Genomic DNA, 111,176 nt, shown 5'->3' on the forward strand with positions numbered 1-111,176 from the left:
GAGAGATTCGCGGCTTTTTCCAATCAGAACGGACAACGATCAAACACGCTCGATGGCAATCGCGATTCCCTGCCCGACGCCGATGCACATCGTGCAGAGCGCGAACCGGCCTTGCGTGCGATGGAGCTGATACGTAGCCGTAGTCACGAGGCGCGCGCCGCTCATCCCGAGCGGATGGCCGAGCGCGATCGCCCCGCCGTTCGGGTTGACACGAGGATCGTCGTCCGCAACGCCGAGCATGCGCAGCACGGCTAGCCCCTGCGACGCAAACGCTTCGTTCAGCTCGATCACGTCGAATTGATCGATGGTCATGTTCAGGCGAGCGAGGAGCTTCTGGGTAGCCGGCCCGGGGCCGATACCCATGATACGCGGCGCGACGCCGGCAGTGGCCACACCGAGCACGCGGGCACGCGGCACGAGCCCAAAGCGACGGGCGTTTTCCTCGTTGGCGAGCAACAGGGCGCAGGCGCCATCATTCACACCCGAAGCATTGCCAGCCGTGACCGAACCATCGGGGCGAACGACGCCCTTGAGTTTGGCGAGCGCCTCGAGGCTGGTCTCGCGCGGATGTTCATCGCGCGAAACGACGATCGGATCGCCCTTCTTCTGCGCAATCGTCACCGCCACGATCTCCTGGGCGAGCGTGCCATCGGCCTGCGCACGCGCGGCCTTCTGCTGGCTGCGCAGCGCGAATGCGTCCTGGTCGGCGCGGCTCACGTTGTAATCGACGGCGACGTTCTCGCCGGTCTCCGGCATCGAATCGACGCCGTATTGCTGCTTCATCAGCGGATTGACGAAGCGCCAGCCAATCGTCGTGTCATGGATCGCGGCGTCGCGTGCGAACGCGCTTGCCGACTTGCCCATGACGAACGGCGCACGGCTCATGCTCTCCACGCCGCCTGCGATCATCAGCCCCGTTTCGCCGGACTTGATCGCGCGCGCGGCGATTCCCACCGCATCCATCCCCGAGCCGCACAGGCGATTCACCGTCGAGCCCGGCACGGCCTGCGGCAGTCCGGCCAGCAGCGCCGACATGCGCGCGACGTTGCGGTTGTCCTCGCCCGCCTGGTTCGCGCAGCCGTAGATGACGTCGTCGATTGCCGTCCAGTCCACGTCCTTGTTGCGCGCCATCAGCGCCTTGAGGGGAACAGCGCCGAGGTCGTCGGCGCGAACCTGGGCCAGGGCGCCCGCGTAGCGGCCGATCGGCGTGCGTATCGCGTCGCAGATGAATGCTTCCGTCATGTGAGTCTCCTTTCGATCGCAGGCACTGATGCGATCCCATGCAAAGATGATTGAGATTGACGGACTGCGCGGGCGAAAAACGGGAGATCGAGCGCGCACGTCCTCGTGCGGTTTGTTCGACTATCGAACGTATGATCGTTAATCGAACAATTTGACGGCCATAATAGGCGTCTCGCGGGACGCGTGTCAAGCGTGCGGACGTGGTGCCAGAAACGAAAAAGCCGCACAGGACAAGTGTCCGTGCGGCTTCGCAGGCTCAGGCGAGCGCATGGCGCCCGCCTGTGAGGCATGCGCTCAACGCGACATCATGAGCATGCCGACGTTGTGCATGACCCAGATCGTGCCGAAGATCAGGAACGCGGCGGCCAGCACCGTGTACGCGAGCGAAAGCACGTTCCAGCCCTGCCCCGGCTTCAGGTTCAGATGCAGGAAGAACACGAGGTGCACGACCACCTGCACGAAGGCGAGCACGGCGATCGCGATGAGGGCCGTGGAGGCGTCGAGCGAGCCATGCAGGGCAACGCCGAATGCGCCCGCCGTGAGCAGCACCGCAAGGATGAAGCCCGCGACATAGCTGCCGAAGCTGCCGTGGGACTGAGCATGAGTATGAGCCATTTAGAGCACGCTCCCCAGATAGACAAAAGAAAACACGCAGATCCACACCACGTCGAGGAAGTGCCAGAAGAGGCTCAGGCACGTCAGGCGGCGGACTTCCTGCTCGCCGAGCTTCGGCGCGCGAACCACCTGGATCATCATCACGAGCATCCACAGGAGGCCGAAGAACACGTGCAGGCCGTGCGTGGCGACGAGCGTGAAGAACGACGAGAGGAACGCGCTGCGCTGCGGACCGGCGCCTTCCGCGATCAGGTGCGAGAACTCGCGCAGTTCGAGCACGAGGAACGACGCACCCAGTACGAAGGTGACGGCGAGCCAGCCGAGCACGGCGCCGTTCTTGCGCTGGTGCGCGCCGAGCATCGCGAAGCCGTACGTGATGCTGGAAAGCAGCAGCACGGCCGTTTCGACGGCAACGCCCGGAATGTCGAACAGGTCCTTGCCCGTGGGGCCGCCAGCGAACTGGTGGCTGAGGACGCCGAACGTGGCGAACAGCGCCGCGAACAGCACGCAGTCGGTCATCAGGTAGATCCAGAAGCCGAATACCGAGTGCGACTGCGGGTGATCGTGGTGATCGAGTTCGGCAAGGGTTGCCGCATGGGTTTTCTGCAACATCAGTAAGCCTCCTCAGCGACAATGTCGCGCTGCTTCGCGGCGACGCCGGTGCCGAAGCGCCGCTCTTCGATCTCGCGAACCTTCGCGGCCGGAATGTAGTAACCGTCGTTATTGCCAAAGCTCTTGACGATGACCGTCAGGACAGCGCCGACCAACCCGAGCACCGCGAGCCACGTGATGTGCCACACGGCCGCGAAACCCAGCACAAGGCTGAACAGGCCGACGAACAAGCCCGCCGCCGTGTTGGACGGCATATGGATGTCGGTGTACTTCGTGGCGAGCCCCGGGCCGCGGCCCGTTTCCTTCATGTGCGCGAAGGCGTCGATATCGTCCACGTGCGGAATGACGGCGAAGTTGTAGACCGCCGGCGGCGACGAGGTTGCCCATTCGAGCGTGCGGCCATCCCACGGGTCGCCTGTCACGTCCTTGCATTCCGCCTTGTTGCGGTTCACGAAGGCCATGACCCACAGCAGCACCTGGAACACGACGCCAAGCGCGATGATCGCTGCGCCGATCGCGGCGACGACGAAGTACGGCTGCCATTCGGCCACGTCGTAGTGGTTCGTCCGGCGCGTTGCGCCCATGAAACCGAGCACGTAGATGGGCACGAACGCCACGTAGAAGCCGACGAGCCAGCACCAGAACGACGCCTTCCCGAGCTTTTCGCTGGGCTTGAGGCCGAACACCTTCGGGAACCAGTACTGCAGGCCCGCGAGGTAGCCGAACACCACGCCGCCGATGATGGCGTTATGGAAGTGGGCGACGAGGAAGAGCGAGTTGTGCAGCACGAAGTCCGCGCCGGGGATCGCCATCATCACGCCGGTCATGCCGCCGATCGAGAACGTCACCATGAAGCCGATCGTCCAGAGCACCGGCGCGGTGAAGTGAACACGGCCGCGATACATCGTGAACAGCCAGTTGAAGATCTTCACGCCCGTCGGGATCGCAATGATCATGGTCGCGATGCCGAAGAACGCGTTGACGTCGGCGCCCGCGCCCATCGTGAAGAAGTGGTGCGCCCACACGAGGAACGCCAGCACCATGATCGCGCACGAGGCGTAGACCATCGTCTTGTAGCCGAACAGCGGCTTCTTGCAGAACGTGGCCATCACTTCCGAATAGATGCCGAACGCCGGCAGCACGAGGATGTACACCTCGGGGTGGCCCCACGCCCAGATCAGGTTCAGGTACAGCATGGCGTTGCCGCCCAGCTCGTTCGTGAAGAAGTGCGTGCCGACATAGCGGTCGAGGCCGAGCAGCGCCACCGCGATGGTGAGGATCGGGAACGTTGCCATGATCAGCACGTTCGAGCACAGCGCCGTCCACGTGAACACCGGCATCTTCATGAGCGTCATGCCCGGCGCGCGCATCTTGATGATCGTGACGAAGAAGTTCACGCCCGTGATCAAGGTACCGACGCCGGAAAGCTGGACCGCCCAGATGTAATAGTCGACCCCCACGTCCGGACTGAACTGCAGTTCGGAAAGCGGCGGATACGCGAGCCAGCCCACCTTCGCGAACTCGCCGACCACGAGCGACACGTTGATGAGGATCGCGCTGATCGCCGTCATCCAGAACGAGAGCGAGTTCAGGAACGGGAACGCCACGTCGCGCGCGCCGATCTGCAGGGGCACGACGAGGTTGAAGAAACCGACCATGAGCGCCATCGCCATGAAGAAGATCATGATGACGCCGTGCGCCGTGAAGATCTGGTCGAAGTGATGCGGCGGCAGATAGCCGGGCGAACCGAACGCCATGGCCTGCTGGATACGCATCATGACCGCGTCGGCGAAGCCGCGCACGAGCATGAGCACCGCCACGATCATGTACATCACGCCGATACGCTTGTGGTCCACGCTCGTGAGCCACTCGGTCCAGATGTACTTCCACTTGCCGGTCACGGTGACGAGACCGAGCACGCCGAGAACGATCAGCGCCATGAACGCCGCCGCGCCCATGATGATGGGCTGATCGAACGGGATCGCCTCTAATGTGAGTTTTCCGAACATGCTGCTTACCCCTTGGTCACGCACGACGGGTCACTGAAGTTCGTGACGTGGCCGTTGTTGTACTTCGCGATGATGTTGTTGAAGAGCTTCGGGTCGACCGTCGAGAAGTACTGCACGGGCGCCTTCTCCTGCGGCTGCGCGACCGTTGCGTACTTGTCCATCGACAGCTGGATCGACGACGCCTTCACCTTCTGCACCCACGAGTCGAAATCCTGCTGGCTCATGGCGAGCGTGCGGAACTTCATATCGGAGAAGCCCTTGCCGCTGTAGTTCGACGAGAGGCCGTCGAAATCGCCGGCTTCGTCGGCGATCAGGTGCAGGCGCGTTTGCATGCCCGCCATGGCGTACACCTGGCTGCCAAGCTGCGGGATGAAGAACGAGTTCATCACCGAGTCCGACGTGATGCGGAAGTTGACCGGCGTGCCGACCGGCACGGCCAGCTGGTTCACCGAGGCAATGCCAAGGTCCGGGTAGACGAACAGCCACTTCCAGTCGAGCGCGACGACCTCGACGTTGATGGGCTTCACGCTCGACTCCAGCGGCTTGTACGGGTCGAGCTCGTGACAGGTGCGCCAGGTGAGGACCGCAAGGAAAAGGATGATGGCGGAGGGAATGGCCCACACCACCACTTCGATCGCCGTGGAATGGGCCCACTTCGGCGCGTAGGTCGCGTTGCGGTTGGAGGCCCGGTAACGCCACGCGAACAGGAGCGTCAGGATGATGACGGGCACCACGACCAGCAGCATGGCCCATGTGGCCGTGGCGATGAGCGATCTTTCGGCCACGCCCACGCTGCCCTTCGGGTCCAGCAGGGCAAAATTGCCGCTGCACCCTGCAAGAGAAACGAGCAGCCCGCTGCCGAGGGGGATTAACCACCTTTTAAAGACTCTTCTGTCTTTCATGTTTGCCTGTTCCGTTGTCCACCAAAACGCCTAACACCCAACACATTTGCATCGCAAACTCGCCACGCAAAATGCTCCCGTATCGTATTCAGCGCGATTCTACGGAAAGGACAATGCGCGAAATTTGATCTTTATTAAGGAGTGGCGAGCCGGTTAAAGCTCGCCCAGGCAAGCGCGACGGAAGGCCGCAATTATCTTTCTATCGGCTTTCGGCATCCTGAACAGCCGCCACGGGCCGGACTCCCGTTCGGCGGACGGCGAGCGGGCAGGCGATGAAAGCGAGCGAAGGGCGAGCGCAGTCTGCTTCGAAAAACGTCACAAAGTGTCCAGATTCATTCGAATCCCAACAGCGGTTTTTTATCTCGCTTTTACCGAAATTCCTGGCATTGGCCAATTAATCTTTTTTAACGGGAAATAATTGACTGCAATCAAATAACCGGCTGCTAATTCCTCTGCTGCGCGCATATGCCGCATATCCCGACGCGGCGCTCGAGCGGCTTTTCGTGCGCGCTCGTCGCCGAAGCTCGGCACCGCCCCTCCCCTGTCCACTGTTGGCGAAAACCGATCGCATGCGCTATCTTGATAGTCTCTTCCAAGCGCCGCCGCAAGATCGAACCGCCAATCCATGAATTCTGCTTCCAGTGCCTCGCCAGACCGTTCCGCCGAAAAGCAGGAGATTCCCGAAAAGCCGGGCGACTCCTACGTGCAGTCATTCGCGCGCGGGCTTTCGGTGATCCGCGCGTTCAACGCCGAGCATCCCGAGCAGACCCTCACGGACGTCGCCGCCGCCACGGGCCTCACGCGCGCGGGCGCGCGCCGCATCCTGCTCACGCTGCAGACGCTTGGCTACGTCGAGGCCGACGGACGGCTCTTTCGCCTCACCCCGCGCATTCTCGATCTCGGCTTCGCCTATCTCACGTCGATGCCGTTCTGGAATCTCGCCGAGCCGGTGATGGAGGAACTGTCGCAGGAAGTGCACGAAAGCTGCTCGGCAGCCGTGCTCGACCGCACCGAGATCGTTTATGTGCTGCGCGTGCCCACGCACAAGATCATGACGATCAACCTTTCGATCGGCAGCCGCCTGCCCGCGTATTGCACGTCGATGGGGCGCGTGCTGCTCGCCTCGCTGGACGAAGCCGCGCTCGACGAAACGCTCGGCTCCTCGCCGCTCTATGCGCATACCGCGCGCACGGTCACCGACATCGGCGAGCTCAAGAAGATCATCGCTCAGGTGCGCCAGCAAGGCTGGGCCATCGTCGACCAGGAACTGGAAGGCGGCCTCATCTCGATCTCGGCGCCCATCCGCAACCGGCAGGGCCGCGTGATCGCCGCGATGAACATCAGCGGCAATGCGCAGCGCACGTCGGCGAAGCAGATGGTGAAGACCTTTCTCGAACCGCTTCAGCAAGCCGCGACGCGCGTCTCCGACATGGTCGCCCGGCGTACCTGAGGGCAAGGCGAGCACCTGAGAAGGAACTGAGCGCGCCGCCCGGCAGGCTCACGCGGCAGCGGCGAACACCTGCACGAGCCAGTCTGCGAAAGCGCGCACGCGCAGCGACAACTGGCGGTTCTGTGGGTAAAGCAGCGAAACCGGCAATGGTGGCGGAGGATGCGAAGGCAGCACGACGCACAGCTCGCCCGTGGCGAGCTGCTCGCGCACGCGGTAGCGCGGCACCTGCACGATGCCCAGCCCCGCCAGCGCGCCGGCCGTGTAGATCTCCGCACTGTTCACGGCCACCGGGCCCGGCAGCGTCACGTCGACAACGCCATCGAGTGTCGTGAATTCGAGCGGCAACGCACGGCCCGTGGCAGGCGAAACATAGTTGACTGCGCAATGGGCGAGGCGTCCCGCGCCACCCGCATGCGCACCATCGAGCGCCTCGATCGACTCCGGGTCGCCGTGCCGTTCGAGATACGCCGGGCTCGCGCAGGTCACCTGCTCCAGCAGCGCCACGCGGCGAGCGATCATCGAGGAATCGGCCAGTTCGCCCGCACGCAGCACGCAGTCCACACCTTCGCCCACGAGGTCGACGAAATGATCGCCCGAGCCGATGAAGAGTTCGATGCGCGGATAGCGCGCGAGGAATTCGGGCAGGCGAGGCATCACGAAATACTGCGTGAGCGTGCCCTGCATGTTCACGCGCAGACGGCCCTGCGGATCGGTATCGCGAAACGCCTCCTCGGTTTCCTCGAGGTCGGCGAGCAGGCGCGTGCAACGCTGGTAGTAGGCTTCGCCGTCGAGCGTGGGCTTCACCTGGCGCGTGGTGCGTTCGAGCAGGCGCACGCCGAGCCGCGCTTCGAGGCGCTTGATCGAGTTGGTGACCGTCGCGCGCGGCAGGTTCAAATCCTCGGCCGCCTGCGTGAAGCTGCGGCGGTCGACGATGCGCGTGAAAATCTGCATCTCCTGGAAGCGGTCCAAGGGCGTTCTCTTTGAGTTCTCGGGTCGCTTGCATCTTCTCACGGCGACCCCGCCCGACCAAAAATCCCCCAGCCGATGCGAGCCCTTAAGCAGCGGTTAAGGACCGCGCCCGCACTATCCGGCCGCGACCCGCCTCACGATCTCGACGAACGCCTCGCCCGCCGCTTCCAGATGCCCCGAGTTGTCGATGCGCGAGAACGCGGCACCCGGCGGCACCTCGAACACGGCGCGCCGCGCGAGGCGCGCCGCGACCTGCTCCGGTGTCTCGCGCGCCCGCGATGCGAGGCGCGCGGCCAGCACGTGTTGCGCGGCTTCGATATGCACAAGCGTCATGCGGGCGTAGCGCCCGAACGCCTCGCGCGCATATTCCCGCGAGCCGTTCACCACCACGGTGCAGCCGAGCGCCATCCACTGGTCGATCTCCACGCCCACGCCATAGCGCAGCGCGTGACTGCGCCATTGCAGCGCGAAGAGACCGCGCTGCGAGCGCGCCTCGAATTCGGGCTCGGTGAGCGCGATGTGGTTCTCGCCGCCACTGTCTTCGCGCGTGATGTATCGATGCGCGAACACGACGCTCTCGCCGGCGAGGCGCCCGCGCGCATAACGCAGCAGCGTGTCCTTACCCGCGCCCGAAGGCCCCATCACGTAGATCAGACCGCCTTTCATGCATGCCCCCCTGCGAACGGCAGGCGGCGCCACAGTGCGAACGGCGCGCCCGGCTCCGGCTCGACGAAGAGCGCCGCGCCTTCCACCGGCAGCGGCCCGGCGTCGCGCATCCGCGTATTCCAGGCCTCGACGAGTTGCGCGCGCGCTGGCGCATCGTTCAGCGAATCGGAAAGTGTCATGTGAAAGCGAAATTCTTCGAACACGTACGGATACCCCCATTGCTCGACGTAGGCCCGCTGGCGCGCCGTGAGCGGCGCATCGAGGCGCTTCGCGAGTTCGGCGCCCGTTTGCGGGGTGCGCAGCGAGTCGAGCGCGCGCAGTGCATCGGCGGCGAGTTCGCGCAGCGCCGTTTCGCCGGCTTCGTCGGCCGGGCACAGCGCCACGAAACGGCCGATCGTCGCCGCCTCGACATGGACCGCCAGGCGCGCCTGCCGCTGCGCCCACTGCTGCGCGGCTGCCACGAGCGTTTCGGGCGCCACGCCGGGCGCGAGACGGAACGGCGGCACGAGCGTGCCATGCCATCCATAGCGGCGTGGCGCGACCGTGAGCGTTTCCAGCGGTTGCGAGAGTCCGTCGATCAAAGGCGGCGCAAGCTCGTCGCCCGTTTCCGGATCGCGGCCGAGCCACGCGCAGCCCGCCTGCCACCATGCCGATTCGCGCGGCGGCGCATAGTAGAGCGCGAAGCGCGCGGCTTCGCTCCAGTCTGCCCGCGGCACGCTCATAGGTCGTGCTCCACCATCAGCTGCACGCGATCGGCCGCGAAGTGCGTGATGCCGTACTTGATCGGCGTGCCGTCGAGATCGACATCGACGTTTTCCACCCACAGCACGGGCTGCTGACGGTTGATGTTCAGGCGTCGCGCCACCTCGGCCTCGGGCAGCACGCTGCCGATGCGGCTCCACTTGCGCAGATAGTCCGTCACGCCATATTCGGCGAGCGCCTTCGAGGTGCTGTCCACGCGCTCCATGACGACGGGCAGATCGGCGAAGCGCGCGGCCGGATACCAGCTGCGCGCGTAGGTGAGCGGCACGCCGTCCGACTCGTGCAGCGTTTCGAGCCGGTAGACGAGCGCGCCCGCGCGCAGGCCCAGCGCCTTCGCGACCGTGGGGTCCGCCTTCACGCGCGACGACGCAAGCAGCTTGCCCGCCGCCGAATGTTGATGGCGCTTCAGGTTCTCGGTGAAGCGCGTGCGCTTGCCGATGGTGTAGTCGATCGCGCCTGGCTGCACGAAGGTGCCGCGCCCCTGTTCGACGCTCACGAGGCCGAGCGCCGCGAGTCCCAGCATCGCACGCCGCACCGTGTGGCGGTTCACGTCGAAGCGGCGCGCGAGTTCACCCTCGCTCGGCAGGCGGCCGTCTTCGCCGAAGCCCTTCGCGGCGATCTCGGCCGCGAGGATCTGCTCGATCTGCCGCCACACCGCTACGCCCGCACCGCGCTCAAGCAGGCTGGACGGCGCGTCGTCGTTCGATGTCATGGTGCTGTCATTCCTCTCGGTTTCAATGGCGTTTTGTGCATTGTAGTGCGCATGGCGTGATGGAAATGTGAAAACCTCCATTCCATCGGCGCGCCCAACTGTACGAATAGACGTCTAGACGTTTAGACGAATAGATGCTTCAATGGATGCTGTTCGCAAGCCCGGTTGCCATGTCAGTCCTTCCTTCGTTCACGACACAGGAATTCCGATGAACGCCTCCTCTCACTCATCCTCTGCCGCCGCCCGGCGCGCCTGGATGGCGGTTCTCGCGCGCACGCCGCGCGCCGAGCTCGAAGCGGCACTGGGCAAGGCGCTCGGCGGCGCGCCCGCACCCGCCTTCGACTGGTTGCGCCCGCCGCAAACGGGTCTTGCCATGGTGCGCGGGCGCGTCGGCGGCACCGGCGACGCCTTCAACCTTGGCGAAGCCACCGTCACCCGCGCCACCCTGCGCCTGCGCGCCTCGGACACCCAGGCCACGGGCGCAGGCGAGCCCTGCCCTGTCGGCGTGGCGTGCCATCTGGGCCGCGACAAGCGCCGCGCCGAACTGGCCGCGCTCGCCGACGCGCTGCTGCAAGTTCCCGCGCACCATGCCCGGTTGCACGCGCAGTTGATCGAGCCGCTCGCGGCGCGTCTCGCCGCACGGCGCGATGCGCGCCGCGCCGATGCAGCCAGCACGCGGGTCGAGTTCTTCACGATGGTTCGAGGTGACGCATGAGCGACGCACGCAATGCCATGACGCCTGATTTGCTCGCGGCGCTCGCGCCCGGCTTCGGCGATCCGGTCCATGACAGTCAAGCCGTGTTCCGCACGCTGCTCGACGTCCTGGCGCGGCCGGGCACGATCGGCGTGATCGAAATGCGTCTGCCGGCGGCCGAAGTCGCTGCCGCACGTGCCGGCCTCGCCGCGTTTGCGGGGCTGCTCACGCTCGCCGACTACGCCACGCCTGTCTGGCTCGCGCAGCCCGACGCCGCGCTCGCGGCCGCGTTGCGCTTTCACGCAGGCGCGCCGCTTGCCGAGGCGCCGCGCGAAGCCGCGTTCGCCTACGTGCACGACGCCGCCACGCTGCCGCCGCTCGACGCCTTCGCGAGCGGCACGCCCGAGTCGCCCGAGCAATCCGCCACCGTGTTCGTGCGCGTGGAAGCGCTCAGCGGCGGCGCCCCGCTCGCGCTGCGCGGCCCCGGCATCGAAACGACCCGCGCCATCGCGCCCGTCGGCCTGCCCGAGCGCTTCTGGCACGAACGCGCCGCGCTCGCGCCGCACTTTCCGTGCGGCATCGACTTCTATCTCGTGTGCGGCGATCGCCTTCTCGGCCTGCCGCGCACCACGCTCGTGGAGATGCACTGATGTACGTCGCCGTCAAAGGAGGGGAACGCGCGATCGAAGCGTCGTGGCGTCTGCTCGACGAGGCTCGCCGCGGCGATACGCGCGTGCCCGAGCTCACCGTCGCGCAGATCCGCGAACAGTTGCGCCTCGCCGTAGCGCGCGTGATGGCCGAAGGCTCGGTCTACGACGAGGAACTCGCCGCGCTCGCGATCAAGCAGGCCGCAGGCGATCTCGTCGAAGCGATCTTTCTGCTGCGCGCGTATCGCACCACGCTGCCGCGCTTCGGCTATACACAGCCCGTCGAAACGGAAAACATGGTGGTGGAGCGCCGCATTTCCGCGACCTTCAAGGACGTGCCCGGCGGCCAGGTGCTCGGCGCCACTTACGACTACACGCAGCGCCTGCTCGACTTCGCGCTGCTCGCCGAAGGCGACGATGGCGCGAACCGCGCCGAGCCCGCGCCGCGCGCAGCGCCGCCCGATGAGCCGATGCCGCGCGTGCTCTCGCTGCTCGACAAGGAAGGCCTGATCGAGCAGGAAACGCGCTCGCCCGCGCCGCGCGAACCCGGCGACCTCTCGCGCGAGCCGCTGGCGTTCCCCGCCGATCGCACGGTGCGCCTGCAGAATCTCGCGCGCGGCGACGAAGGCTTCCTGCTCGCAATGGGCTATGCCACGCAGCGCGGCTACGCGCATTCGCACCCGTTCGCGGGCGAGATCCGCTTTGGTTCGGTATCCGTAGAAATGGTGCTGGACGAACTGGATGAAGCCGTCGAGATCGGCGAGATCGAGTTGACCGAGTGCCAGATGATCAACCAGTTCGCGGGCGCGAAAGACGTGCCGCCGAAATTCACGCAAGGCTATGGCCTCGCGTTCGGCCACGCGGAGCGCAAGGCAATGGCGATGGCGCTGGTGGACCGCGCGCTGCGCGCCGAGGAACTGGGCGAGACGATCGCCTCGCCCACCCAGGACATCGAATTCATGCTCTCGCATAGCGACAACGTGGAGGCCTCGGGCTTCGTTCAACATCTGAAGCTGCCGCACTACGTGGACTTCCAGGCCGAGCTGGAACTCGTGCGGCGGCTGCGCGCGCAGCACGAAGAAAACACCGATGCCGGCGCGCCGAACAGGGAGGCCGCATGAACGCGCCCGATGCCTTGCAGATCACCGCAGCCGAAGTCGCCTCGCACGAAACGCAGGCCGTTTCCGGCTACAACTTCGCCTACCTCGACGAACAGACCAAGCGCATGCTGCGCCGCGCGCTTCTCAAGGCCGTTGCCGTGCCGGGCTATCAGGTGCCGTTCGCCTCGCGCGAAATGCCGCTCCCCTATGGCTGGGGCACGGGCGGCATTCAGGTGACGGCGGCCATCATCGGCGCGAAGGACACGCTCAAGGTGATCGACCAGGGCTCGGACGACACCACGAACGCCGTGAACATCCGCCGCTTCTTCGCGCGCACGACGGGCGTCGCCACCACGCGCCGCACGAGCGAGGCGTCGATCATCCAGACGCGCCACCGCATTCCCGAAACGCCGCTCACTCACAGGCAGATTCTCGTCTACCAGGTGCCGATGCCCGAGCCGCTGTTCCGGCTCGAGCCGCGCGTGGCCGAATGCAGGAAGCTCCATGCGCTCGCCGATTACGGCCTCATCAGCGTGAAGCTTTATGAGGACATCGTGCAGCACGGCAGCATCGCCACGACCTACGATTACCCGGTGACGGTGAACGGCCGCTATCTCACTTCGCCCTCGCCGATCCCGAAGTTCGACAACCCCAAGCTCAACATGAACGCCGCGCTGCAGCTGTTCGGCGCGGGGCGCGAACGCCGCGTCTACGCGATTCCGCCCTACACGCCCGTCAAAAGCCTGGACTTCGACGACCATCCGTTCGAGGTGCAGCGCTGGGAGCACGCGTGCGCGCTGTGCGGCTCGCGCGAGAGCTTCCTCGACGAGATGATCGTCGACGACTCGGGCAAGCGCATGTTCGTCTGCTCGGACAGCGACTACTGCCACGAGCGCCGCGAAGATATCGATGCGCGCGCAACGACGAAATCGGGAGAAACCGCATGACGCCGCTGCTCAGCGCACGCGCGCTCACGAAGCAGTACGGCGGCCGCAATGGCTGCCGCGACGTGAACTTCGATCTGTATCCCGGCGAGGTGCTGTGCATCGTCGGCGAGTCGGGCTCGGGCAAGACCACGCTGCTCAACACGCTCGCGCTGCGCACCGAAGCCGATTCGGGCGCGCTGCACTACACGGGCGCGAACGGCGAAACGCTCGACCTGCGCACGCTTTCGGAACCGCGCCGGCGCCTGCTGGCGCGCACCGAATGGGGCTTCGTGCAGCAGAATCCGCGCGACGGGCTGCGTGCGGGCGTCTCCGCCGGCGCCAACATCGGCGAGCCGCTCATGGCCGTGGGCGCGCGCCATTACGGGCAGATTCGCAACACCGCGCAGCAATGGATGCAGCGCGTGGAGCTGGACGCCATGCGCATCGACGAACTGCCTTCGGCGTTTTCGGGCGGCATGCAGCAGCGCCTGCAGATCGCGCGCAATCTCGTGACGGGCCCGCGGCTCGTGTTCATGGATGAGCCCACCGCGGGCCTCGACGTCTCCGTGCAGGCGCGCCTGCTCGACCTGCTGCGCACGCTCACGACCACGCTGCATCTCTCGGTGCTGATCGTCACGCACGACATCGGCGTGGCGCGTCTGCTCGCGCATCGCTTGATGGTGATGCAAGGCGGCACGGTGGTCGAATCGGGCCTGACCGACCAGGTGCTGGACGACCCGCAACATCCCTATACGCAGACGCTGGTGGCCTCCGTGCTGCCGGTCTAGGATGATCGACATGACATTCACTCCATCATCGGCGCTCACGCCGGGCGCGCAGCGCGGCACGCGCGCGTTCATCGAGCGCCCCGCGCTCATGCTGCGCGCCGAGGACGTGCGCAAGACCTTCACGCTGCACGGCCAGGGCGGCATCGGCATCGAAGCGCTCGCGGGCCTCTCGCTCGACGTGGCGCGCGGCGAATGCATCGTGCTGGTCGGGCCCTCGGGCGCGGGCAAGAGCACGTTCTTGCGCTGCCTGTACGGCAACTATCTCGCGAGCGGCGGCTCGATCGCGATCCGCGACGAAGGCGCGCCGCTCGAGCATCTGGAGGTCACGGGCGCCGCGCCCCACGACATCCTGCGTCTGCGCCGCAACGTGGTGGGCTACGTGAGCCAGTTCTTGCGCGTGATTCCGCGCGTGAGCGCGCTCGATATCGTGGCCGCGCCGCTCGTCTCGCGTGGCGTGGAAGAAGACGAGGCGCGCGAACGGGCGCAAACGCTGCTCGCGCGCCTGAACGTGCCGCGCCGCTTGTGGCCGCTCGCACCCGCCACGTTTTCGGGCGGCGAGCAGCAGCGGGTGAACATCGCGCGGGGCTTGATCGCGCAGCACCGCGTGCTGCTGCTCGACGAACCCACGGCTTCGCTCGATGCGGAGAACCGGGAAGTCGTCGCGAGCCTGATTGGCGAGGCGCGCGAGCGCGGCGCGGCGATCGTCGGCGTGTTCCACGACGAGGACACGCGCGTGCGTGTCGCCACACGCGTGCTCGAACTGACCGCGCCGCGCGCGCAAACGCCGCTCACGGCCGCTGCGTGAACCCTGATTGCAGACTGAACATCGAAATCTGATACGGAGCCTGACGATGTTGATCAAGAACGCTCGCATCGTGACGCGAGACGACGTTTTCACCGGCACGCTAAGCGTGGAAGACGGCAAGATCCGCGACATCTCGCGCGGCTCGACCGCCGCGTCCGAAGCCGAAGACTGGGAAGGCGACTTCCTGCTGCCCGGTCTCGTCGAGCTGCATACCGACAACCTCGAAAAGCACCTTGCGCCCCGCCCCGGCGTGCATTGGAACACCGACGCCGCGTTCGTCATCCACGACGCGCAGATCGCGGCGGCCGGCATCACCACGGTGTTCGACGCGCTCGCCATCGGCACGCGCCTCGCCGTGGGCGTGCGCGGCCGCGACGTGCAGCTCGCGAGCGCCGCCGCGCTCACGCGCTTTTCCGAGCGCAACCTGCTGCGCGCCGAGCACTTCCTGCATCTGCGCTGCGAGATCGCCACTGAAGACGTGATCGAGCTGTTCGATACGCTCAGCGAGCACCCGCTGCTGCGCCTCGCCTCGGTGATGGACCACACGCCGGGCCAGCGGCAGTGGCACGACCGCGAGCAATGGCGCAAATTCCAGGAGCGCCACGGCAAGTGGACAGACGAGCAGACCAACACCATGCTCGCCGAAATGGCCACCGAACAGGAACGCTACGCGGACGCACACCGACTCGAAATCGTGCAGCGCTGCCGCACGCGCGGCATTCCACTCGCGAGCCATGACGACACGCTCGTGGAGCACGTCGAGCAGGCCGCCGCCGAAGGCATCGTGCTCGCCGAATTTCCGACCACGCGTGCGGCCGCCGAGGAAGCGAAAAAGCGCGGCATCGCGACGATCATGGGCGCGCCGAACGTCGTGCGCGGCGGCTCGCATTCGGGCAACGTCTCCGCGCTGGAGCTGGCGCAGGCGGGGCTACTCGACATCCTTTCGTCCGACTACGTGCCCTCGAGTCTCCTGACCGCCGCGTTCGATCTCGTGACCCAGGCCGACTGGACGCTGCCGCGCGCGCTCGCCACGGTCTCCTGGGAGCCCGCCAGCAAGTCGGGCCTCCATGACCGCGGCGCGATCGAGCCTGGCCTGCGCGCCGACTTCGTCCGCGTGACGATGCTCGACTCGCTCCCCGTGCCGCGCGCGACCTGGCGCGCGGGCGTGCGCGTCGTGTGACGCTCAGCAGGCGCTGCCCCGGGGCTGCGCCTGCTGCTTTTGTTGCGGCGCACAAAATCGCGTCGCCGGCTGGCCTGTCACGGGCCGAAAACCAACGGCGCGCCGTCGTTCGATCTCAATCTCCATCCGCGCGGCCTCGCATTCATCGGACTGTTGCGGCAGCGCATCGCCCACGCGGTCGCACGCGCCATGACCCGGGCGCGCCCTCTATGCCCCATTGGCCTTGCGCAACAAGGCTTCGCCTCAGATCGTACAAGAGCACGGGCGTGCGCTTATTGCTCCGCTTGACGCCATCCGGTATTACACTAGCGACGCAGCAATTTCCGACCTGGTAAGCTTGCCGCGCTTCGCTGGCCGCAGGCTGGCAGGTCCAACAATAATCCGGCGCAAGCCGCGCCGGAAAATGCGCCCTGGCGGCACGACCGCACGCGACGCGCCCTGAACCATCTCGAGGAGTACCCATAGTGAAGAAACTGCTTGCCGCCCTCACGGTTGCCCTGCTCGCCGTCTCGGCCGGCGCCGCCCATGCGAAGGACTGGACCACCGTGCGTTTCGGCGTCGACGCCAGCTACGCACCGTTCGAATCCAAAGCACCTGATGGCAAGCTGGTCGGCTTCGACATCGACCTCGGCAACGAAATCTGCAAGCGCCTGAACGCCAAGTGCGTGTGGGTCGAGCAGGACTTCGACGGCATGATCCCCGGCCTGAAGGCCAAGAAGTTCGACGGCGTGCTCTCGTCGATGACGATCACCCCGCAGCGCGCAGAGCAGATCGCCTTCTCGGCGAAGCTGTTCAACACGCCGACGCGCCTCGTCGCCAAGAAGGGCTCGAGCCTCGCGCCGACGGCTGACTCGCTCAAGGGCAAGTCGGTTGGCGTCGAGCAAGGCACCATCCAGGAAACCTACGCGAAGGAAAACTGGGCGCCGAAGGGCGTGAACGTCGTTCCCTACCAGAACCAGGACCAGGTCTATGCCGACCTGATCTCGGGCCGTCTCGACGCCGCGCTGCAGGACGAAGTGCAAGCCGATCTGGGCTTCCTGAAGACCCCGCGCGGCGCCGGCTTCCAGTTCGCGGGCAAGGAAATCCCGACGGGCGCAGCCGCCATTGGCCTGCGCAAGGAAGACACGGACCTCAAGACGAAGATCGACAAGGCCATCGCCGACATGATCAAGGACGGCACGTACAAGAAGCTCGAATCGAAGTACTTCGACTTCGACGTGTACGGCAGCTAAGCGCCGCACCGGCGCCCCATAGCAGCGCACGAAGCCCGGACTTGCGTCCGGGCTTTTTCTTTTCCGGATTTTTATTTCGCATTCCATATTTTTCGGCGATGCGGCAAGCACGCCGGGCACGAGGGTTCCGGCACTGCGGCGAATCCGCTAATATCGAGCTACCGCGCCTTTCGGGGCGACCTTCAACTCCAATGCCTATCGCGGGCCGCCGCGCCACGCGTATCCATCATGCAAACCCGCAACCATCCGTTGATCGCGCCCGCGCTCGGCACCGAGCGGCAAATCACGAGCTTCCACTACGGCCCGTCGGGCGGCCCCAAGGTCTATATCCAGTCGTCCCTGCACGCCGATGAACTGCCGGGCATGCTCGTCTCGTGGGTGCTGCGCCGCAAGCTCGCGGAGCTGGAAGCCGCGGGCCGCCTTCGCGGCGAGGTCGTGATCGTGCCGGTGCCCAACCCGGTCGGCCTCAACCAGCACTGGCTCGGGCATATGATCGGCCGCTTCGAATCGAATACGGCACAGAACTTCAACCGCAACTTCCACGAACTCACCGCGCTGGTGCTGCCGAATATCGAGGCACGCCTCGGGCCTGACGAAGCCGCGAACCGCACGGCCATTCGCGCGGCCATGGGCGAAGCCCTGGCTGCACAGCAGCCCAGAACGGAGCTCGATTCGATGCGGCTCGCGCTGCAGCGCCTTTCGTATGACGCCGACATCGTGCTGGATCTGCATTGCGACTGGGAAGCCGCCATGCACATCTACACGAACCCGGAGCTGTGGCCCGAAGTCGAGCCGCTCGCGCGCTATCTCGACGCCAAGGCCTCGCTGCTCGCGCTCAACTCGATTGGCAATCCGTTCGACGAGATCCACAGCTTCTGCTGGTCGGAACTGCGCGAACACTTCGGCAACCGCTACCCCATTGCGCACAGTTCGATTTCGGTGACGGTCGAATTGCGCGGCCAGCGCGACGTCTCCCACGAGTCCGCCGAGCACGACGCTCAGGCCATCGTCGACTATCTGACCGGACGCGGCGTGATCGAAGGCACGGCCGCGCCGCTGCCGCCGCTCGCCTACGCGGCCACGCCGCTCGCGGGCACCGAACCGATCGTTGCGCCGGCCAGTGGCGTGCTCGTATTTCGCGTGGATTGCGGCACGTGGGTGGAACGCGGTGCGGCGATCGCCGATATCGTCGATCCGCTCGCCGACACCGTGACGACCCTGCACGCCGGCGTGAGCGGCGTGATGTACGCACGCCAAAGCACGCGCTTCGCCACGGCCGGCATGGAAGTCGCGCGCATTGCCGGCGAAAAGCCCATCCGCAGCGGCTCTCTGCTCTCGCTGTAACGCTTAACCGGAAAATGGCTCGCGCCAGCTGCGCGAGCCATTTTTACGGGTTCTCCTTGCACTCCGGGTGGAGGAAAAGTGTCATCTCCCCCGCACTTTTCCGCGTCATGGCTACGGAGCGGTGTTGACTGACTCGTCTCACTCTATACGATCGTCCCCGACGTATCGGGCCACGAGCGTCATCGGCCCGGTTACTCCAATGTCGATCCGGACCGTGTGGCCGCTGCCGGGCGCGACATCACAAGTTCGTCCTTCCATGTTTTCCATGCGAGTCAGGGTTACGTCGCGCGAGCCGCCCGGAGTAACGATCTCCAGTGCGTCGCCAACGGCAAAGCGATTCTTCACTTCGAGCGTCGTAAGCCCGCTCGCTGCGTCATAAGCCAGCCATTCGCCGACGAACTGTTGACGCGCGTTGCCCGATGCTCCGCTGGCGTAGTTCTGATAATCCTCGGAGCGATGCCGCTGCAGGAAGCCGTCGGTGTAGCCACGATTGGCGAGGCCGTCGAGGCGACCGATGAGCCCCGCGTCGAACGGGCGGCCGGCGATCGCGTCGTCGATGGCGCGCGCATAGATCTGCGCGGTACGCGCGACGTAGTAATGTGACTTGGTGCGACCTTCGATTTTCAGGCAATCGACGCCGATATCGATCAGTCGCTGCACGTGCTCGATCGCGCGCAGATCGCGCGAATTCATGATGTACGTGCCGTGTTCGTCTTCGGACACCTCCATCCATTCTCCGTGGCGGCGCCCTTCTTCTTCCAGCAGATACACGTTATCCGCTGCCGTATGGCGCGGCACGTGTTCGCCTTCAGGCGTGAGCGCCGATTCGGTCATGCGATAGCTCCAGCGGCAGGCGTTGGTGCAGGTGCCCTGATTCGAGTCGCGGTGATTGAAATAGCCGGAGAGCAGACAGCGGCCGGAATACGCCATGCACAACGCGCCGTGCACGAAGACTTCGATTTCGGTGTCAGGGCAGCGTTGACGGATCTCGGCGATCTCGTCGAGCGAGAGTTCGCGCGACAGGATCACCCGCGATACGCCGATCGAATTCCAGAAACGAACGCTGGCGTAGTTGACCGTGTTGGCCTGCACGGAAAGGTGGACCGGCATGTCGGGCCACGTCTCGCGGACCATCATGATTAGTCCCGGGTCGGCCATGATCAGTGCATCCGGTCCAAGGGCCACTGCATCGCTCAAGTCCCTGATGAAGGTGTCGACCTTGCGGTTGTGCGCCATCAGATTGACGGTCAGGTAGAAGCGCTTGCCGGCGGCCCGGCAGGCTTCGATACCTTTGCCGAGGAAGCCCGTGTTGCGGAACTCGTTGTTGCGCGCACGCAGGCTATAGCGCGGCAGCCCTGCGTACACCGCATCGGCGCCGTATGCGAGAGCGTAGTTCAAGGCGCGCAGCGAGCCGGCGGGGCTGAGGAGGGTTGGGCGCTTCATGGCGTAGGCTTGCGGGAAAAAACCTGCAAGACTACCCGTGCTTTTCTGGGTGTTCTTTGCGTTAGCGCATGTCGGCGTGATGTTTTCAGTATCTCGTGGAGTCTGGATCAGAACCGCCTGGCAGTGCCGCGGGTGAAGTCGGCGATCGGCCACTTTCTGCCGCTTCCTGAGTCATGCGGTGGTCGTTCGAACTACCGGTCCACTCGAAACCCGCCCGATGCTCAACGCGCAGTTGTCGGCCATTGCTGACGCTCAGGGTGTAGTGGTCAAGCCCCTTTGTTGGTGTCCAAAGAGGCTTGACCACTACAACCACTACACCCTCAAGAAGAATATTTTTTCGGGCGCCAGGGGGAAAACAGTAGGTCATTTGGAAAAAAATTCTCTCATCACCTCCGTACGATAGCGAGCATCCGAGGCGGGATGGGATGCAAGAACTAATGCGTCGCGTAGCCAGGAATTCCCGCACAACAGGCTAACGGAGTTTCATCCATGAACTTTCTGCTCCGGCTTTTCCGCGAGCATCCTGGCTCTGTCGACGAGACATACCTCCAGCATATGAAGATGTCGTTCTCGTTCAGTCTGCCGATGTTTTTCGCGTCACTTGCCCTGATCGTGCATGCGCTGCTTCCTTTCCTGTTCGTGCGAACAGGAAGCCATGTGGTGACGACACTGCACGAGCGTATGGTAGCCGGCAGAAACAGACAACGTGCAGGCACCTGAGCGAATCCGGTGCACACGGGTCGCGCCGGTCCTTCGCGTACCGATAGTTCACGCGCACGCACGTTTTCGAGGGCTATGCGTTCCGGCTGCATGTCGGACTTGAAGCGAAAGAAGATCTGATTGGGGACCTGGAGAAAGCATTCCGCTTTCTGCATGCCCAGTAAGGTAGTAACCCAATATTCAAGGAGGAGACAATGAAGTTCAAGAATGCTATCAGCCGGCTTGTGAGCGGTGCCGTCGTTGCCACTGCGCTCAGTTTTATCGGCGCCAGCGCCCACGCCCAGGATTTGCTCGAAACGGTGAAATCGAACGGCGTGCTGCGGGTCGGCCTCGAGGGCACCTATCCCCCGTTCGACTACCGGAATGCGTCCGGGGAGCTTGAGGGCTTCGATGTGGATGTCGCCAAGGCGCTCGCCGCCAAGCTGGGCGTCAAAACAGAATTCATCCCTACCGAGTGGAGCGGTATTCTGGCCGGTTTGCAGGCCGGCAAATTCGACGTGATCGTCAACCAGGTCACGATCACCCCGCAACGCAAACAGGCGCTCGATTTCAGCCAGCCCTATACGTTCTCGGCGGCGCAACTGATTCAGCGAGCAGACGACAAGCGCAAGTTCAGCTCGCTCAATGAGTTCTCCGGCGACAAGAAGATCGGCGTGACGCTCGGTACGAACTACGACCAGATGGCTCGCGCCGTCTCCGGCATCAATGTGCAAACCTATCCGGGTGCGCCGGAGAAACTGCGCGATCTCGGGGCGGGCCGTATCGACGCCACGCTCGACGATCGCCTGATGCTGCCGTACATCATCAAGACATCGAATCTGCCGCTTCGGCCGGGCTCGGTCCTGAAGGGTGGCGAGCAGGAAATGGGCATTCCGTTCCGCAAGGGGAATCCGGGGTTCGAAAAGGCGATCAACGATGCCCTGACCTCGATGAAGCAGGACGGCACGTTGAAGAAGATCTCCATGCACTGGTTCGGCACTGACGTCACGCAACCCGTCTCGCAGTAATCGCTCCACCTCCTCATTTGCTGCATCACCCCGGCTCCGGCCGAGGTGATGCGCCCGCGCGGGCAACACCTCTCATGGCACCAATCGACCTTGTTATTCACGCGCTGCCTGTCCTCCTCATGGGGGCGATGATTACCCTGAAGTTCGCACTCGCATCGGCCGTCCTCGGACTGTGCGTCGGCATCGTCGTCGCGATCATGGGTATCAGTGGCCAGCCGCTCATCGTGGGCATCGCACGGGGCTATGTCAGCCTCATGCGTGGCACTCCCCTGCTCGTGCAAATTTTCGTCGTGTACTACGGGTTGCCCGACCTTGGCATCTCTCTCGATCCGACAAGCGCCGGCATTCTCGCGTTGACGGCCAATGCCGGTGCCTACCTCTCGGAAAGCATGCGTGGCGCGATTCTCGGCATCGGCCGCGGCCAGTGGAGTGCGGCACACAGCCTGGGCCTCACCCACCTGCAGACCCTGCGGTATGTCATTTGCCCGCAGGCCCTGAGAATGGCCGTGCCGAGTCTGGGCAACACCCTGATCAGCCTGATTAAGGACACGTCGCTGGTGTCCGTGATCACGGTGACCGAGATGCTGCGTGCGGCACAGGAAGTCATAGCGTCCACGTTCCAGCCGTTACCGCTCTATCTGGCCGCGGCGGCAATCTACTGGCTGCTCAGCTCTGCGATGTCGTGGATTCAACGTCATGTCGAAGGACGGCTCGCGCAGGCACACGTGCGCTGAGAAAAGCGGGTTAGCGATCGCGGATTAAAAGGTAAGGTAGATGATTGCACTGAAAGATGTGTCGAAGTGGTACGGACCGTTTCAGGTTCTGAGCGGCTGCTCGACCGAAGTGAGCAAGGGCGAAGTTGTCGTCGTCTGCGGCCCGTCCGGCTCCGGCAAATCGACGCTGATCAAAACCGTGAATGGCCTCGAACCGTTCCAGCAAGGCGAGATCGTCGTCGGCGGGCAGTCGGTTGGGGCCAGGCACACAGACCTCCCGAAGCTCCGCACGAAGGTCGGGATGGTATTCCAGCATTTCGAGCTGTTCCCGCACCTGTCAATCACGCAAAACCTGACGCTCGCCCAAATCAAGGTGCTCGGCCGAGATCGCGACACGGCAACCGCAAAAGGCATGGCGCTGCTCGACCGGGTTGGTCTTCGGGCACACGCCGACAAGTATCCCGGGCAGTTATCCGGCGGGCAACAGCAGCGGGTGGCGATTGCACGCGCGCTGTCGATGGATCCCATCGCCATGCTGTTCGATGAGCCAACGTCCGCGCTCGATCCCGAGATGATCAACGAAGTCCTCGACGTGATGATCGAACTCGCCCAGGAAGGCATGACGATGATGTGTGTCACGCACGAGATGGGCTTCGCGAAGAAAGTCGCGCACCGGGTGCTCTTCATGGACAACGGCAGCATTTTCGAGGATGCCCACAAGGATGCCTTCTTCGAGGATCCGAAATCTGAGCGCGCGAAGGAATTTCTGAGGCGCGTGCTACCCCATTGACCGGATTCCTCTGGCGCCTCCCATTGTGTTGCCTGGAGCCAATGACTCAAGGCGGGGCTGCCCAATACTGGGTCTGCAACTGTGTGCCCGCGCAATCTCCGCTGATTGTCACACCCGCCGCCGTCGCCGCAACGCCCAGTGCGCTCAACTGCGACACGTCCTCCACGCACACGCTCAGGCGGACATGTGCCGCTAGCTCGGTCGCCATGGCGAGCTTGTCCTTGCCGACGATCTCGTTCGTCACGTGGATGTCGCTCATGCCGGCGGCCGCGCCCGGATACGCCTCGCTCACCCGACGGCGACGCGCAACGTGATCATCGAAGATTTGAACACTGGCTTTGGCGGTGTTCGAGCCGCGCGTCAACTGCTGACTGGGACGCCGCAGTACAGGACTGCTTCCCTCGATAACAATCAGTCTTCCTGCGCAAGCCGAAACAAGACGTCAGCGAGGGCACGAATCTTGGACTGTGCGGCTCGTTGAGATGGATAGACGACGAAGTACGACAAGCCGTTTTGCGCCACGTCGATAAAAGGCGTCACCAGTGTCCCAGCCCGCAGGCGGTCCCGCGCCATCCGCGGATCGCCTATTGCAACGCCATGCCCTTCCGCCGCAGCGGTGAGCGTCAATTCGAGGGTATCAAAAACGAGTCCACGGTCCGCGTCGATGTGCCGTGCCCCCACGCTTTCCAGCCAGCATCGCCACTCCTCATGGCCGTGCCCGGGATGGAGCAATGTGACATGGGCAAGGTCGGCTGCCGAGCCAAGTGATGCGGCCATTTCGCTTGTGCACATCGGTGTGAGTTGCTCGGCAAACAACGGAACCGCGTCCATACCCGCCCACTGCCCGGTTCCACGAACAACGATGGCGTCGACGTCAGGCATGGTGAAATCTGGCGTGTCGTCCGCCGATGTGGAGATGCGGAGTTCTGTTCCAGGCAACGCGTGATTGATGTCTGCCAGCCGTGGGAGCAACCAGCGAATCGCGAACGTGGATGGCAACCGCAGGGTGACGACAGACGCTGTCCTGGCGTGAATGTCTGCGTGCTGAACCAGTTGCGTGAGTACGCTCACGGCCACGGTCAACAGTTCGCTTCCTTCCGCCGTCAGCGTCAGCCCCGACGCATGGCGCACGAAAAGTGCACACCGGTAGTGCGCTTCCAGTTGCTGGATCTGGCGGCTCACCGCGCCCTGCGTTCGACACAGATGGTCAGCGGCTTTGCTGATGCTCCCGAGTTGCGCCCCGGCGACGAATGCCTGGAACGCTGTCAGTGGCGGCAGCGCCCGCGTAAGGTCGGCCAATGGATATGCATGGGTTGCATACCCGGGTTGCGGATTTTTCGATTGTCTGGTCATCGGTGCATCGCTATCGTGCCTGTATCGGATGCGCATGCGCTCGAATGCGCGGAGTGTCAACGAATGATTGGAGAATGAAGATGGCCTCATCGTCGGAAGCACTATACACGCGGCAGGTTCGCAACTATCTCGGGGAGTTGGAGCGCGGCGATGTCGCGGCGATCTGCGCGTTGTTCACGCCGGACGCCCAGATCTTCTCGCCGTTTCTCGGCTGGATGCGCCCTGCGCCATTCTTTGCGAAGGTCAACGCAGCGTCTGGAGAAAGCAGAATAACGCCTATCGACATCTGCGTTAGCACGATGGGGGCCCGACGTGCGACCGGTTACTTCGTCTATGATTGGGGACTAAAGGATGGCTCCGCGGTGCGTTTCGAGTGCGTCGATGTTTTCGAATTCGACGACAACGGGCTAATCGAGCGGATGATCATCGTCTACGATACCCATCCGATTCGCAGTACGGTAGGTGACAAATACGCGTAGCCGAATCGATGTCGCTCGATACCGAAGGCTGGCGTTTGTGAAGGGCGGGTGCCGACGTTGATCGCCACGCGCTCGCAGGGCATTCATTGATCACGCCGACATCCGCCGGTAGCTGAAGCGCGGCACCTCCTGCGCGGCCGTGTCGGGAAGTGACCGGCCAATGCGCGTCGTTCGACGCTCCGCCTGCCTGGTTCGCCCGCATCCCTAAGCGGTCACTCACGGATCGGCGCCGACACCGGAGGTGTGTCGGCCAAATAAAAGCAGATGCCCTCCGCGATTTCCGGGGCGGATCACCGCAAGCGGATCTGACAAATTTACTCACCCGGCACTGGGAAAACGTCGCTGACGCGACGGGCGTCGCTTATCGTGGCTATGCGACAGACCATCTGCGCATAGCGAAGGGATTGAGCGGGCGAGTGCAGCACGGCGAATTCGCCGGCTCGCCGTCCCGATTCTGCTACAACCATTCCTGCACTTGCTCAGGTAACAGGCACGAACTCTCCTTCGGCGAAGAACCACGCCGACATCGTCCGTGCCAGTTCGAGCACGACCTCCGCGTCGGTCCGGCCGGAGGACGCGCGCACGTGGAACGAATGATCTGCGTCGTCCACCACATGCAGCGTGGCGCGTGGCCCCAGCGTCTCGACGACCGACCTCAGCAGGTGAAGCTCGGCCAGCTTGTCGCGCGTGCCCTGCAGGAAGAGCATCGGCACCGTGACGTCCGCCAGGTGCCGTGCCCTCTCCACGCCGGGCGCGCCCGCCGGGTGCAGCGGGAACGCGACGAAAGCGAGGCCACGCACGCCGTCGAGCGGGGAGATGGCTTGCGCCTGGGACGTCATGCGGCCGCCGAACGACCTGCCGCCCGCGAAGAGCGGCAGGGCTGGCAGCCGCCGGCGAGCCTCCGCGACGGCTGCCTGCACGGCAGCATGTGCCACGGCCGGCGAATCCACTCGCTTGGAGCCCCGCTCCATGTACGGAAACTGGTAGCGCAATGTGGCGACATTGGTCGCCGCAAGCGCGTCGGCCAATGACGACATGCCGGCGTGCTGCATGCCCGCCCCGGCACCGTGCGCGAAGACATACAGGGCTCGCGCATCCTCCGGGACTCGGAGGAGCGCAGAGACCTTAGTGCAGTCGGGAAGTGCCAGGGAAAGCGATTCTGGGTCGTCCATCGTATTCAGGTCGTGTCGTTGTGGCCTTTGCGCCGATTCTGCATCAATCAGGCATCGGGGAGCGTTTGTGGCGGCCTCCGGCAAGGCATTGCGCAGGCGAAGCTTGCCGGCCGATCCATGGAGCGCGCGCCCATCGTGAACGGCGCTGCAGTCGCGATGTGTCGGTTGACGACCGCAAGCCCGACCTGCGGGCCGCAACGTGATCCGCGCTTTGAGACATCTGCGTAATAGCACGCCTGCATCATTGTCAGCGAGCTGTTACGACACTGCAATCACCGTCAAAGGAAGTTCTCGAAGGGCAGTTCATTTGTCCGGCTCTCTGGAAGAACATGTCCGGCTGCAGAAAGTTCTGGGTTCGGCCACTAGCCGACGCTGGCCAGTGCTCGCGCCGAGACACCCCGATGTCAGCAGTGCAAGCTTCCAGCCGGCCTTGAGACGACAAAATGTCGGCGACTGCTGCGATACCAGATCTCCGCAGCGGTGTTGGATAGAGATAGTGGGGGAGTTGGCCCCGCTCCCGTCGCGAAAGTTGCGCGTAGGGCTCTCTGTCCCGGTCAGGCGAGCCCGCTGGAGGCGTCGCACGGAGGCCACAGCGCAGCGAGTTTCGCTATACACGCTCGTCTCACTGATGCCGAGGACGCCATGCCCACAAACAGAAGCGCCTCCATGTTGCTATGGAGGATGGCGTCCTTGGGGACGTTCCGGCCCGACGGACGACGCCACAGTGGCGGCCAGGTGCCCCAGGTCGACAGCAGGCAGAACTCGGCGATCAACCGTCAATGGTTTGCGTCGACGGCGAGACGTTGAGGCGTCCCATTTGGTCAGGGAACGGACACCCAAGTCATGCTATGCGACTTTTTCGATCGGCCGTGGCCGACTCCTGGTTGGATAGATCGGAAAATGCAGCGCCTTCACCCCAGGAAAGATCCGCGTTGGGACAGGTCCCAACGCGAGCCGGCAGTTGGATTTCGCCGCTGTGTTTGCACAAGCCTACGGCATGGACTCGTTTATCGACGCTGGTAGACAACGCCCTGAATCAAGACTTGATCCGCCTCCGGCTTCTCGTCAAAACGTTTATGCGCCTCGGCAATGGCGACTTGATTCTCGCTCGCCCAGTTGACCAACGCCATGACAGGCTTCAACAGCGTTCTTCCCATGTCAGTGAGTTCGTAATCGACGCGAGGAGGAATCGTTGGATACATCGTTCGCGTTATCAGTCCGTCGCGTTCCAGTCCGCGCAAGGTCAGTGTCAGCATGCGCTGGGAAATGCCGTCGATGCCGCGCTTCAATTCGTTGAAGCGCCGCGGGCCCTTGGCCAGCATAGCGACAATGTAGAGGCTCCACTTGTCGCCGATGCGATCCAATATTTCGCGGGTTGCCACACAGCCGCCGGTGTCAGGCGCAGGCATATCGGCAGGTAGCTCGATGTGACTAAGTGACATGCGTGTGCCTTCTTGTGAGGACAGGACAGGAACCATACCATCCTACGTATGAATTAGTAAGTCAGGACAATTAACTGACTTAGTTCTTATTTTATACCTAGGAGCCGTCATGAGCCACACCCTACTTGTCACGTCCAGCCCGCGCGGGGGTGACAGCCTGTCCACCCGCTTCGCAACCGAAATCGCAGAGGGCATCCAGGCCCGCGCGGGCGGCCCGCTGATCGTGCGCGACCTTGCCGCGAATCCTCCGCCCCATATCGCACCGGCCTACATCCAAGGCCGGATCACGTCGCCCGGAGATCGCACGTCGGAACAGGTCGAGGCGGTGAAGGTCGCGCAAGAGTTGGTCGATGAGTTGAAGGTCGCCGATGTGATCGTGCTCGGTTCGGGCATGATCAACTTCGGTCTGCCCTCGCAGCTCAAGGCGTGGTTCGATCACGTCACCTGGCCGGGCGTCACCTTCGGCTACGGCGATACTGGGCCGAAGGGGCTGCTGGCCGGCAAGAAGGTCTATCTCGTTACCGCTACCGGCGGCGTGTTCTCGGAAGGTGCCTGGGCGCCGTTCGACTTCCAGACCAACTACTTGCTGCATCTGCTTGGTTTCATCGGCCTGACCGACGTTGAAGTGGTGCGTGTCGAAGGCACGGTTTTCGGCCCCGATGCGGCGAAGGCCGCAATCGCCAACACCGAAACGGCCATCAAAGCCTTGTTGGCGAAGGCTGCGTGACCTCGTGGCCGGGAAAAAAACCATCGCGCTGTTCGGTGCAACCGGACCGACCGGAAGGCACATCATCGAGGAAGCCTTGAAGCAGGGCTACAACCTGTCGGTCTATACGCGCGACGCAAAGAAACTCGCGTCGTCCGCGGGAAGGATCGAAATTGTTGTCGGCGACCTGCAAGACCAAAGCGCCATTGCGAAGTGCGTCCAAGGTGCCGAGGCGGTCATCAGCGCCCTTGGCCCCAACAGTCTCAAGGTGCAAGGCGATAAGCCGATCATGCACGGCTTGACCAACATCATCGCCGCGATGAAGCACGCAGGCGTGCGCCGTCTTATCCAGATTTCTACGGCTGCCTATCGTGATCCCAAGGATGGCTCTGCCTTCAAAACCCATGCGTTCGTACTGTTGTTCAAGGTTATCGCGCGCAAGGGGTATGAGGACATCAAGGCGACTGGCGAATTGATCGCCAATTCGGACCTGGACTGGACACTGGTACGCATTCCTAACCTCAAGGATGACCCCGCCGATGGCAGCGTGGATGTGGGTTGGTATGGAAAGACCAAACTCAGCATGAAGCTCTCCAGAGGCAATCTTGCGAAGTTCCTGGTTGACCAGGTGACCGACAAGAAGTTCGTGCGTGCTGCGCCAGGCATCGCTAACCATTGATGCAGGAACGTCTCGACAAGGTTCACGCCATGAGCGGATTCATCAATGCTGATGTACCCGATCAATCGGGAAAGACCTTTATCGTCACCGGCGCCAACACCGGCATAGGCTTTGAAATAGCGAGTACGTTGGCGGCGCGGCGAGCCAGGGTGCTTCTCGCGTGCCGTGACGAGCGGAAAGCGGAAGCAGCCATTAGCCGGATTCGTCTGAAGGCATCTGAAGCGAATCTCGCATTCTTGCCGCTTGACCTCGCAGACCTGACGAGCGTGCGGAACGCAGCCAAACTGGCCGAAAAGGAACCGCGCATCGACGCGCTCATCAATAATGCGGGCGTGCAAGGGCCGAAGCTAAAGCACACGGTGCAAGGCTTCGAGCTGACATTCGGCGTCAATCATCCTGGTTGCTTTGCGTTCACCGCGCTCATGTTGCCCAAGCTCACGGAAACATCCGGGTCGCGCATCGTTGTCACGAGCAGCGGTCTGCACAAGGACGCGAAGATCGAGTGGGACGATCTTAATGCGGAGAAGAGTTACAAGTGGATGCCTCGCTATGCAGCCAGCAAGCTTGCGAATCTGCTTTTTATCTTTGAGCTGGATCGGCGACTGCGAGCGGCGGGTACACCTGTTACGGCAGTGGCCTGCCATCCGGGCCTTGCTGGAACCAACCTTGCGCGCGATAGCTGGTGGGGCAACATCGCAATGTCATTGATCGGCCTGCTACTGCCAGATGCGCCGGCAGAACTACGAAGCGCTTTTTGCCGCATGCCTGCGGACTTCCACGCGTAGCCGCCACACCCTGGCCCCGTTTCTGGTACGCTGCGCTTTCTCACCTCGCAGCTTTCGAACCAATGGAACTCCCTTTCAACGAAGCCGCCGTTTCGGTCACGCGCAGCGCGCTCTCCGCCGGCGGCCAGGTCTTCCCGCTGCGCGACATAGAAGACGTGCGCATCGTCGCCGGGCGGCGCAGCCGCGCCGTGCCCATCGCGATCAGCGTGCTCGGTGCCGCTGGCGCCGCCGTTGGCGCCGCGTTCGGCTCGGCGGCCGGTCTCGCGTGCGGCGTGATGGTGATCGTGGTGGGCTGGCTCGCCTGGATCTGGCAGGAGGCCGTTCACCGGCTTTACGTCCTCACCGGCGGGGAATCGCGCGAAGCGGTCACGAGCGGCGACCTCGCGTTTCTCGAACGCGTGGAGCAGGCGGTGCGCGCCGCCAAGGCCGCGCAAAGCGCGTAGGCCAGTGGGAGACCGAGGGCGGCACCACCCGGCCCGCCCGGGGCAACCGTAAGCATCCCGAAGGACTCCGGGAGATCGCTCCTCACTCCATCTCGATCGACTTGACGTGCCAGATATCGCGGGCATATTCCGCGATGGCGCGATCCGATGAGAATTGCCCCATCCCCGCCACGTTCTCGATCGCGCTCGCGGTCCACGCCGGCACGTCCATGAAGCGCTGGTCGGCGGCGTCCTGGGCCTCGACGAAGGCCGAGTAGTCGGCCAGCACGAGGTAGTGGTCGCCCCAGTCCACGAGCGTGTGGAAGATTTCCGTGTAGCGCGCCGGATCGCCCGGCGAAAAGAAGCCCGTGCGGATCTGATCGAGCGCGCGGCGCAGTTCGGCGTTTTCCTCGTAGACCTGGCGGGGCCGGTAGCCCGCGCAACGCAGCGCGTCCACCTGGTCGGACGTGTGGCCGAAGATGAAGATGTTGTCCTGCCCCACGGCCTCGCAAATCTCGATGTTCGCGCCGTCGAGCGTACCCATCGTGAGCGCGCCGTTGAGCGCGAGCTTCATGTTGCCGGTGCCCGACGCTTCGGTGCCCGCGGTCGAGATCTGCTCGGAAAGGTCCGCCGCCGGAATCAGCATTTCGGCCACGCTCACGCCGTAGTTCGGCACGAACACGACCTTGAGGCGCTCGCCCACCACGGGATCGTGGTTGATCTTCGCCGCTACGTCGTTGATTAGGCGGATGATCATCTTCGCCATGCGGTAAGCCGAAGCGGCCTTGCCGGCGAACAACACGACGCGCGGCACCCAGTCGCGCTCCGGCGCTTCGAGTATGCGGTTGTAGCGCGTGATCACGTGCAGCACGTTGAGGAGCTGGCGCTTGTATTCGTGAATGCGCTTGACCTGCATGTCGAAGAGCGCATCGGGATTGAACACGATGCCCGTGCGCGCGTGGGCGCGGTGCGCGAGGCGCACCTTGTTGCTGCGCTTGGCGGCGCGGAACGCGGCCTCGAACGAGGCATCGCCACGCAGCTTGCGCAGCGCGCCCAGCTCGAACAGGTCGCTGCGCCAGCGTGCCCCGATCGCGTCGTCAATCAGGTGCGCAAGCGGCGGACTCGCCTGCGCGAGCCACCGGCGCGGCGTGATGCCGTTCGTGACATTCGTGAAGCGCTCGGGAAAGAGGCGCGAAAAATCGGCGAAGATATCGCGCGTCATCAGTTGCGAGTGCAGCTTCGAGACGCCGTTCACCTTGTGGCTCGCCACGATCGCGAGGTAGGCCATGCGCACGCGGCGCTGGCCGTACTCGTCGACGAGCGAGATGCGGCGGATCAGGTCGAGGTCGTGCGCGCCGCGGTCGCTTGCGTCGCGCAGGAACGCCGCGTTGATATCGAAGATGATCTCGAGGTGGCGCGGCAGCAGGCGCGCCAATAGTTCGATGTCCCAGGTTTCCAGCGCTTCGGGCATCAGCGTGTGGTTCGTGTACGAGAACACGCGGCGCACGTGGCGCATCGCCTCGTCCCACGGCAGATGATGCACGTCGACGAGCAGGCGGATCAGTTCGGGGATCGCCAGCACCGGGTGCGTGTCGTTCAGGTGCACCGCGACCTTCTCCGAAAAGCGCCCAAAGGTGCTGTGCGTGCGCAGGTAGCGGCGAATCAGGTCCTGCATCGTCGCGGAAACGAAGAAGTATTCCTGGCGCAGGCGCAACTCGCGCCCGGCCGTCGTCGAGTCGTCGGGATAGAGCAGGCGCGAGACGTTCTCGGAGATGTTGCGCGCTTCCACGGCGCGCTGATAATCGCCCTGATTGAACGCCGAGAGGTCGAGCTCTTCGTCCGCACGCGCGGACCACAGGCGCAGGGTGTTCGTCGCGCTCGTGGCGTAGCCTGGAATCACCGTGTCGTAGGCCATGGCGTTGACGTGCTGCGTATCGACCCATTCGACCTGGCCGTTGCGCTGCAAGGTGCGCCCGCCGAAATGCACGGGGTACTGGACCTCGGGCCGTGGAAACTCCCAGGGATTGCCGTAGCGCAGCCAATAGTCGGGCGCCTCGACCTGCTCGCCATTCACGATCTGCTGGCGGAACATGCCGTAGTCGTAGCGAATGCCGTAGCCGAAGCCCGGGATGCCGAGCGTCGCCATCGAATCGAGAAAGCACGCCGCGAGCCGGCCGAGACCGCCATTGCCGAGCGCGGCGTCGGGCTCGTAGTCGAGCACCGTGTCCAGGTCGACGCCGACGCTCGCGAGCGCCTCTTTCATCTGATCGTGGATGCCGAGCGCGATCAGCGCGTTCGAGAACGTGCGGCCGATGAGGAACTCCATCGACAGGTAATAGACGCGTTTGACGTCCTGATCGTACTGGCGGCGCGTCGTGATCATCCAGCGCTCGACGAGCCGGTCGCGCACGGCGAGCGACGCGGCGTGCAGCCAGTCTTGCGGACGGGCCGTCACGGCGTCCTTGCCGACGCCGTACATCAGACGGTTGGAGAGAGAACGGCGCAGCGCCTCGACGCTGCTTTGCAAATGTTCGAACTCGAGACCGATCGCTGTCATCTGTTGACTCCTGTCGAACGCACCTCACAACGGCGCCTGGTGCGGTCCCACGCAGAGCACTGGAAAAAGGGAGAGCGTCCCGAAGTGGTGCAGGACGCGCGGCTGTCCGGGCCCTGCGCCGCGCGCGTCGAGCCGGGACGATGACGCATGCGCGTCGCGGCGCTGGGGACCAGCTCCGCCCGCCAGCCAGCGCAGATCAACTTGCAGAGTAGTGCATTTTGAGATGGCGTGCGGCAGCGCGTCAGGCAAGCAAGCGCTGCGCCCGCCACTCGTACTGACGCGGATTTCGCTTCCCCTCCGTGCGTTGCCCAGGCTCCGCGCGCGCAGCGCGGCGGCAGGCGTGGGCGTGGCGGGCTTGGCAGTTAGTTGCACCATGGCGGCACGAGTAGGCTCGCGCGAACGGAGTGAAGGCTTACAGTCGCCTCACGCTGTGAAGCGTCTCCTGCAAGACTGGGCGGCCTCTGCAACAATCGCGAGATTCGTCCGCCAGGCCCGCGCCGCGGGTTCATCGTCCAACCGCCCGAGACCGTCTTGTCCGAAACCTGTTCCGCGCCGCGCGAGCGCCACGAGAGCCCGCTCGCCGACGCCCCCATGTCCGCGAAGAACCGCCGCGCCATGGCCGCCGTGATGCTTGCCGTCGCGCTCGCGACGCTCGACACCGCCATCGCCAACACGGCGCTGCCCGCCATCGCCACCGACCTGCATGCGGCCCCCGCCGCCTCGGTGTGGATCATCAACGCCTACCAGCTCGCGATGGTCGCGACGCTCTTGCCGCTCGCGGCGCTCGGCGACATCGTCGGCCACCGGCGCATCTATATCAGCGGCCTCGCGATCTTCACGGTCGCCTCGCTCGCCTGTGCGCTCGCGCCCACCCTCACCGCGCTCGCTCTCGCGCGCGTGCTGCAGGGGCTCGGTGCGAGCGCCATCATGAGCGTGAATACGGCGCTGATCCGCTTTCTGTATCCGCCACACCGGCTCGGGCGCGGGCTAGGCATGAACGCGCTGATCGTCGGGGTCTCGTTCGCAGTGGGCCCGACGATGGCCTCGCTGATCCTCTCCGCGGGCACCTGGCCGTGGCTCTTCGCGATCAACGTGCCGCTCGGCGTGCTCGCGCTCGTGTTCGCGCTGCCCGCGCTGCCGCAAACGGCACGCGGCAAGCACGCGTTCGATCCTGTCGCGGCGCTGCTCAACGTGGTCACGTTCGCCGCGCTGATCTTCGCGCTCGGGGAGGCGGCGCAGCGCGCGCCGGGCATGGAAGTGGGGATCGCCGCCGTGGTGGCGCTGGTGTTCGGCGCGCTGCTGATCCGGCGCGAGGCCGGGCATCCGGCGCCGATGCTGCCGGTGGACCTGTTTCGCCGGCCGGTTTTCGCGCTTTCGTCGGTCACGGCCGTGTGCTCGTTCGCGGCACAGGGTCTCGCGTTCGTCTCGCTGCCGTTCTATTTCGAAACCGTGCTCATGCGCAGCCAGGTGGAGACGGGCTTCCTGATGACGCCCTGGCCCGTGGTCGTCGCAGCGGCCGCGCCCATCGCGGGACGCCTCTCTGACCGCTATCCGCCGGGGCTGCTCGGCGCGATCGGACTCGCCATACTCTCGGCGGGCATGGCGTCGCTCGCGCTGTTGCCCGCGCATCCCTCGTTGCCCGACATCGTCGTGCGCATGGCGATTTGCGGCGCGGGCTTCGGCTTCTTCCAGTCGCCCAATCTGCGGGCGATCATGGCAAGCGCGCCGCCCGAGCGCAGCGGCGGCGCGAGCGGCACCATCGCCGTCTCGCGTCTGCTTGGGCAGACCACGGGCGCGGCGCTCGTGGCACTGTGTTTCGGGGTCGCGGGCCGGCATGGGCCGGCGCTCGCATTGGGTCTCGGCTGCGCCTTTGCGGGCGCGGCGGCCATCGCGAGCGGGCTGCGGCTCCTCGCGCCGTCCCACCGCGCGGTGCGGCGCGGATGAGGCGCGTAACCGGATTCCACCAGGTCCGAGGCAAGGGCGCGCGGGAGAAGCGCGCCCTCGCCTTGGCGGCGCTCAGCGCGCGAAGTAGCCCTTCACTGCCGCCACGAACGTATCGATATCGGCGGCCGTGACGTCCAGGTGCGTGACGAAGCGCGAGGCGTACAGCATCTGCGTGAGGATCCCGCGCTCCTTGAGATATGCCTCCAGCGGCGCGCAATGCGCCTGCGGGAACTGCGCGAACACCATGTTGGTGGCCTGCGACGCGACCTTCACCTGATCGATCTGCGCGAGACCGGCGGCGAGACGCGCGGCGTTCGCGTGGTCGTCGGCGAGGCGCGCGACGTTGTGATCGAGCGCGTAAAGGCACGCGGCCGCCAGCACGCCGGACTGGCGCATGCCGCCGCCCAGCACCTTGCGCCAGCGATGCGCGACGTCGATGAGCGCACGGCTGCCCACCAGCACCGAGCCCACCGGTGCCCCCAGCCCCTTCGAAAAGCAGATCGATACGGAGTCGAAGCCCGCTGCGAGCGCCTTCAAAGGCTGGCCCGAAGCGACCGCCGCGTTGTATGCGCGCGCGCCGTCGAGGTGCGTGGATAGCCCGCGCTCGTGGGCAAGCTGCGTGGCCTTCGCGACGTAGTCGGCGGGCAGCACTTTGCCGCCAATCGTGTTTTCGAGCGCGAGCAGACGCGTGCGCGCGAAGTGGTCGTCGATCGGCTTGATCGCCGCGGCGATGCGCTCGAGCGCGATCGTGCCGTCTTCGGCGTTATCGAGCGGCTGCGGCTGAATGCTGCCGAGCACGGCCGCGCCGCCGCCCTCGTACTTGTAGGTATGAGCCGCCTGGCCGACGATGTACTCGTCGCCGCGCGCGCAGTGCGCCATCAGCGCCGCGAGGTTGCTTTGCGTGCCGCTCGGAAAGAACAGACCCGCCTCCTTGCCCGCCTCCTCTGCCATGCGCGCCTGCAGGCGCAGCACGGTCGGGTCGTCGCCCCACACGTCGTCGCCGGTTTCGGCGCGGGTCATGGCGGCGAGCATGGCTTGGCTCGGGCGGGTGACGGTGTCGCTGCGCAGATCGATCATCGCGATGAAATCCTCGTGGTTGGCCCACGCGCGGGCCTGCGCGCCTCGCTGGGCGGGCGCTTGCGCGACGTGGGAATCATCGAGTGTATTTTCAAACGGCGGGGCAGCGCAATGCCGGGCGGCGCCGGCCGCCGCGCACCACCCCAGCGGGCGCCGCTAGCGGCTGAGCAGGGGCAGCGGATCGACGGGCTTGCCGTCGCTACGGACTTCGAACTGAACGCCGCCGGGCCCCATCTCCGCGACAGGCTGGCCTTGCGAGACGGCGTCGTCTTCCTTGACGAGCAGTTTGCCGTTGCGCCCGTAGGCCGTGACGACCTGGTCGTTGTGCTTGATGATGACGAGCGGCCCATAGGCCTCGATGCCGGTGCCCGCATAGACCACGCGCCCGGCGGCGGCGGCCTTGACCGGTTCGCCGGCCGTGCCGCCGATCACGATGCCGGTGGACTTGCCCGGCACGAACCGTTGCAGGACCGGCCCGCGCACGGGCCACGCAAGCGCAATCGAAGGCGCGACCGGCGCGGGCACGGCCACGCCCGCCGCGGCGGGAGCGTTGCCCTGCACCTGCGCCGGCGGGGGCGGGGGCGCCGCCATGGCGTAGTTCGGCGGCGGCGCGACGCGCAGCACCTGGCCGGGCAAGATCTGGGCGTAGGCGGACGGCAGCTGGTTCCAGGTCGCGAGGTCCTGCGGATGCTGGCCAAAGGCCGCGGCGACGCGCGAAAGCGTGTCGCCGGGATTGACGCGGTAATAGCCGGCAGGCACGCCGCTGGTCGACATCGCGGGCGCGCTCGGCGACTCCGCCCAGGGCGCGAACGGGGTGCTACAGGCGCTGCAGACGAGCGCGAGGCCGGCCAGCGCCGCATAGGCGCCGGGGTTTCGCCGTTGTCGGTTCATCGTGCTGTTCCTCGCTTGGTCCTCGCGTATCCGGGAGATACGCATATTGGATGCGCGGCGGGCCGCTGACGTTCGCGTGCGCACCATATTCCGCGAATCGGCCGGAAATGGCGAACGTCCCCATTATATCGTTCACGCCTTTTTTCGCTGTCATGCGCGCCCCGCCTGCGTTTGCGCGGGTCAACGCCTATACTGAGTCACGCATGATCGATAATCAGATGAAAGGCCTCTCGCTGCAGTCCCATGGCCCTGAGGGATTCGAGCATGAATAAAGCCACCTTTCTTTCACTGCAGCTCAACGTCGAAGATGTCGCGTCGTCGCCTGGCCTCGTCGAATTGTTGAACAACCATCTCGTCTTTGCGGCCGACGTGGCCGAAGCCGCCGACGAACTGGTGCAGCACGCCAGCATCGCCAGGCTTTCCGGCGCCATCGAGGCGAGCGTGGAAATTCCCGCCGTCGTGATCGAGCGCTTGCGCGATGCGCTCGATACGCTGAGCGGCTATGACGAAACCTGGCTTTTCGCGCTCGAACCCGGCAGTGCGCTCTTCAATGACATTGCACGCCGGCCTCGCCTGCTTCACTAGTACGCGAACCCGGAGCGGACGGCGCCCCACCCGCATCGCCCGCCCCATTTGCCTGCGCGCCGGCACTAGTCATTTCGTATACGTCGCTGCCGCGCGCGGAGCGCCTTATCGCATCACAGCCGTGCCTTGGCGCGCAAACTGGGGGAACCGCCGTGAAATCCATTCTGAACCGCCGCAATGCCTCGCTTTCCGGGGGCTCATCCCGCCTCGTTGCCGTGGCGCACGACCCGGTCATGCAACGCGCCGCCTCGTGCGGCGCCGTCGCGCTCGACCCGCTTCCCCCCGCCGATACGTCACCTGATGCCGCAGGCGAAATCGAGCCTCGCGCAGAACCGGCGACAGGCGCGTTGCACGAGGGCGCGCCTCGTCCGGTATCCACGCTCCATCCGGTGCCGGTCATGCCCGCGCACCTCAACGGCCGCCCGGTGCAGATCGCCGACGGCGCAGCGTTCGAAGCGCTCCACGCGGCCGAGGAGCTGCTGACCTTCCGCGTCTATCGCTGCTTCGCCTATACCGTGAGCCTGTTTTTCCATCCGCCGACGCTCGGCTATTTCGTCGCGTTGCATCAGGAAACGGTGCTGTGGCGCGCGCTGAAGGCCAACGATCTCGATGCGGCCGGTTCCGCGTTCCATCTCATGCAGGAGCAAGCGACGCGCCTCGCCGACGGCGAAACGCGCCGCGTGCAACTCGTCGCGCAAAACGCGGAGCTCACGCGGCTCATCGAAGAATCGGAAGCGCAGGCCGAACGGCTGCGCGTGGACTTGCAGCGCCACGCGGAGCAAGAGCAGATGGTGACGGGCCGCCAGCATCAGGTGCGCAAGGAAGTGGCGCAACTGGAGGCGCAGCGCATCGCCGCCCAGGCCCAGTTGAACAAGGCGCACCGGGCGCTGCATCAGCTCAAGGTGGCGACGAGCGAGGGCGTGCCGCATCTGCATATGCGCTGAAGTCGCGCATTAAGTCGCAAAACGGGCGCACCAAAAAGTACGGACCGGTTGAGAACCGGTCCGTGCTGGACTGCATACTGCTTACTGCCTGCTGCAACAACATACTGCCAACTGCCACTGCACGGCTGCACCTCTCACTGCGCCAGCCAACTTCAACTGCCTGTTACCTACGGCTCTCTGCTCACTGCAATCGAGTTTGCAACAACTCACAACGCGCTTTGCAACTGCCGAACTGCAACAACGTTCTCTGCGGTGCGACTTCTACCGCGTACCGCAACTACTAACTACTGCAACAACCAACAACGACCGCTCACTGCGTACTGCATGGAACTACAGGGGTCTTGCACCGGAGCCGCCTGAAGCGGCCCCGTTCGGTCAGGGCTTAGTGGCCGAAATAAACCTGCTGATGCGGGGAAAGCTGTGCCGGTTGCACCGCTGCGCCCGACTGCGAGGTACCCGCGGCCGGCGCGCCGTAGCCGCTGGTGTCGCCGGCGGCGAGCTTCTCTTCGGTCACCCGGGCTTGGGCAGCCTGGAGATTCTTCGGATAGTCGGCATGGTCAGCCGTCGGGTTGTAGCCTGCGTGCTCGAGTTCGACGAGTTCCGCGCGCACCTGGGCGCGGGTCAGGCCTTGCTGGCTCGACTGGGCGAACGACATTGCCGGAATGGCAAGCGCGGCGGCAACGACGACTGCGGGGATGAGCTTGTTCATGATCGGACCTCCAACTGGTTTTATTTCCGCTTCGGAACACCGTGTTCGTCAGCGATTGATTACAGTGTAGGCGCCGTAGCCCTCTAGGGAAAACCCTTATTCCTCAAAACACCGTTGCAATTTCAGCAATAAAAAAGGTGAGTCCGACGGACTCACCTTTCATTCCCACAAAGACCGCAACGACAATGCGGCCTTTTGTCTTGCGGTTTCTTTACGACCAGTCGGCGTGGAAGCTGCCCGGCTTGTCGATGCGCTCGAACGTGTGAGCGCCGAAGAAGTCGCGCTGCGCCTGAACGAGGTTGGCGGGCACGCGCTCGGAACGGTAGCCGTCGAAGTACGCCACGGCCGACGAGAACGCCGGCACCGGCACGCCTGCGCTCACCGCCTGGATCACCACGTCGCGCAGCGCCGCTTGATAGTTCGCGGCGATGTCGCGGAAATAAGGATCGAGGAGCAGGTTGTCGAGCTGCGGATTCCTGGCGTAGGCGTCCATGATCTTCTGCAGGAAGCGCGCGCGGATGATGCAGCCCGCGCGGAAGATCTTCGCGATCGTGCCGTACTGGAGATCCCACTTGTACTCGTCGGAGGCGGCGCGCAGCTGCGCGAAACCCTGGGCATACGAAATGACCTTCGAAAAGTACAGCGCGCGGCGCACCGATTCGATGAACGCCTGGCGGTCGCCCGAGAACGGCTTCGCGTCGGGGCCCGCGAGCACCTTGCTCGCCGCCACGCGCTGTGTCTTGAGCGACGAGAGCACGCGCGCGAACACGGCTTCGGTGATGAGCGGCAGCGGCGCGCCGAGGTCGAGCGCGTTCTGGCTCGTCCACTTCCCGGTGCCCTTTTGCGCGGCGCGGTCGAGAATCACGTCCACGAGATCCTTGCCCGTTTCCGCGTCCTTCTTGCCGAAAATCTTCGACGTGATCTCGATCAGATAGCTATCGAGCTCACCCTCGTTCCATTCGGTGTAGACCTTGCCCAGTTCCTCGTTCGAGAGGCCGAGCACCTGCTTGAGCACCGCATAGCTTTCGGCGATCAACTGCATGTCGCCGTATTCGATGCCGTTGTGCACCATCTTCACGAAGTGGCCCGCACCGTCCGGACCCATATAGGCCACGCACGGTTCGCCGTCCGGCGCCTTCGCGGCGATTTCCGTGAGGATCGGCGCCACCAGATCGTAAGCGTCGCGCTGGCCGCCCGGCATGATCGACGGGCCCTTGAGCGCGCCTTCCTCGCCGCCCGACACGCCCGTGCCGATGAAGTGCAGGCCCGCCTTGGCGAGCTCCTGGTTGCGGCGGATGGTGTCGGTGAAATGCGTGTTGCCACCGTCGATCAGGATGTCGCCCTTGTCCAGCAGCGGCTTGAGCGCGGCGATGGTGTCGTCGGTGGGCTCGCCCGCCTTGACCATCAGCAGGATGCGGCGCGGCTTTTCAAGCGAGTCGACGAACTCTTCCAGCGTGTAAGCCGGCACGAGCTTGCGATCCGGAAACTCAGCGATCAGCTCGTCGGTTCTCGCGCGGCTGCGGTTGAACACCGAGACCGCATGGCCGCGGCTCTCGATGTTGAGCGCCAGATTGCTGCCCATCACGGCCAGACCCACCACGCCGATTGGCTGTTTGCTCATGTTGATTCTCCACTTCATTCAATGACGGCGCCGCTCAGGGCGCCAACCGTGCAAGCATAAGGGAAACCCGCAAGCGCTGCGCCAACGCGAGCACGCGCGACGAATGTTTCCGGAGCTGCCTAGCGTTTTCTGAACACCAGACAGAAATTGTTCGCCGGCATCGCCACGCGCGCTTCACACGCGAAGCCTTGCGCCTGCGCCAGCGCCTCCACGTCTTCCATGTCGCGCACGCCCCACGAGGGGTCGCGTGCGCGCAGATCGGCGTCGAAGGCCTCGTTGCTCGGCGCGGTGTGCGCGCCGCCGCGCCGGTACGGCCCATAGAGCACGAGCGCGCCTCCCTCAGCAATGCGCACGCCCGCGCCCTTCATGAGCGCGCGTGCCGCTTCCCATGGCGCGATGTGAATCATGTTGATGCAGACGATGGCGTCCACCGCTTCGATCGGCCAGGGCTCGCGGCATACGTCGAGGTCGAGCGGCTCGAGCAGGTTCGCGAGGCCCGTATGCGCGCGCCAGGCGGCGATCGAAGCGCGGGCGCGGGCGTCGGCGTCGCTGGGCTGCCAGGTGAGGCCGGGCAACGCGGACGCGAAATGTACGGCATGCTGCCCGGTGCCGCTCGCGATTTCGAGCACGGTGCCCTGGGCGGGCAGCGCACCGCGCAGCACCTCCAGAATCGGCGCGGCGTTGCGTTCGGCGGCAGGCGCGCAAAGGCGCTGTGCGGCTTGCGGGTCGTTCATCGTCTTGCGCTCGTTCAGGGTTCACTCAGGGTTCGCACAGATTCGGCTCAGTAAAGAGAGTGCTTGATGCGTTCGGCGAGGCCGGCTTCGTAGGTCTCGACATCGAACGTCTCGCCATACTGCTCCTCGTTCACGCGGCGCAGCATCTCGCCCGCGCTCGGCAGGTGCGAGCGCTCGACGTGATGCGAAGCGTCCCACAGCTTCGAGCGCACGATGGCCTTCGAGCAATGGAAATACACACTCTCCACGTCGATCACGAGCACCGAGCGCGGCGGCTTGCCGTCCACGGCGAAGCTCGCCACGAGCGCCGCTTCGGTGCTCACCCGCGCGCGTCCGTTCACGCGCAGCATTTCGCCCACGCCCGGCACCATGAAGAGCAGCGCCACCTGCGCCGAAGCGATCACGTTACGCAAACTGTCCACGCGGTTGTTGCCTGGGCGGTCGGGCAGCGCGAGCGTGCGCTCGTCGACAATGCGCACGAAGCCGGGCGCGTCGCCGCGCGGCGAGCAATCGAGGCCTTCCGGCCCGCCCGTCGCGAGTACGACGAACGGCGAGCTTTCGATGAAGCGCCGGTAATCCGCGTTGACGTGATCGATTTCCTTGCGCAACGAGCGTTCGTTCGGCGTGCCGTAGTGCGCTTCGAGGTCGGCTAGCGTGTTCAGCATGTCGTCGGTTCCTTGGGGTCGTGGCGATATCAGGGAAAAAGGCGCGCGCCCAGCGCTTCGAGCACGGCCGCACACGGCGCTTCGAGCTTCAGTGCGAGCAACGGGTCGGCGCGCGTCTTGCCCATGTTGATCGCGGCCACGGGCTTGCCGCGCTGCTGGGCCCAGGCGCAGAAGCGGTAACCCGAATAGACCATGAGCGAGGAGCCGACCACGAGCACGGCGTCGGCCTCGTCGAGCGCGTTCGAGGCGCTTGCCACGCGCTCGCGGGGCACGTTCTCGCCGAAGAACACCACCGAAGGCTTGAGCATGCCGCCGCACGCGGCGCACGCCGGCACGTGGAAGGCGTTCTCGCCGTCGAAGTCGAGATGGGCGTCGCCGTCGGCGGCGGGCTCCGCGCTCGCGCCCGCAATCGCCGGATTGCGCGCCACGAGTTCCGGCTGGATCGATGCGCGCGAGTACTGCGCGCCGCAGTCGAGGCAATGCACATGCGCGATGCTGCCGTGCAGTTCGATCACCTCGCGGCTGCCCGCGCGCTGATGCAGCCCGTCCACGTTCTGCGTGACGAGCGTGCGCGCGTAGCCCGCCGCGCCGAGGCGCGCGAGCGCGCGATGCGCGCCGTTGGGCTGGGCGAGACCGACCGTCGGCCAGCCGATCATGCTGCGCGCCCAGTAGCGCCGCCGCATGCTCTCGGAGCCGAGGAACTCCTGCAGCGTGATGGGCGGCGAGCGCTTCCACGCGCCGTTCTCGTCGCGGTAGCCGGGAATGCCCGAATCCGTGCTGATACCCGCTCCGGTCAGCACGAACAGGCGCGGATGACGCTCGACGAACACCTGCAGCGCGTCGAGCGCGGCGGCGTCGTGAGCGGGGGCGTGGGAGACGAGAATGGATTCGGTCATGGCGGAAGAGGCATTCAGTGCCCGTCGCTGCGCGGCGGGCGTGAAGACTTGCTGCGCGAAGGCGCCGCGGATTTCGCCGGCTTTCTTCGCGGCGCTCGCGCCGCAGCCTGCCGCGCCGCTTCGCGCGCTTCCCATGCAGCCAATGCGGTGCGGTAGCGGTCCATCTCCTGATCGTAGAGATCGAAGATGCAGGGATCGCAGCCACTATGGCAGCAGTCGTCGAGATTGGGGCGTTCGGGCGGCTGGGGACGGGGATCGTCGTCCGGACGCTGGGGCAAAGGCATGGGCGCTCGGGCGTCGTGGCGGTTCAGCGGCCAGTATACGGGACACTGCGCGGGAGAGTACGCGGGCCAGTACGCGGCAAGTGCGAGCGCGTGCGGCGCCGCCCCGGTCCCCGCTCGCTCGCAATCCGCTCAGCCGCGCCCCACAAACGGCATCTTCGTCGCCATGATCGTCATGAACTGCACGTTCGCCTCCAGCGGCAACTGCGCCATGTGCAGCAGCGCGTCGGCGACCAGTTCCACATCCATCAGCGGCTCGACGGCGATCTCGCCGTTCGCCTGCGGCACGCCGCGCGCCATGCGCTCGGCCATCTCGGTCGCCGCGTTGCCGATGTCGATCTGCCCGCACGCGATGTCGTAGCGCCGGCCATCGAGCGAAACGGTTTTGGTCAGGCCGGTGATGGCATGCTTGGTCGCCGTGTACGCGATGCTGAACGGCCGCGGCGCGTGCGCGGAAATCGAGCCGTTGTTGATGATGCGGCCGCCGCGCGGCGTCTGCCGCTTCATGAGCCCGAACGCCGCGCGCGTGCACAGGAACACGCCGGTGAGGTTCGTGTCGACCACGGCGCGCCAGTCGTCCACGGCAAGCTCGTCGATGTCCACGGCCGGCGCATTGCGGCCCGCGTTGTTGAAGAGCAGATCGAGCCGGCCGTAGCGTGCGCGGATCGTCTCGAAGAGCGCCTCGACGGCGGCCGCATCGGTCACGTCGCAGGGCACCGCGAGCGCCTCTTCCCCGCGCGCGCGGGCTTCGTCGGCGAGCGCTTCGAGCGGCGCGGCCCGGCGTCCCGCCAGCACGACGGCGAAGCCGTTCGCGAGCAGCCTGCGCGCGCACGCGCGGCCGATGCCGCTGCCCGCGCCCGTGACGAGCGCGATCTTGCGCGCGGGCGTCGCTGCGTTTGCTTGCGTATCACTCATCGTTGCCTCTTTCGGTTGGGCCTTCAATCGAGCGGCTCGTCGTTGGGATGCGCGAAAAGCGCCTTCATCTGCTCAGACATCGGATAGTCGAGGTTCACGCCCGCCGGCGGAATCGGCGACTCGAACCAGCGCCGGTAGAGCGCGAGCGCCTCGCCCGAGCGCTCCATCTGTGCGATCGTGCTATCGGCGATGCGCTTGAACGCGCCGTCGCCGCGCCGGAACATGCAGCCGTACACCTCGGACCGGGCCGGGCTGCCGACGACCGCGAGCGCGCGCGCGTCGTCCGCATTGCGCGCGCGCGTCACCGGCTCGCCAGGCGTATCGTTCGCCACATAGCCGGTCGCGAGCGAAGCGTACAGCAGCGGCTCGTCCATCACGAAGGCAACGGCGCGGCCCGAGCGCACCGCTTCGACCGAATCGGCATGGCTCTTCGCGACGACGATCCGCATGTCCATCGCGCGCTCCACGTTCCAGCGGCGCAGCAGCCGCTCTTCCGAGGTGCCCGCGGTCGTGACCACGGTGCGGCCCGCGAGATCGCCGAAGTCCTTGACCGGCGAATCGCGCTTCACGAGCATGCGCACGCCGTACACGAAAATGCTGTTCGAAAACGCCACGTCGTTTTCGCGCTCGCGCGTATGGGTCGTGGTGCTGCATTCGAGATCGACGGTGCCGTTCTGCACGAGCGCAATGCGGTTCTGCGGCGTGACGACCACTTCGCGCACCCGCAGCGCGGGAAGCTTGAGCGTCTCGCGCACGTTTGCCGCGATGCGCTGGGCGATTTCGTACGAGTAGCCCGTTGCGTGTTCGCCGTCCGCCATGTAGGAGAACGGCACGGCGGCCTCGCGCACGCCAATGACGATCGTCCCGGTGTCGCGAATCTTGCGCAGTGTGGCGCTTTCCAGTTCGTCGGCGCTGGCGGCGCCCGCGGCCGTCAGCGCGCACGCGCTGGCAACCGCGCTGAAGACGGTGGCCGACCGCGCGCGGGCGGTACTGCCGCGACGCGCACGGCCACGCAGCCATGTGGCGATGCCGGTCGACCGGGCCTCGCGCATCAACTCGCTCTTCAACAGAGTTTCCCCCGGATCTTTAGTTCTCGCGAAGCGACGCGCTCATGGCGACGCTCCCCCACGCGCGATTGTACCGGCGGCCCGCGGCAAGTCGCCGCTTCGTCGCGCGAGCCGCTGCGCACGATCGCGTGAAAGACTTCGATATGACGCGGAACGCAATGAGACGCATGAGCGAAAGACGCCAGCGCGGCGGAAGAAAAAACGCAAGAAAATCGCTTGCGAGCTGCCCTCAAATACGGAAGTCGGCCGCCATATCGTCGTCGCTGCGCGCGACGATCGCGCCGCTGCGCGCCGCCTTGACGAACGCGTCGTAATCGCGCTCCACCTGGTCTGCGTAGGCAAACGCGTAGCCCGTGAGCGCCTCCGCGAACTGGTCGTTGCGGCCGATGTACGAAGAGATCTCGATGGCCGCCCTGCCCGACTTCGCATGCGCGCGCGCGAGCGCCCATCCGCACAGACGCGCATAGCCGACGAGCAGCGCGCTGTCGAGCAACTGCAGATCGACTGAAAGCTTCATGTCGCGCAACTGGCGCACATAGAAGTTGCGGCCCGAAGGCCCCGTGGTCCAGCCAAGGAAGATGTCGCTCGCGGCCTGAAGGAGCCGCTGACCGTGCACCACGCGCGCGCCTTCGTGCTTCGGCGAATGCGATTTGAAGTACTGCGAAACGACTGATCGCCTGGCCTCCTTCACCTGCAGGAAGAGCGGCTTGTCGTGATGATCGACGAGCAGCATCACGAGGCAGCGCGTGCCCACGCTGCCCACGCCCACCACCTTGAACACGAGATCCTGAACGGCGAAGTGATCGAGCAGTTCGCGCCGGTCGGGCGCGAGTGTATTCGCGTATTGCGCATACATTGGCTCGATCAGCTTGCGCCAGTCGCCCAGCATGAACCAGTCGTCTTCGGGTTCGAACAGCGTGTTCGCGCCATGCACGTGAAAGAGCGCGGGCGGCGCGTCGCGGATCGTCCAGTGATCGCCGTCGCGCTCCGCGAGCTTTTCGAGCAGGTTTTCGTGCGTGCGGCTCGCGGCCTTCTCCATGCCGCGCCGGATCAGGCGGCGGCCTTCTGGCGTGAGCGCCGTTTCGACCATGCGGTCGAAGGTAATCTTGTCGTACCAGAGATCGAGCGCGCCGTACTCGGCGTAGTGGCGCAGGCGGTCGCGATAACTGGTCACGGCCGTCATCACGAGTTCCTCGGCCACGCCACGCGAATAGCGCATGTGCCGCGCCGCCACCACGAAGCTCGCCACGAGGCGCTTCACGTCCCACTCCCACGGGCCGGGCGCGACTTCGTCGAAGTCGTTGAGATCGAACACGAGCTGGCGCTCGGGCGTGGCGAAGGCGCCGAAGTTCAGCAAGTGCGCGTCGCCGCAGATCTCCATCGTCATGCCGGTATGGGGCACGCCCGCCAGATCGTGCGCCTGCAAAATCGCGCTGCCGCGAAAGAACGTGAAGGGCGAAACGATCATGCGCCCATAGCGCAATTGCACGAGATTGGGCACGCGGCCCTCGCTGTTCGAGCGCAACAGCTCGAGCGGATCGCGCCGGATGTCGCCGGTCTCCTTGTGGCTCGAACGTTTCGAGCGCTCGCGCGCGGCACGCCCGGCCGCCTCGCGTTCAGCAACGGTGCTCCCATTCATGACCTTCTCCGGTTCTTGTGCGGTCTCGCGGCATCGTGGCGACAGTGCGAAATGCAGGCGATGCGAAGCGTATTCGTCCTGCATGAGCGGCGGGCTCGCACGCAGTGCGTTTCGCCGCCTGCGTATTTAAGCGTGCGGCCCTGTTTCGTGCAAGCCAGGCGGCCGGCGCCGCCGCGATTGCGCACGAAGCACGCACCGGGCACGCGGCTCCTGTACCGTGCCTGGGATACGTCCCTGCTATCTGCAGGTTTTGTCCTCTTGCGGCGATGCAGCAGTCCCGCTGTCCGGAGAGACCACGCATGAGCCCTCGAATGAAGGTTCGGATATGAACGTCAACGTCTACTCAACGCTCGTCGTCGCGTCGCTCGTGCTGCTGGTTGGCCAATGGCTCGTCGCCGCGGTGCCGCTTCTGCGCAAATGGACGATACCGGAGCCCGTGGCGGGCGGCATCGTCGCCGCGCTGATCGTCTTCGCGCTGCACAGCTTCGCGCACAGAGACGTGGTTTTCGACACCTCGCTGCAGGCGCCGCTCATGCAAGCGTTCTTCGCCACCATCGGCCTCAATCCGAACCTCGCCAACCTGAAACACGGCGGACCTGTCCTCGCGCGATTTCTCGCCGTGGTGGTCGCGCTGCTCGTGCTGCAAAACGCGCTGGGGATCGTGCTCGCCCTGGCGTTCGGCGTCGATCCGCTATACGGGCTGCTGGGCGGCTCGGTGTCGCTCGCGGGCGGACACGGCACGGGCGCCGCGTGGGGCGCGGTGTTCACCGAGCATCACGGGCTGCAGTCCGCCACCGAAGCGGCCATTGCCTGCGCAACGTTCGGGCTGGTCATGGGCGGCATTCTTGGGGGCCCCGTTGCGCAACACCTCATGAAACGCATCGGCACGGGGGCAGATGCCGCGAACGCAACGAGCGCGACCAGCGCGACTAGCGCAACGGCGCCCGACCCGTATGCTTTCGAAGAACCGAAGGCCGAACAGCCGACCACGCCGGGCGCGTTCATCGAAACGCTCACGCTCATCGCCATCAGCCTCGCGGGGGGCGACGCGCTTTCCGGACTGATCGCGGGCACAGCGTTCGAGTTACCCGCTTTCGTATGCGTGTTGTTCGTGGCTGTGCTGCTCGCCAACGCACTAGCGCTCGTGGGACGCCCGGTGGCCGGGCATGCCGTCGCGCTGATCGGCAACGTGAGTCTCGCGCTCTTTCTCGCCATGGCGCTCATGACGCTGCGCCTGTGGGACCTTGCCGCGCTCGCGCTGCCCGTCTTCACGATACTCGCCGCGCAAACGCTGCTCATGGTCGTCTACGCGGTGTTCGTGACGTTCCGCGTGATGGGCGCGAACTACGACGCCGTCGTGCTGGCGGCGGGCCACTGCGGTTTCGGCCTCGGCGCGACGCCCACGGCGATTGCAAACATGCAGGCCGTCACGGCACGTTTTGGCCATTCGCACCTCGCGTTTCTCGTGGTGCCGATGGTGGCCGCCTTCTTCATCGACATCGCCAACGCCATCACCATCAAGCTCTTTCTCGCGCTACCGCTTTTCCATTGAGCGGCGCAGCGCGACGCGCGAGGCGCGCTAGAATTGTCCGATTCACGGCGCGCCTTGCACTGCGCCCAATCTGCGAGCGTCATCATGTCCCTCACCGCCTGGTTATTTTTCCTGCCCGCCTGCTTCGCACTGAACATGGCGCCGGGACCCAACAACCTGCTGTCCATCAACGTGGCCGCGCGCCACGGGTTTTTGCGCGCGTTCGCTGGCGGCGCTGGCCGGCTCGTTGCGTTCGCCGCCATGATCGCGCTCGCGGCCACGGGCCTCGCCGTGGTACTGCGCGCTTCCGAGGCGATCTTCCTCGCCATCAAGCTCGCGGGCGCGGCCTACCTCGTGTGGCTCGCAGTGCAGCTCTGGCGCAGCGACGCCAACCCCATCGGCGAGGGCCTGGAAGGCGACGCCTCGCTCGCGCGCCTCGCGTGGCGCGAATGCCTCGTGGCGGCGGGCAACCCCAAGGCGATTCTGGTTTTCACGGCCTTCCTGCCGCAATTCGTCGACGTCGCGAAGCCCATTGCGCCGCAATTCGGCGTGCTGGGTGCAAGCTTTCTCGTGCTCGAATGCGTGGCCATCGCCCTGTACTCGCTCGCGGGCATGTACCTCGGCCGCTGGCTCACGCGCGCCACGGTGCGCCGCTGGTTCAATCGCACTTGCGGTGCGTTTCTGGGCGTGATCGGCGTGAGCTTTCTGCTCGTGCGGCGCGCCTGAACATCCTGTCGCGCGTCCGCTCATCCATAAACTGTCGCTGATGATTTTCGCGAGAAAGTTTAACTGTCGTTAATCGACGGCAGCCCCTATGCTCAAACCATCGTCCGGCGTCGCGGCGAGCGGGAAGCTTTTCCCAAATGCTCGCGACGCGTCGTGAAAAAACGCTGCACCGGACACGCGGTTTTCAACGTCATTGGGGTTTCAACATGAAGATCTGCATTTTTGGAGCGGGCGCGATCGGAGGCATGATGGGCGTGCAACTCGCGCGCGCGGGCGCCGACGTGAGCTTCATTGCACGCGGCCCGCATCTGGCGGCCATGCGCGAGAACGGCGCACGACTTCTGATGGATGGTGAGGAGTACGTGGCAAACGTGCGCTGCACCTCCGATGCGCGCGAGCTGGGCGTGCAGGACGTCGTGATCGTCACGCTCAAGGCGCATTCGGTGGCGGGCGTGATCGACGCGATGCAGCCGCTGATCGGCAAGCACACCGCGATCGTTACGGGCACCAACGGCATTCCCTACTGGTATTTCTACCAGCATGGCGGCAAGTTTGCGGGCACCCGGCTCGAAAGCATCGACCCGGACGGCTCGCAATGGACCCGCCTCACGCCCGAGCGCGCGATCGGCTGTGTGCTCTATCCGGCCGCCGAAATCGAGGCGCCCGGCGTGATCCGCCATGTATACGGCAAGAAGTTTCCCATTGGCGAGCCCTCGGGCGAGCGCACGCCGCGCATCGTCGCGCTGCACGAAATCATGCAGGCCGCAGGCTTCGACGCGCCGATCCGCGAAAACATCCGCGATGAAATCTGGCTCAAGCTGTGGGGCAATCTCTGCTTCAATCCGATCAGCGCGCTCACGCATGCCACGCTCGACGTCATCACCAGCGACCCGGCCACGCGCGCCGTCGCCCGCACGATGATGCTCGAAGGCAAGCGCATTGCCGAGCAGTTCGGCGTGAACTTCCGGGTGGACGTGGAGCGTCGCATCGACGGCGCGGGCGCAGTGGGCGCGCACAAGACCTCGATGCTCGTCGACCTCGAAACCGGCCGGCCGATGGAAATCGATCCCCTGCTCACCGTAGTTCAGGAGATGGGCAGGCTGGTAGGGGAGCCGACGCCGACCATCGACACGGTGCTCGCACTCGTGAAGCAGCGCGAACGCATGGCGATGCAGGCCGCGTGAGCGACAGAGAACGGGCGGCGCTTGCGCCGCCCTTCTTTTGCACTGCTGCTGGTGCCGGAAAAAGCAAAACGGATCGTCATGAACGATCCGTTTTGCGTTGGAAGAGCAGGAACCGCGCTATTCGATGCGGGCGTGCGTGAGGGTGACCTGAAGCGGCGGCGGCGCATCGGGGCCGCGCAAGGCCACGCGCATCGGCGCGCCATTCGCGCCGCGTGCGGGCGAGCCGTCGATCAACGTTTCCACGGCTTCCGTGTCCGAAGACGACGCGTGCGATGCATCCGCAACCCAGCCTTCCCGTACTGAGGCATCCTGGACTGAGCCGTCCGCCATGAATTGCGACCAGGCGGCCTGAGCGCACGGCCGAAGCGAACGATGCCGACGGCGCACGAGCATCGTCGTCACGTTCACGACGGGATGCAGCAAGCGCGCGACGAGCGGCCCCGCCGGCGCGGGCCAATGGCACGCGACGCGCGCGCCCTCGACGCATACCGGCAGTACGCCGATGCCCATGCCGAGCTGCGCCATGCGCGCCACGCCCGCCACATGCGCGAACTCCTGCAACGGTCTGCCTTCGGGCCGCAGGCCGTCGAGCGCGCGCATCACGGCACCACGGCAACCCGCGTCGCGATTGAGCGTGACGAGCGGTTCGCGCGCGAGGTCGTCCCAGCGCAACGCACCTTGCAGCGCGAGCGGATGATGCGCCGGCAACAACGCGCAAAGCGGCGTGGCCGAGAGCGGCTGCACATCGAGACTGCCGCTCGCGAACGGCACGCATTCCGCGATCACGCCGAAGTCGGCTTCGCCCTGCTCGACCGCCTGCAGCACGGCTGCCTGCGGCAAGTCCTGCAATTGCAGCGTGAGCGATGGAAAGGCGGCCTGACAGCGCGCGAGCGCCGCGGGCACCCAGGTCGACGAAAGCACCGGGTTGCTCGCCACGAGCACGACGCCACTGTGCGCCTGGTGCGCGTCGCGGCCCTCGCTGAGCGCCATGTCGATCTCGTCGAGCAGGCGGCCGATGCGCCGCTCGAAGCCGCTGCCCGCGACCGTGAGTTCCACCTGGCGCGTGGTGCGATCAAAGAGCTTGAGCTCGATCGCCTCTTCCAGTTCGCGCACGCAGCGGCTCACAGCCGACTGCGTGAGCCCGAACTCGCGCGCGGCTCGCGTAAAGCTGCGCGCCCGCGCCACCGCAACGAACACCTTGAGTTGCTGGAGGGAGACGTTCATCGACATGGCGCGGACGAGCCTCATTCGCCGCTTTGGCTGGACCAGGGCTGCAGACCTGCGCCCGTATTGGCAGCCAGCGTCGCGGAGGGCTCGTTGCCCGCTTCGCTGGTCACGCCGCTGCTTTGCTCGATCAGGCGCTTGCGCATCGGCGCGAGGATGAACTTGGCGCTCACGCCCGCCGCGATCGTGATGACCGCGGCCGCGATGAACACGGCGCTCCAGCCACCCGTGGCGGAGAGCACGGAGGCCACCGGCACGAGCAGCGCCGCGGTGCCCTTTGCGGTGTACAGCGTGCCGGCGTTCGACGCGGCGTACTTGCTGCCGAAAGTGTCCGCGCAGATGGCCGGGAAGATCGAGAAAATCTCACCCCAGAACAGGAAGATGAGCGCGGCGAACGTCATGAACGCATACGGGTTGGTGCCGAACTGCATCATGCCGAGCAGCGCGAGCCCCTCGCCCACGAAGATCAGGAACATCGCGTTTTCGCGGCCGATCTTGTCGGAGATGAAGCCGCAAAGCGGACGCGTGAAGCCGTTGCAGATGTTGTCGATCGAGAGCGTGAGCGTGAGCAGCGGCAGCGTCATGCCGAACACCGTCATCGGAATGCGCGCGAGGCCCCAGTCCTTCGCGATGGGCCCGATCTGCGCCGTTGCCATGAGGCCGCCAGCGGCAACCGCAACGAAGCAGACGTAGATCAGCCAGAACACCGGCTGCTTGACCATCTGCCCCGGCGTGTAGTCGACGCGCGAAACGAGACGGCGGCCAGCCGCGGCGAAGGGGCGCGGCGAGGGCTTCACGAGCAGGAACGACAGCACGAGAATCGATACGCCCTGGAGCACACCGAAGAAGAAGAACGTGTGCTCGTAGCCGGAGCGCGTGATCATGTTCGCAATGGGGATCACGGTCACGGCGGCGCCGGCGCCGAACCCGGCGGCCGTGAGGCCCGCGGCAAGGCCGCGGCGGTCCGGGAACCACTTGAGCGCGTTGCCCACGCAGGTGCCGTACACGCCGCCCGCGCCGATGCCGGCGATCACCGCCGAAACGTAGAGCATCGGCAGCGTCGTGACGTACGAGTTGATGACCCATGCGAGGCCCGCGCAAACCGCACCGCCCGCCACGACTGGACGGGGGCCGAACTTGTCGACTAGCCAGCCTTCGACCGGCACGAGCCACGTCTCAGTCAGAATGAAGATCGAGAACGCCAGTTGAATCTCGGCCTGGCCCCAATGATGCCGCGAGTTCATCGGGGCGACGAACAGCGTCCATGCGTACTGCAGATTGGCAACGAGCGCCATGCATAGCATGCCCACGACCAACTGAAACCAGCGGTTCGTCCAGAACGGACCGCTCTCGCTCCTCTGACTGATTGCACTCATCTCGCTTGTCTCCACTATCTATTCATTGCAGCCTGCATGATTACGGGTCTGCATAAATCAAGACTTATCGTTTTATCTTTGGGCTTCGCTGCACTGCGTTTTATTCATCGGAATGAATGAAACAATCCAAATGCCAATTCGGCAGCCCTCATTCACCCGACCATACGACATGTCCCTGAAACATCATGAAAAAAGGCCTTTTCTACGCGTTGTCCCTTATGTAACCGGACTTCCGAGCGTTAACCCCAACCTCTCCCAACGCGTTGCCCGGCATTCGGACGCCTTTCAACTCATGCTAGGGTGATTGCTGAATTACTCACAATTAAAGTTTGTTATTATGTGCATTCAGTTTTCTTTATGGTTCGGCCATGACGATGCGAAACGCCACGCTGCGCCAGCTCAAGGTCTTCGAGACCGTGGCGCGTCACCTCAGTTTTTCGCGTGCGGCGGAAGAGCTGCACCTCACGCAACCGGCCGTTTCCACGCAGGTCAGGCAGCTCGAAGACCATGCTGGCTTGCCGCTTTTCGAGCAGCTCGGCAAGAAGATCTATCTCACGCCGGCGGGCACGGAAATGCTCCACTACAGCCGCGCGATCATGCAGCAGTTCCACGAAGTCGACGAGGCGATGAGCCAGCTAAAAGGCGTGTCGGGCGGCAAGCTCAACGTCGCCGTCATTAGCGCCGGCGACTACTTCTTTCCTCGCTTGCTCGCCGAATTCACGCGCCGGTACAAGGGCGTCGCGCTCAATCTCTCCGTGCACAATCGCGAGCAGCTGCTCCAGCAGCTCGCCACCAACCAGACGGATCTCGCCGTCATGGTGCGTCCCCCGCACGCGACTGACGCCATCAACGAGCCGTTCGCACCGCATCCGTACGTGATCGTCGCGGCGCCTACGCATCCGCTCGCGAACAAGCGCGGCATCAAGCTCAGCACGCTCGCCAACGAGGCGTTCATCGTGCGCGAGCGCGGCTCGGACACCTGGAATTCGATGGAAGAAGGCTTCGCGGGCAAGATCACGAACCTCAAGATCGCCATGGAGATCCAGAGCACCGAAACGATCAAGCAGGCCGTGATCGCGGGCATGGGGATCGCCTTTCTATCGGCGCACACCATCAGCCTCGAACTGCAGGTCGGTCACCTCACGGTGCTCGATGTCGAAGGCTTCCCGGTCATGCTCAACTGGTACGTCGTGCACCGCAAGAACAAGCGCCTGCCACCCGTCGCGCTCGCGTTCAAACGCTTCCTCATGGAGGAAGGCGCACAGCTCATCGAGAACATTACAAGAGTGTCAGAAGCGAGCTTGCATAAGTAAGGTTTTATGGTTTCGCTAGAAACCTTCAGGCAACGCTAATCCTTCGCGCCAAATCGCCGGCAATAGCGGCTCTTGCGCGTTCCGGCGTGTGCCGCTGTCGCCAGAGCGTCTCGGGGCGCCGCCTTTTCATTGGTCACGGCGCGGTATGGGTTGCGGGCGTCAGTGCGGCCCTTGTCGCTGGCGCAGCGTGCCGCCACGGCTGCGCCGTCGCCTGGGCAAGTCCCGCGATGCGTGATGAGACGCGCGGCCGCCGCCGTGCGGCGCGTCGCCCGCGGCCAGCCACGCGGGCTCGAACGCGCCGCCGCCGCAGGCCGCGACGAGCAGTTCGTCCGGGACACCCGCAAAACTCGCGTTGAACATCGCACTGAAGCGCTCCCGCGGCGTCACGGCGGCTGCGCCAGGACGCGCGAGCCGCTGCCGGCTCGCGCCGCTCATGAGCCGCGCGCCCAGCGCCGCGTAAAGTACGCTCGCCGCGACCAGCACCGAAATCTCGAACTCGGCGGAAATGCGCGCGCGCACGAACCCGCAGCCGAGCGCAACGCCCAGCAGCAACGCGAGGCTCAGCATGGCGCGGTCGCCAAGGCCGGGCGGCACATGCCTGCCCAGCTTGCCGCGTCGTGACAGGTTCAGCGCCCCACCGGCCAGCAGCGCGCCAATCGCCACGGCGACGAACAGCGCAACGCGTTCGTACGGACTGCGCTCAGGCTGCAATACCAGGCCAGCGAAGACGCCGATCAAGACGCTCGCGCCCGATAAGCCGCCCAGCAGCGCCACGATCCACACGCGCCGCGTGAGGTCACGGCTGCGTGCAAGGGAAAATCCGCCCAGCACGCCGGCTTCGACAGCCACGGTTGCATCGGCCGCATGGGTCCAGCAGGCGGCCAGCACGCCGAACGGTACGGTCAGCAGCAGCGCGATCGAAATCGAGGGAGCAAGCCGATGCTTGTGCGACGCTCCAGCGCGATCGACGCAGCGAGGCAGGGCTCGCACGCGACGCGAGCGCACCGGCGCAAGCGCCGCCAGTTGCGCGAATGCGCAGCCGAACCATGCGAACAGCACGCCAGCGCCTAGCCACGCCAGGTCGCCAGCCAGTTGCACCGGCATCTCTCCTCCTCGCGCGGCATGTCCGCCGCGCGTCTTTCGTTCATGCCTTCAGTCGACACTCGAGTAATGCAATCAGGCGACGCCATGCGCAGTGATCAGCGGCTCGTCCTCAACGCACGTGGCAGCCAGTGTGTTGCTCAACGTGCCGATTCCTTCGATCGTGACATCGACGGTTGCGCCATCAACGATCGAGCCTACGCCGAGCGAAGTACCGCACGCGATGACGTCGCCCGGTTCGAGCGTCAGATCCTGCGAGATGAGGCTCACCTGTTGCGCCGGCGAAAACACCATGTCGTCGAGCGGATAATTCTGCCGCTCCACGCCATCGAGCCGCGTGACGACGCGAGCGCGCTGCCAGGCGAACCCCGAAACGATCGCCGGTCCCAGACAACAGAATGTATCGAAACCTTTGGCGCGGCACCATTGCGGGAAGTGCGGATTCTCGGTGATGAGGCCGGCGGCCGTCACGTCGTTGACGATCGTGTAGCCGAAGATCGCCGCCTCGGCTTCCTTCACGCTTACGTCGCGACAGCGCTTGCCGATCACGATGCCAAGCTCGCCTTCGAAGACGATCTTTCCCGCATAGTGGGCAGGACGCCGAATCGATTCCGCGGAACCGATCACCGATGCAGCCGGCTTGATGAGGAATAGCGGATGCGATGGCACCGGCTTTTCCAGCTTCGCGGCGAGCGCGTGAAAATTGTTCCAGAGCGCGATCACCTTGCCGGGCGCACACGGCGCGAGCGGCGTGAGCGCACGCAGCGAGAGCACCGCGCCAGTCGGCACCGGCTGATCGAGTCCTTCGTATTCGTGCAGGTAACCGTTCTCGACGCGACCGAACACGATGCTGCCGTCGCTCGCCATCAAACGCATCCACGTTTCCATGCTTCGCTCCCTTTTCAAATCGCGCCCGAAGCCCGCAGCGCGTGGATCTCGTCGTTCGTGTAGCCGAATTCGGCCAGCACCTCGTCGGTGTGCTCGCCGAGCATCGGCGAACGCGTGACTTCGGTCGGGCTGTCCGAGAGCTTGATCGGGTTGCCCACCGTGAGGTACTTGCCGCGGACCGGATGATCCACTTCGACGATCGTGCCGCTCGCGCGCAGCGATTCGTCGGCGGCGATCTCCTTCATCGAGAGAATCGGGCCACATGGAATGTCGTAACGATTGAGCACGGCCATTGCCTCGAATTTCGTGCGGTGCATGGTCCAGTGCTCGATCTCCTCGAAGATCGCCTTCAGGCGCGGCAGGCGCGCGTTCGGGGTGGCGTAGTCGGGATCGTCGATCCACTCTTCGCGCCCGATCAGCTTGCAGATGCGATCCCATACGGGCGCCTGCGCGATGAAATAGATGTAGGCGTTCGGATCCGTCTCCCAGCCCTTGCACTTGAGGATCCAGCCCGGCTGGCCGCCGCCCGACGCGTTGCCGGCGCGCGGGACGGCTTCGCCGAAACCGTCGTTGGGATACTGCGGGTACTCCTTCATGACGCCGGTGCGCTCGAGCCGCTGCTGATCGCGCAGCTTCACGCGGCAAAGGTTGAGCACGCCGTCCTGCATGGCCGCGAGCACCTTCTGGCCGCGCCCCGTGTGCGTGCGCTGATAGAGCGCGGTGACGATGCCGAGTGCGAGATGCAGGCCCGTCCCGCTGTCGCCGATCTGCGCGCCGGACACCACGGGCGGGCCATCGTCGAAGCCCGTCGTCGATGCCGCCCCGCCCACGCACTGCGCGACGTTCTCGTAGACCTTGCAGGCCTCATAGGGACCAGGGCCGAAGCCCTTCACCGAGGCGACGATCATGCGCGGATTCAGCGTCTGTATGCGTTCCCAGCTGAAACCCATGCGCTCGAGCGCGCCCGGTGCGAAGTTCTCCACCAGCACGTCGCAGTCGCGAATGAGCCGCTCCAGCACGCGCTTGCCCTCCGGGTTCTTCGTGTCGAGCGTGAGCGAGCGCTTGTTGCCGTTGAGCATCGTGAAATAGAGGCTGTCCGCGTCCGGCAGGTCGCGCAACTGCTCGCGTGTGATGTCGCCGGCGCCTGCGCGCTCCACCTTGATCACATCTGCGCCGAACCAGGCGAGCAGCTGCGTGCAGGTGGGTCCTGACTGCACGTGCGTGAAATCGAGGATGCGCACGCCGTTCAATGCCTTGCCCATGTCATGTCTCCTTGTTTTAACCGTGGCCGGGCGAGTTTCGAAAATCGATGGGGTTGCGTGGGCAGAGGCATTTCGCGCGATGGCGCGACATCTGCGTCCTTGAGCAATACGGTATGTGATATATCAGAACGAAGCAAGAGGCAATTTGCTCGTCGGGAATCCACCAGGCTAGCGTCGGAGGCTTATCGCGCTTTGGGTTCGGCGAGAGCCCAGCGAGTTTGATGCACTGCACACAAGGGAAAACCACGAGGGCACGGCAATGCTGATTTCCGAGATACAGCATGAAGAATGGCCGTCAAGGGCCGGATGGGTCACCGCTTGCCCAAGATTGATGCACATAAAGCCGGTCAACCTCGCGGTTCATGCGCCAAGGCCGTAAACGGAAAACGGGAGACCTTCAGTCTCCCGTTGCGCGCTGATCGACGTCATCGACGCGATCGACGCGATCGAAGAAGCAGGCACAGCCTGCCTCAATCAAGGAAATCGCAGTTCTTCTCCACATAGGCTGCAAGATCGAGCGAGTGCTGGCGTACGAGCTTTTCCGCCAGTTCGGTATCGCGCTTTTCCAGCGCCTCGATAATGCGCAAGTGATCGACGATTGAGCGTGAAGCCCGGTCGCTCTGCGAAATCGTCATGCGGCGAATCGCACGCACGTGGACGAAGATGTTCTTGATCGTGTCCAGAATGATCTGCGACTTGGAAAGTTCGACGATCGCCTGGTGGAACGCGATGTTGGCGTCCGAATATTCGGCGATGTGCTCCGCAGGCGTGCTGTCACGAAAGTCGTCGAACATGTGGCGCAGCCGCGCGATTTCTTCATCGGTGGCATGCAATGTGGCGAGACGCGCGGCCATGCTTTCGAGCGCCGCCCACATCTGGATCATCTCGACGATCTCGCGCTTGCTCTTGCGCACGATATAGATGCCACGGCGCGGCACCATGCGCAGGAAGCCTTCCTGTTCGAGCAGCGTCATGGCCTCGCGCACCGGCGTGCGGCTCACGCCGAGCGATTCGCTCAGTACGCGCTCGTCGAGGCGGATTTCCTCGCGCGACTGGTAGATGTCGGCGTCGGCAATGGCCTGGCGGAGCATGGCATACGCCTGATCACGCAGGCTCAGCGTTGCGTTGATGGGCTGCAGCGCCAGCTTGAGCGGCGCCGCTTCCCGGGTTGCTACAGCTTCAGTTTGTTCTGACGACATTGATTCCCTCTTTCCCGACCTGCGGACGGATGCGCGAACCGAATTGTGCTCCGAACTGCCATCCATATCGCGCTCCGAATCGACCTCGATTCGCCGGCTTTCCACGCGGCGCCTCCCCCAAACCGGCAAAGCGGCCGTGCTGCGCAGCCTGCTCGATAGCGGCCTGTGGCAGCCATCTGGCGATCATGACAGTAGCGGCAGCGCCCAGACCCACGACCGCTGCACCGAAGAGTGCGAGAGAAACGAAATCCATTTGAAGCTCCGCATGATTGAGTAATCGAATAACTCAATGGTATGTTGCATCGCGACAAAAGTCAAAATTCTGTATGTGATATATCAGATACAGTCGTTTCCACACAACACTTCGGCACGTCGTCGGCGCCCGCCCCCTCACTTGGCAACATGACCGAGCCGGATTTCGCCTGCTAATACCTAATGCTAGAGAGAATTGGGTACCTGCGGCAAGGGCATATGACTTCGGAGGGCACGATCATATGATGGCGAAGGTCAAACGAGACGCGCGCGCAACAGGAACTCCGACTGCACGGCCATGTGAGCATTTCCGGTTGACAGAGCAGACGGGCGCCCCGCACACTCGACCCATGCACACCGCCTCCCGCCTCTTCGTCATCGCAAACACGATGAATCATCCGTGGAAAACCCGAACGGGTCATCCATGGGGAGGGTGTGCGTACTAGCAGTCTGTCGTCACGCAAATCACAAGCCCCGCCGGCATCGACGGGGCTTTTTGTTTTTCAGGGTGGCAGCGCTCCGTTTGTCGGCTCCAAAACTGGAGAAAACGATGGATAGCGCTTTTCCGCCCGCTTTTCAGTCCGATCCGCAGGCCGCCGCACAGCCCGTTGCAGACGCAATCGACTTCTTCGACGACCCGTTGCCCGCGCAATCGATTCACTTCGCCGTGCCGCCACAGCTTACGCTCACCTGGCGCGTGACCGCATCGGCCACGCTGCGCATTCACGTGGCCCCGGTGTGGGTGACGCGCGCCCGCTCGCCTTACGATTACTGGCTCAAACCGGGCGAGACGCTCAGGCTCGAGCGCGGCGAGCGCATCTGGCTCAGCACGGAGGCCGCCTTGCCCGCGCGCGTGACGCTCACGAGTGCGTGGCGGCCACCGTTCGCCGGCGTGCGACGCGGCACGGAGCGCCTCGCGGCGTGGCTTGCGCTGCTCACGCTACGGCGCCCGCGCAAGGCGTGAGTGACGGCGACGCACCGTAAGCGACAAGGCACGTGAAAACGCCGGATGTGCCGTCCGACTGGCGCATCCGGCGTCGCAAGCTCAGTTGCTGGATCAGAACTTGTGCCGCAGCCCGAAGTTCACAATCGTCTGATTGGACGTGCCCGAGTAGCCATAGGAGCCGATCGAGGCCTCGGCCGGCATCGAGCCGCCCAGGCCATCGCCGGTATCGCCGCTCGCGTGCTGCCACGCGGCCGTCATGTAGAGATCGGTGCGCTTGGAAAGGCTGTAGTCGGCACCGAGCGAGACCTGGTGATAACTCGCCGTCGTGTCGCCATTGGCGTGCGTATAGCTGTAGCCGATTCCCAGCAGCAGCGCGGGGCTCAGCTGGTAGTTCATGAACCCCTGGCCGGTGTTGTACTTCTGGGTGTCGTGGAACACCGAACTGCCGTCCGGCGCGTAGCGCGCATTGCTGTAACCGAGACCGAAGGTGAACTGGCCGAACTGGTATTGCGCCGCCGCGCGTGCGATGGCGAGCGAGTGGGCCGTGGTGTAGCCCGCGTTGATCGGGCCGTCGAAGGTGCCGTCCGAGGTGCTCGTCCAGCCGCCGGTCCGGATGCCGTTCGTGGCCTGGCTGTTCGCCGCATAGAAGTAGCCGCCTGCCAGCGCGAGCGGACCGTTCGTGTAGTTGACCGCCGCCGAGTACGACTGCTCCGCGCCCGTCGAACCCGCGATGCCGCCAAACGAATACATGGCGGCGACCTGCAGGCCGCTCCACACGGGCGTCGTGTACTTGACGGCGTTGTTCACACGAAAGCTGTTGTCGTAGTTGTCGACGTCGCCGGCCGTGGCGAACACGGAGCCAAAGTAGTTGTCCGCCGTAATGCCTTGAACGAGGTCGATGAGCGGGTCATACTGCCGGCCCAGCGTGAGTGTGCCGTACTGTGCCGCCGTGAGGCCCACGTACGCCTGACGCCCGAACAGCCTGCCGCCCTGCCCGAGCGCGCCCGTAGACGGATTGAAGCCGCTTTCCAGCTGGAAGATCGCCTTGAGGCCGCCGCCGAGGTCTTCGGCGCCTTTCAAACCCCAGCGGGAGCCGGAGAGATTTCCATAGCTGCTGTTGCCGAGCGCCCACAGATTCTTGCTGCCCTCGGCGTGATTCACGTAGGTGATGGATGTGTCGATGGTGCCGTACAGCGTGACGCTGGTCTGTGCCTGAGCCACGCCAGCAACCCCGAGCGTGGCCAGCGAAAGGGAAGCCAAGGCGAGTCTTTTCACGTCATTCTCCTGGCGCAGTAGAACAACTGTCGACCAAAGCAGACTAACTCGGTCATCGAGGGTTGTAAAAGGATTCTATGAGCTGTCTCGATTTGGTAACAACGACGTTGCGAACCAGTTCGTGCGACTGCCGAATCGCCCTGAGGGAAACAATCGGCAACAATCGAGCGGGCCATGATTGGCAGAACGCCGTCACGCAGGGCTTCAATCTCATCCGCACCCAGATCGGTTTATTGCATCGGGGCGTCAACCGGCGGGCAGACCTATGCGTTTGCTGAGCTTAACTAGTCCTTTCCGAATGTTTACGATTTGACTCGATTTTCCGGTTCACGGCGGGATGCGCCAGAGCCGGCCTACCAGAAACGCAACGAATAAACGCGATGTCACCGCCGGGGAAGCTGTAGCAAGTCGATACGGCGACAACGCAGAGAGTCACCAGGCCGATCCATGTCCCAATCGCATTCTTCGCGCGCGGCGCGCGCCCTCGAGGCCCTGCGCCTGCAGCGCTTCGTGGCGCCGGCGTTCGCGCTCGGCATCTGCGCGCTGCTGCTGATCGTCTTCGAGCATCTCTCGCGCACGGTCGACTACCACTCGGTGATCCGCCAGCTCTGGACGCTCACGCCCGCGCAATGGGTCGGCGCACTCGCTGCCACGGCCGTGAGCTTCGTCGCGCTGGTCGGACGCGACGCAGTGAGCCTGCGCTACCTCGGCGCGCGCGTTTCGCGCGGCGCGCTCTGGACGGGCGCGATCGCCGGATCGGCGCTTGGCAACGTCACGGGCTTCGGCGCGCTCACGGGCGGCGCCGTGCGCTGCCGCGTCTACGGCGGCGCGGGCGTCACCGCCGCTCAGGTAGGCCGTATGACGGTATTCACGAGCGTCACGCTCGCCCTCGCGCTCGTCTTCATGACCGCCCTCGGCATGGTCGGCGGGGCCGGCACGCTCTCCGGCCTGTTGCCGCTCTCGCCAGACGAACTGCAATTGATCGGCGGCCTGCTGCTCGGCTGCGGGGCGGTGATGGTGATTCTCTGCCCGGCCAGCGCGCGCGAAATCGAACCGTTTGGCCGCGCCTGGCTGCGTTTCGCGGTGCCCGCGCGGCGCGATCTCATCGCCCAGCTGCTGCTCGGTGCGCTCGACGTGATCGGCGCCGGGCTCGCGCTCTGGTCCGTCATGCCGCATGGACACATCGGCTTCGCCGACTTCCTCACCGTTTATTGCGCCGCCATGCTGCTCGGCCTGATCGGCCATACGCCCGGCGGCATCGGCGTGTTCGAGGCCGCGATGGTCTACGCGCTCGGCCCGAGCGTGCCTACGCCCCACGTGCTGGCCGCGCTGCTCGCGTACCGCGCGATCTACTTCGGCGCGCCGCTCGCGCTCGCGGCGGCCGTCCTGGCCGTGTTCGAAGGCCGCGCGCTCAAGACACCGCTCGGCGCCCGCTTCGCGAAGCGTGGCGCGGACGGCGTTTCGCAGCTCGCGCCGCTCTTTCTCGCCATCGTCACGTTCGTGACCGGCAGCATGCTCGTGATCTCGGGCGCCACGCCCGCGTTCTCCAGACGCATCGCCCTGCTGCAAACGTTCTTGCCGCTCTGGGTGCTCGAAAGCTCGCAGCTGATGGGCAGTCTCTTCGGCGTGCTGCTCCTGTTCGTCGCGCGCGGCCTGCTGCGGCGTCTGGACGCCGCGTGGTGGCTCGCGCTCGTGATCGCCGTGGCCAACCTCGCGCTCTCGCTCGCCAAGGGCCTCGCCTTCGTCGAAGCGGGCGTGCTGTGCGTGCTGATCGTCTTGCTTCTCGCCACGCGCAAGCGCTTCAACCGCCACTCGTCGCTGTTCGCCGAGCGCTTCACGCCGGCCTGGCTCGCCTCGGTGGGCTGCGTGATCGCGCTCGCCGTCTGGGTGCTGCTGTTCGCGTTCCGCGACGTGCAGTACTCGCAGCATCTCTGGTGGCAGTTCGCCTTTCACAGCCGCGCTCCGCGCGCGCTGCGCGCGACGCTAGGCGCAGGCGGATTCGCCGCCGCGCTCGCGCTCTGGCAACTGCTGCGCCCCGCGGCGGGCCGCTTCGTGACGCCTCCCGACGAAGACCTCGAAGCCGCCGCTCGCATCGTGCGTGCGCAGGAGCGCAGCGACGCGGGCCTCGCGCTGATGGGCGACAAGAGCTTCCTCTTCTCGGCCACGCGCCAGGCCTTCCTCATGTACGCCAAGCGCGGCCGCACGTGGGCCGCGCTGCACGACCCGGTCGGCCCGCGCGAAGAGTGGCCGGCGCTGATCCGCGAATTCGTCACGCTCGCGCACGCGCACGGCGGGCGCGCGGCGTTCTACCAGGTGCGCGCCGACGCGCTGCCGCTCTATCTCGACGCTGGCCTCACGCTGATGAAGCTCGGCGAAGAAGCGCGCGTGATGCTGCAGGAATTCGACCTCAAGGGCCCGCAGCGCGCGCATCTGCGTTACGCGCTCAAGCGCGGCGAACGTGATGGCTTCTCGATCGAGCATATCGAGCCGGCGCAGATAAGCGAGAACCTGCCGGTGCTGCGCGCGATCTCCGACGCCTGGCTCGAAGACCGCGAAGCGCGCGAAAAGAGCTTCTCGGTGGCCGCGTTCGACGACGACTATCTCGCCGCCCAGTCGGTGCTGCTCGTCCGCCAGAACGGCGAGCCGCTCGCCTTCGTCACCTTCATGACGACCGACCTCAACACCGACGCGACCGTGGGCGTCATGCGTCATCTGCCGGGCGCTTCGCCCTACGCGATGGAGTATCTGTTCACGCAACTCGCGCTGCACCTGAAGGCCGCGGGCTACCAGTCGCTTTCGCTCGGCATGGCGCCGCTCTCGGGCATGGGTCCGTCGCCGCTCGCTTCGTCGTGGCACCGGCTCGCGGGCTTCATCTGGCGCTTCGGCGGCCGTTTCTACAACTTCCGGGGGCTGCGCGGCTTCAAGAACAAGTTCGCGCCGCGCTGGGAGCCGCGCTATCTGGCCGCCTCGGGCTCGATCAGCGTGTTCATCACCCTCGCCGATCTATCGCTGCTGGCAGGAGGCTGGCGCTCATGACATTCCGTATTCCCACGCTGCCGCGCATTGCAGGCGCGGCAGCGGGCGCAGCCTTGCTCGCATTATTCGCAGCACACGCCAATGCCGCTTCGACGCCGACCTCGACGCCCGCTTCCACCGCGACGATGCATGTCCCAGGCGGCCGTTACGGCGAAGTCGCCGTGACGAAGCCCACCGGCGCGATGCGCGGTTTCGCGGTGCTGTTCTCGGCGGACAAGCAGTGGAGCGCAGCCGACCAGGCGCGCGCCGACGCGCTCGCGCAGCATGGCGCGCTCGTCGTGGGCGTCGAGACCGAGCGCTACGCGAACAACCTCGCCGCCGTGAAAAACGAGACCTGCCACAAGCTCTACGGCGACGCGGAAGCGTTGAGCCACCAGCTCGAACGCCAGTTGGGATCGAGCGAGTACTACGCGCCGATCGCCATCGGCAGCGGGGAAGGCGCGCTCATTGCGCAGCGCATGCTTGCGCAGGCGCCCGCGAACACGATGGCGGGCGCCGTGTCGCTCGACCCGGCCGCGACGCTCGATCCGCGCTTCGCGCCGTGCCCCGCCGATCCCAAGCTCTCGCGCGGCACCGGGCTGCCCGGCTTTTTCGAGCAGGGCGTGACGACGAAAGATGCGCGCGCAACAAATGATGATGTCGCAACCGGCGTGGCGCGGTTCGCTGCAACTATCGCCGATGCCGACAAGATCGTTGCGCTCACATCGAGTCATCTGCGCGTCGTGACCGAGAGCGAAGAGGACGTATCGGACCTGCCGCTCGTCGAATTGCCCGCGGCGCACCCCACCGACATGCTCGCGGTGGTGATCTCGGGCGACGGCGGCTGGCGCGATCTCGACAAGACGATTGCGGAAGCGCTGCAAAGGCAAGGCGTTTCCGTGATCGGCTGGGACTCGCTGCGTTACTTCTGGAGCGAAAAGACGCCTGCGCAAACGAGCCACGATCTCGCCCGCGTGCTGAAGACCTACGGCTCGCGCTGGCACGCGCAGCACATTGCGCTCGTGGGCTACTCGTTCGGCGCGGACGTGATGCCGTTCGCCTACAACCGTCTGCCAGATGCGCTGCGCGCGAAGGTGTCGTACATGTCGCTGCTCGGCTTCGCACCGGACGCGGACTTCCAGATTCGCGTGACGGGCTGGCTCGGCATGCCGGCAAGCGACAAGGCGCTCCAGGTGCGCCCCGAGATTGCGAAGGTGCCGCCTTCGATCGTGCAATGCGTGTATGGCGCGGGCGAGAAAGACACGCTGTGCCCGGCGCTCGTGAACACCGGCATCGACGTCGTGAAGACCAGCGGCGACCATCACTTCGACGGCGACTACAACGCACTGGCCGGCAAGATCATCGCGGGGTGGAAGAGGGAAATTGCGGCGCGGGGGTAAGGGAGCGGGCAGTTTATCGCCGTTCGCTTGACGGCGGACAGACTTTCGCCAACTATAACGCCATGCGACATATGACGCATGGCGTTATGCTTTGGCATGGCGATCCAGAACTTCCGCGACAGAGAAACGGCATTGATCTGGTCCGGGGCGCAGTCACGTCGGCTCCCAGTCGATGTCCAGCAGGTGGCGCGCCGTAAACTGCGCATGCTGAATGCCGCGCAAAATCTCGCAGACTTGCGCATCCCGCCGGCCAACCGTCTCAAGGCACTGAACGGTGATCGCACCGGCCAGCACAGTATCCGCATCAACGACCAATCGCGGGTATGTTTCCGGTGGCACGGCGGCCACGCCCACGACGTGCAATCGTCGACTACCACTGAGGTGCGGATTCTGAAAAGACTCCGAAACGTCCATCCCGGCGAAGTCTTGCAGGAAGAATTCCTCACGCCGATGGAGATGAGCCAGAACGCGCTCGCTCGCGCCATGAAGGTGCCGCCGCGGCGCATCAACGAGATTGTCCATGGCGCACGCAGCGTAACCGCCGACACGGCGCTGCGTCTGTCGATTGTATTCGGGACTACGCCGCAATTCTGGATGACCCTTCAGAGCGACTACGATCTGGAGGAAGCCGCTCGAAACGCCGATCTATCGGATCTACGGCCCTTGGCCGCGTAGGCCGCGGGCGCGAACTCGCTCTGTCCCGCACGAGCGGGCTGCCGTACGGGAAGTCGGCGGCATGAAGCCCCCCAAAAAAACGCCGGCGCAAGCCGGCGTAAAGAGAGACTACTGCAAACCTTCGCTTACGCGACCACAGGCGTAGCCTTCGCATCCTCTTCCTGCTCCGCCGACGAGCGGATCAGGTATTCGAATGCGCCAAGCGATGCCTTCGCGCCCTCGCCCACGGCGATCACGATCTGCTTGAACGGCACGGTCGTCACGTCGCCCGCGGCGAACACGCCCGGCACCGACGTCTGTCCCTTCGCGTCCACTTCGATCTCGCCGTGCTTCGAGAGCGCCACCGTGCCCTTGAGGAATTCCGTGTTCGGCACGAGACCGATCTGCACGAACACGCCTTCGAGTTCGACGTGACGCTTCTCGCCCGTCGTGCGCTCGAGATACGCAAGGCCGGTGACCTTCTGGCTGTCGCCGGAAATCTCCGTGGTTTGCGCGTTCACGTGCACCGTGACGTTCGGCAGGCTGCGCAGCTTGCGTTGCAGCACTTCGTCCGCACGCAGTTGCGCGCCGAATTCGAGCAGCGTGACATGGCTCACGATGCCGGCCAGGTCGATCGCCGCTTCCACGCCCGAGTTGCCGCCGCCGATCACCGCCACGCGCTTGCCCTTGAAGAGCGGCCCGTCGCAATGCGGGCAGTAAGCCACGCCCTTGTTCTTGTACTCCTGCTCGCCCGGCACGCCCACGTTGCGCCAGCGCGCGCCGGTTGCAAGCACCACGCTCTTCGCGCGCAGCGTCGCGCCGCTTTGCGTGCGCACTTCGAAGCCGTTGCCCGCGGGCACGAGCGCTTCGGCGCGCTGCAGGTTCATGATGTCGACGTCATAGGCGCGCACGTGCTGCTCCAGCGCCATCGCGAACTTCGGCCCTTCCGTTTCCGTGACCGAGACGAAATTCTCGATCGCCATCGTGTCGAGCACCTGCCCGCCAAAACGCTCGGCCAGCACGCCGGTGCGAATACCCTTGCGCGCCGCGTAGATCGCAGCCGCCGCGCCTGCGGGGCCGCCGCCGACGATGAGCATGTCGAATACGTCCTTCTGGTTCAGTTTTTCGGCGGCACGCGCCGATGCGCCGGTGTCGAGCTTCGCGAGAATCTCCTCGACGCCCATGCGGCCCTGGCCGAACACTTCGCCGTTCAGGTAAATGGTCGGCACGGCCATGATCTGGCGCTTCTCGACTTCGTCCTGATAGAGCGCGCCATCGATCGTGACGATCCGCACGTTCGGGTTGAGCGTGGCCATCGCGTTGATCGACTGCACGACTTCCGGGCAGTTCTGGCACGACAGCGACATGTAGACTTCGAACGAGAACACGCCGTCGAGCGCCTTCACCTGTTCAATGGTTTCGTTTTCGAGCTTGACCGGGTGGCCGCCCACCTGGAGCAGCGCGAGCACGAGCGACGTGAATTCGTGGCCCATCGGAATGCCCGCGAACGTCACCTTCACGTCGGAGTTCGCGCGCTTGATGTCGAACGAAGGGGTACGCGCGTCGCCGGCTGCGGCGCCACGGCGTTCTTCGTAGCCGATGCGATTCGAAAGCGATGCGATGTCCTGCAGCAGTTGCTGCAGTTCCTGCGACTTCTCGCCGTCGTCCAGGTACGCAACGATCTCGATCGACTGCGTGACTTTTTCGAGGTAGCTTTTGAGTTGATCTTTGATATTGGCGTCGAGCATGGCGTTATTTCCGGCTGGAGAAGAAGCGGGGGAATGCCTTGAGGCTTGGGATGCGTCCGGGCCGCAAGCCGCGAGGGCGCGGCCCGGATTTACAGCTTCGATTTACAGCTTTGAAGTCCTGCTGGATATCTGAAGCGTCATGCGATCAGGGCGATCGCATGAAAGCGACGCTTAGATCTTGCCGACGAGGTCGAGCGACGGCTTCAGCGTTTCAGCGCCCGGCGTCCACTTGGCGGGGCAGACTTCGCCCGGGTGCGATGCCACGTACTGGGCAGCTTGCACCTTGCGCAGCAGTTCCTTGGCGTCACGGCCGATGCCGTTGTCGTGGATTTCGCACAGCTTGATCTCGCCTTCCGGGTTGATCACGAACGTGCCGCGCAGCGCCAGGCCTTCTTCTTCGATCATCACGTCGAAGTTGCGCGTGATCGCGCCCGTCGGGTCGCCGACCAGCGGGTACTTGATCTTGGCGATGGTTTCCGACGTGTCGTGCCAAGCCTTGTGCGTGAAGTGCGTATCGGTCGAGACGCCGTAGATTTCGACGCCCAGCTTCTGGAATTCCGCGTACTGGTCAGCCAGGTCGCCGAGTTCCGTGGGGCACACGAAAGTGAAGTCGGCCGGGTAGAACACGACAACCGACCACTTGCCCTTCAGATTATCTTCAGAGACCGGAACGAACTTACCGTTGTGGTATGCGGTTGCCTTGAACGGCTTGACTTGCGTGTTGATGAGAGACATGCGTTGTTTCCTCGCTCTGGGTTGGGAAAAGGTATGGACACAGGTTACGGGAACCGCGTCCGTTTGAAAAATTGGTTGCTTTGATCGCCGGTATAAACCCTGCCTATCGGGCCCCATGACATTGCCCGGATGCCCGCCAGCAGGGGATTCCATGCCCGCGTCGAACGCGCTTCGAGCGGCCCGAGCAACCCTCGGGGCGGTGAGCATACAACGAAAGTGCGACAGTGCGCCTCACGTGCCTGATGAATCCGGGGGCATTCGTGTTGCCACTGTGGAACCGGGACGAACCCGGGAATGCCCTGCTTTCAGTGTGAGCGCCGCGGCAGGCGTTCGGTTCCGCATTGCCTGCGCTCGCGGGCTCGAACGTTCACGCGCTAGATGCAGGCGCAAGTGCCCTTCTCCAAGATCCGCGCTTACTTGCTGCGTCAAAGCGCGCCGCCGCGCGCAGTCGCCGCACGGGCCGTGAGCCGCTCGCGCAGATATTGCGTGAACGCGCGAATCGTCACGGAAGCTTCACGATGCTGCGGATACAGCGCATGGAGCGCGTTGGGCGGCGGCATGAACGGCTCGAGCACCTCGACGAGCAAGCCCGCATCTACCGATCCCGCCACGATGAAGTCCGGCAGATAGCAGATGCCGAGCCCGGCAACGGCCGCGTCGCGGATCACCTCGCCGTTGTTCGCGCGCAGCGGCCCATGGACTTCGAACGGCGTGCGCACGCCATCGACGATGAATTCCCACGGCGCGCGGCCCTGCTGCCCATAGGGCAGGCAGGCGTGCTGCGCGAGGTCCGCGGGCGTTTGGGGCGCGCGCCGGCGGCGCCGGTAACCGGGGCTGCAGCAGGCCATCATGCGCACGTCGATGAGCTTTTGCGCGACCAGCGTGGAGTCCGCGAGGCGCCCGATGCGCAATGCCATGTCGAAGCCCTCGCCGATCACGTCGACGGTGCGGTCGCTCAGGTCCATGTCGAAGCGCACGTCCGGATGGTCGCGCAGAAATTCGGCGACGAGCGGCGACAGATGCGCCATGCCGAACGACATCGGGGCGCTCACTTTCAGGAGCCCGCGCGGTTCGCTGCGCCGGTCCGACATGGCCTGCTCGGCCTCGGCCACGTCCGCGAGAATGCGCTTCGCGCGCTCGTAAAAGTCCTGGCCCAGGTCGGTGACCGCCAGCTTGCGCGTGTTGCGCACGAGCAGGCGCGCGCCCAGGTCCGCCTCCAGCGCCGCCACGCGCCGGCTCACGAACTGCTTGGAAAGCCGGAGCCGGTGCGCCGCCGCCGTGAAATTGCCCGCATCCACGGTGTTCACGAAGATCCGCATGTCGTCGAGTTGCATCCCAATTGTCCACTGAAGAGTGACAGTGAGTCGTATTTTACGTCGATTCACTACGATTTGATTGACCTACAATCCTTTCCATCGCAACCGATTCACAACGGAGAGACGGAAAATGATCGAACTTCGCAAGGCAGACCAACGCGGCCGCGGCGAACATGGCTGGCTCAGCTCGCGTCATACGTTTTCCTTTGCCAACTATTACGATCCGAAGCAAGTCGGCTTCTCGGACCTGCTCGTGATCAACGACGACCGCGTGGCCCCGGCGCGCGGCTTCGGCAAGCACCCGCACCGCGACATGGAGATCTTCTCGTACGTGCTGGAAGGCGCGCTCGAGCACAAGGACTCGATGGGCACGGGCTCGGTGATCGTCCCCGGCGACGTGCAGCTGATGAGCGCCGGCACCGGGGTCGCGCACAGCGAGTTCAACCACTCGGCCAACGATCCGGTGCACTTCCTGCAGATCTGGATTGCACCGAACGTGAAGGGCGCGCAGCCGCGCTATCAGCAGAAGCACATCGCCGATGAGGAAAAGCGCGGGAAGTTCCGCCTGATCCTCTCGCCGGACGGCGCCGACGAGTCCCTGCTGCTGCGCCAGGACGCCCGCGTCTATGCCGGCCGGCTCGACGGCAGCGAAACGGCGAAGCTCGAAGTCGGCGCAGACCGCTACGTCTACGTTCATGTGGCGCGCGGCAGCGTGAAGCTGAACGGCGTGGAACTCGGCGAAGGCGACGGCGCGCGCATCCGCTCCGAGCGCGAATTGAGCTTCAGCGACGGACACGATGCGGAGGTCCTGGTGTTCGAACTGCGTAATATCGAAGTGTCGGAGCTCTGGTCGTAAGATTGCCGTGCGTTGACCCGAGCGCGGCGGACCGCTGAAAGCGAGTGAAGGCGGGCCGCCGTCCGGCAAGCGCGAAGTCATACGTAGTGAACCGTCAATAATTCTTCTTGGGAGATAACCATGCGATACAACCTTTTCGGGCCCGGCAATCACGTCGTGCTGCTGGTTTCGCGCATCCTGCTGACGTCCCTGTTCATCCTGTTCGGCTGGTCCAAGATCACCGGCTTTTCGGGCACGGTCGGCTACATGGCGCACGTGGGCGCGCCCGTGCCGATGCTTTCGGCCGTCATCGCCGTGATCATGGAATTCGTGGTGGGCATCCTGATTCTCGTGGGCTTCTACACGCGGCCGCTCGCGGTGCTGCTCACGATCTACACCGTCGCGACGGCGTTCATCGGCCATCATTTCTGGACCATGACCGGCGCCGACCAAATGGCGAACATGATCAACTTCTACAAGAACATCAGCATCGCGGGCGGCCTGCTCGCGCTCGCGGTGACGGGTCCCGGTGGGATTTCGATCGACCGGAAGTAGGAAGTCACGCACGGCCCTGGCTGCGAAAAGGCGCGATGCTCGAGGGCATCGCGCTCTTTTTGCGCTTCTGGCGCGACGCCGAAGGCTTTCCCCCGCGCTATGCTGCGAAACCGTTGCGCGTGCATCGCCTACCCGTCGATTCGCGCATCGGGAACACGGCTTGATATGCTTCGTAACGCGCCCGCCATTCCCAACGTTGGCCTTTCGATGCACGACCCGCAAGACAACCTCTTCGCCTATCTCACCTCGCTCCAGCAAACGGCGGTGAGTACGCTCAAGCGCTTGCCGCTCAAGAGCCGCGTCGTGCAGGGCGCGCTCATGGCGCTGCGCGCCGTATGCGCAGCGGGCCTCGCATACAGCATCGGCCGCGCGCTCCACACGCAACAGGCGTTCTGGGCCGTGATCACGGCCATCGCCGTCACGCAGCACGACTACGCGGACACGCTCGCGCAGTCGCGCGACCAGTTCATCGGCGCGATTGCGGGCGGCATCGTGGGCCTCGCGACGGCCGTGCTCGGCCCCGAGAATCTCGCGGCCTACCTCGTGGCCGTGAGCGTCGTGATCATTGGCTGCTGGTGCCTGAGCGTCAGCACCGCCGCGCGGCTAGGCGCCATCACCACCACCATCGTGCTGCTGGTGCCCATGAACGGCCCCGTGTGGGACGTCGCACTCATTCGCGTGGCCCAGGTCGCCATCGGCATGGCGTGCGCGGTGCCGGTGTCGTGGCTGTTCTCCTGGATCGAGCAGCGCTGGCTGCATATCTGAGCGCACTCGATCTGCGCCGCGCTCTCAACTGCCGCGAAATAGTCCATCTCCGCGTGCTCAGGAATCGCGCCCGGGGTTAGCGGCGATAATCTGTGCCGCTGTGCGGCGAAGGCTGCCGGTGGCGGAATGTCCGAATGCGCGCGCGGCGAATCCTGCGGCGCATGCGCGCAGCCGCCGCCCAAAACGCCCATTCAACGCGAAATCGTGCGAAACTCCCCCGCCGCGCCGTTCCGCCATGGCGGAATGACGGCGCATCGAGAACGCAATTCACGCCGCCATTTCAACCTATGAACACCACCACCCGTCCCGCCGCACCGAACGCCAAGTCCAGCAAGTCGATCACGCTGCTACAGATGCTCACGGTGATCGCCGCCGCCGGCATCGCGGCTTCGCTGCTGTTCCGCTACTTCCTGTGAGCGCAGCGCGTGCGGAACGCTAAGCCAATCGTTTTTGCTCATGTACAAGAAAGGCGTCGCCCTCGAAATCCAGTTCTCCCCCGAACGCCTCAATGACGGCGCGGGCGATCCCTACTGGATCGACCTCACCTCCGAAGAAGCCGCCGCGCTGCTCGCAACATTGCAAGCGAAGCTCGCCTTGCGCGAGAGCACCGCTGCGCCGCTCGTGGTCGCGCTCGACACGCCGCGCGAAAGCGCTGCACCCGAAGCAGCGCACGCAAACGCCGGTTCGTCCGCCGCCGGCGCTGAAGACAGCGCCGACGCCGGCCTCAAGCAATGGGTCTGCGTGATCTGCGGCTGGGTCTACGACGAAGCGGCCGGCGCACCCGACGACGGCCTCGCCCCCGGCACTCGCTGGGCCGACGTGCCCGACGACTGGCGCTGCCCGCTCTGCGACGTGGGCAAGGAAGATTTCGCGCTGGTCGAGTTCTAAAGTGCGGCGCTCATGCGCCCGAGCGGCTCGTAGAAGAGCGCGAACAACTCCGACTGCGAACTCACCCCGAGCTTCGCGTAAATGTGCTTCTTGTGCGCACGCACGGTCTCGAACGAGATGTCGAGCCGTTCCGCAATCGCGCGCGTGGAAAAGCCGCTCAGGCTCAAACGCACCACTTCGATCTCGCGCGCCGTGAGCGCCACGCGTCCGCTTTGCTGCGTGACCGACTCGATGCGGCTCGCAAAGCCTGCCTCGCTCAACTGCCCCTGTTGCGCCGCGCTCCCGGCTTCGACCGAATCGGACGCCACGGCCTCCGCGGCACCCTCGGCGAACGTCTCATAGGCAAGCCGCTGTTTCATGAGCGCGACCACCCACGGCGCGAACATCGCGAACTGCGCAATATCGCGCTCCGTGTAATGGTGCTTTGCGCCCAGCGAGAAAATCAGCGTGCGCTCGCCATCGACGGGCAAGTTGAACTGCACTTCGTCGCCGATGATGTTGCTCTTGAAATAGCGCAGATAGTAGTCCGTCATGCGGAAGTTGTCGGGCGCGACTTCGGCGAGCGTGACGAGCCCCGCGCGCGGCTTTTCGCTCGCGTGGATATAGAACGGATCGAGCAGGTACATCCCCTCCAGATACGCGCGGAACAAGCGATCCACGGTGCCGTCGGGCATCGGCGACTCGGCGCAGACGAGCGGTGCGCGATCGCGCCGGAAGACGAGCGCCACCCAGTTGTCGAACGCGACGAAGCGCTCGATTACGCGCGTCATGCGGGTCCAGAAATCGGGGCCGTCGAGGGCGTCGATCAGCGTCGCGATATGGTGGTGGAACGCGCGGTCGTGCCAGTTGTTTTCCATGAGGGGTTCCATGCGTCCTCCGATCAGGGTACCCCGGGTGGGTAATTCCTGGACAAAAATAACGTGGCGATAATAGCCGCTCCTGACGCCCACGCGGTGCTTTACGTCATAAACAAAGAGGAGACAAGCATGCAACTCGAACTCGCGCAGATCCCGCTAGTGGACGGCGCAGTCGCTCCCAACCTGACCCGCGTGCTCGATGCTATCGCCAGGCGCCGCGAGGGCAGCGATCTCATCGTCTTCCCCGAAGCCACGCTCACCGGCTTTCCCACGCGCGAGAACGTGCGCGACGTGGCCGAAACGCTCGACGGTCCCTCGCTCTCCAAAGTGCGCGACGCCGCGCGCGCCGCGAACATCGGCGTGGCGGTAGGCCTTGCCGAACGCGAAGGCGAGCGCTTCTACAACACGACTGTCCTGATCGACGAACGCGGCGAGATCGCACTGCGCTACCGCAAGACGCACCTGTGGGCCACGGACGTGGGCGTGTTCACGCCCGGCGACCGCTATGAGGTGTGCGAATTCAAGGGCACGACCGTCGGCCTGCTCATCTGCTACGACATCGAATTTCCCGAAACGGCGCGCGCCGTGGCCTCGCTCGGCGCGGAAATGCTCGTCGTCACGAACGGCAACATGGACCCGTTCGGCCCCGTGCATCGCCGTGCGATCGTTGCGCGCGCCATGGAGAACCAGATGTTCGCGGCGCTCGTGAACCGCATCGGCGACGGCGACGACGCCCTCACGTTCCCCGGCGAGACGGCGCTCGTGAGCCCGTTCGGCGACGTGCTCTGCGAACTGAAAAACGAAGACGCGGTGCTGCATGCCAAGGTGGACCGCGCGCTGCTCGCGCAAAGCCGCGAGCACTACAGCTATCTGCATGACGCACGCATTGCGCTCGATCTCGTCGACGAGAACGACGCGCAAGGCCGCCGCTCGCTCGGCATCCGCCCGCGCACGCGCTAAAGGCGCAGCAGCTCAGGTAACAAGCCCCGTAACGGGCGCGCCGGCCAGCCGCCACTCGCGGCCGGCCAGGCACGCCCATGCCCGTCAAATCCGCAGCACCCTGGAGACAACTGCATCATGAAGCCTGCCTCGCCGTCGCATGAACGCGGCGCTCACGAACCGCACCTCAAGCGCACGCTCGGCCTGCCGTCCGTGCTCCTGTTCGGCCTTGCCTATATGGCGCCGCTGATCGTCTACGGCACCTATGGCGTGCTCGCCGGCGCAAGCCAGGACACCGCCGCACTCGCGTATCTCATCGCGCTCATCGCCATCGTGTTCACGGCGCTCAGCTACGGCAAGCTCGCGCGACTCTTTCCGGTGGCGGGTTCGGCCTATACCTACACGCGCAAGAGCTTCAATTCGCATCTCGGCTTCATGATCGGCTGGGCCACGCTGCTCGATTACTTCTTCCTGCCGATGGTGATCTGGCTGATCGGCGCGGCCTATCTCGGCGCCGCGTTTCCGGCCGTGCCCACATGGATCTGGATCGTCGCGTTCATCGTGCTCACGAGCGCACTGAACGTCGTCGGCATCGAACTCGCCGCGCGCTTCAACATCGTATTGATGATCGTGCAGCTCGGCATTACGGCAATGTTCGTAGTCCTCTGCTTCCACTACGCCTCCGCAGCCGCGGGCCCCGGCGGTCTGATCTCGGCGCAGCCGTTCTTCCAGCCGCACGTGCCGCTCTCGGCCACGATGGCCGGCGCCGCGATCGCCGCGTACTCGTACCTCGGCTTCGATGCGGTTTCCACGCTCACCGAGGAAACCATCGAGCCAGAAAAAACGATTCCGCGCGCCATCGTGCTGATCGCGCTGGTGGGCGGCGCGATCTTCGTGATCGCCGCGTACACGCTGCAGCTCGCGCATCCGGGCGCCGTGTTCAAGGATCCCGATTCGGCGGCGTTCGAAATCGCGCGCAAGGTGGGCGGCGATATCTTCGTGACGATCTTCCTCGCGGGCCTGATCCTCGCGCAGTTCGCCTCGGGCATCTCGGCGCAGGCCAGCGTCGGCCGGCTGCTCTATGCAATGGGCCGCGACGAAGTGCTGCCCAAGTCGATCTTCGGCTACATTCACCCGCGTTTTCGCACGCCCGCGATCAACATCGCCATTGCCGGCGTGATCGGTCTGGTCGCGCTGAAGCTCGACGTGGCCACCTCGACGTCGTTCATCAACTTCGGCGCGTTCCTCGCGTTCACTGCGGTGAACCTGTGCGTGATCCGCCAGTATTTCAGCGGCGCGGCGGGCTCGCGCGGATTCGGCATTCTCGGCGGCGTGGTGTTCCCGCTGATCGGCGCCGTGACCGATATCTGGCTGCTGTGCAGCCTCGAAAAGACCGCGATCGTGCTCGGCGCGATCTGGTTCGTGTTAGGCCTCGTGTACCTCGGCTGGATCACGCGGTGCTTCCGTCAGGCGCCGCCGGAAATGGCGGTGTAACGCGCGTGTTGAAGCAAGAACGGCGAGCGTCCTCTGCAACGGGCGCTCGCCGTTTTTTTTGACATAGTGCGGTGCAGCCGGCATTTCCGCGCGCTCCCTAATCCAGCGCCGCCAGCCGCGCCGCCACGCGGGGCTTTCACTTCGCTCGCCGCCTTTTTTTTTCGCATCGCAAGGCGCGAGCCGCGAATCCTTCGGGCAGCTTTCGATATATTGAGCATTCGGTCACGCGCAGCGGAACCGAACTACAATGCATCCCGTCCGATGCAATGCCGCATTCCTGCCCTGTTTGGCCCCGAACATGTCCCGTTTTTCCAAAGCCGTCCCTCTCCTGCCCGTGCCGCTTCGCATAGCCGCCCTCACCGCCGTTACGGTGGCGCTGGCCGCTTCGCTCGGCGCGTGTTCTTCGCCCAGTCCGAAATTCCAGGAAGACCAGCTCCTGAGCAGCGGGTCGAGCCAGTTCGCGCGCAGCTTCAACTATGCGAGCGCCGACGCCTGCGAAGCATCGCGCCGCGCGCTGCTGAGCCAGGGCTACATGACGACGATGGCGCGCAATGACACCGTCGATGCCACCAAGAACTTCCAGCCGACCGCGGATCAGCACATCGTCGTGGAAGTGCATGTGGTCTGTACGCCCGGCGACGCGAGCAATACCAGCATGGTGTACGTGAACGCCGTACAGAACGGTTACGCGCTCAAGAAGAGCGACACCTCGGCGAGCGTGGGGCTCTCGATTCTGGGGTCGGTCTCCCTGCCCATCCGCTCGAACAGCGACGAGATGGTCAGAATTTCGAGCGAGACGATCCAGTCGGGGCCGTTTTATACGCGCTTCTTCGAGTTGGTGGGGCGCTATCTGAACGCCTCGGCGAAAAGCGAGCCCGTACCGGGCAGCGGCGCAATCAAGGTCTCGCCGCTGCCACCGCCCCTCGAGCCTGCCACCGCCGCAGTGAGCGCCGCGCCCGCCGCGGCCAGCGTGGGTTCCGCAGCGGCGGCGATCATGGGCGCGCCGGCCTCCGTTCCGGCAAACGCTCAAGGTGCGGCGCTTACGGCGAGTGTGACCACTCACAACGCGACGCCGCCGGCGGCCGCTTCCGCGCCCATTGCGACGCCGGCCACGGCGAATGCCGCTGCGGGCAGCGCGAAGACGGCGCAAACGCTCGCTTCGACGACCGCGACCCAGAGCGCGGCGGCGACCGCTCCGGCAGCCGCGGCGATCTCCACAGCGCCGACTGCATCGACCGCGGGTACTACGGCCACGCCTTAAGCACTGTTCCCATCGACATAGCGCGGCAAACCGGCGCTACGCCTATAAACGGCTCGTCGCGCTCAGCGCAAGCCGGCCATCATCGCGCCCATCCCCACGAGCAGGCTCCCCATCAGCCGATTCACGGCGCGCAGGCGCTTCGGCCGCCGCAGCACATGGCGCAGCCGGTGTGAAATCAAGGCCATCGAAGCCACGCCGCCTGCGAACAGCAGCACGAACGTCGCGGCCAGCAGAAAAAACTGACGGTTGGCGCTCCAGGGCGCCTCGGCGCTCATGAACTGCGGGAAAAACGAAGGGAAAAACAGCAGCGTCTTCGGATTGAGTCCCGACGTCGCAAATCCGCGCCAGAACAGATCGCGGCGGCTAGCGCCATCGGCTTCCGTCGGCGCGTTCGCGCCCGCGAGCGAGCGGCTGCGCCATTGCTTGCAGCCCAACCAGACGAGATAAGCCGCGCCCAGCCACCGCAGAACCGTAAGTGAATGCTCACTGATGAGCAGCAGCGAGTTGAGGCACAGCGCCGTCAGCGCAAGCTGGAGCAGCACGGCGAGCGTGCCGCCCCAGACGCACGGCAGCGCGCCGCGCCAGCCGGCCTGAAGGGCCTGGCTCATGGTGAGCACGTTGACAGGACCGGGTGTGTAGACGAGTACGAGCGCGGCGGCGAAAAAAGACAGATACAGCGGGATCGACATTGCTGGGCGTGCTGGTGAAGGCGTTGTGACGGGAAGCGCTCGATATGACGAAAAACGGGGCGACCAAAGACCGGGTGAGCGCGCGGTCTTCGAATGCCATCTGCCCGGCCGGACATTGCTGGCTGCGTGGTGAACGCGCGCAACGCCCGGTTGGCCGCCGCTGGTGCAGCGGAAGACGGGCCCTGACGGACCGCTGCAGCTTGTGGCTGCGGCGGCGCACCCCAGCGCAGCGAGATAGCCGCGTGGGTCGTGCCGGGCAAGAGGCATGGAGAAAATATACCGGGCAAAAGCCTGTATAGGCTTCCTGTTTTCCGGTGAAAACCGTCAATGTGCGGAAGCTCGTTCCGCTAAAATCGCCTTCACCTGTACAAAATTCTTTTCGACTCATGAGCCCACGTGAACGCCCGCCCAAAGCGCTCGACAACCAGGATCGCAAGATCCTGAGCGCCCTGCAAAAAAACGCCCGACTTTCGAACGCCGAACTGGCCGAGCAGGTGGGCATGTCCACCACCGCGTGCTGGAACCGCACGCGCCAGCTCGAAGCCGATGGCTACATCGACGGCTATGTCGCGCTCGTGAACCAGCAAAAGCTGGGTTACGCCGATATCGTGATTCTGGAAGTGACGCTCGATCGTCACGAAGACGACGCGCTCGCGCGGTTCGGCGCCGAGCTCGCGGCGCTGCCCGAAGTGCTGGAGGCCTATCTCGTCTCCGGCGAATACGACTACTGGATCAAGGTGGCCGTGGATGGCACCGCCGGCTACGAGCGCTTTCTGCGCGAGAAGCTCTATCGCATCTCGAGCATTCGGCACAGCCGGTCGATGTTCGCGTTGCGCTGCATGAAGGATGTTCCGTCCATGCAGGTTTGATGTTTTAATTCGGCGTCCGAACGATTGATATCCGGCAGACTCAGCGCTGCACGATCAGTGTCACGCGCCGGTTCAACGCGCGGCTCGCGGGGTCGCTGCCCGTCACGAGCGGATAGTTATCAGCGCGGCCAATCGCGGCGAGCCGGTGAGGCTCGATACCGCGCTCGGCGAGATAGCGCACCACGGCGCCCGCGCGCGCTGAAGAAAGCTCCCAGTTCGACGCGTATTTCGCGTTCGAGATCGGCGTGCTGTCGGTGTGCCCTTCCACGAGGATATTGCCCACCGGCGCCGCGCGCAGCACTTCGGCGATGCGGGCCAGCACGCCGAGCGATTCGGGCAGCAGCGTGGCATCGCCCGCGTTGAACAGGATCTTCGCGTTGATGCCGATTTCCACGCCGCGCGCCGCCGGCACGATCGTGATCTCGCCGCGCTCGCGCAGCGCTTCGAGCGAGGCGAGCAACGCCTGATCGACGGGTGGCACTTTGTCTGCGGGTGCCGGCGTGCTGGTCCGTTGCGCCGCCGTACGAATTTCGGATTCCTTATGTCTGGCGAGCTGCATTGCGTACAGCGCAAGGAACAGCACCATTAACGTGGTGATCAAGTCCGCGTACGAAATCAGCCAGCGGCCGGAATGGGATTCGCCGCCTTCGTCATCGGCGTGATCGAATTGCGCCGTGAGCGGCAGGTCTTTTTCGGAAGGCATGTGCGTGCGGGGTTGCCGGATTGCGGTTCAGCTTGCGCGCGTCGTGTCCAGCGCCCACACGTTCGCTTCCCCCTGCAAGCCGGTGTTGCGCCCTACCTCGCCGGCGAGGCGCGTGGCGATCGTATGGGGCGACTCCTTGCGGGAAATGGCCAGCAGGCCGTCGAGGTAGAGCTTGCGCAGACGCAGTTCGCTTTCGATGTACGCGCGCATCTTGCCGAAGAGCGGCAGAAAAACCAGGTTCGCGAAGGCGAGCCCATACAGCGTGGCGACGAATGCCACGGCGATGCCAGGCCCCAGTTCCGCAGGTTCGATGAGATGCCCCGTCACCTGAATGAGACCGAGCACCGAGCCAAGTATGCCGAACGTCGGCGCATAGCCGCCCGCTTGCTGCCATACGCGCGCCGCTGCCATATGCGTGCGCCCGCAGGCTTCGAGCTCGCGATTGAGTGCGTCTTCGAGCACGGCGGTCGAGACGCCGCTCGCGAGCAGTTCCAGCCCGCGACGAGCGAACGGATGAATGCCTTGCAGATCCATCGACTCGAACGCGAGCAGGCCGTTGATCTTCGCCTGATCGCCCCACTCCAGCACGGCGGCGAGACTCGCTTGATCCACGCGCGGCGCTTTCACGAAGGCCATGCGCAGAGACTTCACGGCGTCGAAGAAACGCGCCCAGGTGTTCTGGATCATCACGGCGCCGAGCGTGCCGCCCAGCACGATTGCAAGCGCCTCGGGCTGAAGCAGCGTGACGAAGTGACCGCCTTCGAGCGAGAAGCCGGCCACCACGGCCAGCGCCCCGACGGCGATACCCAACAAGGTAAGCAGATCCATGCATGTCTCCGGATGAATCCATCCGCATTGCGTGCGCATGCGCCGCCCGGCGCGTGGTCGCGGCCCGGGACGGCAATGCGCGAAGGTGAAATAGCGCCGCTCAGCGCGCGCCAGGCGACTTGAGCGTGCGCACGGTTTCAAGCAGGCGTTGCTCGATGTCCTCGACTTCCACGGGATCGATCTTGATGTCGCGGCGCATGACCCACGACACCTCGTTCTTGCGCGCGTCCGCCATGACCGCGAGCAAACGCTCGGACACGGCCGCATCCTCGATCGAGGCGAGCAGCTTGGCGAGATCGTAGGTATCGAGCGCACTCACGGCTTCGAACAACGTGCGCTGATCGACGAACAAAAGATCGTCGAGCGACTTGAGTTCGCCCGAGCCGCGGCTCGCGCGCTTCGAAAAGTACGCCACGCCCTTCTGTTCGACGAAGTTGAGCACCTTCGACTTGCGGAACGCAAAGACCTCGTCGGCGATCTCGGCGTGCGAGAGCTTGTTGAGAATGACCTTGCGCTCCACGCCGATCAACGCTTCGAGATCGGCCAGTTCGATCAGTTCGAGTTCGCTGTTGATCGACACGTCGAGATCGCTGTCGGCCACCTGCGCCGCGCGTTCGACGATGCGCGCGGGGTCGAACGTCACGACCTGGCGGCCCAACGCGCCCTCGGCTGCCGCGCCGTTGGCGAGATGCGTGGCTTGCGCGCTTTGCACGGCGATGAGATTGAGCTTCTCCATGCGACGCAGCATGGCCATCACATGCGGGCGCGAATGGCCGGCCACCGCGCGGCACTTCTGCACCACGTCGGCAAGCGGCACGCTCGCCTCGCCGCCGCTTGCGCCATGCCGCGACCAGGTATCGCCGCCATCGCTGCGATCGCTCGCGCCCGCGATCAGCGCGAGCACGTGCGCGTACGAAAGCACGCCCGGCATGAAATCGGCATGCGTATAGGTCGCGAGCAGATCGTCCTTCGCCTTGACGCGCCGCGTGAGCGTGCGCACGACGTGGCGCAGCATCGGCGAGACGCGTTCGAGCTCTTCTTCGATGAGGCTCGCCGGCACGACCGTCAACTGGCAAAAGCTCAGTGCCTTGGCCGTGTTCGGACGCGGCTCGGCGCCGAGCAGCGCGGTCTCGCCGAAAAACTCGCCGCGGCCCAGCGTGGCCATCACGACCTTCTTGTCGTCGCAGCGAGTGGAGATTTCGACCTTGCCGTCGGCGACCACGAATATCACTCGTTCGCCTGCAAAGCCTTCCGAATAAATGATCTCGCCAGGCGCCGCCGTACGTGACCATGTTTGACTGCGATTCAAGTTCTGTCCCCGGAAATCGTTGCCATCGCTCACACGAATCCGAATGGCTCGTGCGTCCGCGATGTAAGTCCCATGTGCTGCGTTTACGGCGCGTTACGGGGCGTTCTTGAATCAGTTTGCATAGCCGGCACTCGCGGAAAGCGCGCCGAAAGCCCATGTCGAAAGTGTGTGCACGATCGCGCCGATCGTGATTCGCGCGCGCAAACGATTGCGTGTGCGCGTAGCGCTACAAAGGCGCTTGTGAATTGCAACGTGCGACAAATTGCGCGGCGCTTTTTTATTTTTGATTGGGCCGTCACGTGCCGCAAAAAAACGTGCGGCCCGCTTACGCCAGCCGCACGTCTTCACGTATCGACGCTTTCACGCCGCAAGCTTTCCCGTGGCGCCGTTGCTTGCCGGCGCCGTCACACCTACCCGTGCGAAGCGGATCGCTTGCATCAGCGTTTCGTGATCGCCTATGTGGTTCGCGAGCAGCAGGATCAGTTGCGCGTTGGCCGACTGGCTTTGCGCTTCGTCGAGATCGCGGTGCATGTCGATGAGCGCTTCGTAGAAGTCGTCCGGCCGTGCCAGATTCGGTTGGGTGTTCAGCATTGTCGTCTCCTCGATCCTCAAAAAGCGCTATGCCGTGCCTTGAACGCACAGCGCCCGCTTGAGCGCGTTCTCCACACGCACGGCATCGGCGCGCCGCCAGCGAGCGCTCACGTGCTGGTCCGGGCGTATCAGATAAAACGCACCGTCCTGCGCACCATAGCGCTGCGCGGCCAGTCCTTGCACGTCGCGCAACACCACCGTCGCCGCGGGCAGGCCCGCGGGCACCGCCGCATCGCCTTCGAGCATCACGACGAACTTGAGCGGCACCGGCGTGCGTGAAAGCGCCTGCAGCGTTTCGAGCGTCGCGGTATCGAATGCGGAGCCCGCACGGCTGAACAGGAGTCCCGCGAACTGGTCGCCCAGGTGCGCAAGGAGCCAGCTCTCGTGCCCTGCTGCATCGACGACCGGCGCGTCCACGCACGAAGCGCCCGGCTCCATCTGGCCGTCGAACGTCTCTTCGTCGGGCGTGTTCAACGACGATTCGCGCAGCACCGCCGGCACGGAAAGCCGGCCGCTGTTCACCAGTTGCCGCGCAAACGGATGTTCGCGGGCAAGCGTGAGCACGGCATCGCGGAACACGCGGCTCACCGCGCTCTTCGGCGTGATGAAGTCGGTCGAGCGCGTGGAGTTGCGCAGGTTCTCGTCCGCCGCGTATTCGCGCTCGCTCGCGTAGGTGTCGAGCAACGCGTCGGGCGCATGATTTTCCAGCACCATGGCGAGCTTCCACGCGAGGTTTTCGCCGTCCTGGAAGCCGCTATTCGCGCCGCGCGCACCGAACGGCGAGACCAGATGCGCCGAGTCGCCCGCGAACAGCACGTTGCCCTGGCGGAAACTGTCCATGCGCAGGCACGAGAACGTATAGATGCTCACCCATTCCAGCTCGAACTTCACGTCGGGCCCGAGCAGCGCACGCACGCGCGGAATCACGCGCTCGGGCGTTTTTTCGAGCACCGGGTCGGCGTCCCAGCCGAGCTGGAAGTCGATGCGCCAGACGTTGTCGGGCTGCCGATGCAGCAGCACCGACTGGTTCGGATGGAACGGCGGATCGAACCAGAACCAGCGCTCGGTGGGGAAGTCCGCTTCCATCTTCACGTCGGCGATCAGGAAGCGGTCCTTGAAGGTGCGCCCGTGGCTGTCGAGGCCGAGCAGTTTGCGCAAGGGGCTACGCGAACCGTCGGCGGCGACGACGTAACGCGCGAGCAGCGTGTACGGGCCATCGGGCGTTTCGATTTCGAGTGCGACGTGTGCGTCGCTTTCGCCCGGCGTGCCGCGCTGCGCGACGCCCGTCACCTTGTTCTTCCAGCGGATTTCGAGGTTGGGCAATTCCTGCGCGCGCTCGAGCAGGTAGCCTTCCACGTAGTACTGCTGAAGATTCACGAAGGCCGGCCTGTGATGACCGCTTTCGGGCAGCAGGTTGAACGTGTAGACGAGTTCGTCCTTGCGGAACACCTTGCCCACGTTCCAGCTCACGCCCTTTTCGACCATGCGCTCGCCGCAGCCGAGACGGTCGAAGATGTCGAGCGAGCGCTTCGAAAAGCAGATGGCGCGCGAGCCCGTGGAAAGCGTGCAGTCGTCGTCGACGAGCACGACCGGAACGCCTTGCCGCGCGAGGTCGATGGCCGTCGCGAGGCCCACCGGCCCCGCGCCGACCACCACGACCGGGCGCACGCTGGCCGGCGCGTCCGGGGCTTGCTCGCTGCATCGCACGTAGTCGAAGGTCAGCGTCTGATAGTCAGTCATCGTTTTGTCTCCAGCCATGCCGTTCTCGAACGCAGTATTTAGTCTTGCAGAGCGTCCCACATCTCCTTGTCGCGCTGCGCCGTCCAGATGCGCGGATGCGTGATGCCGCTCGCCTCGTCATAGGCGCGCGTCACGTCGAACGGGAGGCAATGCTCGTAGATGAACACATGGCCGAACTTCGGGTCCATCGCCTTGCGCGTGAGGTCCATCGCGCCCTTGAGATCGAGCTTCTGCTCCACGGCGGCGCGGCCTTGCGCGAGCAGCGTCGTCACGAAGTCCTTCGTGTAGTCGAGCCCCTTGTTGACTTCCGCCGGGTTGAGCAGCGCGGGGCCGCGGCCCGGCACGAGCTTTTCGGCACCGAGCGAGCGCAGCGCCTCGAGTGTGGCGGGCCAATCGGCGAGCTGGGCGTCGCCGCAATAGCAGGCCGCGTCGTATTCGACGAGGTCGCCCGAGAACAGCACCTTCTGCTGCGGCAGCCACACCACGGTGTCGCCCTTCGTGTGGCCCGAGCCGAGGTGCGCGATCTTCACTTCGAGCTTGCCGAGGAACAGCGTGATTTCCTTCTCGAACACGAGCGTGGGCCACGTGAGCCCCGGCACCGTCTCGACGCCCGCGAAAAGGCGCGGGAAACGCTCGATTTCCGACTTCATGTCGGCTTCGCCGCGCTCGACGATCATTTCATAGGTGCCGCGGCTCGCGATGATCTGCTGCGCGCCTTCCTTGAAATACGCCGAAGCGCCCAGCACACGCACCGCGTGATAGTGCGAGAGCACCACATACTTGATGGGCTTGTCGGTGACCGTGCGGATCTTCGCGATGAGGTCCTGCGCCATGGCCGGCGTGGCCGTGGTGTCGACGATCAGCACGCCGTCGTCACCGATGATGACGCCCGAGTTCGGATCGCCTTCCGTGGTGTATGCGTATGCGTTTTCCGAGAGCTGCGTGAAGGTGACCTTCTTTTCCTCGAGGTCGGCCTGGGATGCGAACGCCTTTGCCATGTTGAGTCTCCGTATTGAGGGGCTCTTGAAGCCGGGCGGGGCGAAGCGCGACGAGCGGGGCGCGCAACGCGCCAGCCTTTGTCTCGCCCCGTTGGAAATAGAACTGGACCGCTGTTGTGTCGGGGTGAAGACATGATGGCCTTCACTGTTTTATTTGTCAATAGCGATTCACTTCGCTATACGTTAATTTCTTCGCGCACTACGCTGGATGGCACGAGGGCTTGACGACCGCAGCCATTGCGCGCCGCCCATCAGTTAACATGGACCCTTTTTCAGCCAGAGAAAAGCGCCAATGAGACGTCGCAACGACAGCGCCGCATCGGTGTCCGCGCAAGCGCCTGAGAGCGCGGCGCCGGCCCGCACGCAGCGCGGCATCCAGAGCGTAGAGGTGGGCGGGCGCCTGCTGCGCGCGCTCGCGGATGCGCGCGCGCCGCTTGGCGCCACCGATCTCGCGACGAGCGGCGAGATTCCGTCGAGCCAGGCGCATGCCTACCTGGTGAGCCTCACGCGCCTCGGGCTCATCAAGCGCGACGCGCTTTCGGGGCGCTATGAGCCGGGCCCGCTCGCGCTGCGCCTCGGCCTCCTGCATCTCGCACAGCAGCCCGCGCTGCGCGAGGCCGTGCCGCGCGCAGCCGCGCTCGCACAAGCGCTGAACTGCAGCGTCGCGCTGTGCATCGCCGGGCCGCAGGGGCCTACCATCGTGCGCTACGAGCATGCGAGCCTGCCGTTGCACGTGAACCTGCACGTGGGCACTGTGATGTCGCTGCGCGCCACGTCCACGGGCCGCGTGTTCTGCGCGTTTCTCACAGCGGATGCGCTGCAGGACGTCTGGACGCGGCAGTCGGCGCAGCCTGCCTGGCGCGGCACCCGTCATGCGGCCGATGGCGCCGGCGCGTCGCAGGAAAGCACGCCGCCGGCGCCCGACGTCGCGTTCCTCGCATCGCTCGAGGCCATCCGCACGCGCGGCTACGAACTCGGCATCGACGCGCCCAGCCCCGGCGTTAGCAGCGTCTGCGTGCCGGTGCTCGATCCGCAGCGCGAACCGAAGCTGACGCTCACCGCCATCGGCGCGAGCGGCGTGCTCGACGTGCACGCCAATGGCGCCGTCGTGCGCGCGTTGCGCAACGCCGCGGCCGAGATCGCCGCGGCTGCTTTTTCCCCGACACCAACATGCCCCGAGTAAGCGCCCCGCCCCCCCAGTCCGACGCAGCGGAATCGGTCAGCGTTCAGACGGCCACTATTGCCGACGAAGCCGCCGATGCCGCGGAAAAGCCGCAGCGCGGCATCCAGTCCCTGGACGTGACGGGTGACCTGCTCGCGGCGCTCGTCGCGGCGGGCACGCCGCTGCCGCTGCGCGACCTGGCCGCCGCCGCCGGCATGGCGCCCGCCAAAGCGTTCCCGCATCTGGTGAGCCTCCAGAAGATCGGCCTGCTCGCACGCGATGCGGCGGGCCGCTACGAAGCGGGGCCGCTCAGCCTCGAACTCGGCCTGATCGGCCTTGCGCGCCTCTCGCCGGTGCGCGAAGCCGACGCCGAACTGGTCGGCCTCGCCGCCGCCACGGCCATGAGCGTCGCGCTCGCGGTGCCGGGGCCGCTGGGCCCGACCGTCGTGCGGCTCGAAGAATCGGCGTTGCCGCTGCATGTGAGCCTGCGTCCCGGCACGGTGATGTCGCTCGTGAACACGGCGATCGGGCGCGTATTCGCCGCATGGGTCGACGACGACGTGCGCGAGGCGCTGCTCGCGCAGGATGAACTGCGGCTAGCGGGCGCAAAGCCGCGCGAGGGCGCAACACCCGACTACCTCGCCCGGCTTGCGGCCATTCGCGCGCACGGGGTGGACACGGCGCTCGACAAACCCATTCCCGGCATCAGCACGGTTGCCGCGCCAGTGTTCGACCATACCGGCAGCGTGTGCCTCGTGCTCGCGGTGATGGGACCTACGGGCAGCCTCGACGTCGAGCGCGAAGGCACGGCGGCGCAATTGCTCATGGCCGCAGCGGAGCGCCTTTCGCGCCGCTTCGGCTACATGGCGGGCGCGGCGGCAGCCCCGCTCTGATCGCCCACTGGGGCAGCAGCAAACGACACGGCGCACAACAAGCCGCATATAGCGGCGCGCCCACTTGACGAGGACCGCACATGAGCACCGCTTCCACCGGCCCGGCCTTGCGCCAGATCGCCGACCTGCCCTGCCCGCGCGGCGTGCCGCTGCTCGGCAATCTGCTGCAGCTTTCGCCGCCGCGTCTGCATCTGATCCTCGAGCAATGGGCCGCCGAACTCGGTGCGCCCTACCGCTTCCAGGTAGGCAGCATCCCCATTACGATCTGGACCGACACCGAACTGATCCAGCAGATCATGCGCGAGCGCCCGCATCGCTACCGGCGCTATCAGCCGATCGAAGCCGTGTTCGAGGAGATGGGGTTCAACGGGCTCTTCTCCGCGGAAGGCGTTGCGTGGGAGCCGCAACGCAGGCTCGTGATGCAGGCGCTGTCCATCCCCAACATCAAGGCGTTCTATCCAACGCTGGCCGATATCACGCAGCGCCTGCATACCCGCTGGCAACGCGCGGCCGAGCGCGGCGAGACGATCGAGATGACCGACGACCTCAAGCGCTACACGGTGGACGTGACGAGCGCGCTCGCGTTCGGCGAAGACCCGCGCACGCTGGAGCGCGATCATGGCGTGATTCAGGAGCACCTGGAGCGCATCCTGCCTGGCGTCATGAGGCGCACGAACGCGCTCTTCCCCTACTGGCGATACGTCAAGCTGCCGGCGGATCGCAAGCTCGAGCAGTCGCTGGAGGAAGTGCACCGCTACGTGAACGCAATGATGGCGCGCGCCCGCGAGCGCATGCGCGACGAACCATCCGAAACGCCGCGCAATCTGCTCGAAGCGATGCTCGCGCAGCAGGAGACGCAGGACGGCGCTACGCCGATCAGCGACGCGCAGATCCGCGCCAACGTGCTCACGCTGCTGCTGGCGGGCGAGGACACGACCGCCGACTCGATCGCGTGGACGCTGCCCTACATCGCCGCCGATGCGGATTTGCAGCGGCATCTCGGCGACACGGCCTCAGGCGCGCTCGGCGACTCGACGGTTTGCCCCGACTACGCGACGTTGAAAGACCTCGATATTTTCGAGGCGATCTGTATCGAGGCCACGCGCCTTCGTCCGGTGGCGTCCGTGCATTCGTTCGAGCCGCTGGAGGATGTCGTGGTGGACAACGTGGCGCTGCCGAAGGGAACGCGCATGTTCTTCGTGGCTCGTCCGGCGATGCTCGATGCGAAGCACTTCGCCGATCCGCAACGCTACGATCCGTGGCGCTGGATGAAGCGCGGCGAACAGGATGCCGACGAAAAAGCCCATGACGTCCGCGCTTATCTGCAGTTCGGCGCGGGGCCGCGCGTGTGTCCGGGCCGCCATCTCGCGACCGTGGAAATGCGCCTCGCGCTGTCGATGCTGATGAAATCGTTCACGATCGAACTGGCGATCGATCCGGCAAAGATCCGGGAAGTGCAGGCGTTTACGATGGTGCCGGATACGATGCCGGTGCGGCTGAGGCCTCGCTAGCGCAGCAGCAGCGGCAGCGCGTGAGCCGGGGTTTCAGCGCCCGTCTTCGGGAGTCCCAACGGCCGAGGCATCGTCGGACGCGCCATCGCTGCGCGCCTGCGCATCGCGCATCTTCGCGAGCGCCTTGGGCCCTAGCCCGAGCGACACGCCCAGGGCGAGCGCATCGAGCACCGCAAGATGCGCGATGCGCACCACAGCGGGCGCGTGCGCGTCGCTCGCGGCCGGCACGCGCAGCAGGAGCGGAATGTCCACCACCCACGCGAGACGCGAACCCGCGCTCGTGAGCGCAATGGTCGTCGCGCCCCGCTCCTTGGCGATCTGAATGCTCTCGTTGACTTCCACGCTGCGCCCCGATTGCGAGATCGCGAACGCCACGTCGCCGGGTTCGAGCAAGCCTGCGTAGAGGCGCTGCAGATGCGCGTCGGTGAACGCGCTCGCCGCGATGTCGAGCCGCAGCATGCGCAGCGCCGCGTCCTGCGCGACGAGCCCCGAACCCGCGCCCACGCCGAAGAAGTACACGCGCCGCGCGCTGCCCAGCGCCGCCACGGCGGCTTCGAACACGGCGGTATCCAGCGAGGCACGCGCATGCGTCACCCCCTGCACGACCGACTCGGTCACCTTGTCGAGCAGCGTGCCGACCTCACCGGCCCACTGAGCGCCGCCAGCCTCGCCTGCCGTCATCTCGGTGGCGAGCGCGAAGGGCACGTTGCCCGCCGCGCTCTGCGCGAGCCGCATCTTGAAGTCGCGCAGGCCGTGCGCGCCCACCGCACGGCAAAAGCGCGTGACGGAGGGCTCGGACACGTCCGCGCGCTGCGCGAGTTCGGTGATGCTCGCGCGCATGGCGAAGTCGATGTCGGCGAGCACCATCTCCGCGACCTTGCGCTCGGCGGGACGCAGCGACGCCGCGACGTTGCGGACGTGATGGATGAGATTGGAGACCGGCAAGCTGTTTTTCCCGTGAATGATACGAGGCACCCGCTATCCAGTTTCGATGCGGGCTTCCGCTTCAATCGAGCCGCTTGCCGCTTTCAGTGTCGAACAGATGCAGGTGCGCGAGAGGCAATTCCAGCGTCATGCGCTGGCCGGGCGCTATGTCCGGCCGCGCGCGCGTGGTGACGCACCATGTCGTGCCGCCTATTTTCCCGTACAAGTGGGTCTCCGCGCCAGTCGGCTCGATCACTTCGACGTTGAACGGCACGTCGCCGCCCGCCTCGATGTGCTCGGGACGCACGCCGAGCGTCACGCGCGCGCCCGCCTGCGCCTTGCCTTCGGGCAGCGCGATGCGCACGCCGTCTTCGAGCACGAGCGCGGTGCCGCGCGCGTCGCTCATGACCGTGCCTTCGGCGAAATTCATCGAAGGCGAGCCCAGGAAGCTCGCCACGAACAGGTTGCCCGGCTTGTCGTAAAGGTCGAGCGGGCGGCCAATCTGCTCGATGCGGCCCGCGTTCATCACGACGATGCGGTCGGCCATCGTCATCGCCTCGATCTGGTCGTGGGTGACGTACACCACCGTATTGCGCAGGCGCTGGTGCAGCGCCTTGATTTCGGTGCGCATCTGCACGCGCAGCTTGGCGTCGAGATTGGAGAGCGGCTCGTCGAAGAGGAACACCGCCGGCTCGCGCACCACGGCGCGGCCCATGGCGACGCGCTGGCGCTGGCCGCCCGAGAGCGCGCGCGGCAGACGCTCGAGATAGTTCGAGAGGTTGAGCATTTTCGCGGCGGCTTCGATGCGCGGCTTGAACGCGCCTTCGCGCTCCTTGCGAATGCGCGGGCCGAACGCGATGTTGTCGTACACCGAGAGATGCGGGTAGAGCGCGTAGCTCTGGAACACCATCGAGATGTTGCGCTGCTGCGGCGGCAGCGCGTTCGCACGCGTGCCGGCGATCGTGAGGTCGCCGCCCGAGATGTCTTCGAGACCCGCGATCATGCGCATCAGCGTGGTCTTGCCGCAGCCCGACGGGCCGACCAGCACGACGAACTCGCCGTCTTCGATGTCGAGATCGACGCCATGCACGACCTGGGTCTCGCCGTAGCGCTTGTAGATGCCGTTCAGTTGTACCGCTGCCATGCTGTCCTCGTGTGCGTGAAGTCTTTACAGGTCGCTGCGTCGTGCTTGCTTGCTCGGCTCAGAACGGATCGAGCGTCAGTTCGTTCGCCATCAGCCGGTTGCCGGCCATCAGGCCTGCGTCCACGGGCAGCGCCACGCCCGTAATGACGCGCGCCTGCGGCGAGGCGAGAAACTGCACGGCGTCGGCGATGTCCTCGGGCGTCGCGACGTCGCCGAGCGGATACCATTTGCTTAGTTCTTCGAATATCTTCGGGTGCTGATCGACGCGCGCGCGCCACGCGGGTGTCTTCACCGTGCCGGGGCAAACGATGTTCGCGCGTATGCCATGCGGACCCAGCTCCATGGCGAGCGCCCTGGTGTAGCTCACGAGGCCGGCTTTCGCCGCGCTGTACGCGGGATGACCGAGCGCGGTGAGCCCGTTCACCGAGCCGATCAGCACGAGTGCACCGCTCTTGCGTTCGATCATCGAGGCGCGCACGGCTTCGACCGTGTAGTACGCGCCGTTCAGGTTCAGTTCGATGTCGCGCCGCCAGCTCTCGGCGTCGGTGCGCGCGAGCGTCGTGCCGAGCGCACCGCCGGCGTTCGCCACCGCCACGTCCACCGGGCCGCGCGCCGCCGTGCCGCGCGCCACCGCGGCAGTCACGGCGGCCGGGTCGCTCACGTCCGCGGCGAGCGGTTCGAGCCGAACCGCGCCCAATTCGTCCGCGAGTTGCTGCACACCCGCCGCGTCGCGGTCGAGCGCGAGCACCGTATCGCCCGCATCGAGAAACCGTTTGCACAGCGCGCGGCCTATGCCGCCGCTCGCGCCCGTCACCAGCACTACCCGGCTCATAACCCTCTCCGTACGGCCCTCCAGTCGCGCCAGCGGGCCTGTAAATTTCCTACATACGAATGACGTGCGGCGGCCCTGTGCGGGTTTATACCGACCGCGCCGCGCTGCTGCACCGCATGAATTTCCCCTGTTTTACAGCATGTTATGCAAATCCCGACACTCGAAACAATATCGGGAATACCAGGTGACAACGTTTTTTTCATCCTGTAGGATTTTTTCAAACAACGCAACCCAGCGGCCGGGGAAATGGCGGCGGCATAAGCAGGAACAACTACCCAGGAGAGAGAGAATGTCGTTTCAGGCACGTGCAACCACCATGTTCGGCAAGCTCGCCGTCGCGCTCGCGTTCGCCGGCATCACCGCCGCGGCGCACGCCGATACGGTCCGCGTGACCGTCGCGCACTACAGCGATGCCACCGCTCCGTACTTCGAGAAAATGGCGAGGCAGTTCGAGGCCGCCAATCCCGGCATCACGATCAAGATCGAAGACGTGAACTGGGACTCGCTGCAACAGAAGCTGCAAACGGACATCTCCGGCGGCGCCAATGCCGACCTCGCGATCATCGGCACGCGCTGGCTGCTCGACTTCGTGAAGGACGACATTGCCGAGCCGCTCGACCCGTATATGGACGCGAACTTCAAGGGCCGCTTCATCGGCCCGTTCCTCGCCCCGGGTCAGATCAACGGCAAGACCTACGGTCTGCCGATCGCCGCCTCGGCGCGCGCGCTTTACTACAACAAGGACATGCTGGCATCGGTTGGCTATCCGGACGGCCCGAAGACCTGGAACGACGTGATCGACGCCTCGAAGAAGCTCAAGGCGAAGGGCATTGCCGGCTTCGGTCTGCAAGGCAAGGAAATCGAAACCGACGTGTACTACTACTACGCGCTGTGGACGCACGGCGGCGACGTGGTGGGCAAGGACGGCAAGGCCGCGTTCAACTCGCCGGCCGGCGTGAAGGCCGCCACGCTCTACAAGAGCATGATCGACGAAGGTCTCACGCAGCCTGGCGTGACGGGCTACAGCCGCGAAGACGTGCAGAACCTCTTCAAGCAGGGCCGCGTGGCGATGATGATCTCGGCGCCGTTCCTCGCCAAGCAGCTCAAGAAGGAAGCGCCGAACATCAAGTACGGCATCGACCCGATCCCGGTTGCGACGACGCCCGCCACCTACGCGGTGACCGACTCGATCATGATGTTCAAGAATTCCAAGGTGAAGAAGAGCGCCTGGAAGTTCCTCGACTTCCTGTTCACGAAGGAGCCGCGCGTGCAGTTCACGAGCACCGAAGGCTTCCTGCCGACCACGAAGGCCGAGGCGACCGACCCGGCGTTCCAGGACCCGGACACGAAGGCGTTCATCGCGCTCCTGCCGCACGCGAAGTTCGCGCCGACCGTGACGGGCTGGGAAGACACCGCGAAGGCCGTGACCAACGCGATGCAGTCGATCTACCTCGGCAAGGCCAAGCCCGCCGACGCGCTGAACCAGGCGGCCACCGAGGCGAACAAGGCGCTCGGCAAGTAAGTTTGGCAACCTGGTTGGCGTATCGGCCAGCCAGGAAGCCTTGCCTTGATGGCCTGCCCGGCGCGCGCCCAGAGTCTGCGGCGCGCGCCGGGCCGCCTGAGAACCGACGTTTCGAAGCACCGACGATTTCGACATGACTACGGGTCCACTGAAGCCCTCGCCCGCCGCCCCGCCGGCCGGCGATGCCCCCGACCGATCACGCGCACGAACCCGCATGAGCCGACTCCCCCGCGCCGTTTCCACGCCCCGCGCACCGTGGCTCCTGATCGTGCCGAGTCTCGTGCTCGCGCTCTTCATCATCAGCTATCCGATCTTCAACATCGTGTACCAGTCGCTGCACGATGTATCGCGCTTCGGGCAGATCCGCGACTTCAGCGGTCTGCAGAACTTCTATAACGTGTTCGGCGATCGGGTGTTCATGAGCGCGTTAAGGAACACGCTGATCTGGACATTCTTCGTCGTGGTGGGCACGGTGCTCATTTCCGTGCCGGTCGCGCTCGTGCTCAATCAGGACTTCTACGGCCGCGGCATTGCGCGCACGATCGTCATGCTGCCGTGGTCCGTCTCGCTCACCATGACCGCCGTGGTGTGGCGCTGGGCGTTCAACGACGACTACGGCATGGTCAACGTCACGCTGCAGCGCCTCGGGCTCACGGCCGGGCCGATTCACTGGCTCGCCACGCCCGAGTATGCGTTTCCGGTCGAGATCTGCGTCGGGATACTGGTGTCCATACCGTTCACGACCACCATCCTGATGGGCGGCCTTTCCTCGGTGCCGGGCGACATCTACGAAGCCGCCCGCATCGACGGCGCTACGGCCTGGCAGCAGTTCCGCCAGCTCACGCTGCCGCTGCTCAAGCCGTTCATCAACATGGCGATCCTGCTCAACGTGATCTACGTGTTCAACTCGTTCCCGATCATCTGGGTGATGACGCAAGGCGGCCCCGACGACAGCACGCATATCCTCGTCACCTACCTTTACGAACTCGGCTTTCGGTTAGGACGACCAGGCGAAGCCGCCGCCGTCTCGCTCATCATGCTCGTCATTCTGTTCGCATTTTCGGTGGCCTACCTGCGCTTGCAGGCCAAACGCGGCAGCGCGCAAGGAGACCTGGCATGAACCGCAAGCTCAAACGCTCGATCTGGTGCTGGCTCGCGCTCTCGCCGCTCGTCCTCGTCGTGCTGTTCCCGTTCGCCGTGATGTTCTTCACCTCGTTCAAGCCGGCATCGGAAGTGTTCGTCTTTCCGGCGCGCTGGTTGCCCATGGAATGGCGCTGGCAGAACTACGTCGACATGTGGCAGGCCGCGAACTTCGGCGTCGCGCTGCGCAACAGCATCGTGGTGAGCTGTCTTTCCACCGCGCTCGCGCTCGCCGTGAGCCTGCCGGCCGCCTATGCGCTCGCGCGCTTTCCGTTTCGCGGGCGCGGTCTTTACCGGCAGTTCCTGCTGGTCACGCAGATGCTCTCGCCGATCCTGCTCGTGGTCGGCCTGTTCCGGCTCGCCGCGATGATTCCGTACGGCGACGGCAATCTCGTCGATTCGAAGATCGGCGTGATCGTCTCGTATGCGGCGTTCAATATCGCATTCGCCGTATGGATGCTCTCGTCGTATTTCCAGACCGTGCCGCGCGATCTCGAAGAATCGGCATGGCTCGAAGGCTGCAGCCGCACCAGTGCGGTGTTTCGCGTGTTCCTGCCGCTCGCGGTCCCGGCGGTGGTCGTGACGGCGATCTTCACGTTCATCAGCGCATGGAACGAGTTCGCCGTGGTCTACACGCTGATCCGCTCGCCCGAGAACAAAACGCTCACCGTGCAGGTCACCGACATGGTGGCCGGCAAGTACACCGTGGAATGGCAACTCGTGATGGCGGCGACGCTCGCGGCCACGCTGCCGGTTTCGGTGGTGTTTGCGTGGCTCCAGCGTTATATGGTGAAGGGCCTCGCGCTTGGCGCCGTGAAGTGAGGGCTCGGCTTTTTCAAGCGCCCGGGCGAAAAGGCGAAGGACGTGCCTGGTCCATCGCCGCGTGACTCGTATCGGGGGTGACGGTGTTCGGGCCAGTCCGGATCAGAAATAGCAGCGGAATGACGAGAAGCGTCGCCACGAACATCATCTTGAAGTCGAACAGCAGCATCACGCGCGCGTCCACGCGCGGCGGCGGTCGCGAGGAGCCGCCGCAGCGCTGCGGGCCCCTTACTTTTGCGTTAGCGCAGCCGCACGAGCGTGGACTTCAGCTCCGTATACTTTTCGAGCGCATGCAATGACTTGTCGCGGCCGTTGCCCGACTCCTTGAAGCCGCCGAACGGGAAATTCATGTCGCCGCCTTCGTCGTAGCAGTTCACCCAGACCGTGCCCGCGCGCAGGCGCCGCGAAATTTCGTGCGCGTGCGTGAGGTTTGCTGTCCAGACGGCCGCTGCCAGCCCGTAATCGCTGTCGTTGGCAATGCGCACGGCCTCGTCGATCGTGTTGAACGTAATGACGGACAGCACCGGCCCAAAAATCTCTTCACGCGCGATCTTCGCGTCGTGGTGCGTGTCGAACACGGTGGGCTCGATATAGAAGCCGCCGCTTTGATGGTTCACGCGCTCGCCGCCTGCCAGCAGCTTCGAGTCCTTGCGGCCTGCCTCGATGTAGCCCAGCACGCGCTCGAGCTGGATCTTGTCGACGATCGCGCCCATCGACACCTGCGGATCGAGAGGATTCCCAGGCTTATATGCCTTCGCGGCCTCGATGAGTTTCGCGAGGAACACCTCCTTGATCTCGCGATGCACGAGCAGGCGCGAGCCCGCCGTGCACATTTCGCCCATGTTGTAGAAGATCGCACTCGCCGCGGCGTTCGCGGCGCGGTCGAGATCCGGACAGTCGGGCAGCACGATGTTGGGCGACTTCCCGCCCAGTTCCAGCCACACGCGCTTGAGATTCGACTGGCCCGCGTACTGCATGATCTGCTTGCCCACGTTGGTCGATCCCGTGAACGCAATGCAGTCCACGTCGTGATGCAGTGCCAGCAGCTTGCCGGGCTCGCCCCCACCCGGCAGCACGTTGAACACGCCTGCCGGTATGCCGGCCTCGTGCGCGAGCTGCGCCACGCGAATCGCGGTGAGCGGCGACTTCTCCGATGGCTTGAGCACGACGCTGTTGCCCGCGGCGAGGGCGGGGCCGAACTTCCACGAGGCCATGAGGATCGGGAAATTCCACGGCACCACCGCGGCCACCACGCCAATGGGCTCGCGCGTCACGAGGCCCACCAGATGATGATCTGCGGGCACGACTTCGCCGCCCACCTTGTCGATGGCTTCAGCGAACCATTCCACGCAATAGGCCGCGCCCGGCACGTCCACGGTCGTGGTGTCGCCAATGGGCTTGCCCGCGTCGAGCGTTTCGAGCAGCGCGAGTTCGTCGAGATGCTCGCGCATGAGCGCGGCCCAGCGCAGCAGGACTGCCTTGCGCGCGCGTGGGTTCAGGCCCGCCCATACGCCTTCATTGAACGCGCGGCGCGCGGCTGCAACCGCCGCGTCCACGTCGGCCGCGCCGCAATCTGCCACGTTCGCGATCACCCTGCCGTCGATCGGGCTCACGCAGTCGAAGGTACGGCCCGAGTACGCGTCGCGATACGCGCCGTCGATGAATGCGCGGCCCTCGATCGATAGCGTCGCGGCCTTGTCCTGCCAGTAAACGAGAGTTTTCATTTCCATGAGGATGCCTCAATGATTTTCGATTCACCTTGTCCGCCGTCGATTCGGCGTCAGATGAAACGGGTTTGCGCGATCAGGCAGTCAGAAGCTGGGCGGCGAGTTCGCCGACACCACTTCGCAAACTTCGTTCGCGCTGGGATTACGAAACCGGTGCGGGAAGCGGCTTTCGAAGTAGTAGCTGTCTCCGGGGTCGAGCAGCCACGTCGTCCCATCCACGGTCAGCTCCAACTGACCCGCGACCACCACGCCGCCTTCGTGACCGGCGTGCGTGAGCATCTCGGGGCCCGTATCGGCAAGCGGCTGGTAGACCTCGCGCATGATGCACATGTTGCGGTCCTTGATGTTCGCACCAGCCAGATAGAACTCGATGGACGCGTTGCCGAGGTTCGGCATTTCGCTCCGCCGCGACACGACACCCGTGCCCTCGCTCAGATCGAACGTGAAGAACTCCGCAAGACTCATCGGTATGCATTCGAGCAGTTTCTTGAGCGAGCCGACAGAGGGACTGACGCGACTTTGCTCGATCAGCGAGATCGCGCCATTGGTCACGCCGGCGCGCTTGGCCAGTTCCCGCTGCGACAGGCCATAGCGTTTGCGGACATGCCGCAGGCGCGTGGCGACTTCGGACGACACAGAGGAGGACTCGGACACGATGAAGGACCGTTGACAAGGAGACGCGCGTGCACGACGCGGTGCAGGTGTTGAATATTCTAATCAGTTTGTTCTATTTTGCGTCAGTACAAACCCCTGTAAGTGATACGAAATATAAGGAGAAAAGCCCTTGTTTCGCACAGCGTGCTATATCAAAAGGAACCTCGGGGAAAGTGCTGACGTCAAAAACTTAAAAAAATAATTGACGCCCTTTTTGGCTCGTATATGCTGAACCACAGGTCGAACAGCGCAGTGTTTCAGCCGCGTTGCAGTGCAAAAAACGCGTTTTATGCGAGAAACATTGCAAATCGACCGCGTTTGGAAAGCGATACATCGAAGTCGTTCAATGTGTGAAACGGCAATAAAATTGACGACCTCGAATGCCTGCACCAAACGTCTTCCTCAACGCAACTGGTCGAGTGTTATTGTGAGAGTCCGTGGCCCTCTGGTGAGATGGGATCGTAGTCATGCGAGGTGTCTTCGCAGTGACTGCGCCGCCCTCGCCGACGGCAGTAGCGGCAGGCTTGCCTCTCGCCTGTTCCTGTCCGTCTTCACGATCCTTTCCCGCCGCTCCGTGCGGCGTCACAACTCCGTTTCCGCGCGCGCGTTCATCGCCGTCCACACGGACGAAGTCGCGTCGCTTCTGCCGTAGCGCCTCTCCTTCCTGCGCCGTTCGCTTTCTTCGCCGTCGTTCGTTCGCGAGGTGTCTCGTCGCGCCTGAACGATGTGGCCGTGCGCGTCTGAGCACCGTCGCGCCCCACACCGGAAGAAAGCGAACCGCCTACATGATCTCCACGCGCAGCGCCATCCGTTAGCGTCGCTGCCCCGGAGCACACAGGGTTGTAGTTTTGCGTCCAGCAAGGCTGCAAGGTCATGTCACGCCCGTAGCGTCGATGCATGGCGCAAGGGCAAGGAAGTGAATCATTAGTCATGCGAACCAGACCATTAGTTGGCGTCACAGCCGACCGCACGATGATGGGGCCGCACGCGTCGCACGTTGCCGGCGAGAAATACATCGCCGCGGCGGTGGACGGCGCAGGCGCGCTCGCGCTGGTCGTTCCCGCGCTCGGCGAGCGCCAGATGGCGGCGGACATTCTGGAAACCGTGGACGGGCTGCTCTTCACCGGCAGCTACTCGAACGTCGAGCCGCACCGTTACGGCGGCCCGGCGAGCGAGACCGGCACGCTGCACGATCCCGCACGCGACGCGACGACGCTGCCGCTCATGCGCGCCGCGATCGAGGCAGGCGTGCCGGTGCTGGCCATCTGCCGCGGTTTTCAGGAAATGAACGTCGTATTCGGCGGCACGCTGCATCAGCAGGTGCATACCGTTGCGCGCTATGACGACCACCGCGAGAACAAGGACGATCCGCTCGACACGCAATATGGTCCAGCGCACGCGTTGAAGCTCGTGGAAGGCGGCCTGCTGCAACGGCTTGCGGGCGGCTCGCGCGAAGTTCGCGTGAATTCGCTGCACGGCCAGGGCATCGAGCGGCTTGGCGCAGGTCTCGTAGCCGAGGCATTCGCGCCCGACGGCCTCATCGAAGCTGTGAGCGTTGCAAGCGCGAACAGCTTCGCGCTCGGCGTGCAGTGGCACCCCGAGTGGAAGCATGCCGACGACGCCCTATCCACCGCCATCTTCCACGCGTTCGGCGAGGCTTGCCGCAACCGCATGCTGGCCCGAATACCGGGCGGGGCCGGACACGACGTGGCGCACGCGCCGCGCACCGCCCACGCCTGATGCCGGCCCATACAGAACAGAGAGAAAGATCATGCATGAAATCGACGAATTCCTGAAGAAACACCACATCACCGAAATCGAAGCGATCATCCCCGACATGGCGGGCATCGCGCGCGGCAAGATCATTCCGCGCAGCAAGTTCGAATCGGGCGAATCCATGCGCTTGCCGCAGGCCGTGATGATCCAGACCGTCACCGGCGACTATCCCGAGGACGGCAGCCTCACCGGCGTCACCGATCCCGACATGGTGTGCGTGCCCGACCCATCGACGATCCGCATCATTCCCTGGGCCGTCGATCCCACGGCCCAGGTGATCCACGACTGCGTGCACTTCGACGGCTCGCCCGTCGAAATCTCGCCGCGCCGCGTGCTGCGCCGCGTGCTCGAACTCTATGAGGCGAAAGGCTGGAAGCCCGTCATCGCGCCGGAGCTCGAGTTCTATCTCGTCGACATGAACAGGGACCCGGACATTCCGCTCACGCCGCCGATCGGCCGCACGGGCCGCCCGGAGACGGGCCGCCAGGCGTATTCGATCGAAGCGGTGAACGAATTCGATCCGCTGTTCGAAGACATTTACGAGTACTGCGATATTCAGGATCTCGAAGTCGATACGCTCATTCACGAAGTGGGCGCGGCGCAGATGGAAATCAACTTCCTGCACGGCGACCCGCTCAATCTCGCCGACCGCGTGTTCCTCTTCAAGCGCACGGTGCGCGAAGCGGCGCTGCGCCATCACATGTACGCCACCTTCATGGCGAAACCGATGGAGAACGAGCCGGGCTCGGCGATGCACATCCACCAGAGTCTCGTCTCGGCGGAAAGCGGCCAGAACCTTTTCACCGGTTCCGACGGCAAGCCGACCGACATGTTCTACGCGTATATCGCCGGCCAGCAGAAGTACACGCCTGCGTTGATGCCGATCTTCGCGCCGTACATCAACTCGTATCGCCGTCTTTCGCGCTTCATGGCAGCGCCGATCAACGTGGCATGGGGTTATGACAACCGCACGGTGGGCTTTCGCGTGCCGTACTCGTCGCCGGCCGCGCGACGCATCGAGAACCGCATCCCGGGCGTGGACACCAATCCGTATCTCGCGATCGCCGCGACGCTCGCCGCCGGCTATCTGGGCATGACGCAGCACCTCAAGCCCACCGATCCGCTCGTGAGCGACGGCTATTCGCTGCCCTACCAGTTGCCGCGCAACCTGGAAGAAGGCCTCACGTTGATGAGCGCAAGCCAGCCGCTTATGGACATTCTCGGCGAGAAGTTCGTGCGCGCCTACCTTGCGCTGAAGGAAACCGAATACGAAGCGTATTTCCGCGTGATCAGTTCGTGGGAACGCAAGCACCTGCTGCTGCACGTATAAACGAAAGGAGACATCGCAATGAGCTATCGAATCGACGCCCCCGCCGCCGCGCTGCAGGAAGTGCCCGCGACGCTGCGTGCACACCCGGCACAGGCCATGCGCTCGACGAGCGAATACCGCGCGCTCGACGCCGCGCATCACATTCACCCGTTCTCGGACATGGGCTCGCTCAACAAAGCAGGCAGCCGTGTGATCGTGAAGGCGAAAAGCGTGTATCTGTGGGACTCGGAGGGCAACCAGATCATCGACGGCATGGCAGGGCTCTGGTGCGTGAACGTGGGCTATGGCCGCGAGGAACTGGCCAGCGCCGCGTACAGGCAGATGCAGGAACTGCCCTTCTACAACACGTTCTTCAAGACCACGCACCCGCCGGTCATCGAACTTTCCGCGCTGCTCGCGCAGCTCTCGCCCGAGCCGTTCAACCACTTCTTCTACTGCAACAGTGGCTCGGAAGGCAACGACACGGTGCTGCGCATCGTGCATCAGTACTGGCTTACGCAGGGCAAGGCTTCGAAGAAGGTCGTCATTTCGCGCAAGAACGCGTATCACGGTTCGACGATCGCGGGCGGCACGCTGGGCGGCATGGGCTACATGCACGAGCAGATGCCGTCGAAGGTCGAGAACATCGTGCACATCGACCAGCCATACTTCTACGGCGAAGCACAAGGCAACATGACGCCCGAGGAGTTCGGTCTCGCACGCGCACAGCAGCTCGAAGCGAAGATTCTCGATGTGGGCGCGGAAAACGTGGCCGCCTTCATCGGCGAGCCGTTCCAGGGCGCGGGCGGCGTGATTTTCCCGCCCTCGACCTACTGGCCGGAAATCCAGCGCATCTGCCGCAAGTACGACATCCTGCTTTGTGCCGATGAAGTGATCGGCGGCTTCGGCCGCACGGGCGAATGGTTCGCGCATCAGCACTTCGGCTTCGAACCCGATCTCATCACGATGGCCAAGGGCCTCACGAGCGGCTATGTGCCGATGGGCGCGGTGGGCATACATGATCGCGTGGCGAAGGCGCTGATCGAGCACGGCGAATTCAATCACGGCCTCACGTACTCGGGGCATCCGGTCGCAGCGGCCGTGGCCGTGGCGAACCTCAAGCTGCTGCGCGACGAAGGCATCGTCACGCGCGTGAAGAACGATACGGGCCCGTATTTCCAGCAACGCCTGCGCGAGACGTTCGGCAATCATCCGATCATCGGCGACATCTCGGGCGCCGGGCTCGTTGCGGGCCTGCAGCTCGCCGAAGACCCGAAGTCGCGCAAGCGCTTCGCGAACGGCGGCGACGTGGGCACCCTCTGCCGCGACTTCTGCTTCAACGGGAACCTCATCATGCGCGCCACGGGCGATCGCATGCTGCTCTCGCCGCCGCTCGTCGTCACGCGCGGCGAGATCGACGAGATCGTGTCGAAGGCGAAGAAAGCCATCGATGCAACGTCGCAGCAACTGGGTCTTTCATAACGCTTCTTGTCCACGGCGGGCGGCACACAACGGGGTGCAGAGCCTCCCGCCGATCTTCATCTTCAGGGGAAACAACATGGGTGTCAGTCATCTTCGTCACACGGTCGCGCTCGCGGCCCTCGCAGCGTGTGCGGGCCTCACGGCGATGTCCAGCGTGCCTGCGCGCGCGGCCGACGGCGATTTGAACGTCTACAACTGGTCCGACTACATTGCGAAAGACACGATCCCGACCTTCGAAAAGGAAGCGGGCATCAAGGTCAAATACGATAACTACGACAGCGACGACACGCTGCAAGCCAAGTTGCTTGCGGGCAGTTCTGGCTACGATATCGTTGTTCCCACATCGAACTACATGGCCAAGCAGATTCAGGCCGGCGTGTACCAGAAGCTCGACAAGTCGAAGATCCCCAACCTGGCCAATCTCGATCCCGTGCTCATGCACATGATCGCCGACGCCGATCCGGGCAATCAGTACGGTGTGCCCTGGGCGTTCGGCACCGACGGCATCGGCTACAACAAGCAAGCTGTGGAAAAAGCACTCGGGCCGAACGCGCCCGTCGATAGCTGGGCGCTCGTGTTCGATCCGCAGAATCTCTCGAAGCTCAAGGGCTGCGGCGTGTCGTTCCTCGACCAGGCCGTGGACGTGTTTGCCGCGACGCTGCAGTACATGCACAAGGACCCCAACAGCACGAACCCGGGCGACTACCAGGCAGCGTTCGAAGTGCTCAAAAAGGTCCGTCCGTACATCACCCAGTTCAATTCGTCGGGCTATATCAACGACCTCGTGAACAATGACATCTGCGTGGCCGTGGCGTGGTCGGGCGACGTCGGCATCGCGCACCGCCGCGCCGAGGAAGCCAAGCGCTCGTATGAGGTCAAGTTCTCGAACGTGAAGGAAGGCGGGCTGCTGTGGTTCGACGTGATGGTCGTGCCGAAGGACGCGCCGCATCCGGAAAACGCGATGAAGTGGATCAACTACATCTCGGACCCGAAGGTCAACGCGCAAATCACCAACGAAGTGTTCTACCCCACCGCGAACAAGGCGGCCCGACAGTTCGTCACGGCGTCCGTTGCGCAGGACCCGACGGTGTACCCGCCGGAAGACGTGCTCAAGAAAATGACGCTGATGAAACCGATGCCGGCTGAAATCCTGCGCCTCGAAAACCGCCTCTGGGCCCAGTTGAAGTCGGGCCACTGAAACGCGGATCACCCCCTGAAGGAAACAAGAAGGAGACGACGCGGGAGAGGGATCGCTCGACCCCTCCCCGCCTGAAGTGCGCAATGCCGAAGTCCGGCCGCGCAGCGCCGCCCGCTTTATCTGACGACGCGCGCGAGCCTTTAACGAGCTCCGTTCGCAGTACTAATCGCTAGTCGCCCGTGCGCCCCGTGCGGGCCGGCTCGCGCCCGAAAAACCTGTGCTGCGATCAGAAAAGAACCAAGGTCAGATCATGAATTCGACGTCCCAAGTCAACGCCCCAGAAGCTGTGCGCGCAAACTCGAACCCGGCGAAGAACGACGCGTTCGTGCGCATCGAAAACGTCGTCAAGAAGTTCGGCGAGAGCACCGCCGTGGACAACGTGAGCCTGAACATCGCCAAGAACGAGCTGTTCGCCCTGCTCGGCAGCTCCGGCTGCGGCAAATCCACCTTGCTGCGCATGCTCGCGGGCCTCGAGACCGCCACGTCGGGCCGCATTTTCGTCGACGGGGAAGATCTCGCGACGCTGCCCCCCTACCGCCGCCCCGTCAACATGATGTTCCAGTCGTATGCGCTCTTCCCGCATATGAGCGTGGAATCGAACGTGGCGTTCGGCCTCAAGCAGGAAGGCGTGGCGAAGAACGAGATTCGCGAGCGCGTGGCCGACGCGCTCAATCTCGTGCAAATGGGCCGCTACGCCAAGCGCAAGCCGCATCAGCTTTCCGGCGGCCAGCAACAGCGCGTGGCGCTCGCGCGCTCGCTTGTGAAGCGGCCAAAGCTTCTGCTGCTCGACGAGCCCATGTCCGCGCTCGACAAGAAGATCCGCCAGAAAACGCAGCTCGAACTCGTGAACATCATCGAGAAAGTCGATGTCACCTGTGTGATGGTCACGCACGACCAGGAAGAGGCGATGACGATGGCCAACCGCCTCGCCGTGATGAGCGAAGGCCGCATCGTGCAGATCGGCTCGCCCAGCGAAGTCTACGAATTCCCCAACAGCCGCTTCTCGGCCGAGTTCATCGGCTCGACCAACCTGTTCGAAGGCCGCGTGGTCGAAGACGAACCCGATCACATCTTCGTGGAAAGCGATGACCTCGAAACGCGCATGTACGTGAGCCACGGCGTGACCGGGCCGCTCGGCATGCCGGTGGGCATTTCGGTACGCCCCGAGCGGGTGCGCGTGACGCGCGAGCGGCCCGGCACGCAGCACAACTGGGCGCGCGGTGTCGTCACGGACGTCGCCTACATGGGCAGCTACTCGCTCTACCACGTGCGCCTGCCGGGCGGCAAGGTGGTCGTCTCGAATCTTTCCAGCTCGCACCTCATGACCGACGGCGCGCCAGCATGGAACGACGACGTTTATGTGTCCTGGTCGCCGGCCAGCGGCGTCGTGCTCACGCAGTAAGGAGACCTGAACCATGAGTACCACTGTTCACACCACGCCTGCATCAGGGCGCGCGGCCGCGGACACGCGCCGCGGCGCATTCGCTCGCTTCTTCTCGCGCTTCGTGCCTTCGGGCCGCACTGCCGTGATCGGCGTGCCGTTCGTGTGGCTCACGCTGTTCTTCGCGCTGCCGTTCGTGCTCGTGCTGAAGATCAGCTTCGCCGACCAGGTGATGGGCATTCCGCCCTACTCGAACCTGGTCCAGATGAAGGACGGCGTAGTGCACTTCGCGCTGCAGCTCGGCCACTATGCGTTCCTGCTTCAGGACAGCCTCTATATCGCCACCTATATCAGCTCGCTGAAGATGGCGGCGGTTTCGACGATCTTCTGCCTGCTGATCGGCTACCCCATCGCTTACTACATCGCGCGTTCGAACCCGGCCACGCGCAACCTGCTCATGATGGGCGTGATGCTGCCGTTCTGGACGTCGTTCCTGATCCGCGTCTATGCGTGGATCGGCATTCTCAAAGACGACGGCCTGCTCAATCACGCGCTCATCGCCATCGGGCTCCTCCACGCTCCGCTGCGGCTTTATCACAGCGACGCGGGCGTCTACATCGGCATGGTGTATTCGTATTTGCCCTTCATGGTGATGCCGCTCTACGCGCACCTCGTGAAGATGGACCTCACGCTGCTGGAGGCCGCATACGACCTGGGCGCCAGGCCCTGGGTCGCGTTCACGCAGATCACCTTGCCGCTCTCGAAGAACGGAATCATCGCAGGCAGCCTGCTCGTCTTCATTCCGGCAGTCGGCGAGTACGTGATTCCCGAACTGCTCGGCGGCGCGGACACGCTCATGATCGGCCGCGTGATGTGGGACGAGTTCTTCAACAACATGGACTGGCCAATGGCCTCGGCCGTCACCGTTGCGATGGTGCTGCTGCTGCTCGTGCCGATGGCGATCTTTCAGTACTACCAGGTCAAGGAACTGGAGGAAGGCAAATGATCAAGCCCAACCGTACGCTTTCCACCGGCGTTCTCAGCCTCGGGTTCCTGTTCCTCTATATCCCGATCATCAGCCTCGTCGTGTACTCGTTCAACGAGTCGAAGCTCGTCACGGTGTGGTCTGGCTTCTCGCTGAAGTGGTACGCGGCGCTGCTCCGGGACGACGAGCTGCTCAGTGCCGCGTGGCTCTCGCTGAAGATCGGCCTGATGACGGCCTTCGCCTCGGTCGTGATCGGCACATGGGCCGGCTTCGTGCTCGCGCGCTTCGGGCGCTTTCGCGGATTCACGCTTTACACCGCCATGATCAATGCGCCCCTCGTCATTCCCGAGGTCATTCAGGGCATCTCGCTGCTGCTGCTCTTCGTCGCGCTCGAGCAGATGCTCGGCTGGCCCAAAGGGCGCGGCATCGTGACGATCTGGATCGGCCACGTGATGCTGTGCGTCTCCTATGTCGCCATCATCGTGCAGTCGCGCGTGAAGGAGATGAACAAGTCGCTCGAGGAGGCCGCGCTCGATCTCGGCGCGACGCCGCTCAAGGTGTTCTTCGTCATCACGCTCCCGCTCATCTCGCAGGCGCTGCTTTCGGGTTGGCTGCTCTCGTTCACGCTCTCGATCGACGACCTCGTGCTGTCCGCGTTCCTTTCCGGGCCGGGCTCGACCACGCTGCCGCTCGTCGTGTTCTCGCGCGTGCGCCTAGGTCTGAATCCGGAGATGAACGCGCTCGCCACGCTCTTCATCAGCGCGGTGACGATCGGCGTGATCGTGGTGAACCAGTTGATGTCGGCGCGAGAGAAACGACGCATGCGCGATATGCAGCTCGCCTTCGTCCAGCCCGAGGCCGCCGAAGTCATCAAACCGGCCGCCCCTGCGGGCGCCGTGGGCACGCCCATCGGCCGGCGCGCTGTCTGATGAGGATTGCGTAACAACGAGGGGCGGCGCGCGGCCGCCCGCCGTCCCTTAGCCGCACTTGAAGTAACTGCAATAACGACCAACAAGGAGAATTTCAATGAAGAAGAAGTTAATCTGTCTGCTGGTGGCCGGGGCGCTGCCGGGGCTCGCGCTCGCGGACTCGACCAGCGAACAGATCAAGGCCCTGCAGGCGCAGTTGAATGCGCTGCAAAAAGAGGTGAAATCGCTCAGGAACGAACTGGCCGAATCGAAGGCTTCGGCACGACCTTCCGCGAAGACCGCCGCGGCGGCGCCCACGGTACCGGCAACGGCAGCGGCGCCGGTCGTCGATATCACCTCGCCCGACTACGGCAAGGCGCCGGCGAATCTGACCAACGATCAGGTCGAAGCGATGAAGCAGCAGATCGCGAGCCAGCAGCTCAAGGTCGATTCGCTCACCGACGCGGCCACGACCGGCCCGCTCGCGGGCCTGTCGATCACCGGCTACATCGACCCGACGTATATCTACAACCGCGCGCCGGGCACCTCGTCGTTCCTGTTCGCGAACCATACCGGTGCGTACAACTACTTCAACAGCACGTTCGGCGATGTCTATCTGGACATCAAGAAGACCTTTGGCGTAGGCCCGATGGCGCCTTCGGCCGAAATCACGCTCATGCCCAACCGCGGCAACGGCATCACGCTGCTGCAGAACGAGCATGGCCAGATCGGGAGCAACATCCTGAACACGGCTGTCGTCACCGTGCCGGTCACGCCCACGGGCACCTTCGTCGCCGGTCTCATGCCGAGCTTCGGCGGCTATGAAGTGCAGCAGTCCAACCAGATGCTCACACTCACGCACAACCTGCTCTATGACTTCTCGGATCCGGGCAGCTATGTGGGTGTCGGCTGGAACTACTCGCCGGGCGGCCAGTGGGCCTTCAAGTTCATGATCGCCAACGAGCAGTACCGCACCAATGGCGCGGTCGTGCAAACGGGCCAGAACGCACTGGGCGACCCGATCACCACGAGCAACAAGATTCCGACCTTCACGGCGCGCGCGGATTACACGTGGTCCAGCGCGCTCGATATCGGCGGTTCGTTCAACATCGGCCGCCAGACGCTGCCGAGCGCGTTCAATTCGACTACGGGCCAGGCCGTATACGGCGTGGGCGGCCAGGCATCGAGCTCGGGTGGCTACTTCTTCTTCGGCGAAGTCGACGCGAGCTACACGCTCGCGGACATCCAGTACAACGCCGAAGTCGATTACGGCCAGCAGCAGCACGCGGCGTTCAACGGCGGCAATGCACAGTGGTACGGCTTCTCGCTGCTCGCGCACCGCAAGTTCAATGCGCCGGTGGTGGGCCGCATGGGCGCGACCGTACGCTACGACCTGCTCGCCAACAGCAAGAACGGCGGCGGCGGCGGCGGCATCGTGCTCAACTCGAACGGCATGGATACGTCCAACGGTTTCGGCATTGGTGCGGACTGCCTGACGAACTCGAAGGCGGGCGGCGGCTTCGGCTTCGAGTGCAAGGGCGCGACGCGTCAGGACGTGGCGCTCGACCTGCTGTTCTTCCCGACGCAGCAAATCATCGTGAAGATGGAATATCGTCACGACTGGGCGACGCAGCGCGTATTCCTCCACAACGACGGCTCGTACGGCAAGAGCAACGACTTGTTCGGCGCGCAGTTCATCTACTCGTTCTGATGGAGCCAGGACGGGCGGCGGCCATCGGGTCGTCGCCCGTCTTTTTTTGTACCTTTTCCTATGCTCAAATTCGCCAATCAACCGCATGCGCCCTCGTGGTACGCGGCGAGCGTCAACGACACGACGGCCCACCCCATGCTGGAAGGCGCCATTGAAGCCGATGTCTGCGTGATCGGCGCGGGCCTCACGGGGGTTTCCGCTGCGCTCAATCTTGCCGAACGCGGCTACCGCGTCGCACTCGTGGAAGCCTCGCGAGTCGGATGGGCCGCGAGCGGGCGCAATGGCGGGCAGTTGATCGGCGGCTTTGCCTGCGATATCGATACGTTCGCGCAGTTCATGCCCGAAGCCGAAGTCCGGCAGATCTGGAACATGGGCCTCGAAACGCTCGATATCGTGAAACGGCGCGTCAAGCAGCACGGCATCGATTGTTCGCTCACGCCAGGCTATTTCACCGCCGCGAACAAGGCGCGCGACGTGGATGCGCTTAAGCGCTGGCGCGATGAAGCGGCGCAGCGCTTCGGCTACGACCGTTTCCAGTACGTGGATGGCGATGGCGTCGGGCGCTATGTGCAGTCGTCGCGCTATCGGGGCGGCCTCTACGATCCCGATAGCGGGCATCTGCATCCGCTCAATTACACGCTCGGCCTCGCGCGCGCCGCCGTCGAAGCCGGCGTGCGCATATTCGAAAACAGCCCCGTCACGCGCCTGCGCGACGAAAGCGGCACCCACGTGGTCGAAACCGAACGCGGCAACGTACGCGCGAAATTCGTTGTGCTCGCATGCAATACGTACCTCGGCAACCTCGCACCCGCTCTCGCGCGCAAAATCATGCCCGTTGGCACCTACGTGATCGCCACCGAAAAGCTGGGCGCCGATCGCATGAAGGCCCTCATGCCCGCCCAGGCCGCCGTATGCGACAGCCGCTTCGTGCTCGACTACTTCCGGCCCGCGCCGGACACACGCCTGCTGTGGGGCGGCAAAGTGAGCTATTCGACATTCGCGCCGCCGAATCTGGGCGAAGCCATGCGCCGCGACATGCTCAAAACGTTTCCGCAACTCGCCGATGTAAAGGTGGAGTACGCATGGGGCGGCTACGTGGACATCACGATGAACCGTGCGCCGCACTTCGGCCGCCTCTCGCCCACCGTGTATTTCGCGCAGGGCTTCTCGGGTCACGGCGTGAACACCACGGGACTCGCGGGTACGCTGATCGCCGAAGCCATTCACGGCCAGGCCGCGCGCTTCGACCTGTTCGGCAAGATCCGCCACCGCGATTTCCCGGGCGGCGCTACACTTCGAACCCCTGCCCTCGTGCTCGCGATGGCGTGGTACCGAATGAAGGACCTGCTCTGATGACACTCGACCTCGACGCCCAGGCGAACGCACTCGCCCGCGACTCGTACTACGAAGCCACTGCCACGCGCCCCGCCGCTGACGACCCCGTTCTCGAAGGCGCGCTCGACGCCGACGTCTGCGTGATCGGCGCGGGCTTCGCCGGGCTTTCGGTCGCGCTGGAGTGCCGCGCGCGTGGTCTCTCCGTCGTGGTGCTCGACGCGCATCGTCCGGGTTGGGGCGCTTCGGGCCGCAACGGTGGCCAAACGCTCGTGGGCTTCGCAAAAGACGAAGTGCTTGAAAAGCAGCTCGGCTCGCAGGGCATACGCGCCGCGTGGGCGCTCTCCGTCGAAGGCGTGAACCTCGTGCGCGAGCGCATTGCACGGTACGGCATCGATTGCGATTTCACGCCCGGTTTTCTGACCGTCGCGACCAAAGCGAAGCGCGTTCCCGATTTGCGCGCGTGGATGGACGCAGCACGCACGCGCTGGGGCTACGACCGCCTCGAATGGCTCGATACCGAAGCCACGCGCGCACGCGTGGCCTCGCAGCGCTATATCGCAGGCGTTCATGATCCCGTTTCCGGGCATCTGCATCCGCTCAAGTACTGTCTTGGCCTCGCCGCTGCCGCGCGCCGCGAAGGCGCGCAACTGTTCGCGCATACCCGCGCGCTCGAGGTCGTGCGCGGCGCGCGGCCCGTCGTGAAGACCGCACGCGGCGAAGTGCGCTGCCGCTTCGTCGTGGCCTGCTGCAACGCCGCGCCGGGCGGCGTGCTGCCTGCCGACGTGGCCGCACGCATCGCGCCCATCGCCTCGTACATCATCGCCACCGAGCCGCTGGGGCGCGAACTGGCAAACTCGTTGATCGCACAACGTTCTGCCGTGTGCGACAACAACTTCTTTCTCGACTACTTCCGCGTTTCGGCAGACGACCGGATGCTGTTCGGCGGCCGCGCCGATTCGACGGGCGCGGCGCCCGCGCGACTCACGGCGGCCATGCAGACGCGTATGAGCGATACGTTCCCGCAGCTCGCGGCGGCGCGCGTGGAATACGCATGGGGCGGCTTTGTCGACGTCACGCGCAATCGCGCGCCGGACTTCGGCGCGATCGACGCGAATTATTACTACGTGCAAGGCTTTTCCGGGCACGGCGTCGCGCTAACCGGCATTGCGGGGCGCCTCGTTGCACAGGCGATCGTGGGTGAGCGCGCTTCATTCGATCTGTTCGCGCGCCTGCAACACGCGCGCTTCCCCGGCGGCCCCGCGTGGCGGCGCCCCGCACTCGAAATCGGCATGCTCTATCACCGCGTGATGGAGATGTTCTGAAGCGGCGCGCCCTGCACGTTGTCCCTCGCTGTTATACCCTTGCGAAAGTCCGCCGCCCTCGCGCGGCGCACGAGCTTCCCC

108 protein-coding genes are annotated in these 111,176 nt (G+C 64.8%); 56 read left to right on the top strand and 52 right to left on the bottom strand.

Going from position 1 to position 111,176, the window contains the following annotated elements; translation table 11 throughout:
• Positions 1 to 39 precede the first annotated feature (39 nt).
• The 6 genes from pcaF to BMI01S_RS40650 all read right to left on the bottom strand — a co-directional run bounded on the left by pcaF (position 40) and on the right by BMI01S_RS40650 (position 6,007).
• Entirely contained in the window at positions 40 to 1,242 is a 1,203-nt protein-coding gene (gene pcaF, locus BMI01S_RS04340) for a 3-oxoadipyl-CoA thiolase (protein WP_028209717.1), read from the bottom strand.
• A gap of 294 nt (positions 1,243 to 1,536) precedes the next feature.
• Positions 1,537 to 1,857, bottom strand: coding sequence for a cytochrome o ubiquinol oxidase subunit IV (gene cyoD / locus BMI01S_RS04345; RefSeq protein ID WP_028209718.1), 321 nt, complete (start codon positions 1,855 to 1,857; stop codon positions 1,537 to 1,539).
• Positions 1,858 to 2,469 carry a cytochrome o ubiquinol oxidase subunit III gene (cyoC, locus tag BMI01S_RS04350; protein ID WP_036017683.1) on the bottom strand — a complete coding sequence of 204 codons (612 nt, stop codon included), beginning with the start codon at positions 2,467 to 2,469 and terminating at the stop codon, positions 1,858 to 1,860.
• Entirely contained in the window at positions 2,469 to 4,478 is a 2,010-nt protein-coding gene (gene cyoB / locus BMI01S_RS04355) for a cytochrome o ubiquinol oxidase subunit I (protein ID WP_028230693.1), read from the bottom strand. Before cyoB ends, cyoC begins: the two co-directional genes overlap by 1 nt.
• Positions 4,479 to 4,483: 5 nt before the next feature.
• Positions 4,484 to 5,380: a ubiquinol oxidase subunit II gene (gene cyoA, locus BMI01S_RS04360; protein ID WP_042288435.1), complete on the bottom strand. Its 897-nt coding sequence runs from the start codon at positions 5,378 to 5,380 to the stop codon at positions 4,484 to 4,486.
• A 357-nt stretch (positions 5,381 to 5,737) separates the two neighbouring features.
• On the bottom strand, positions 5,738 to 6,007 hold the full coding sequence (locus tag BMI01S_RS40650; protein ID WP_154671208.1) for a hypothetical protein: 270 nt from the start codon (positions 6,005 to 6,007) through the stop codon (positions 5,738 to 5,740).
• On the opposite strand from BMI01S_RS40650, the gene BMI01S_RS04365 reads away from it, so the two are divergent.
• Complete coding sequence (locus BMI01S_RS04365; RefSeq protein ID WP_036044736.1) at positions 6,006 to 6,830, top strand: IclR family transcriptional regulator; 825 nt, start codon at positions 6,006 to 6,008, stop codon at positions 6,828 to 6,830. The two genes, BMI01S_RS40650 and BMI01S_RS04365, sit on opposite strands and share 2 nt — an antisense overlap.
• 48 nt (positions 6,831 to 6,878) lie before the next feature.
• Here BMI01S_RS04365 and BMI01S_RS04370 read toward each other — a convergent pair whose 3' ends face one another.
• From BMI01S_RS04370 to phnF, 4 genes are all read right to left on the bottom strand, one after another.
• The gene (locus BMI01S_RS04370) at positions 6,879 to 7,799 is read right to left on the bottom strand and encodes a LysR family transcriptional regulator (protein ID WP_028209723.1); all 921 of its coding nucleotides are present in this window, start codon (positions 7,797 to 7,799) and stop codon (positions 6,879 to 6,881) included.
• A 114-nt stretch (positions 7,800 to 7,913) separates the two neighbouring features.
• Positions 7,914 to 8,465, bottom strand: coding sequence for a phosphonate metabolism protein/1,5-bisphosphokinase (PRPP-forming) PhnN (gene phnN / locus BMI01S_RS04375; RefSeq protein WP_028230696.1), 552 nt, complete (start codon positions 8,463 to 8,465; stop codon positions 7,914 to 7,916).
• Positions 8,462 to 9,187 (bottom strand): DUF1045 domain-containing protein, encoded by a 726-nt coding sequence (locus tag BMI01S_RS04380; RefSeq protein WP_028209725.1) that lies wholly within the window; start codon positions 9,185 to 9,187, stop codon positions 8,462 to 8,464. The genes phnN and BMI01S_RS04380 overlap by 4 nt, the downstream gene beginning before the upstream one ends.
• Positions 9,184 to 9,939 (bottom strand): phosphonate metabolism transcriptional regulator PhnF, encoded by a 756-nt coding sequence (gene phnF, locus BMI01S_RS04385; protein WP_028209726.1) that lies wholly within the window; start codon positions 9,937 to 9,939, stop codon positions 9,184 to 9,186. Before phnF ends, BMI01S_RS04380 begins: the two co-directional genes overlap by 4 nt.
• Positions 9,940 to 10,147: 208 nt before the next feature.
• Here phnF and phnG point away from each other — a divergent pair, with 208 nt between their 5' ends.
• The 9 genes from phnG to BMI01S_RS04430 all read left to right on the top strand — a co-directional run bounded on the left by phnG (position 10,148) and on the right by BMI01S_RS04430 (position 18,655).
• Positions 10,148 to 10,654 carry a phosphonate C-P lyase system protein PhnG gene (gene phnG / locus BMI01S_RS04390; protein ID WP_028230697.1) on the top strand — a complete coding sequence of 169 codons (507 nt, stop codon included), beginning with the start codon at positions 10,148 to 10,150 and terminating at the stop codon, positions 10,652 to 10,654.
• On the top strand, positions 10,651 to 11,283 hold the full coding sequence (gene phnH / locus BMI01S_RS04395) for a phosphonate C-P lyase system protein PhnH (RefSeq protein ID WP_028230698.1): 633 nt from the start codon (positions 10,651 to 10,653) through the stop codon (positions 11,281 to 11,283). Before phnG ends, phnH begins: the two co-directional genes overlap by 4 nt.
• The gene (locus BMI01S_RS04400) at positions 11,283 to 12,401 is read left to right on the top strand and encodes a carbon-phosphorus lyase complex subunit PhnI (protein ID WP_028230699.1); all 1,119 of its coding nucleotides are present in this window, start codon (positions 11,283 to 11,285) and stop codon (positions 12,399 to 12,401) included. The genes phnH and BMI01S_RS04400 overlap by 1 nt, the downstream gene beginning before the upstream one ends.
• Positions 12,398 to 13,327, top strand: coding sequence for an alpha-D-ribose 1-methylphosphonate 5-phosphate C-P-lyase PhnJ (locus BMI01S_RS04405; RefSeq protein ID WP_028230700.1), 930 nt, complete (start codon positions 12,398 to 12,400; stop codon positions 13,325 to 13,327). Before BMI01S_RS04400 ends, BMI01S_RS04405 begins: the two co-directional genes overlap by 4 nt.
• Positions 13,324 to 14,094 carry a phosphonate C-P lyase system protein PhnK gene (gene phnK / locus BMI01S_RS04410; RefSeq protein ID WP_028209731.1) on the top strand — a complete coding sequence of 257 codons (771 nt, stop codon included), beginning with the start codon at positions 13,324 to 13,326 and terminating at the stop codon, positions 14,092 to 14,094. The genes BMI01S_RS04405 and phnK overlap by 4 nt, the downstream gene beginning before the upstream one ends.
• Positions 14,095 to 14,104: 10 nt before the next feature.
• On the top strand, positions 14,105 to 14,899 hold the full coding sequence (phnL, locus tag BMI01S_RS04415) for a phosphonate C-P lyase system protein PhnL (RefSeq protein ID WP_028230701.1): 795 nt from the start codon (positions 14,105 to 14,107) through the stop codon (positions 14,897 to 14,899).
• 46 nt (positions 14,900 to 14,945) lie between these two features.
• On the top strand, positions 14,946 to 16,079 hold the full coding sequence (locus tag BMI01S_RS04420) for an alpha-D-ribose 1-methylphosphonate 5-triphosphate diphosphatase (protein ID WP_028230702.1): 1,134 nt from the start codon (positions 14,946 to 14,948) through the stop codon (positions 16,077 to 16,079).
• 464 nt (positions 16,080 to 16,543) lie between these two features.
• On the top strand, positions 16,544 to 17,311 hold the full coding sequence (locus tag BMI01S_RS04425; RefSeq protein ID WP_028209734.1) for an ABC transporter substrate-binding protein: 768 nt from the start codon (positions 16,544 to 16,546) through the stop codon (positions 17,309 to 17,311).
• Between the two features lie 228 nt (positions 17,312 to 17,539).
• A complete protein-coding gene (locus BMI01S_RS04430) occupies positions 17,540 to 18,655 on the top strand; it encodes a succinylglutamate desuccinylase/aspartoacylase family protein (protein ID WP_028209735.1) in 1,116 nt (371 codons plus the stop codon).
• Positions 18,656 to 18,793: 138 nt separating this feature from the next.
• On the opposite strand, the gene trhP is transcribed toward BMI01S_RS04430, so the two are convergent.
• A complete protein-coding gene (gene trhP / locus BMI01S_RS04435) occupies positions 18,794 to 20,098 on the bottom strand; it encodes a prephenate-dependent tRNA uridine(34) hydroxylase TrhP (protein WP_028209736.1) in 1,305 nt (434 codons plus the stop codon).
• 489 nt (positions 20,099 to 20,587) lie between these two features.
• Between trhP and BMI01S_RS04440 the strand changes: the two genes are divergently transcribed.
• The 4 genes from BMI01S_RS04440 to BMI01S_RS04455 all read left to right on the top strand — a co-directional run bounded on the left by BMI01S_RS04440 (position 20,588) and on the right by BMI01S_RS04455 (position 23,328).
• On the top strand, positions 20,588 to 20,818 hold the full coding sequence (locus tag BMI01S_RS04440; protein ID WP_028230703.1) for a DUF6356 family protein: 231 nt from the start codon (positions 20,588 to 20,590) through the stop codon (positions 20,816 to 20,818).
• A gap of 194 nt (positions 20,819 to 21,012) precedes the next feature.
• Positions 21,013 to 21,825 carry a transporter substrate-binding domain-containing protein gene (locus tag BMI01S_RS04445; RefSeq protein ID WP_028209738.1) on the top strand — a complete coding sequence of 271 codons (813 nt, stop codon included), beginning with the start codon at positions 21,013 to 21,015 and terminating at the stop codon, positions 21,823 to 21,825.
• Positions 21,826 to 21,899: 74 nt separating this feature from the next.
• Complete coding sequence (locus BMI01S_RS04450; RefSeq protein WP_028209739.1) at positions 21,900 to 22,559, top strand: amino acid ABC transporter permease; 660 nt, start codon at positions 21,900 to 21,902, stop codon at positions 22,557 to 22,559.
• 40 nt (positions 22,560 to 22,599) lie between these two features.
• The gene (locus tag BMI01S_RS04455; protein WP_028209740.1) at positions 22,600 to 23,328 is read left to right on the top strand and encodes an amino acid ABC transporter ATP-binding protein; all 729 of its coding nucleotides are present in this window, start codon (positions 22,600 to 22,602) and stop codon (positions 23,326 to 23,328) included.
• A 46-nt stretch (positions 23,329 to 23,374) separates the two neighbouring features.
• On the opposite strand, the gene BMI01S_RS04460 is transcribed toward BMI01S_RS04455, so the two are convergent.
• Together BMI01S_RS04460 and BMI01S_RS04465 are read right to left on the bottom strand one after the other, a co-directional pair.
• Entirely contained in the window at positions 23,375 to 23,587 is a 213-nt protein-coding gene (locus tag BMI01S_RS04460) for a hypothetical protein (protein ID WP_154671209.1), read from the bottom strand.
• A 152-nt stretch (positions 23,588 to 23,739) separates the two neighbouring features.
• Positions 23,740 to 24,681 carry a LysR substrate-binding domain-containing protein gene (locus BMI01S_RS04465; RefSeq protein WP_028209742.1) on the bottom strand — a complete coding sequence of 314 codons (942 nt, stop codon included), beginning with the start codon at positions 24,679 to 24,681 and terminating at the stop codon, positions 23,740 to 23,742.
• Between the two features lie 80 nt (positions 24,682 to 24,761).
• Here BMI01S_RS04465 and BMI01S_RS04470 point away from each other — a divergent pair, with 80 nt between their 5' ends.
• Positions 24,762 to 25,160 (top strand): nuclear transport factor 2 family protein, encoded by a 399-nt coding sequence (locus BMI01S_RS04470; RefSeq protein WP_028230705.1) that lies wholly within the window; start codon positions 24,762 to 24,764, stop codon positions 25,158 to 25,160.
• Between the two features lie 479 nt (positions 25,161 to 25,639).
• On the opposite strand, the gene BMI01S_RS04475 is transcribed toward BMI01S_RS04470, so the two are convergent.
• Positions 25,640 to 26,332 (bottom strand): alpha/beta hydrolase family protein, encoded by a 693-nt coding sequence (locus tag BMI01S_RS04475; protein ID WP_042288445.1) that lies wholly within the window; start codon positions 26,330 to 26,332, stop codon positions 25,640 to 25,642.
• Positions 26,333 to 27,339: 1,007 nt separating this feature from the next.
• The gene (locus BMI01S_RS04480; protein ID WP_028209745.1) at positions 27,340 to 27,774 is read right to left on the bottom strand and encodes a winged helix-turn-helix transcriptional regulator; all 435 of its coding nucleotides are present in this window, start codon (positions 27,772 to 27,774) and stop codon (positions 27,340 to 27,342) included.
• 109 nt (positions 27,775 to 27,883) lie between these two features.
• On the opposite strand from BMI01S_RS04480, the gene BMI01S_RS04485 reads away from it, so the two are divergent.
• From BMI01S_RS04485 to BMI01S_RS04500, 4 genes are all read left to right on the top strand, one after another.
• Positions 27,884 to 28,501: an FMN-dependent NADH-azoreductase gene (locus BMI01S_RS04485; RefSeq protein ID WP_028231333.1), complete on the top strand. Its 618-nt coding sequence runs from the start codon at positions 27,884 to 27,886 to the stop codon at positions 28,499 to 28,501.
• 4 nt (positions 28,502 to 28,505) lie between these two features.
• Entirely contained in the window at positions 28,506 to 29,159 is a 654-nt protein-coding gene (locus BMI01S_RS04490; RefSeq protein WP_028231332.1) for an NAD(P)-dependent oxidoreductase, read from the top strand.
• Entirely contained in the window at positions 29,159 to 29,944 is a 786-nt protein-coding gene (locus BMI01S_RS04495) for an SDR family NAD(P)-dependent oxidoreductase (protein WP_244145275.1), read from the top strand. Before BMI01S_RS04490 ends, BMI01S_RS04495 begins: the two co-directional genes overlap by 1 nt.
• Positions 29,945 to 30,006: 62 nt before the next feature.
• Positions 30,007 to 30,387, top strand: coding sequence for a DUF6232 family protein (locus tag BMI01S_RS04500; RefSeq protein WP_028209748.1), 381 nt, complete (start codon positions 30,007 to 30,009; stop codon positions 30,385 to 30,387).
• An 82-nt stretch (positions 30,388 to 30,469) separates the two neighbouring features.
• Here the strand turns inward: BMI01S_RS04500 and BMI01S_RS04505 are convergent, their stop codons facing one another.
• On the bottom strand, positions 30,470 to 32,923 hold the full coding sequence (locus BMI01S_RS04505) for a glycogen/starch/alpha-glucan phosphorylase (RefSeq protein ID WP_028231331.1): 2,454 nt from the start codon (positions 32,921 to 32,923) through the stop codon (positions 30,470 to 30,472).
• A gap of 531 nt (positions 32,924 to 33,454) precedes the next feature.
• On the opposite strand from BMI01S_RS04505, the gene BMI01S_RS04510 reads away from it, so the two are divergent.
• Positions 33,455 to 34,867, top strand: a complete 1,413-nt coding sequence (locus BMI01S_RS04510) for an MFS transporter (protein WP_042288451.1) — start codon at positions 33,455 to 33,457, stop codon at positions 34,865 to 34,867.
• Positions 34,868 to 34,939: 72 nt separating this feature from the next.
• On the opposite strand, the gene ltaE is transcribed toward BMI01S_RS04510, so the two are convergent.
• Positions 34,940 to 35,944: a low-specificity L-threonine aldolase gene (ltaE, locus tag BMI01S_RS04515; RefSeq protein WP_028209751.1), complete on the bottom strand. Its 1,005-nt coding sequence runs from the start codon at positions 35,942 to 35,944 to the stop codon at positions 34,940 to 34,942.
• A 156-nt stretch (positions 35,945 to 36,100) separates the two neighbouring features.
• Complete coding sequence (locus tag BMI01S_RS04520) at positions 36,101 to 36,835, bottom strand: peptidoglycan DD-metalloendopeptidase family protein (protein ID WP_028209752.1); 735 nt, start codon at positions 36,833 to 36,835, stop codon at positions 36,101 to 36,103.
• Positions 36,836 to 37,099: 264 nt separating this feature from the next.
• On the opposite strand from BMI01S_RS04520, the gene BMI01S_RS04530 reads away from it, so the two are divergent.
• A complete protein-coding gene (locus tag BMI01S_RS04530) occupies positions 37,100 to 37,420 on the top strand; it encodes a hypothetical protein (RefSeq protein WP_028209753.1) in 321 nt (106 codons plus the stop codon).
• A gap of 152 nt (positions 37,421 to 37,572) precedes the next feature.
• The gene (locus tag BMI01S_RS04535; RefSeq protein WP_028231329.1) at positions 37,573 to 38,364 is read left to right on the top strand and encodes a DUF2968 domain-containing protein; all 792 of its coding nucleotides are present in this window, start codon (positions 37,573 to 37,575) and stop codon (positions 38,362 to 38,364) included.
• A gap of 382 nt (positions 38,365 to 38,746) precedes the next feature.
• On the opposite strand, the gene BMI01S_RS04540 is transcribed toward BMI01S_RS04535, so the two are convergent.
• The 9 genes from BMI01S_RS04540 to BMI01S_RS04575 form a co-directional block, all read right to left on the bottom strand.
• Positions 38,747 to 39,073, bottom strand: coding sequence for a DUF4148 domain-containing protein (locus tag BMI01S_RS04540; RefSeq protein ID WP_028209755.1), 327 nt, complete (start codon positions 39,071 to 39,073; stop codon positions 38,747 to 38,749).
• Positions 39,074 to 39,284: 211 nt separating this feature from the next.
• The gene (gndA, locus tag BMI01S_RS04545) at positions 39,285 to 40,694 is read right to left on the bottom strand and encodes an NADP-dependent phosphogluconate dehydrogenase (RefSeq protein WP_028209756.1); all 1,410 of its coding nucleotides are present in this window, start codon (positions 40,692 to 40,694) and stop codon (positions 39,285 to 39,287) included.
• 119 nt (positions 40,695 to 40,813) lie between these two features.
• Positions 40,814 to 41,428: a DUF938 domain-containing protein gene (locus BMI01S_RS04550; protein WP_028209757.1), complete on the bottom strand. Its 615-nt coding sequence runs from the start codon at positions 41,426 to 41,428 to the stop codon at positions 40,814 to 40,816.
• 47 nt (positions 41,429 to 41,475) lie between these two features.
• A complete protein-coding gene (locus BMI01S_RS04555; RefSeq protein WP_028209758.1) occupies positions 41,476 to 42,093 on the bottom strand; it encodes a pyridoxamine 5'-phosphate oxidase family protein in 618 nt (205 codons plus the stop codon).
• A gap of 29 nt (positions 42,094 to 42,122) precedes the next feature.
• Complete coding sequence (locus BMI01S_RS04560; protein WP_028231328.1) at positions 42,123 to 42,989, bottom strand: NAD-dependent protein deacetylase; 867 nt, start codon at positions 42,987 to 42,989, stop codon at positions 42,123 to 42,125.
• A 14-nt stretch (positions 42,990 to 43,003) separates the two neighbouring features.
• A complete protein-coding gene (locus tag BMI01S_RS38755; protein ID WP_081723444.1) occupies positions 43,004 to 43,273 on the bottom strand; it encodes an oxidoreductase-like domain-containing protein in 270 nt (89 codons plus the stop codon).
• Between the two features lie 129 nt (positions 43,274 to 43,402).
• Positions 43,403 to 44,185: an SDR family oxidoreductase gene (locus tag BMI01S_RS04565; RefSeq protein ID WP_042288455.1), complete on the bottom strand. Its 783-nt coding sequence runs from the start codon at positions 44,183 to 44,185 to the stop codon at positions 43,403 to 43,405.
• Between the two features lie 23 nt (positions 44,186 to 44,208).
• Positions 44,209 to 45,252 carry a transporter substrate-binding domain-containing protein gene (locus BMI01S_RS04570; RefSeq protein WP_244145276.1) on the bottom strand — a complete coding sequence of 348 codons (1,044 nt, stop codon included), beginning with the start codon at positions 45,250 to 45,252 and terminating at the stop codon, positions 44,209 to 44,211.
• A 229-nt stretch (positions 45,253 to 45,481) separates the two neighbouring features.
• The gene (locus BMI01S_RS04575) at positions 45,482 to 46,891 is read right to left on the bottom strand and encodes a DUF2252 domain-containing protein (RefSeq protein ID WP_028231327.1); all 1,410 of its coding nucleotides are present in this window, start codon (positions 46,889 to 46,891) and stop codon (positions 45,482 to 45,484) included.
• Positions 46,892 to 47,216: 325 nt separating this feature from the next.
• On the opposite strand from BMI01S_RS04575, the gene gltS reads away from it, so the two are divergent.
• The 3 genes from gltS (at position 47,217) to BMI01S_RS04590 (ending at position 50,332) form a co-directional block, all read left to right on the top strand.
• Positions 47,217 to 48,443, top strand: coding sequence for a sodium/glutamate symporter (gene gltS, locus BMI01S_RS04580; RefSeq protein ID WP_028231326.1), 1,227 nt, complete (start codon positions 47,217 to 47,219; stop codon positions 48,441 to 48,443).
• A gap of 84 nt (positions 48,444 to 48,527) precedes the next feature.
• Positions 48,528 to 49,148, top strand: coding sequence for a LysE family translocator (locus BMI01S_RS04585; protein ID WP_028209762.1), 621 nt, complete (start codon positions 48,528 to 48,530; stop codon positions 49,146 to 49,148).
• Positions 49,149 to 49,354: 206 nt separating this feature from the next.
• A complete protein-coding gene (locus BMI01S_RS04590; protein ID WP_028209763.1) occupies positions 49,355 to 50,332 on the top strand; it encodes a 2-dehydropantoate 2-reductase in 978 nt (325 codons plus the stop codon).
• Positions 50,333 to 50,449: 117 nt separating this feature from the next.
• Here BMI01S_RS04590 and BMI01S_RS04595 read toward each other — a convergent pair whose 3' ends face one another.
• Both BMI01S_RS04595 and oxlT read right to left on the bottom strand, forming a co-directional pair.
• Positions 50,450 to 51,556, bottom strand: coding sequence for a LysR family transcriptional regulator (locus BMI01S_RS04595; RefSeq protein ID WP_081715818.1), 1,107 nt, complete (start codon positions 51,554 to 51,556; stop codon positions 50,450 to 50,452).
• A gap of 20 nt (positions 51,557 to 51,576) precedes the next feature.
• The gene (oxlT, locus tag BMI01S_RS04600; protein ID WP_028231325.1) at positions 51,577 to 52,932 is read right to left on the bottom strand and encodes an oxalate/formate MFS antiporter; all 1,356 of its coding nucleotides are present in this window, start codon (positions 52,930 to 52,932) and stop codon (positions 51,577 to 51,579) included.
• Positions 52,933 to 53,300: 368 nt separating this feature from the next.
• Between oxlT and BMI01S_RS04605 the strand changes: the two genes are divergently transcribed.
• Positions 53,301 to 54,245: a LysR family transcriptional regulator gene (locus BMI01S_RS04605; RefSeq protein ID WP_028209765.1), complete on the top strand. Its 945-nt coding sequence runs from the start codon at positions 53,301 to 53,303 to the stop codon at positions 54,243 to 54,245.
• 159 nt (positions 54,246 to 54,404) lie between these two features.
• Here the strand turns inward: BMI01S_RS04605 and BMI01S_RS38015 are convergent, their stop codons facing one another.
• The 5 genes from BMI01S_RS38015 to BMI01S_RS38760 form a co-directional block, all read right to left on the bottom strand.
• Positions 54,405 to 55,349 carry a hypothetical protein gene (locus BMI01S_RS38015; RefSeq protein ID WP_028209766.1) on the bottom strand — a complete coding sequence of 315 codons (945 nt, stop codon included), beginning with the start codon at positions 55,347 to 55,349 and terminating at the stop codon, positions 54,405 to 54,407.
• 72 nt (positions 55,350 to 55,421) lie between these two features.
• Entirely contained in the window at positions 55,422 to 56,234 is an 813-nt protein-coding gene (locus tag BMI01S_RS04615) for a fumarylacetoacetate hydrolase family protein (protein WP_028231324.1), read from the bottom strand.
• A 14-nt stretch (positions 56,235 to 56,248) separates the two neighbouring features.
• Positions 56,249 to 57,496 (bottom strand): formyl-CoA transferase, encoded by a 1,248-nt coding sequence (gene frc, locus BMI01S_RS04620; protein WP_028209768.1) that lies wholly within the window; start codon positions 57,494 to 57,496, stop codon positions 56,249 to 56,251.
• A gap of 470 nt (positions 57,497 to 57,966) precedes the next feature.
• The gene (locus BMI01S_RS04625) at positions 57,967 to 58,695 is read right to left on the bottom strand and encodes a GntR family transcriptional regulator (RefSeq protein ID WP_028209769.1); all 729 of its coding nucleotides are present in this window, start codon (positions 58,693 to 58,695) and stop codon (positions 57,967 to 57,969) included.
• Positions 58,676 to 58,948, bottom strand: a complete 273-nt coding sequence (locus BMI01S_RS38760; protein ID WP_081723442.1) for a hypothetical protein — start codon at positions 58,946 to 58,948, stop codon at positions 58,676 to 58,678. The genes BMI01S_RS04625 and BMI01S_RS38760 overlap by 20 nt, the downstream gene beginning before the upstream one ends.
• Positions 58,949 to 59,497: 549 nt before the next feature.
• Here BMI01S_RS38760 and BMI01S_RS04630 point away from each other — a divergent pair.
• Positions 59,498 to 59,911 carry a DUF2917 domain-containing protein gene (locus BMI01S_RS04630; protein ID WP_051381433.1) on the top strand — a complete coding sequence of 138 codons (414 nt, stop codon included), beginning with the start codon at positions 59,498 to 59,500 and terminating at the stop codon, positions 59,909 to 59,911.
• Positions 59,912 to 60,004: 93 nt separating this feature from the next.
• Here BMI01S_RS04630 and BMI01S_RS04635 read toward each other — a convergent pair whose 3' ends face one another.
• Positions 60,005 to 61,168 (bottom strand): porin, encoded by a 1,164-nt coding sequence (locus BMI01S_RS04635; RefSeq protein WP_028209771.1) that lies wholly within the window; start codon positions 61,166 to 61,168, stop codon positions 60,005 to 60,007.
• A gap of 447 nt (positions 61,169 to 61,615) precedes the next feature.
• On the opposite strand from BMI01S_RS04635, the gene mprF reads away from it, so the two are divergent.
• From mprF to BMI01S_RS43820, 3 genes are all read left to right on the top strand, one after another.
• Positions 61,616 to 64,204 (top strand): bifunctional lysylphosphatidylglycerol flippase/synthetase MprF, encoded by a 2,589-nt coding sequence (gene mprF / locus BMI01S_RS04640; protein ID WP_028231323.1) that lies wholly within the window; start codon positions 61,616 to 61,618, stop codon positions 64,202 to 64,204.
• Positions 64,201 to 65,583, top strand: a complete 1,383-nt coding sequence (locus BMI01S_RS04645; RefSeq protein WP_051381432.1) for a virulence factor family protein — start codon at positions 64,201 to 64,203, stop codon at positions 65,581 to 65,583. Before mprF ends, BMI01S_RS04645 begins: the two co-directional genes overlap by 4 nt.
• Before the next feature lie 96 nt (positions 65,584 to 65,679).
• Positions 65,680 to 66,258, top strand: coding sequence for a HigA family addiction module antitoxin (locus BMI01S_RS43820; RefSeq protein WP_081723441.1), 579 nt, complete (start codon positions 65,680 to 65,682; stop codon positions 66,256 to 66,258).
• A gap of 125 nt (positions 66,259 to 66,383) precedes the next feature.
• Here BMI01S_RS43820 and ahpF read toward each other — a convergent pair whose 3' ends face one another.
• The 3 genes from ahpF to BMI01S_RS04670 form a co-directional block, all read right to left on the bottom strand.
• The gene (gene ahpF / locus BMI01S_RS04660; protein ID WP_028209773.1) at positions 66,384 to 67,985 is read right to left on the bottom strand and encodes an alkyl hydroperoxide reductase subunit F; all 1,602 of its coding nucleotides are present in this window, start codon (positions 67,983 to 67,985) and stop codon (positions 66,384 to 66,386) included.
• 171 nt (positions 67,986 to 68,156) lie between these two features.
• Positions 68,157 to 68,720, bottom strand: coding sequence for an alkyl hydroperoxide reductase subunit C (ahpC, locus tag BMI01S_RS04665; RefSeq protein ID WP_028209774.1), 564 nt, complete (start codon positions 68,718 to 68,720; stop codon positions 68,157 to 68,159).
• A 425-nt stretch (positions 68,721 to 69,145) separates the two neighbouring features.
• Positions 69,146 to 70,054, bottom strand: a complete 909-nt coding sequence (locus tag BMI01S_RS04670; protein ID WP_028209775.1) for a LysR family transcriptional regulator — start codon at positions 70,052 to 70,054, stop codon at positions 69,146 to 69,148.
• A gap of 112 nt (positions 70,055 to 70,166) precedes the next feature.
• Between BMI01S_RS04670 and BMI01S_RS04675 the strand changes: the two genes are divergently transcribed.
• From BMI01S_RS04675 to BMI01S_RS43780, 5 genes are all read left to right on the top strand, one after another.
• A complete protein-coding gene (locus BMI01S_RS04675) occupies positions 70,167 to 70,892 on the top strand; it encodes a pirin family protein (RefSeq protein WP_028231321.1) in 726 nt (241 codons plus the stop codon).
• 120 nt (positions 70,893 to 71,012) lie between these two features.
• Complete coding sequence (locus BMI01S_RS04680) at positions 71,013 to 71,426, top strand: DoxX family protein (RefSeq protein ID WP_028231320.1); 414 nt, start codon at positions 71,013 to 71,015, stop codon at positions 71,424 to 71,426.
• A gap of 207 nt (positions 71,427 to 71,633) precedes the next feature.
• Positions 71,634 to 72,191, top strand: coding sequence for an FUSC family protein (locus BMI01S_RS04685; RefSeq protein WP_028209778.1), 558 nt, complete (start codon positions 71,634 to 71,636; stop codon positions 72,189 to 72,191).
• 287 nt (positions 72,192 to 72,478) lie between these two features.
• Positions 72,479 to 72,607 (top strand): hypothetical protein, encoded by a 129-nt coding sequence (locus BMI01S_RS42875; protein WP_255217789.1) that lies wholly within the window; start codon positions 72,479 to 72,481, stop codon positions 72,605 to 72,607.
• Between the two features lie 40 nt (positions 72,608 to 72,647).
• The gene (locus BMI01S_RS43780; protein WP_081723440.1) at positions 72,648 to 73,079 is read left to right on the top strand and encodes a rubredoxin; all 432 of its coding nucleotides are present in this window, start codon (positions 72,648 to 72,650) and stop codon (positions 73,077 to 73,079) included.
• On the opposite strand, the gene BMI01S_RS04695 is transcribed toward BMI01S_RS43780, so the two are convergent.
• Positions 73,076 to 73,936, bottom strand: coding sequence for a helix-turn-helix transcriptional regulator (locus BMI01S_RS04695; RefSeq protein ID WP_028231318.1), 861 nt, complete (start codon positions 73,934 to 73,936; stop codon positions 73,076 to 73,078). The two genes, BMI01S_RS43780 and BMI01S_RS04695, sit on opposite strands and share 4 nt — an antisense overlap.
• Before the next feature lie 129 nt (positions 73,937 to 74,065).
• On the opposite strand from BMI01S_RS04695, the gene BMI01S_RS04700 reads away from it, so the two are divergent.
• From BMI01S_RS04700 to BMI01S_RS04710, 3 genes are all read left to right on the top strand, one after another.
• Positions 74,066 to 74,896 carry a carbon-nitrogen hydrolase family protein gene (locus tag BMI01S_RS04700; RefSeq protein WP_028231317.1) on the top strand — a complete coding sequence of 277 codons (831 nt, stop codon included), beginning with the start codon at positions 74,066 to 74,068 and terminating at the stop codon, positions 74,894 to 74,896.
• 117 nt (positions 74,897 to 75,013) lie between these two features.
• A complete protein-coding gene (locus BMI01S_RS04705) occupies positions 75,014 to 76,369 on the top strand; it encodes an APC family permease (protein ID WP_028231316.1) in 1,356 nt (451 codons plus the stop codon).
• Positions 76,370 to 76,667: 298 nt separating this feature from the next.
• On the top strand, positions 76,668 to 77,630 hold the full coding sequence (locus tag BMI01S_RS04710) for a DUF2242 domain-containing protein (protein ID WP_081723439.1): 963 nt from the start codon (positions 76,668 to 76,670) through the stop codon (positions 77,628 to 77,630).
• 62 nt (positions 77,631 to 77,692) lie between these two features.
• Here the strand turns inward: BMI01S_RS04710 and BMI01S_RS04715 are convergent, their stop codons facing one another.
• Positions 77,693 to 78,319, bottom strand: a complete 627-nt coding sequence (locus tag BMI01S_RS04715; RefSeq protein ID WP_028231315.1) for a LysE family translocator — start codon at positions 78,317 to 78,319, stop codon at positions 77,693 to 77,695.
• 386 nt (positions 78,320 to 78,705) lie between these two features.
• On the opposite strand from BMI01S_RS04715, the gene BMI01S_RS04720 reads away from it, so the two are divergent.
• Complete coding sequence (locus tag BMI01S_RS04720) at positions 78,706 to 79,188, top strand: Lrp/AsnC family transcriptional regulator (RefSeq protein ID WP_028202732.1); 483 nt, start codon at positions 78,706 to 78,708, stop codon at positions 79,186 to 79,188.
• 40 nt (positions 79,189 to 79,228) lie between these two features.
• Here the strand turns inward: BMI01S_RS04720 and BMI01S_RS04725 are convergent, their stop codons facing one another.
• The 6 genes from BMI01S_RS04725 to BMI01S_RS04750 all read right to left on the bottom strand — a co-directional run bounded on the left by BMI01S_RS04725 (position 79,229) and on the right by BMI01S_RS04750 (position 85,357).
• Complete coding sequence (locus BMI01S_RS04725) at positions 79,229 to 79,891, bottom strand: OmpA/MotB family protein (RefSeq protein ID WP_028231314.1); 663 nt, start codon at positions 79,889 to 79,891, stop codon at positions 79,229 to 79,231.
• Positions 79,892 to 79,918: 27 nt separating this feature from the next.
• Complete coding sequence (locus BMI01S_RS04730) at positions 79,919 to 80,719, bottom strand: flagellar motor protein (RefSeq protein ID WP_042288464.1); 801 nt, start codon at positions 80,717 to 80,719, stop codon at positions 79,919 to 79,921.
• A gap of 100 nt (positions 80,720 to 80,819) precedes the next feature.
• Positions 80,820 to 82,028: a Crp/Fnr family transcriptional regulator gene (locus BMI01S_RS04735; protein ID WP_028209785.1), complete on the bottom strand. Its 1,209-nt coding sequence runs from the start codon at positions 82,026 to 82,028 to the stop codon at positions 80,820 to 80,822.
• Between the two features lie 360 nt (positions 82,029 to 82,388).
• On the bottom strand, positions 82,389 to 82,619 hold the full coding sequence (locus BMI01S_RS04740) for a DUF2783 domain-containing protein (protein ID WP_036045224.1): 231 nt from the start codon (positions 82,617 to 82,619) through the stop codon (positions 82,389 to 82,391).
• 27 nt (positions 82,620 to 82,646) lie between these two features.
• Positions 82,647 to 84,359 (bottom strand): FAD-dependent oxidoreductase, encoded by a 1,713-nt coding sequence (locus BMI01S_RS04745; protein WP_028209787.1) that lies wholly within the window; start codon positions 84,357 to 84,359, stop codon positions 82,647 to 82,649.
• A 38-nt stretch (positions 84,360 to 84,397) separates the two neighbouring features.
• A complete protein-coding gene (locus BMI01S_RS04750; RefSeq protein ID WP_028231312.1) occupies positions 84,398 to 85,357 on the bottom strand; it encodes an MBL fold metallo-hydrolase in 960 nt (319 codons plus the stop codon).
• Positions 85,358 to 85,649: 292 nt separating this feature from the next.
• On the opposite strand from BMI01S_RS04750, the gene BMI01S_RS04755 reads away from it, so the two are divergent.
• From BMI01S_RS04755 to BMI01S_RS04765, 3 genes are all read left to right on the top strand, one after another.
• Entirely contained in the window at positions 85,650 to 86,540 is an 891-nt protein-coding gene (locus tag BMI01S_RS04755; RefSeq protein ID WP_028231311.1) for an IclR family transcriptional regulator, read from the top strand.
• Positions 86,528 to 87,412, top strand: a complete 885-nt coding sequence (locus BMI01S_RS04760) for an IclR family transcriptional regulator (RefSeq protein WP_081715805.1) — start codon at positions 86,528 to 86,530, stop codon at positions 87,410 to 87,412. The genes BMI01S_RS04755 and BMI01S_RS04760 overlap by 13 nt, the downstream gene beginning before the upstream one ends.
• A gap of 80 nt (positions 87,413 to 87,492) precedes the next feature.
• The gene (locus BMI01S_RS04765) at positions 87,493 to 88,923 is read left to right on the top strand and encodes a cytochrome P450 (protein WP_028231310.1); all 1,431 of its coding nucleotides are present in this window, start codon (positions 87,493 to 87,495) and stop codon (positions 88,921 to 88,923) included.
• 33 nt (positions 88,924 to 88,956) lie between these two features.
• Here BMI01S_RS04765 and BMI01S_RS04770 read toward each other — a convergent pair whose 3' ends face one another.
• The 3 genes from BMI01S_RS04770 to BMI01S_RS04780 form a co-directional block, all read right to left on the bottom strand.
• Complete coding sequence (locus tag BMI01S_RS04770) at positions 88,957 to 89,868, bottom strand: MurR/RpiR family transcriptional regulator (RefSeq protein WP_028209792.1); 912 nt, start codon at positions 89,866 to 89,868, stop codon at positions 88,957 to 88,959.
• 61 nt (positions 89,869 to 89,929) lie between these two features.
• Positions 89,930 to 90,991 (bottom strand): ABC transporter ATP-binding protein, encoded by a 1,062-nt coding sequence (locus BMI01S_RS04775; protein WP_028231309.1) that lies wholly within the window; start codon positions 90,989 to 90,991, stop codon positions 89,930 to 89,932.
• Between the two features lie 58 nt (positions 90,992 to 91,049).
• Positions 91,050 to 91,823 (bottom strand): SDR family oxidoreductase, encoded by a 774-nt coding sequence (locus BMI01S_RS04780; protein ID WP_028231308.1) that lies wholly within the window; start codon positions 91,821 to 91,823, stop codon positions 91,050 to 91,052.
• Between the two features lie 289 nt (positions 91,824 to 92,112).
• Between BMI01S_RS04780 and BMI01S_RS04785 the strand changes: the two genes are divergently transcribed.
• From BMI01S_RS04785 to BMI01S_RS04795, 3 genes are all read left to right on the top strand, one after another.
• Entirely contained in the window at positions 92,113 to 93,345 is a 1,233-nt protein-coding gene (locus tag BMI01S_RS04785; RefSeq protein WP_028209795.1) for an ABC transporter substrate-binding protein, read from the top strand.
• A 214-nt stretch (positions 93,346 to 93,559) separates the two neighbouring features.
• Entirely contained in the window at positions 93,560 to 94,465 is a 906-nt protein-coding gene (locus tag BMI01S_RS04790) for a carbohydrate ABC transporter permease (protein ID WP_028209796.1), read from the top strand.
• A complete protein-coding gene (locus BMI01S_RS04795; RefSeq protein WP_028209797.1) occupies positions 94,462 to 95,307 on the top strand; it encodes a carbohydrate ABC transporter permease in 846 nt (281 codons plus the stop codon). Before BMI01S_RS04790 ends, BMI01S_RS04795 begins: the two co-directional genes overlap by 4 nt.
• A gap of 13 nt (positions 95,308 to 95,320) precedes the next feature.
• Here BMI01S_RS04795 and BMI01S_RS40665 read toward each other — a convergent pair whose 3' ends face one another.
• The 3 genes from BMI01S_RS40665 to BMI01S_RS04805 form a co-directional block, all read right to left on the bottom strand.
• Positions 95,321 to 95,479, bottom strand: coding sequence for a hypothetical protein (locus BMI01S_RS40665; RefSeq protein WP_154671281.1), 159 nt, complete (start codon positions 95,477 to 95,479; stop codon positions 95,321 to 95,323).
• A 67-nt stretch (positions 95,480 to 95,546) separates the two neighbouring features.
• Entirely contained in the window at positions 95,547 to 97,037 is a 1,491-nt protein-coding gene (locus BMI01S_RS04800) for an aldehyde dehydrogenase (protein ID WP_028209798.1), read from the bottom strand.
• Between the two features lie 81 nt (positions 97,038 to 97,118).
• Entirely contained in the window at positions 97,119 to 97,670 is a 552-nt protein-coding gene (locus BMI01S_RS04805) for a cupin domain-containing protein (protein WP_028209799.1), read from the bottom strand.
• A gap of 445 nt (positions 97,671 to 98,115) precedes the next feature.
• Between BMI01S_RS04805 and BMI01S_RS42885 the strand changes: the two genes are divergently transcribed.
• The 11 genes from BMI01S_RS42885 (at position 98,116) to BMI01S_RS04855 (ending at position 111,095) form a co-directional block, all read left to right on the top strand.
• Complete coding sequence (locus BMI01S_RS42885; RefSeq protein WP_112171111.1) at positions 98,116 to 98,340, top strand: hypothetical protein; 225 nt, start codon at positions 98,116 to 98,118, stop codon at positions 98,338 to 98,340.
• Positions 98,341 to 98,618: 278 nt separating this feature from the next.
• On the top strand, positions 98,619 to 99,428 hold the full coding sequence (locus tag BMI01S_RS04810; protein ID WP_028231307.1) for a gamma-glutamyl-gamma-aminobutyrate hydrolase family protein: 810 nt from the start codon (positions 98,619 to 98,621) through the stop codon (positions 99,426 to 99,428).
• Between the two features lie 31 nt (positions 99,429 to 99,459).
• Positions 99,460 to 100,794 (top strand): glutamine synthetase family protein, encoded by a 1,335-nt coding sequence (locus tag BMI01S_RS04815; protein WP_028209801.1) that lies wholly within the window; start codon positions 99,460 to 99,462, stop codon positions 100,792 to 100,794.
• A gap of 18 nt (positions 100,795 to 100,812) precedes the next feature.
• Positions 100,813 to 102,255 (top strand): aspartate aminotransferase family protein, encoded by a 1,443-nt coding sequence (locus tag BMI01S_RS04820; protein ID WP_028231306.1) that lies wholly within the window; start codon positions 100,813 to 100,815, stop codon positions 102,253 to 102,255.
• Positions 102,256 to 102,331: 76 nt separating this feature from the next.
• Positions 102,332 to 103,453 carry a polyamine ABC transporter substrate-binding protein gene (locus BMI01S_RS04825; protein WP_028209803.1) on the top strand — a complete coding sequence of 374 codons (1,122 nt, stop codon included), beginning with the start codon at positions 102,332 to 102,334 and terminating at the stop codon, positions 103,451 to 103,453.
• Between the two features lie 250 nt (positions 103,454 to 103,703).
• A complete protein-coding gene (locus BMI01S_RS04830; RefSeq protein ID WP_028209804.1) occupies positions 103,704 to 104,855 on the top strand; it encodes an ABC transporter ATP-binding protein in 1,152 nt (383 codons plus the stop codon).
• Positions 104,856 to 104,868: 13 nt separating this feature from the next.
• The gene (locus BMI01S_RS04835) at positions 104,869 to 105,840 is read left to right on the top strand and encodes an ABC transporter permease subunit (RefSeq protein WP_028209805.1); all 972 of its coding nucleotides are present in this window, start codon (positions 104,869 to 104,871) and stop codon (positions 105,838 to 105,840) included.
• Entirely contained in the window at positions 105,837 to 106,748 is a 912-nt protein-coding gene (locus BMI01S_RS04840) for an ABC transporter permease subunit (RefSeq protein ID WP_028231305.1), read from the top strand. Before BMI01S_RS04835 ends, BMI01S_RS04840 begins: the two co-directional genes overlap by 4 nt.
• Before the next feature lie 97 nt (positions 106,749 to 106,845).
• Entirely contained in the window at positions 106,846 to 108,438 is a 1,593-nt protein-coding gene (locus BMI01S_RS04845) for a DUF3138 family protein (RefSeq protein WP_028209807.1), read from the top strand.
• Between the two features lie 60 nt (positions 108,439 to 108,498).
• Positions 108,499 to 109,791, top strand: a complete 1,293-nt coding sequence (locus BMI01S_RS04850) for an NAD(P)/FAD-dependent oxidoreductase (protein ID WP_028231304.1) — start codon at positions 108,499 to 108,501, stop codon at positions 109,789 to 109,791.
• A complete protein-coding gene (locus tag BMI01S_RS04855) occupies positions 109,791 to 111,095 on the top strand; it encodes an NAD(P)/FAD-dependent oxidoreductase (RefSeq protein ID WP_028231303.1) in 1,305 nt (434 codons plus the stop codon). Before BMI01S_RS04850 ends, BMI01S_RS04855 begins: the two co-directional genes overlap by 1 nt.
• The last annotated feature ends 81 nt before the right edge of the window (positions 111,096 to 111,176 follow it).

Origin of the sequence: Paraburkholderia mimosarum LMG 23256 = NBRC 106338, from assembly GCF_000739815.1 — a bacterium.
GTDB classification, from domain to species: domain Bacteria; phylum Pseudomonadota; class Gammaproteobacteria; order Burkholderiales; family Burkholderiaceae; genus Paraburkholderia; species Paraburkholderia mimosarum.

Excerpts from the sequence above, each read along its gene's own strand:
- pcaF (WP_028209717.1), bottom strand. The coding sequence starts at position 1,242 with ATGACGGAAGCATTCATCTGCGACGCGATACGCACGCCGATCGGCCGC.
- cyoD (WP_028209718.1), bottom strand. The coding sequence starts at position 1,857 with ATGGCTCATACTCATGCTCAGTCCCACGGCAGCTTCGGCAGCTATGTC.
- cyoC (WP_036017683.1), bottom strand. The coding sequence starts at position 2,469 with ATGTTGCAGAAAACCCATGCGGCAACCCTTGCCGAACTCGATCACCAC.
- cyoB (WP_028230693.1), bottom strand. The coding sequence starts at position 4,478 with ATGTTCGGAAAACTCACATTAGAGGCGATCCCGTTCGATCAGCCCATC.
- cyoA (WP_042288435.1), bottom strand. The coding sequence starts at position 5,380 with ATGAAAGACAGAAGAGTCTTTAAAAGGTGGTTAATCCCCCTCGGCAGC.
- BMI01S_RS04365 (WP_036044736.1), top strand. The coding sequence starts at position 6,006 with ATGAATTCTGCTTCCAGTGCCTCGCCAGACCGTTCCGCCGAAAAGCAG.
- BMI01S_RS40650 (WP_154671208.1), bottom strand. The coding sequence starts at position 6,007 with ATGGATTGGCGGTTCGATCTTGCGGCGGCGCTTGGAAGAGACTATCAA.
- phnN (WP_028230696.1), bottom strand. The coding sequence starts at position 8,465 with ATGAAAGGCGGTCTGATCTACGTGATGGGGCCTTCGGGCGCGGGTAAG.
- BMI01S_RS04380 (WP_028209725.1), bottom strand. The coding sequence starts at position 9,187 with ATGAGCGTGCCGCGGGCAGACTGGAGCGAAGCCGCGCGCTTCGCGCTC.
- phnF (WP_028209726.1), bottom strand. The coding sequence starts at position 9,939 with ATGACATCGAACGACGACGCGCCGTCCAGCCTGCTTGAGCGCGGTGCG.
- phnG (WP_028230697.1), top strand. The coding sequence starts at position 10,148 with ATGAACGCCTCCTCTCACTCATCCTCTGCCGCCGCCCGGCGCGCCTGG.
- phnH (WP_028230698.1), top strand. The coding sequence starts at position 10,651 with ATGAGCGACGCACGCAATGCCATGACGCCTGATTTGCTCGCGGCGCTC.
- BMI01S_RS04400 (WP_028230699.1), top strand. The coding sequence starts at position 11,283 with ATGTACGTCGCCGTCAAAGGAGGGGAACGCGCGATCGAAGCGTCGTGG.
- BMI01S_RS04405 (WP_028230700.1), top strand. The coding sequence starts at position 12,398 with ATGAACGCGCCCGATGCCTTGCAGATCACCGCAGCCGAAGTCGCCTCG.
- phnK (WP_028209731.1), top strand. The coding sequence starts at position 13,324 with ATGACGCCGCTGCTCAGCGCACGCGCGCTCACGAAGCAGTACGGCGGC.
- phnL (WP_028230701.1), top strand. The coding sequence starts at position 14,105 with ATGACATTCACTCCATCATCGGCGCTCACGCCGGGCGCGCAGCGCGGC.
- BMI01S_RS04420 (WP_028230702.1), top strand. The coding sequence starts at position 14,946 with ATGTTGATCAAGAACGCTCGCATCGTGACGCGAGACGACGTTTTCACC.
- BMI01S_RS04430 (WP_028209735.1), top strand. The coding sequence starts at position 17,540 with ATGCAAACCCGCAACCATCCGTTGATCGCGCCCGCGCTCGGCACCGAG.
- trhP (WP_028209736.1), bottom strand. The coding sequence starts at position 20,098 with ATGAAGCGCCCAACCCTCCTCAGCCCCGCCGGCTCGCTGCGCGCCTTG.
- BMI01S_RS04440 (WP_028230703.1), top strand. The coding sequence starts at position 20,588 with ATGAACTTTCTGCTCCGGCTTTTCCGCGAGCATCCTGGCTCTGTCGAC.
- BMI01S_RS04445 (WP_028209738.1), top strand. The coding sequence starts at position 21,013 with ATGAAGTTCAAGAATGCTATCAGCCGGCTTGTGAGCGGTGCCGTCGTT.
- BMI01S_RS04450 (WP_028209739.1), top strand. The coding sequence starts at position 21,900 with ATGGCACCAATCGACCTTGTTATTCACGCGCTGCCTGTCCTCCTCATG.
- BMI01S_RS04455 (WP_028209740.1), top strand. The coding sequence starts at position 22,600 with ATGATTGCACTGAAAGATGTGTCGAAGTGGTACGGACCGTTTCAGGTT.
- BMI01S_RS04460 (WP_154671209.1), bottom strand. The coding sequence starts at position 23,587 with ATGAGCGACATCCACGTGACGAACGAGATCGTCGGCAAGGACAAGCTC.
- BMI01S_RS04465 (WP_028209742.1), bottom strand. The coding sequence starts at position 24,681 with ATGACCAGACAATCGAAAAATCCGCAACCCGGGTATGCAACCCATGCA.
- BMI01S_RS04470 (WP_028230705.1), top strand. The coding sequence starts at position 24,762 with ATGGCCTCATCGTCGGAAGCACTATACACGCGGCAGGTTCGCAACTAT.
- BMI01S_RS04475 (WP_042288445.1), bottom strand. The coding sequence starts at position 26,332 with ATGGACGACCCAGAATCGCTTTCCCTGGCACTTCCCGACTGCACTAAG.
- BMI01S_RS04480 (WP_028209745.1), bottom strand. The coding sequence starts at position 27,774 with ATGTCACTTAGTCACATCGAGCTACCTGCCGATATGCCTGCGCCTGAC.
- BMI01S_RS04485 (WP_028231333.1), top strand. The coding sequence starts at position 27,884 with ATGAGCCACACCCTACTTGTCACGTCCAGCCCGCGCGGGGGTGACAGC.
- BMI01S_RS04495 (WP_244145275.1), top strand. The coding sequence starts at position 29,159 with ATGCAGGAACGTCTCGACAAGGTTCACGCCATGAGCGGATTCATCAAT.
- BMI01S_RS04500 (WP_028209748.1), top strand. The coding sequence starts at position 30,007 with ATGGAACTCCCTTTCAACGAAGCCGCCGTTTCGGTCACGCGCAGCGCG.
- BMI01S_RS04505 (WP_028231331.1), bottom strand. The coding sequence starts at position 32,923 with ATGACAGCGATCGGTCTCGAGTTCGAACATTTGCAAAGCAGCGTCGAG.
- ltaE (WP_028209751.1), bottom strand. The coding sequence starts at position 35,944 with ATGATCGATCTGCGCAGCGACACCGTCACCCGCCCGAGCCAAGCCATG.
- BMI01S_RS04520 (WP_028209752.1), bottom strand. The coding sequence starts at position 36,835 with ATGAACCGACAACGGCGAAACCCCGGCGCCTATGCGGCGCTGGCCGGC.
- BMI01S_RS04530 (WP_028209753.1), top strand. The coding sequence starts at position 37,100 with ATGAATAAAGCCACCTTTCTTTCACTGCAGCTCAACGTCGAAGATGTC.
- BMI01S_RS04540 (WP_028209755.1), bottom strand. The coding sequence starts at position 39,073 with ATGAACAAGCTCATCCCCGCAGTCGTCGTTGCCGCCGCGCTTGCCATT.
- gndA (WP_028209756.1), bottom strand. The coding sequence starts at position 40,694 with ATGAGCAAACAGCCAATCGGCGTGGTGGGTCTGGCCGTGATGGGCAGC.
- BMI01S_RS04550 (WP_028209757.1), bottom strand. The coding sequence starts at position 41,428 with ATGAACGACCCGCAAGCCGCACAGCGCCTTTGCGCGCCTGCCGCCGAA.
- BMI01S_RS04555 (WP_028209758.1), bottom strand. The coding sequence starts at position 42,093 with ATGCTGAACACGCTAGCCGACCTCGAAGCGCACTACGGCACGCCGAAC.
- BMI01S_RS04560 (WP_028231328.1), bottom strand. The coding sequence starts at position 42,989 with ATGACCGAATCCATTCTCGTCTCCCACGCCCCCGCTCACGACGCCGCC.
- BMI01S_RS38755 (WP_081723444.1), bottom strand. The coding sequence starts at position 43,273 with ATGCCTTTGCCCCAGCGTCCGGACGACGATCCCCGTCCCCAGCCGCCC.
- BMI01S_RS04565 (WP_042288455.1), bottom strand. The coding sequence starts at position 44,185 with ATGAGTGATACGCAAGCAAACGCAGCGACGCCCGCGCGCAAGATCGCG.
- BMI01S_RS04575 (WP_028231327.1), bottom strand. The coding sequence starts at position 46,891 with ATGAATGGGAGCACCGTTGCTGAACGCGAGGCGGCCGGGCGTGCCGCG.
- gltS (WP_028231326.1), top strand. The coding sequence starts at position 47,217 with ATGAACGTCAACGTCTACTCAACGCTCGTCGTCGCGTCGCTCGTGCTG.
- BMI01S_RS04585 (WP_028209762.1), top strand. The coding sequence starts at position 48,528 with ATGTCCCTCACCGCCTGGTTATTTTTCCTGCCCGCCTGCTTCGCACTG.
- BMI01S_RS04590 (WP_028209763.1), top strand. The coding sequence starts at position 49,355 with ATGAAGATCTGCATTTTTGGAGCGGGCGCGATCGGAGGCATGATGGGC.
- BMI01S_RS04595 (WP_081715818.1), bottom strand. The coding sequence starts at position 51,556 with ATGAACGTCTCCCTCCAGCAACTCAAGGTGTTCGTTGCGGTGGCGCGG.
- oxlT (WP_028231325.1), bottom strand. The coding sequence starts at position 52,932 with ATGAGTGCAATCAGTCAGAGGAGCGAGAGCGGTCCGTTCTGGACGAAC.
- BMI01S_RS04605 (WP_028209765.1), top strand. The coding sequence starts at position 53,301 with ATGACGATGCGAAACGCCACGCTGCGCCAGCTCAAGGTCTTCGAGACC.
- BMI01S_RS38015 (WP_028209766.1), bottom strand. The coding sequence starts at position 55,349 with ATGCCGGTGCAACTGGCTGGCGACCTGGCGTGGCTAGGCGCTGGCGTG.
- BMI01S_RS04615 (WP_028231324.1), bottom strand. The coding sequence starts at position 56,234 with ATGGAAACGTGGATGCGTTTGATGGCGAGCGACGGCAGCATCGTGTTC.
- frc (WP_028209768.1), bottom strand. The coding sequence starts at position 57,496 with ATGGGCAAGGCATTGAACGGCGTGCGCATCCTCGATTTCACGCACGTG.
- BMI01S_RS04625 (WP_028209769.1), bottom strand. The coding sequence starts at position 58,695 with ATGTCGTCAGAACAAACTGAAGCTGTAGCAACCCGGGAAGCGGCGCCG.
- BMI01S_RS38760 (WP_081723442.1), bottom strand. The coding sequence starts at position 58,948 with ATGGATTTCGTTTCTCTCGCACTCTTCGGTGCAGCGGTCGTGGGTCTG.
- BMI01S_RS04630 (WP_051381433.1), top strand. The coding sequence starts at position 59,498 with ATGGATAGCGCTTTTCCGCCCGCTTTTCAGTCCGATCCGCAGGCCGCC.
- mprF (WP_028231323.1), top strand. The coding sequence starts at position 61,616 with ATGTCCCAATCGCATTCTTCGCGCGCGGCGCGCGCCCTCGAGGCCCTG.
- BMI01S_RS04645 (WP_051381432.1), top strand. The coding sequence starts at position 64,201 with ATGACATTCCGTATTCCCACGCTGCCGCGCATTGCAGGCGCGGCAGCG.
- BMI01S_RS43820 (WP_081723441.1), top strand. The coding sequence starts at position 65,680 with ATGGCGATCCAGAACTTCCGCGACAGAGAAACGGCATTGATCTGGTCC.
- ahpF (WP_028209773.1), bottom strand. The coding sequence starts at position 67,985 with ATGCTCGACGCCAATATCAAAGATCAACTCAAAAGCTACCTCGAAAAA.
- ahpC (WP_028209774.1), bottom strand. The coding sequence starts at position 68,720 with ATGTCTCTCATCAACACGCAAGTCAAGCCGTTCAAGGCAACCGCATAC.
- BMI01S_RS04670 (WP_028209775.1), bottom strand. The coding sequence starts at position 70,054 with ATGCAACTCGACGACATGCGGATCTTCGTGAACACCGTGGATGCGGGC.
- BMI01S_RS04675 (WP_028231321.1), top strand. The coding sequence starts at position 70,167 with ATGATCGAACTTCGCAAGGCAGACCAACGCGGCCGCGGCGAACATGGC.
- BMI01S_RS04680 (WP_028231320.1), top strand. The coding sequence starts at position 71,013 with ATGCGATACAACCTTTTCGGGCCCGGCAATCACGTCGTGCTGCTGGTT.
- BMI01S_RS04685 (WP_028209778.1), top strand. The coding sequence starts at position 71,634 with ATGCACGACCCGCAAGACAACCTCTTCGCCTATCTCACCTCGCTCCAG.
- BMI01S_RS42875 (WP_255217789.1), top strand. The coding sequence starts at position 72,479 with ATGAACACCACCACCCGTCCCGCCGCACCGAACGCCAAGTCCAGCAAG.
- BMI01S_RS43780 (WP_081723440.1), top strand. The coding sequence starts at position 72,648 with ATGTACAAGAAAGGCGTCGCCCTCGAAATCCAGTTCTCCCCCGAACGC.
- BMI01S_RS04695 (WP_028231318.1), bottom strand. The coding sequence starts at position 73,936 with ATGGAAAACAACTGGCACGACCGCGCGTTCCACCACCATATCGCGACG.
- BMI01S_RS04700 (WP_028231317.1), top strand. The coding sequence starts at position 74,066 with ATGCAACTCGAACTCGCGCAGATCCCGCTAGTGGACGGCGCAGTCGCT.
- BMI01S_RS04705 (WP_028231316.1), top strand. The coding sequence starts at position 75,014 with ATGAAGCCTGCCTCGCCGTCGCATGAACGCGGCGCTCACGAACCGCAC.
- BMI01S_RS04710 (WP_081723439.1), top strand. The coding sequence starts at position 76,668 with ATGTCCCGTTTTTCCAAAGCCGTCCCTCTCCTGCCCGTGCCGCTTCGC.
- BMI01S_RS04715 (WP_028231315.1), bottom strand. The coding sequence starts at position 78,319 with ATGTCGATCCCGCTGTATCTGTCTTTTTTCGCCGCCGCGCTCGTACTC.
- BMI01S_RS04720 (WP_028202732.1), top strand. The coding sequence starts at position 78,706 with ATGAGCCCACGTGAACGCCCGCCCAAAGCGCTCGACAACCAGGATCGC.
- BMI01S_RS04725 (WP_028231314.1), bottom strand. The coding sequence starts at position 79,891 with ATGCCTTCCGAAAAAGACCTGCCGCTCACGGCGCAATTCGATCACGCC.
- BMI01S_RS04730 (WP_042288464.1), bottom strand. The coding sequence starts at position 80,719 with ATGGATCTGCTTACCTTGTTGGGTATCGCCGTCGGGGCGCTGGCCGTG.
- BMI01S_RS04740 (WP_036045224.1), bottom strand. The coding sequence starts at position 82,619 with ATGCTGAACACCCAACCGAATCTGGCACGGCCGGACGACTTCTACGAA.
- BMI01S_RS04745 (WP_028209787.1), bottom strand. The coding sequence starts at position 84,359 with ATGACTGACTATCAGACGCTGACCTTCGACTACGTGCGATGCAGCGAG.
- BMI01S_RS04750 (WP_028231312.1), bottom strand. The coding sequence starts at position 85,357 with ATGGCAAAGGCGTTCGCATCCCAGGCCGACCTCGAGGAAAAGAAGGTC.
- BMI01S_RS04755 (WP_028231311.1), top strand. The coding sequence starts at position 85,650 with ATGAGACGTCGCAACGACAGCGCCGCATCGGTGTCCGCGCAAGCGCCT.
- BMI01S_RS04760 (WP_081715805.1), top strand. The coding sequence starts at position 86,528 with ATGCCCCGAGTAAGCGCCCCGCCCCCCCAGTCCGACGCAGCGGAATCG.
- BMI01S_RS04765 (WP_028231310.1), top strand. The coding sequence starts at position 87,493 with ATGAGCACCGCTTCCACCGGCCCGGCCTTGCGCCAGATCGCCGACCTG.
- BMI01S_RS04775 (WP_028231309.1), bottom strand. The coding sequence starts at position 90,991 with ATGGCAGCGGTACAACTGAACGGCATCTACAAGCGCTACGGCGAGACC.
- BMI01S_RS04780 (WP_028231308.1), bottom strand. The coding sequence starts at position 91,823 with ATGAGCCGGGTAGTGCTGGTGACGGGCGCGAGCGGCGGCATAGGCCGC.
- BMI01S_RS04785 (WP_028209795.1), top strand. The coding sequence starts at position 92,113 with ATGTCGTTTCAGGCACGTGCAACCACCATGTTCGGCAAGCTCGCCGTC.
- BMI01S_RS04790 (WP_028209796.1), top strand. The coding sequence starts at position 93,560 with ATGAGCCGACTCCCCCGCGCCGTTTCCACGCCCCGCGCACCGTGGCTC.
- BMI01S_RS04795 (WP_028209797.1), top strand. The coding sequence starts at position 94,462 with ATGAACCGCAAGCTCAAACGCTCGATCTGGTGCTGGCTCGCGCTCTCG.
- BMI01S_RS04800 (WP_028209798.1), bottom strand. The coding sequence starts at position 97,037 with ATGGAAATGAAAACTCTCGTTTACTGGCAGGACAAGGCCGCGACGCTA.
- BMI01S_RS04810 (WP_028231307.1), top strand. The coding sequence starts at position 98,619 with ATGCGAACCAGACCATTAGTTGGCGTCACAGCCGACCGCACGATGATG.
- BMI01S_RS04815 (WP_028209801.1), top strand. The coding sequence starts at position 99,460 with ATGCATGAAATCGACGAATTCCTGAAGAAACACCACATCACCGAAATC.
- BMI01S_RS04820 (WP_028231306.1), top strand. The coding sequence starts at position 100,813 with ATGAGCTATCGAATCGACGCCCCCGCCGCCGCGCTGCAGGAAGTGCCC.
- BMI01S_RS04825 (WP_028209803.1), top strand. The coding sequence starts at position 102,332 with ATGGGTGTCAGTCATCTTCGTCACACGGTCGCGCTCGCGGCCCTCGCA.
- BMI01S_RS04830 (WP_028209804.1), top strand. The coding sequence starts at position 103,704 with ATGAATTCGACGTCCCAAGTCAACGCCCCAGAAGCTGTGCGCGCAAAC.
- BMI01S_RS04835 (WP_028209805.1), top strand. The coding sequence starts at position 104,869 with ATGAGTACCACTGTTCACACCACGCCTGCATCAGGGCGCGCGGCCGCG.
- BMI01S_RS04840 (WP_028231305.1), top strand. The coding sequence starts at position 105,837 with ATGATCAAGCCCAACCGTACGCTTTCCACCGGCGTTCTCAGCCTCGGG.
- BMI01S_RS04845 (WP_028209807.1), top strand. The coding sequence starts at position 106,846 with ATGAAGAAGAAGTTAATCTGTCTGCTGGTGGCCGGGGCGCTGCCGGGG.
- BMI01S_RS04850 (WP_028231304.1), top strand. The coding sequence starts at position 108,499 with ATGCTCAAATTCGCCAATCAACCGCATGCGCCCTCGTGGTACGCGGCG.
- BMI01S_RS04855 (WP_028231303.1), top strand. The coding sequence starts at position 109,791 with ATGACACTCGACCTCGACGCCCAGGCGAACGCACTCGCCCGCGACTCG.